This window comes from Providencia alcalifaciens (genome assembly GCF_020271745.1).
Lineage (GTDB): Bacteria > Pseudomonadota > Gammaproteobacteria > Enterobacterales > Enterobacteriaceae > Providencia > Providencia alcalifaciens_B.
On sequence record NZ_CP084296.1, the window covers coordinates 1,843,947 to 1,959,289 of the forward strand.

At 43.7% G+C, this 115,343-nt stretch carries 90 protein-coding genes, 1 tRNA gene and 1 rRNA gene (2 of these 92 cut by a window edge); 75 read left to right on the plus strand and 17 right to left on the minus strand.

The genetic code is table 11. The features are described 5' to 3' along the window. On the plus strand, positions 1-492 hold the 3' portion of the coding sequence (locus LDO51_RS08440) for a SphA family protein (protein ID WP_225577096.1). It extends 405 nt beyond the left edge of the window; the window shows 492 of its 897 coding nt (coding positions 406-897); the start codon falls outside the window, past its left edge; it ends in the stop codon at positions 490-492. Positions 493-667: 175 nt separating this feature from the next. Here the strand turns inward: LDO51_RS08440 and LDO51_RS08445 are convergent, their stop codons facing one another. Beyond that, positions 668-1,675 carry an AraC family transcriptional regulator gene (locus tag LDO51_RS08445; RefSeq protein ID WP_225577097.1) on the minus strand — a complete coding sequence of 336 codons (1,008 nt, stop codon included), beginning with the start codon at positions 1,673-1,675 and terminating at the stop codon, positions 668-670. 714 nt (positions 1,676-2,389) lie between these two features. Here LDO51_RS08445 and LDO51_RS08450 point away from each other — a divergent pair. The 12 genes from LDO51_RS08450 (at position 2,390) to LDO51_RS08510 (ending at position 17,078) form a co-directional block, all read left to right on the plus strand. Beyond that, positions 2,390-4,588, plus strand: coding sequence for an indolepyruvate ferredoxin oxidoreductase subunit alpha (locus LDO51_RS08450; protein ID WP_336432188.1), 2,199 nt, complete (start codon positions 2,390-2,392; stop codon positions 4,586-4,588). Positions 4,589-4,596: 8 nt separating this feature from the next. Beyond that, the gene (locus LDO51_RS08455; protein ID WP_225577099.1) at positions 4,597-6,141 is read left to right on the plus strand and encodes an indolepyruvate oxidoreductase subunit beta family protein; all 1,545 of its coding nucleotides are present in this window, start codon (positions 4,597-4,599) and stop codon (positions 6,139-6,141) included. Positions 6,142-6,151: 10 nt separating this feature from the next. Further along, positions 6,152-6,574 carry an acyl-CoA thioesterase gene (locus LDO51_RS08460; protein WP_225577100.1) on the plus strand — a complete coding sequence of 141 codons (423 nt, stop codon included), beginning with the start codon at positions 6,152-6,154 and terminating at the stop codon, positions 6,572-6,574. Between the two features lie 29 nt (positions 6,575-6,603). Next, a complete protein-coding gene (locus LDO51_RS08465; RefSeq protein ID WP_225577101.1) occupies positions 6,604-8,919 on the plus strand; it encodes a bifunctional salicylyl-CoA 5-hydroxylase/oxidoreductase in 2,316 nt (771 codons plus the stop codon). A 28-nt stretch (positions 8,920-8,947) separates the two neighbouring features. After that, on the plus strand, positions 8,948-10,075 hold the full coding sequence (locus LDO51_RS08470) for a cupin domain-containing protein (RefSeq protein WP_225577102.1): 1,128 nt from the start codon (positions 8,948-8,950) through the stop codon (positions 10,073-10,075). Positions 10,076-10,180: 105 nt separating this feature from the next. Then, entirely contained in the window at positions 10,181-11,092 is a 912-nt protein-coding gene (locus LDO51_RS08475; protein WP_225577103.1) for a fumarylacetoacetate hydrolase family protein, read from the plus strand. Positions 11,093-11,110: 18 nt separating this feature from the next. Beyond that, on the plus strand, positions 11,111-12,142 hold the full coding sequence (locus LDO51_RS08480) for a carbon-nitrogen hydrolase family protein (protein WP_225577104.1): 1,032 nt from the start codon (positions 11,111-11,113) through the stop codon (positions 12,140-12,142). Beyond that, positions 12,139-12,894, plus strand: a complete 756-nt coding sequence (locus tag LDO51_RS08485; RefSeq protein ID WP_282560309.1) for a maleate cis-trans isomerase family protein — start codon at positions 12,139-12,141, stop codon at positions 12,892-12,894. Before LDO51_RS08480 ends, LDO51_RS08485 begins: the two co-directional genes overlap by 4 nt. 85 nt (positions 12,895-12,979) lie before the next feature. After that, the gene (locus tag LDO51_RS08490) at positions 12,980-13,432 is read left to right on the plus strand and encodes a MarR family winged helix-turn-helix transcriptional regulator (protein ID WP_036955244.1); all 453 of its coding nucleotides are present in this window, start codon (positions 12,980-12,982) and stop codon (positions 13,430-13,432) included. 274 nt (positions 13,433-13,706) lie between these two features. Further along, positions 13,707-15,353, plus strand: coding sequence for a Na+/H+ antiporter (locus LDO51_RS08495; RefSeq protein WP_225577105.1), 1,647 nt, complete (start codon positions 13,707-13,709; stop codon positions 15,351-15,353). Between the two features lie 245 nt (positions 15,354-15,598). Continuing rightward, a complete protein-coding gene (locus tag LDO51_RS08500; protein ID WP_225577106.1) occupies positions 15,599-16,015 on the plus strand; it encodes a YybH family protein in 417 nt (138 codons plus the stop codon). A gap of 505 nt (positions 16,016-16,520) precedes the next feature. Next, a complete protein-coding gene (locus LDO51_RS08510) occupies positions 16,521-17,078 on the plus strand; it encodes a class I SAM-dependent methyltransferase (protein ID WP_225577108.1) in 558 nt (185 codons plus the stop codon). Between the two features lie 46 nt (positions 17,079-17,124). Here LDO51_RS08510 and LDO51_RS08515 read toward each other — a convergent pair whose 3' ends face one another. Then, positions 17,125-17,745 (minus strand): flavin reductase family protein, encoded by a 621-nt coding sequence (locus tag LDO51_RS08515; RefSeq protein ID WP_225577109.1) that lies wholly within the window; start codon positions 17,743-17,745, stop codon positions 17,125-17,127. A 673-nt stretch (positions 17,746-18,418) separates the two neighbouring features. Between LDO51_RS08515 and LDO51_RS08520 the strand changes: the two genes are divergently transcribed. From LDO51_RS08520 to LDO51_RS08560, 9 genes are all read left to right on the plus strand, one after another. Further along, the gene (locus LDO51_RS08520) at positions 18,419-18,763 is read left to right on the plus strand and encodes a helix-turn-helix domain-containing protein (RefSeq protein ID WP_225577110.1); all 345 of its coding nucleotides are present in this window, start codon (positions 18,419-18,421) and stop codon (positions 18,761-18,763) included. A 128-nt stretch (positions 18,764-18,891) separates the two neighbouring features. Then, positions 18,892-19,443, plus strand: coding sequence for a fimbrial protein (locus LDO51_RS08525; RefSeq protein ID WP_225577111.1), 552 nt, complete (start codon positions 18,892-18,894; stop codon positions 19,441-19,443). Positions 19,444-19,518: 75 nt separating this feature from the next. Then, positions 19,519-20,100, plus strand: a complete 582-nt coding sequence (locus LDO51_RS08530; RefSeq protein ID WP_225577112.1) for a fimbrial protein — start codon at positions 19,519-19,521, stop codon at positions 20,098-20,100. 88 nt (positions 20,101-20,188) lie between these two features. Then, on the plus strand, positions 20,189-22,693 hold the full coding sequence (locus LDO51_RS08535) for a fimbria/pilus outer membrane usher protein (RefSeq protein WP_225577113.1): 2,505 nt from the start codon (positions 20,189-20,191) through the stop codon (positions 22,691-22,693). Between the two features lie 75 nt (positions 22,694-22,768). Beyond that, entirely contained in the window at positions 22,769-23,458 is a 690-nt protein-coding gene (locus LDO51_RS08540) for a fimbria/pilus periplasmic chaperone (protein WP_225577248.1), read from the plus strand. Between the two features lie 31 nt (positions 23,459-23,489). Continuing rightward, a complete protein-coding gene (locus LDO51_RS08545; RefSeq protein ID WP_225577114.1) occupies positions 23,490-23,882 on the plus strand; it encodes a hypothetical protein in 393 nt (130 codons plus the stop codon). Then, on the plus strand, positions 23,875-24,405 hold the full coding sequence (locus tag LDO51_RS08550) for a fimbrial protein (RefSeq protein WP_225577115.1): 531 nt from the start codon (positions 23,875-23,877) through the stop codon (positions 24,403-24,405). Before LDO51_RS08545 ends, LDO51_RS08550 begins: the two co-directional genes overlap by 8 nt. Beyond that, entirely contained in the window at positions 24,405-24,938 is a 534-nt protein-coding gene (locus LDO51_RS08555) for a fimbrial protein (RefSeq protein ID WP_225577116.1), read from the plus strand. The genes LDO51_RS08550 and LDO51_RS08555 overlap by 1 nt, the downstream gene beginning before the upstream one ends. 13 nt (positions 24,939-24,951) lie before the next feature. Beyond that, positions 24,952-26,016, plus strand: coding sequence for an adhesin (locus LDO51_RS08560; protein ID WP_225577117.1), 1,065 nt, complete (start codon positions 24,952-24,954; stop codon positions 26,014-26,016). A gap of 2 nt (positions 26,017-26,018) precedes the next feature. Here LDO51_RS08560 and LDO51_RS08565 read toward each other — a convergent pair whose 3' ends face one another. Continuing rightward, positions 26,019-26,792, minus strand: a complete 774-nt coding sequence (locus tag LDO51_RS08565) for an AraC family transcriptional regulator (protein WP_225577118.1) — start codon at positions 26,790-26,792, stop codon at positions 26,019-26,021. An 84-nt stretch (positions 26,793-26,876) separates the two neighbouring features. On the opposite strand from LDO51_RS08565, the gene LDO51_RS08570 reads away from it, so the two are divergent. Next, complete coding sequence (locus LDO51_RS08570) at positions 26,877-27,068, plus strand: hypothetical protein (RefSeq protein ID WP_225577119.1); 192 nt, start codon at positions 26,877-26,879, stop codon at positions 27,066-27,068. 234 nt (positions 27,069-27,302) lie between these two features. Beyond that, the gene (locus LDO51_RS08575) at positions 27,303-27,725 is read left to right on the plus strand and encodes a DoxX family protein (protein WP_225577120.1); all 423 of its coding nucleotides are present in this window, start codon (positions 27,303-27,305) and stop codon (positions 27,723-27,725) included. A 156-nt stretch (positions 27,726-27,881) separates the two neighbouring features. On the opposite strand, the gene LDO51_RS08580 is transcribed toward LDO51_RS08575, so the two are convergent. Beyond that, positions 27,882-39,206 carry an invasin domain 3-containing protein gene (locus LDO51_RS08580; RefSeq protein ID WP_225577121.1) on the minus strand — a complete coding sequence of 3,775 codons (11,325 nt, stop codon included), beginning with the start codon at positions 39,204-39,206 and terminating at the stop codon, positions 27,882-27,884. Positions 39,207-39,473: 267 nt separating this feature from the next. Between LDO51_RS08580 and rnz the strand changes: the two genes are divergently transcribed. Further along, a complete protein-coding gene (gene rnz, locus LDO51_RS08585) occupies positions 39,474-40,388 on the plus strand; it encodes a ribonuclease Z (protein WP_225577249.1) in 915 nt (304 codons plus the stop codon). A gap of 81 nt (positions 40,389-40,469) precedes the next feature. Here the strand turns inward: rnz and fic are convergent, their stop codons facing one another. From fic to deoC, 3 genes are all read right to left on the minus strand, one after another. Beyond that, a complete protein-coding gene (gene fic, locus LDO51_RS08590) occupies positions 40,470-41,573 on the minus strand; it encodes a protein adenylyltransferase Fic (protein ID WP_225577122.1) in 1,104 nt (367 codons plus the stop codon). 259 nt (positions 41,574-41,832) lie between these two features. Further along, positions 41,833-42,612 carry a DeoR family transcriptional regulator gene (locus tag LDO51_RS08595; RefSeq protein ID WP_225577123.1) on the minus strand — a complete coding sequence of 260 codons (780 nt, stop codon included), beginning with the start codon at positions 42,610-42,612 and terminating at the stop codon, positions 41,833-41,835. A gap of 46 nt (positions 42,613-42,658) precedes the next feature. After that, positions 42,659-43,327 carry a deoxyribose-phosphate aldolase gene (deoC, locus tag LDO51_RS08600; protein ID WP_225577124.1) on the minus strand — a complete coding sequence of 223 codons (669 nt, stop codon included), beginning with the start codon at positions 43,325-43,327 and terminating at the stop codon, positions 42,659-42,661. Positions 43,328-43,510: 183 nt separating this feature from the next. Here deoC and rbsK point away from each other — a divergent pair, with 183 nt between their 5' ends. From rbsK to LDO51_RS08645, 9 genes are all read left to right on the plus strand, one after another. Further along, positions 43,511-44,431: a ribokinase gene (rbsK, locus tag LDO51_RS08605; protein WP_006663306.1), complete on the plus strand. Its 921-nt coding sequence runs from the start codon at positions 43,511-43,513 to the stop codon at positions 44,429-44,431. Between the two features lie 161 nt (positions 44,432-44,592). Further along, on the plus strand, positions 44,593-45,900 hold the full coding sequence (gene fucP / locus LDO51_RS08610; RefSeq protein ID WP_225577125.1) for an L-fucose:H+ symporter permease: 1,308 nt from the start codon (positions 44,593-44,595) through the stop codon (positions 45,898-45,900). Positions 45,901-45,963: 63 nt separating this feature from the next. Beyond that, positions 45,964-46,980: an aldose 1-epimerase family protein gene (locus LDO51_RS08615; protein WP_225577126.1), complete on the plus strand. Its 1,017-nt coding sequence runs from the start codon at positions 45,964-45,966 to the stop codon at positions 46,978-46,980. Positions 46,981-47,203: 223 nt separating this feature from the next. Beyond that, positions 47,204-48,217, plus strand: a complete 1,014-nt coding sequence (locus LDO51_RS08620; RefSeq protein WP_225577127.1) for a mechanosensitive ion channel family protein — start codon at positions 47,204-47,206, stop codon at positions 48,215-48,217. Between the two features lie 272 nt (positions 48,218-48,489). After that, complete coding sequence (locus LDO51_RS08625; protein ID WP_225577128.1) at positions 48,490-50,649, plus strand: ornithine decarboxylase; 2,160 nt, start codon at positions 48,490-48,492, stop codon at positions 50,647-50,649. Between the two features lie 99 nt (positions 50,650-50,748). After that, the gene (locus tag LDO51_RS08630) at positions 50,749-51,684 is read left to right on the plus strand and encodes a nucleoside hydrolase (protein ID WP_225577129.1); all 936 of its coding nucleotides are present in this window, start codon (positions 50,749-50,751) and stop codon (positions 51,682-51,684) included. Between the two features lie 16 nt (positions 51,685-51,700). Further along, entirely contained in the window at positions 51,701-52,174 is a 474-nt protein-coding gene (locus tag LDO51_RS08635) for a DUF6882 domain-containing protein (RefSeq protein WP_225577130.1), read from the plus strand. A 184-nt stretch (positions 52,175-52,358) separates the two neighbouring features. After that, entirely contained in the window at positions 52,359-53,384 is a 1,026-nt protein-coding gene (dusA, locus tag LDO51_RS08640; RefSeq protein WP_132497158.1) for a tRNA dihydrouridine(20/20a) synthase DusA, read from the plus strand. A gap of 97 nt (positions 53,385-53,481) precedes the next feature. Further along, on the plus strand, positions 53,482-53,655 hold the full coding sequence (locus LDO51_RS08645; protein ID WP_225577131.1) for a hypothetical protein: 174 nt from the start codon (positions 53,482-53,484) through the stop codon (positions 53,653-53,655). A 105-nt stretch (positions 53,656-53,760) separates the two neighbouring features. Here the strand turns inward: LDO51_RS08645 and LDO51_RS08650 are convergent, their stop codons facing one another. Next, positions 53,761-54,744, minus strand: coding sequence for a quinone oxidoreductase (locus LDO51_RS08650; protein ID WP_225577132.1), 984 nt, complete (start codon positions 54,742-54,744; stop codon positions 53,761-53,763). A 212-nt stretch (positions 54,745-54,956) separates the two neighbouring features. On the opposite strand from LDO51_RS08650, the gene dnaB reads away from it, so the two are divergent. The 3 genes from dnaB (at position 54,957) to LDO51_RS08665 (ending at position 58,970) form a co-directional block, all read left to right on the plus strand. After that, positions 54,957-56,366: a replicative DNA helicase gene (gene dnaB / locus LDO51_RS08655; protein WP_036955040.1), complete on the plus strand. Its 1,410-nt coding sequence runs from the start codon at positions 54,957-54,959 to the stop codon at positions 56,364-56,366. Between the two features lie 260 nt (positions 56,367-56,626). After that, entirely contained in the window at positions 56,627-57,709 is a 1,083-nt protein-coding gene (alr, locus tag LDO51_RS08660) for an alanine racemase (protein ID WP_225577133.1), read from the plus strand. 64 nt (positions 57,710-57,773) lie between these two features. Continuing rightward, positions 57,774-58,970: an aromatic amino acid transaminase gene (locus LDO51_RS08665; protein ID WP_225577134.1), complete on the plus strand. Its 1,197-nt coding sequence runs from the start codon at positions 57,774-57,776 to the stop codon at positions 58,968-58,970. Positions 58,971-59,079: 109 nt separating this feature from the next. Here the strand turns inward: LDO51_RS08665 and uvrA are convergent, their stop codons facing one another. After that, the gene (gene uvrA, locus LDO51_RS08670; RefSeq protein WP_225577135.1) at positions 59,080-61,914 is read right to left on the minus strand and encodes an excinuclease ABC subunit UvrA; all 2,835 of its coding nucleotides are present in this window, start codon (positions 61,912-61,914) and stop codon (positions 59,080-59,082) included. A gap of 344 nt (positions 61,915-62,258) precedes the next feature. Here uvrA and LDO51_RS08675 point away from each other — a divergent pair, with 344 nt between their 5' ends. Next, entirely contained in the window at positions 62,259-62,783 is a 525-nt protein-coding gene (locus LDO51_RS08675) for a single-stranded DNA-binding protein (RefSeq protein ID WP_225577136.1), read from the plus strand. 364 nt (positions 62,784-63,147) lie between these two features. Beyond that, the gene (locus LDO51_RS08680; RefSeq protein ID WP_225577137.1) at positions 63,148-63,285 is read left to right on the plus strand and encodes a hypothetical protein; all 138 of its coding nucleotides are present in this window, start codon (positions 63,148-63,150) and stop codon (positions 63,283-63,285) included. Between the two features lie 943 nt (positions 63,286-64,228). Here LDO51_RS08680 and LDO51_RS08685 read toward each other — a convergent pair. After that, a complete protein-coding gene (locus tag LDO51_RS08685) occupies positions 64,229-66,445 on the minus strand; it encodes an AAA family ATPase (protein ID WP_225577138.1) in 2,217 nt (738 codons plus the stop codon). 954 nt (positions 66,446-67,399) lie between these two features. On the opposite strand from LDO51_RS08685, the gene ivbL reads away from it, so the two are divergent. From ivbL to ilvN, 3 genes are all read left to right on the plus strand, one after another. Then, entirely contained in the window at positions 67,400-67,489 is a 90-nt protein-coding gene (ivbL, locus tag LDO51_RS08690) for an ilvB operon leader peptide IvbL (protein ID WP_108479355.1), read from the plus strand. A 104-nt stretch (positions 67,490-67,593) separates the two neighbouring features. Continuing rightward, positions 67,594-69,291, plus strand: coding sequence for an acetolactate synthase large subunit (ilvB, locus tag LDO51_RS08695; RefSeq protein WP_225577139.1), 1,698 nt, complete (start codon positions 67,594-67,596; stop codon positions 69,289-69,291). Positions 69,292-69,293: 2 nt separating this feature from the next. After that, a complete protein-coding gene (ilvN, locus tag LDO51_RS08700; RefSeq protein ID WP_225577140.1) occupies positions 69,294-69,578 on the plus strand; it encodes an acetolactate synthase small subunit in 285 nt (94 codons plus the stop codon). A 43-nt stretch (positions 69,579-69,621) separates the two neighbouring features. Here ilvN and LDO51_RS08705 read toward each other — a convergent pair whose 3' ends face one another. Then, on the minus strand, positions 69,622-70,179 hold the full coding sequence (locus LDO51_RS08705; protein WP_225577250.1) for a helix-turn-helix domain-containing protein: 558 nt from the start codon (positions 70,177-70,179) through the stop codon (positions 69,622-69,624). A 339-nt stretch (positions 70,180-70,518) separates the two neighbouring features. Here LDO51_RS08705 and LDO51_RS08710 point away from each other — a divergent pair, with 339 nt between their 5' ends. Continuing rightward, complete coding sequence (locus LDO51_RS08710) at positions 70,519-71,715, plus strand: MFS transporter (RefSeq protein WP_225577141.1); 1,197 nt, start codon at positions 70,519-70,521, stop codon at positions 71,713-71,715. Positions 71,716-71,785: 70 nt separating this feature from the next. Here the strand turns inward: LDO51_RS08710 and LDO51_RS08715 are convergent, their stop codons facing one another. Next, positions 71,786-73,471: an ArnT family glycosyltransferase gene (locus LDO51_RS08715; protein WP_225577142.1), complete on the minus strand. Its 1,686-nt coding sequence runs from the start codon at positions 73,469-73,471 to the stop codon at positions 71,786-71,788. A gap of 552 nt (positions 73,472-74,023) precedes the next feature. Here LDO51_RS08715 and LDO51_RS08720 point away from each other — a divergent pair. The 3 genes from LDO51_RS08720 (at position 74,024) to LDO51_RS08730 (ending at position 78,267) form a co-directional block, all read left to right on the plus strand. Further along, positions 74,024-75,370, plus strand: coding sequence for an NCS2 family permease (locus tag LDO51_RS08720; RefSeq protein ID WP_225577143.1), 1,347 nt, complete (start codon positions 74,024-74,026; stop codon positions 75,368-75,370). A 292-nt stretch (positions 75,371-75,662) separates the two neighbouring features. Continuing rightward, positions 75,663-77,312 (plus strand): Na+/H+ antiporter, encoded by a 1,650-nt coding sequence (locus LDO51_RS08725; protein WP_225577144.1) that lies wholly within the window; start codon positions 75,663-75,665, stop codon positions 77,310-77,312. Between the two features lie 67 nt (positions 77,313-77,379). Then, entirely contained in the window at positions 77,380-78,267 is an 888-nt protein-coding gene (locus LDO51_RS08730; protein WP_225577145.1) for a carboxylate/amino acid/amine transporter, read from the plus strand. Here LDO51_RS08730 and metR read toward each other — a convergent pair. Beyond that, the gene (gene metR / locus LDO51_RS08735) at positions 78,164-79,120 is read right to left on the minus strand and encodes an HTH-type transcriptional regulator MetR (RefSeq protein ID WP_225577146.1); all 957 of its coding nucleotides are present in this window, start codon (positions 79,118-79,120) and stop codon (positions 78,164-78,166) included. The genes LDO51_RS08730 and metR overlap by 104 nt on opposite strands. 108 nt (positions 79,121-79,228) lie before the next feature. Between metR and metE the strand changes: the two genes are divergently transcribed. The 3 genes from metE to LDO51_RS08750 all read left to right on the plus strand — a co-directional run bounded on the left by metE (position 79,229) and on the right by LDO51_RS08750 (position 84,721). Beyond that, positions 79,229-81,508, plus strand: a complete 2,280-nt coding sequence (gene metE / locus LDO51_RS08740; protein ID WP_225577147.1) for a 5-methyltetrahydropteroyltriglutamate--homocysteine S-methyltransferase — start codon at positions 79,229-79,231, stop codon at positions 81,506-81,508. Between the two features lie 458 nt (positions 81,509-81,966). Continuing rightward, a complete protein-coding gene (locus tag LDO51_RS08745) occupies positions 81,967-83,649 on the plus strand; it encodes a lipase family alpha/beta hydrolase (RefSeq protein WP_225577148.1) in 1,683 nt (560 codons plus the stop codon). Next, positions 83,642-84,721, plus strand: a complete 1,080-nt coding sequence (locus tag LDO51_RS08750) for a T6SS immunity protein Tli4 family protein (protein WP_225577149.1) — start codon at positions 83,642-83,644, stop codon at positions 84,719-84,721. The genes LDO51_RS08745 and LDO51_RS08750 overlap by 8 nt, the downstream gene beginning before the upstream one ends. A gap of 152 nt (positions 84,722-84,873) precedes the next feature. Here the strand turns inward: LDO51_RS08750 and LDO51_RS08755 are convergent, their stop codons facing one another. Beyond that, a complete protein-coding gene (locus LDO51_RS08755) occupies positions 84,874-85,263 on the minus strand; it encodes a YidB family protein (RefSeq protein WP_154602097.1) in 390 nt (129 codons plus the stop codon). Positions 85,264-85,665: 402 nt separating this feature from the next. Here LDO51_RS08755 and ltnD point away from each other — a divergent pair, with 402 nt between their 5' ends. From ltnD to tatC, 17 genes are all read left to right on the plus strand, one after another. Next, positions 85,666-86,574, plus strand: a complete 909-nt coding sequence (gene ltnD, locus LDO51_RS08760; RefSeq protein WP_225577150.1) for an L-threonate dehydrogenase — start codon at positions 85,666-85,668, stop codon at positions 86,572-86,574. Further along, entirely contained in the window at positions 86,571-87,848 is a 1,278-nt protein-coding gene (otnK, locus tag LDO51_RS08765; RefSeq protein WP_225577151.1) for a 3-oxo-tetronate kinase, read from the plus strand. The genes ltnD and otnK overlap by 4 nt, the downstream gene beginning before the upstream one ends. Continuing rightward, positions 87,841-88,482 (plus strand): aldolase, encoded by a 642-nt coding sequence (locus tag LDO51_RS08770; RefSeq protein ID WP_225577152.1) that lies wholly within the window; start codon positions 87,841-87,843, stop codon positions 88,480-88,482. Before otnK ends, LDO51_RS08770 begins: the two co-directional genes overlap by 8 nt. A gap of 10 nt (positions 88,483-88,492) precedes the next feature. Next, the gene (otnI, locus tag LDO51_RS08775) at positions 88,493-89,272 is read left to right on the plus strand and encodes a 2-oxo-tetronate isomerase (protein WP_225577153.1); all 780 of its coding nucleotides are present in this window, start codon (positions 88,493-88,495) and stop codon (positions 89,270-89,272) included. A gap of 9 nt (positions 89,273-89,281) precedes the next feature. After that, positions 89,282-90,049: a DeoR/GlpR family DNA-binding transcription regulator gene (locus LDO51_RS08780; protein WP_225577154.1), complete on the plus strand. Its 768-nt coding sequence runs from the start codon at positions 89,282-89,284 to the stop codon at positions 90,047-90,049. 56 nt (positions 90,050-90,105) lie between these two features. Beyond that, complete coding sequence (denD, locus tag LDO51_RS08785) at positions 90,106-91,065, plus strand: D-erythronate dehydrogenase (RefSeq protein WP_225577155.1); 960 nt, start codon at positions 90,106-90,108, stop codon at positions 91,063-91,065. Between the two features lie 11 nt (positions 91,066-91,076). Next, positions 91,077-92,453, plus strand: a complete 1,377-nt coding sequence (locus tag LDO51_RS08790) for a GntP family permease (RefSeq protein ID WP_225577156.1) — start codon at positions 91,077-91,079, stop codon at positions 92,451-92,453. A 299-nt stretch (positions 92,454-92,752) separates the two neighbouring features. After that, on the plus strand, positions 92,753-93,508 hold the full coding sequence (gene udp / locus LDO51_RS08795; RefSeq protein WP_006658334.1) for a uridine phosphorylase: 756 nt from the start codon (positions 92,753-92,755) through the stop codon (positions 93,506-93,508). Between the two features lie 282 nt (positions 93,509-93,790). After that, complete coding sequence (locus tag LDO51_RS08800) at positions 93,791-94,573, plus strand: tyrosine-protein phosphatase (protein ID WP_225577157.1); 783 nt, start codon at positions 93,791-93,793, stop codon at positions 94,571-94,573. A 146-nt stretch (positions 94,574-94,719) separates the two neighbouring features. Further along, the gene (locus tag LDO51_RS08805; RefSeq protein ID WP_225577158.1) at positions 94,720-95,250 is read left to right on the plus strand and encodes a DedA family protein; all 531 of its coding nucleotides are present in this window, start codon (positions 94,720-94,722) and stop codon (positions 95,248-95,250) included. Positions 95,251-95,355: 105 nt separating this feature from the next. Then, a complete protein-coding gene (rmuC, locus tag LDO51_RS08810) occupies positions 95,356-96,711 on the plus strand; it encodes a DNA recombination protein RmuC (RefSeq protein WP_225577159.1) in 1,356 nt (451 codons plus the stop codon). A gap of 75 nt (positions 96,712-96,786) precedes the next feature. After that, on the plus strand, positions 96,787-97,542 hold the full coding sequence (gene ubiE, locus LDO51_RS08815) for a bifunctional demethylmenaquinone methyltransferase/2-methoxy-6-polyprenyl-1,4-benzoquinol methylase UbiE (protein ID WP_036954951.1): 756 nt from the start codon (positions 96,787-96,789) through the stop codon (positions 97,540-97,542). Position 97,543: 1 nt separating this feature from the next. Beyond that, complete coding sequence (locus LDO51_RS08820) at positions 97,544-98,197, plus strand: ubiquinone biosynthesis accessory factor UbiJ (RefSeq protein ID WP_225577160.1); 654 nt, start codon at positions 97,544-97,546, stop codon at positions 98,195-98,197. Then, on the plus strand, positions 98,184-99,818 hold the full coding sequence (gene ubiB / locus LDO51_RS08825; RefSeq protein WP_225577161.1) for a ubiquinone biosynthesis regulatory protein kinase UbiB: 1,635 nt from the start codon (positions 98,184-98,186) through the stop codon (positions 99,816-99,818). The genes LDO51_RS08820 and ubiB overlap by 14 nt, the downstream gene beginning before the upstream one ends. A gap of 113 nt (positions 99,819-99,931) precedes the next feature. Then, entirely contained in the window at positions 99,932-100,219 is a 288-nt protein-coding gene (gene tatA, locus LDO51_RS08830) for a twin-arginine translocase TatA/TatE family subunit (RefSeq protein ID WP_225577162.1), read from the plus strand. A gap of 3 nt (positions 100,220-100,222) precedes the next feature. After that, positions 100,223-100,759, plus strand: a complete 537-nt coding sequence (tatB, locus tag LDO51_RS08835) for a Sec-independent protein translocase protein TatB (protein WP_036954940.1) — start codon at positions 100,223-100,225, stop codon at positions 100,757-100,759. A gap of 3 nt (positions 100,760-100,762) precedes the next feature. Further along, positions 100,763-101,521, plus strand: coding sequence for a Sec-independent protein translocase subunit TatC (tatC, locus tag LDO51_RS08840; protein WP_225577163.1), 759 nt, complete (start codon positions 100,763-100,765; stop codon positions 101,519-101,521). Positions 101,522-101,610: 89 nt separating this feature from the next. Here the strand turns inward: tatC and rfaH are convergent, their stop codons facing one another. After that, entirely contained in the window at positions 101,611-102,105 is a 495-nt protein-coding gene (gene rfaH / locus LDO51_RS08845) for a transcription/translation regulatory transformer protein RfaH (RefSeq protein WP_225577164.1), read from the minus strand. A 186-nt stretch (positions 102,106-102,291) separates the two neighbouring features. On the opposite strand from rfaH, the gene pepE reads away from it, so the two are divergent. The 3 genes from pepE to fre all read left to right on the plus strand — a co-directional run bounded on the left by pepE (position 102,292) and on the right by fre (position 105,313). Continuing rightward, positions 102,292-103,017, plus strand: coding sequence for a dipeptidase PepE (gene pepE / locus LDO51_RS08850; protein WP_225577165.1), 726 nt, complete (start codon positions 102,292-102,294; stop codon positions 103,015-103,017). Positions 103,018-103,128: 111 nt separating this feature from the next. After that, on the plus strand, positions 103,129-104,601 hold the full coding sequence (gene ubiD, locus LDO51_RS08855) for a 4-hydroxy-3-polyprenylbenzoate decarboxylase (protein ID WP_225577166.1): 1,473 nt from the start codon (positions 103,129-103,131) through the stop codon (positions 104,599-104,601). A gap of 10 nt (positions 104,602-104,611) precedes the next feature. Next, positions 104,612-105,313, plus strand: a complete 702-nt coding sequence (gene fre / locus LDO51_RS08860; protein WP_225577167.1) for an NAD(P)H-flavin reductase — start codon at positions 104,612-104,614, stop codon at positions 105,311-105,313. Positions 105,314-105,579: 266 nt separating this feature from the next. On the opposite strand, the gene fadA is transcribed toward fre, so the two are convergent. Next, positions 105,580-106,746, minus strand: a complete 1,167-nt coding sequence (gene fadA, locus LDO51_RS08865) for an acetyl-CoA C-acyltransferase FadA (RefSeq protein WP_225577168.1) — start codon at positions 106,744-106,746, stop codon at positions 105,580-105,582. A gap of 4 nt (positions 106,747-106,750) precedes the next feature. Next, complete coding sequence (gene fadB, locus LDO51_RS08870; RefSeq protein WP_225577169.1) at positions 106,751-108,943, minus strand: fatty acid oxidation complex subunit alpha FadB; 2,193 nt, start codon at positions 108,941-108,943, stop codon at positions 106,751-106,753. A gap of 258 nt (positions 108,944-109,201) precedes the next feature. Between fadB and pepQ the strand changes: the two genes are divergently transcribed. From pepQ to LDO51_RS08900, 6 genes are all read left to right on the plus strand, one after another. After that, a complete protein-coding gene (gene pepQ, locus LDO51_RS08875) occupies positions 109,202-110,536 on the plus strand; it encodes a Xaa-Pro dipeptidase (protein WP_225577170.1) in 1,335 nt (444 codons plus the stop codon). Then, positions 110,536-111,162, plus strand: a complete 627-nt coding sequence (locus LDO51_RS08880) for an IMPACT family protein (protein WP_225577171.1) — start codon at positions 110,536-110,538, stop codon at positions 111,160-111,162. Before pepQ ends, LDO51_RS08880 begins: the two co-directional genes overlap by 1 nt. Positions 111,163-111,177: 15 nt before the next feature. Further along, complete coding sequence (gene trkH / locus LDO51_RS08885; RefSeq protein WP_225577172.1) at positions 111,178-112,629, plus strand: Trk system potassium transporter TrkH; 1,452 nt, start codon at positions 111,178-111,180, stop codon at positions 112,627-112,629. Positions 112,630-112,688: 59 nt separating this feature from the next. Further along, on the plus strand, positions 112,689-113,213 hold the full coding sequence (gene hemG, locus LDO51_RS08890; protein ID WP_225577173.1) for a menaquinone-dependent protoporphyrinogen IX dehydrogenase: 525 nt from the start codon (positions 112,689-112,691) through the stop codon (positions 113,211-113,213). 462 nt (positions 113,214-113,675) lie between these two features. Further along, positions 113,676-115,216 (plus strand): 16S ribosomal RNA (locus LDO51_RS08895). 85 nt (positions 115,217-115,301) lie between these two features. After that, a tRNA-Glu gene (locus LDO51_RS08900) sits at positions 115,302-115,343 on the plus strand; it runs 34 nt beyond the window's last position.

Below are 115,343 nucleotides of genomic sequence, written 5' to 3' on the forward strand. Positions count from 1 at the left end.
TTAGGTTTCCATCCTTCAGCTGACTTGCATTATGTATTGGGGCTGGATGCTTATGCGCCAACCGGAAAATACAGTAAAACCGACCCATCAAGTTTAGGAAAAAATTACTGGGTATTACAGCCTGTGTGGGCGATCAGCTACATTCCACCTGTAGGAGTGAATGCGGATTTAAAAATGATGTATGACTTTAACTTCCGCAACAATGATACGGATACTCGTTCAGGACAAGCATTCCACGCCGATTATGCATTAGGTTGGGGCTTTGGTAATGGCTGGGTAGCGGGGATTGGGGGTTATGGATTTATGCAAACCACCAACGACAGCGGTTCAAATTCAGCACAAGGTAAGGCTCAAGCCTTTGCGGTAGGTCCTTCAATCCGTTATGCAAACCCACAAGGTTGGCTATTTACGGCGAAGTGGGAGAAGGATTTTTCGGTGAAAAACCGTCCAGAAGGTTCACAAATTTACCTCAAAGCGTCTATTCCGTTTTAATCCCTTTATCTCAATATTGGCAGCCGAAAGGCTGCTGATATTGAAGTGTATAATTCCTATTACCCATTTTCATTTTCAGGTGATAATCAAGTCTTTCATATATGAAAAAATGACCGCGCTGCTTGCTAATTAGCCATACGGTCATTGTAATCTAGAATGGTTTTAATACGTGAATTTACGCTTTTTTCATACTTTGGCTGGGGCTTTCTCCGTAACGTTGTTTGTATTCTGCGCTAAACCGTCCCATGTGGGCGAATCCCCAACGCAATGCCACGCCAGTCACGCTGGTGGCTTCCCCTGACATCAATTCGGCTCTAACTCGCTCCATACGCAAATCACGTAAATATTGCATCGGACTAATATCTAAAAACTCTTTAAAACCGGCATATAAGCTGCGCAAACTCACCCCAGCAATATGGGCGAGTTGTTCTACCGTGATAGGTTCGTGGGCGTGAGCTTCAAGATATTCTTGAACGCGGCGAACATGGCGTGGACGAATAGTGGCACGACGCATACCGGAATCTTCCAAATAATTATGCTGGTGGGTGGATAATAGAGTGACAGAAACTAATTGCTCTACTTGGGTGGTGATCAGTTTATGCTGCAGTAAATCAGGTGTACGTGTAGCGCATTCAACCAAATAATTCATCAACGTACGCCATGCAATGCAAGACTGCCAAGCAAACCCCAATTCAAAAACTAACGGTTTCTCTAAGGTATGCCCAAGCTGTCCAACCAACGTACGCTCTAATAAAGAACGAGAAATTCGCAGCATAAATTGGTCATTGTCACTATTCCAACGCATCACCGTGGACTCTTCTGGGCTAAGCAAAGAAGCCATCTGCGGTGTGGATTCTATAGTTTTCCCGCCGCTTTCGATAATTGCACTGCCTGATAATGGCATTTGCACCAGAAAAAAATCTTCCAATTGCCCGGGGGTGATAGCCACATCTGCCCCATAGCGTAGCCGGCTGAGGGAAATATCCCCCATTGGAATGTAATGCATGCGAGCATCAAGACGCTGATGCGGGTTAAGTAGCTGAAATTGATGGGGTTTCATCACGCGTCCCACCATGGATTTGATCTCTTCAGGATCAGCTGAACTGAATAATAATCGCTCAGAAGAACAGAGTTGGTTCTCTATCTGAGGTGCAGGTACGTAAGGCCATGAATTGCTCAACATAAGGAGGTGCCTCCAAAGTAAACACTGTGCCCTTGATAGGTTGCCTAGCGAGTGTCGCGATAAGCTAGAATCCTTTAGGGTCTCTATGGGATATTTCGATATCTCATTATTATTTTTTATTATCTTCGACTCATCACAGGGTCGGTTTTGTTAACATTTCATTAAACAATTTTTAACCAATTGTGCTTCGAACATAGCATAAAGGAATTTGCTTACCTAGCCATATTTGTATAAAAACTATCCGAATACTGCAAAAAAATAGAGAGAATACGCTGATTGTGATTTACGTAACAAACTAAAAAATAAAGTTATTTTTATTTATTGTTAGTTTTAAATATATGATTATTCATGTTGTTTTGTATATTTGGCTACCTATTAGTTAAGCGAAAAGTTATCTGTAGAGATATTTTGTCTTTAATCAGAATAATACTCTAATGACTCTTTATTTGTAGGGGTTAATTAGGGCTATTAGTTGATTTATTAGGAAAATTGGTCATGGGTTTCTTTGGCTCGAATTCTTATTAATCATTCTTCTCTTTGCCATTTTTTCATTATTTTACAATGATTTTGTCCGCTCTATGCACCTCTTATCCACTCTCTGCAAAAATCTAATATGCATGATTAATCATGAATTGACCAATTATTAACAAATGAGATACAAGAAAGAAACACAAAAAAGATAACAACGTGCTGACGTTGACTGGTGAGGTTAAAATGGCTGAGCGCTCGTTTGTTCAAGAAGTTCAAAAATTACGGCAGGGTGAAGGCGAAGTTTTCAGCGGTGAAGGGATCCTTGCCGTCACTAAAGCATTACTCGAATCGGGAGTCTCCTATGTGGCAGGCTATCAGGGAGCCCCCATCTCCCACCTGATGGATGTGCTGGCTGATGCGCAGGATATCTTATCGGATTATGGTATTCGTTTTGAAAACAGCGCCAGTGAAGCTACCGCTGCCGCAACACTGGCCGCATCGGTTAACTACCCTTTACGTGGCGCAGTGACATTCAAAGCAACCGTGGGTACTAACGTTGCTTCAGATGCATTAGCAAACTTAGCTTCTGGCGGTGTACTGGGTGGTGCGCTGATCATCGTCGGTGAAGATTATGGCGAAGGTTCCTCCATCATGCAGGAACGCAGCCACGCATTTGCTATGAAATCCCAAATGTGGTTACTCGACCCACGCCCTAATTTACCTTGCATTGTTCAAGCAGTTAAAGATGGTTTTGATCTTTCTGAAGCCAGCAACACCCCAGTTATGCTGCAAATGCGTATTCGCTCTTGCCATGTTCATGGGCAGTTCACATGCTCTGATAACCAGTATCCTAAATTTACGGTCAAAGATGCGCTAGAAAACCCAACTCGGGACGTGAGCCGTATCGTGTTACCGCCAGCCAGTTTTTTACATGAAAAAGAGAAAATTGAGGCTCGCTGGCCTGCTGCCATCAAATTTATTCAACAACGTGAACTCAATGAATTTTTTGCGGAAGATGCCGAAGATGTGGGGATCGCCTTACAGGGCGGCAACTACAACACGCTGATCCGTGCATTAAACCAGATTGGTCTCGCCGATGTTTTTGGTAACAGTAAAATCCCGTTGTATGTCATGAATGTGGCATACCCGTTGATTGATGATGAGTTTGAACGCTTTTGCCGCAATAAAAAAGCCATTTTAGTTTTAGAGGAAGGGCAACCAAACTTTGTTGAGCAAAACGTGGCGAATATTTTACGTCAACGCAATATTGATGTGGCACTGCATGGTAAAGATATGCTGCCGATGGCGGGGGAATATAACACGGCAACGGTATTAGCAGGGCTACGATCATTTTTCGAACGCTATGGCAAAATTGAGCCACAAGTGAAAGCGGCTGCAAATCAAATTCGTATTCCAACCATTAATGTTGCGGCTGTCAAAGTCGATGATGACCTACCTGAATATGTGAATGCTGCGGAACCTACTTTAAATGAAACGGTACATGCGCGTCCACCGGGGTTCTGTACGGGTTGCCCTGAACGTCCCATTTTTACTGCAATGAAGCTAATTGAGCGTGAACTGGGTGAACACCATGTGAGCGCAGACATTGGCTGCCATTTATTCTCTATTCTGCCGCCATTTAACCTCGGTAACACCACGATGGGATACGGACTTGGTGGTGCGGGTGCTGCCGCGTTAAATGCCAAAGCGGGTAAGCGAGCCATTTCAGTGATGGGGGATGGTGGTTTTTGGCACAACGGATTAACCAGCGGTATTGCTAATAGTGTATTTAACCGTAGCGATAACTTAACCATTGTTGTTGATAACAGTTATACCTCTGCAACAGGTGGGCAAGATATTTTGTCGTCAACGGCGCTAAATTCTACTCGCAGCACAGGGCATGAGATTGAAAAAGCAGTCAAAGGCGTTGGGGTGAATTGGGTAAAAACCATCAAGCGTACCTACGATTTAAAAGCCATGACGAATACGTTACGTGAGGCACTGACGACCACAGAAAGTGGCCCGAAAGTGTTAATTGCGCAAAGCGAATGTATGTTGAACAAACAGCGCCGCGAAAAGAAAAAAGTTCGTGAAGACGTTTCAGCAGGCAAGCGAGTTATCCGTGAACGTTTTGGTGTCGATTCAGACACTTGCACGGGAGACCACTCCTGTATTCGTTTATCAGGTTGTCCATCGTTATCAATCAAACCTAACCCAGATCCTTTACGGACAGACCCTGTCGCGACGGTGATGGATAGCTGCGTAGGCTGTGGGCTGTGCGGTGAGGTTTCCCATGCCGCAGTGCTGTGTCCCTCATTCTTTAAAGCTCAGATTATTACCAATCCAAATGGTTGGGACAAGTTGCGCCACCGTGTTCGCGGCTGGTTTATTGGCTTCTTACAGCGCCGTGATGCACGCCGCCGTGAACAACTGAGTTTTTAGGGGGGCACATGACTCAATCTTTAATGACTTCTCAACCGTTAATGACTTCTCAACCGCTAATGGCTTTACAGCCGATCAAAATCGCCATCCTCGCGATGGGCGGTGAAGGCGGTGGTGTTCTCGCCGATTGGATTGTCAATCTTGGCGAAGATAACGGTTATTTTGCGCAAACTACGTCAGTGCCAGGCGTGGCGCAGCGTACAGGGGCAACAATTTATTATGTTGAATTATTCCCCGGCGCTGATAACCCGCAAACCCCTTCACCTGTTTTAGCGTTAATGCCAATGCCCGGTGATGTGGATGTGGTGTTGGCTTCAGAGCTGATGGAAGCTGGACGCGCGGTACAACGTGGTTTTGTGACTGCGGAGCGTACCACGCTGATTAGTTCGACCCATCGGGTTTATTCCATCGCAGAAAAATCCGCAATGGGGGATGGGCGAGTGGATAGCCAAGCGTTGATCCGCCATGCGGGGCAAGCCGCCCGCCAATTTGTGCATTTTGATATGGCGCAAGCGGCGCAAGAAAGTGGCAGCGTGATCAGCGCCGTATTGTTCGGTGCGCTGTTTGGTTCGGGGGTTCTGCCCTTTAGCCGTGAACAATTTGAAGAAACCATCGTTCGTGGTGGCGTTGGCGTGAAACCGAGCTTGCGGGCATTTGCATTGGGCGCTGAAAAAGCGGCTCAGCCGGAAGAAGCTTATCAAGCAGAATCTGCAAAATCGGTGGAAAAAACACCAAAAAACAAACATGTAGCGGCTCTCCTTTCTCAGATTGAAAGTCAGTTTCCTGACCATGTTCACTACCTTGCGACAGAAGGTGTTCGTCGTCTGGTTGATTATCAAGACCCTGCATATGCCGAGGCGTACCTCAATCGATTGCAAGGGCTGTTTGCGCAAAAAGGTGGTGATGACCCGCGTTTGCAGCGTGCGTTAGTGCGCCACCTAGCGCTGTGGATGTCTTATGAAGACACCATTCGTGTTGCGGACTTAAAAATTCGTGATAGCCGTTTTGCTCGAGTACGCAGTGAAGTCCAAGCGAAAGATAACCAATTGCTCGACATCAATGAATTTATGCATCCAAGAATTGAAGAGATTTGCGAAACGCTTCCCAAAAATTTAGGCAAGTGGTTGATGAAACCACATTGGGTACACAAAGCCGTTCGCAAATTGACGCAAAGGGGACGAACAATCACTACCAGTTCCTTGTGGGGATTCTTACAGTTGTACGTGCTAGCCGCATGGCGCAGAGGGCGTCGCTCAACGCTACGTTATCAGCTTGAAAATAACCGTATTGAAAAATGGCTAGCCGCTGTGGCGCAAGCCGCAAGTAGTAATCCTGCTTTGGCAACTGAAATTGCGCAATGTCAGAGAGTAGTGAAGGGGTATAGCGACACCCATGCTCGTGGATTACGTAATTTCCAAGTTTTGATGGAGATTGTTGAGCGTCATGGTAGCCAGCTAGCACCGATAAATTTACGTGAACTTCGTGAAGCTGCACTGGCAGATGAACATGGTAATGAGTTGAAAAAATGCCGTCAGCGTTTGGCGATGGAATAAGGATAGCATCATGAGTTTACTGACATTTTCTCGAAACCACCGGATCAATTTTTCAGAGTGTGATCCTGCGGGCATTGTGTTTTATCCACAATATTTCGTGATGTTTAACAACCTCATTGAGCGTTGGTTTGATGAATTACTTCCTGAAGGATTTGCAGGGTATATCCTCGATCAGCGCTTTGGTTTGCCCACAGTGCATTTAGAGGCGGATTTTAAAGCGATTAGCCGTATGGGGGATGATGTTCAGCTTGAGCTGCATGTCGAACGCATTGGCGGTAAATCACTGACTCTACTTCAACGCTGTATCAGCCTTGATGGCGAGTTGCGCATGGAAGTGACGCAAACCTATGTCACTACATCACTGATTACGCATCAGGCTATTCCAATTCCTGAAGCACTGTATCGCGCCTTAACCCAGCAGCAACCGGTGTAATGGCACAACGTAATTAAAGGAGAAACTCCATGAATATCGTTTGTATCGGCGGCGGTCCCGCTGGGCTTTATTTCGGGTTGCTGATGAAACTGCAAAACCCAAGTAACCGTGTAGTAGTGGTTGAACGTAACCGACCTTATGACACCTTTGGTTGGGGCGTGGTATTTTCGGATGCCACATTAAGTAATTTGCGCAAAGCAGATCCAGTCTCAGCAGAAACGATCAGTGCTGAATTTAGCCATTGGGATGATATCGACATTCATTTTAAAGGTAGCTGTAACCGTAGTGGTGGACATGGCTTCATTGGTATTGGGCGCAAAAAGCTCCTTAATATCTTGCAAGATCGCTGCCTTGAAGTGGGGGTGGAATTGGTATTTGAAACCCAAGTGGCGGATGACCAAGAAATTGCACGCCAATATGATGCGGATCTGGTGATTGCATCTGACGGGATCAACAGCGCAGTCCGTACTCGCTATGAAAATATCTTCAAACCTGATATTGACCAACGCCGTTGCCGTTTTGTTTGGCTTGGCACGAAAAAGATTTTCGACGCATTTACCTTCTTGTTCGCTGAAAATGAACACGGTTGGTTCCAAGTCCACGCTTATCAATTCCAAGAAGGGTTATCCACATTTATCGTGGAAACCACGGAAGAGACTTGGTTGAAAGCAGGTATCGATCAAATGTCTCAGGAAGATGGGATTGCTTACTGTGAAAAGCTATTCGCTCCATGGCTGGATGGTGAAAAACTGATTGCGAATGCAGCGCACTTACGTGGTGCCGCGATTTGGATCCGCTTCCCTCGCGTGATTTGTGATAACTGGGTGCACTGGACACAACCAACAAGCAGCAAGGAAGTTCCTGTGGTGCTAATGGGGGATGCCGCTCATACCGCTCACTTCTCTATTGGTTCAGGCACAAAACTGGCTCTGGAAGATGCGATTGAGCTGTGTGAAAGCTTGAAAGCGACTCAAGGGGATTTGCGCAAGGGACTCGAGCACTACCAAAAAGTTCGCAGTGTCGAAGTGCTGAAAATCCAGAATGCGGCGCGTAACTCGACCGAGTGGTTTGAAAACGTGCAACGCTATGAAAACCTTGACCCTGAGCAGTTTGCTTACTCTTTATTAACCCGTTCTCAGCGCATCTCTCATGAAAATTTACGTGTGCGCGATGGTAACTGGTTAACCCATTATGAAAACTGGTTTGCCGAAAAGTCGGGTTTACCAACGCAGGTGGCTAACCAAAAAGTCGCCCCGATGTTGACACCATTTCGCTTGCGTAATGTGGAACTGAAAAACCGCGTGATAGCGTCTCCAACGCTGCTGTATTGCGCAACTGATGGGGTCGTCAGTGATTTCCATCTGGTACATATCGGTAGCCGCGCATTAGGTGGTGCTAGCCTGATTATGACAGAAATGACGGCGATTTCCCCTGAAGCGAGAGTCACGATGGGCTGCCCGGGAATTTGGAATGATGCGCAAGTGACGGCATGGAAAAATGTGACACAATTTGTACATCAAAAAACAGATGCGAAAATTGGCATCCAACTGGGGCATGCAGGGCGTCGTGGTTCAACACAGCGCGGTTGGGAACAAGAAAACCACCCAATGAAACACGATAATTGGCCATTAGTTTCTGCGTCACCATTACCTTATCTACCTTCAATTTCACAGACACCTACTGAGCTAACAGAAGCCCAAATGGCGACGATTATCGACCAGTTTGTGGCGGCAGCAAAACGTGCAGACCAAGCCGGTTTTGATTGGTTAGAGTTGCAAGCGGGGCATGGTTATCTGTTATCGAGCTTTATTTCTCCGTTAACTAACCAGCGTACTGATGCATTTGGTGGGTCATTAGAAAATCGTTTACGTTTCCCGTTAGCGGTCGTGAGCGCGGTCAGAAAAGTATGGTCTGAGGATAAGCCACTATCTGTGCGTATATCTGCAACAGATTGGGTTGAAGGCGGCACAACAGTCGATGAGGCGGTATTAATTGGTCAGGCGCTTCATCAAGCCGGAGCCGATATTATCGATTGTTCATCCGGTGAAGTTTCCCCACTACAACAGCCTGTTTATGGGCGTATGTATCAAACTCCAATGGCGGACCGTATTCGCAATGAAGGATCGGTACCCGTGATTGCCGTCGGTGCGATTACCGATGCGGATCAAGTGAATAGCATTATTGCATCAGGGCGCGCGGACCTTTGTGCGCTCTCTCGACCACTCCTTGCGGACCCTGCTTGGCTACTCCATGAGTGTGCTCGCTTTGGGTGGAATTCCGTCACGTGGCCAGCGCCTTATGAATATGGTCGCCAACAATTAATCCAACAATCGAAAAGCCGTTAATGGCGCAAATGCGAGAGGAGGAAACACTATGACGACTCAGTCCCATGACCAATACAGAGAAAATGTCGCAGGACGCGCAGATGTGGAAGATACACCAGAATTGTTGGCGTATTACAAACAGTTAGATGAACTAAAAACGGGCGCATTGTGGACGGTTGCCAACAAAATTGAGCCGTGGCAGCCAAAATCTCAATCTGTGCCTGTGTTATGGCGCTATCAAGATTTACGGGAGCATGTTTTACGTTCAGTGGATTTGGTGACCCCGGAAAAAGCGGGTCGCCGTGTGATCTATTTAAACAACCCGGGTCGTCAAGATGTGGCAGCTGCGGTGGGTTGGTTGTATTCAGGTTTACAGGTGATGCATCCGGGGGAAGCGGCTTCGGCTCACGCACATTCATCCTCAGCATTGCGTTTCATTATGGAAGGGCGCGGCGCCTACACCATTGTGGAAGGGCAAAAAATGATTTTAGAAGCCAATGATTTTGTACTGACGCCTAACGGTACTTGGCATGAGCATGGTGTGGAAGAAGGCGGGCTACCGTGTATTTGGCAGGATGGTCTGGATATTCCATTAGTCAATGCGATGGAAGCGGGTTTCTACAAAGTTCATCCTGATTTACATCAAGTGCAAACTCGCCCAATTGATTATCCCGTTGGCATGTGGGGAGCGACAGCGTTACGCCCGCACCATGTGGGATGGGATAAGCCATATTCGCCATTATTCAAATATCAGTGGGGACCGACTTATGAAGCGCTACAACGCGCCGCAAAAGTGACGGATGGCTCGGTGTTTGATGATGTTTTAATGAACTACACCAACCCATTAACCGGCGGGCCAGTGATGCCAACGATTGGAGCTAGTATGCAGTTATTACGCCCTGGGTTTGTTGGTAAAGCTCATCGTCACACGGGTAGCTTTATCTACCAAGTGGCGAAAGGAAAAGGGTATTCGATTATTAATGGGCAGTGCTTTGACTGGCAAGAGCGAGATATTTTTTGCGTGCCATCGTGGATGTTCCATGAACATGTGAATACATCCCAGAATGAAGATGCGTGTCTGTTCTGTTTTAACGACCTGCCAGTGATGCACTCCCTTGGTCTCTATTATGAAGAGGCGCTTGTGGACAATGATGGGCACCAAAAAGTGATTAGTTAACGATGTAGTCTAATTATTTTTCTAACTATTTATTTCGATGACTTATTTTAATTATTTACGTGAAGATTTCAGTTAGGTCTGAGACCTGACTCAAGGAGAAAAATTATGCGTCTTATTACTTACCGTTCAGATGTTACCGCAGCAGCACGTTTAGGGGCGATTGTTAACGAGCAAGTCGTGGATTTAGCGAGATTAGCGGAAGAGAATGGCCAATATCTCCCTGACAATATGTTGGATTTCATTGATTTAGGCCCACAAGGCGTTCGTGCAGGAACAGCACTACTGAATGGCTACCAAGGGCAATTCCCCGCAGGAACCGCGTGGCCTGTTCAGAACGTGAAAATTTTAGCGCCAATTCCACGTCCAAGAAAAAATATCTTTGGGATCGGCTTGAACTATGTTGAACACGTTGCAGAATCTAGCCGTACGCTGGATACCTCTAAAGAGCTACCAAAAGAGCCCGTTATCTTTTCTAAACCACCAACAACGGTGATTGGGCCAGGTGATGCGATTGAACATAACAGCGAAATTACTCAGCAATTAGATTGGGAAGTGGAGCTGGCAGTGATTATGGGGACGCGTGCTAAAGGTGTAGAGCAAAAAGAGGCCCTGAATTATGTGTTCGGTTATAGCTTAATGATCGATATGAGTGCGCGTGATTGCCGCCGTGCGGGTCAATGGATCTACTCAAAAGGGCAGGATACCTACGCACCATTTGGTCCTTGTATTGTGACTGCCGATGAAATTCCTGATCCTCACACGCTAAACTTAAGTTTAAAAGTTAACGGCGTAACCAAGCAGGACTCCAATACTCGCCACATGCTGTTCAATGTGAATGCGTTGATTGCGGATATCAGCAAAGGCATTACGTTGGAGCCGGGGGATATTATCGCGACGGGCACTCCTGAAGGGGTTGGTGCGGGGCGCTCTCCACAAGAATGGGTATGGCCGGGTGATGTGATTGAAGCGTATGTCGAAAAAATCGGTGAGTTACGCCACCCAGTGGTTGCGGTATAACCTAAGGGAGATAACTACATGTTGAATTTACCTCAATTTAAGGCGGCGGCAGTACAGGCCGCCCCTGTATTCCTCGATACCGATGCTACTGTTGATAAAGTGTGTCGGTTGATTGAAGAAGCGGCTGATAATGGCGCCAAACTCGTGGCATTCCCTGAGGTTTTTGTCTCTGGTTACCCGTATTGGAGCTGGGTGATGAACCCGATTGATGGCAGCCCTTGGTTTGAAAAACTGTGCAAATCTGCCATTGAAGTTCCAGGACCTGAAATTAAAAAAATCGCCCAAGCCGCGGCCCGTCACCATATCAACGTGGTTGTGGGGGTGAATGAGCGCAATCCAAACGGCATCGCCACGCTGTACAACACCTTAGTGACGATTTCAGATGAAGGCAAAATTTTAGGGCGCCACCGTAAATTAGTCCCTACATGGGCTGAAAAGTTGACGTGGGCAAATGGGGATGCCTCTTCGCTCAAAGTGCACCAAACTAGCATTGGGCCTTTAGGGGCATTAGCATGCGGAGAAAACACCAATACGTTGGCGCGTTTTTCATTACTAGCTCAAGGTGAGTTGGTGCATATCGCCAGCTACATTGCCCTCCCAGTAGCGCCAAAAGATTACGATATGGCGGATGCGATTCGTTTACGGGCTTCTGCCCATTGTTTTGAAGGCAAAGTATTTACCATCATTTCATGTTCAACAGTCTCTGAAGAGATTGTTGAAGCTATGGCTGCGTCGCATCCCGAATCCCGTGAGTTGCTCGCGCGTCCAAATAGCGCGTTTTCCGGCATTATCGGCCCCGATGGTCGAGTGATTGGAGAACCATTGATTGATAAAGAAGGCATTGTATACGCTGAAATTGATTTGAATCGCTGTATTCAACCTCGCCAAATGCATGATATTACAGGGCATTATAATCGCTTTGATATCTTTGACTTACAGGTTAATCGTCGCCCATTAACGGCAGCTCGTTTCCATCATGCAGGGCAAGATATTGATGAACTTAACCAGTTTGCTGAATCGGATGACTCTTCAGTGGAGAAAGGACTATGAGCTTAGCGCGTACATTTCGTATTGGGCAGATTGTACCTTCATCAAATACCACTATGGAAACTGAAATTCCGGCCATATTGCGTGCCCGTGAAGCGATGTTTTCCGAGCGTTTTACATTTCATTCTAGCCGCATGCGTATGCAGAAAGTAACTAAGGATGAGCTTGCTAAAATGGACTCAGACAGTGACCGTTGCGCCATTGAACTGTCAGACGCCGACGTCGATGTATTGGGGTATGCTTGCTTGGTTGCCATTATGAGCATGGGGAAAGGTTATCACCGTATTTCGCAAAAACGCCTTCATCAATGCACTATCGATAATGGGCATCCAGCACCGGTTGTCACCAGTGCAGGAGCGTTAGTCGAAGGGTTACATGCCATTGGCGCGAAAAAAGTGTCGATTTTGACGCCGTATATGAAGCCATTAACCCAAATGGTTATCGACTATATTGAACATGAAGGCATTGAAGTGGTTGATAGTATCTCATTGGAGATCCCCGATAACCTCGAGGTGGGTAGACAAAACCCATTAGCGCCAGTGGAAATCACCAAAAAGCTAAATACCAATGTGGATGCGATTGTGGCATCCGCTTGTGTGCAAATGCCATCATTACCGTCGATTCAACTCATCGAAGATAGAGTGGGCTTACCAGTATTGTCATCGTCTGTGGCAACCACCTATATGATGCTAAAAAAATTGGGGCTAGATACGCGAGTGGATGGTTTTGGCTCGCTACTTAGTGGAAGATTTTAGTTAAATTATGTTAAGAGTTCGGTTTCCTTCTGCTACTCTGCTAGCTTCTAATGTCATAAAACCAGAAGCAAGAAAAGAGGAATTGATGCCTGAATCGAAAGTCTTCGTTGATAATTACCTGCCTGCTCTTTTGGGGCAGGCATGGATGCTAGTTTCATCTGAATTTCATGCGGTTGTGGAAGCCAATGGGTTATCGGTTTTGGAGTGGAGAGTGCTTTCTACATTAGCCAATAATGGTTCGATGGGGATCACCGAGCTGTCGCAAAAAACCGTTAGCAAGCAACCGACAATCACGCGGGTATTACAACGATTGGAACAACAAGGGCATGTGATCCGTCACAATAACCATACGGGAAGTGACCGCCGCGTGACACTAGTCAGTGTGACTTCTAGCGGCGTTGAGCTAGTTGAAGGATTATTGATTGCTGCGGAAGAACACGAAAGGCAGGTTTTAGCCCCTCTTGGTGTTCGTAAAAGCAAAATGCTCAAGCAAGTTTTACAAGAGTTGATTGATAGGCATAGCCCAGAAATCAAATAGATAAGTTGCATTGAAACACTCGGAATTATCTATTTTTGATGAGTGATAAGGATTTATAGCAGAAGAACAGATTAAATCCTTATGAAACACGAGTATATTGAATGGAAATGTAATGTATTGGAAATTAAGTAATATTCTGTAACATAATGATTGCAATCGTAGTTTTTGATTTATTTTATTTTTTTATTCAGTAATAAATTGATGCTTTACATTGATTTGATTTATCTATTTACTGCAAGGCAGATAACTAAGATAAACCATTATGGAGCACTCAATGTCAGTAGTGACACTTGTACTCGTTTTTTTACTTGCAGTCGTCGTGAGCGTATTTGTTTCTCGATTACTTAAAGACATCATTCCATTGCCAATTATCCAGATAGCGTTAGGGGCTGCTTTATCGTTCTATGGATTTACAGTGGAATTCGAACCCCATCTTTTTCTATTTTTATTTATACCTCCATTGCTGTTCCTTGATGGCTGGCGAATTCCAAAAGAAGCATTATTCCAAGAAATTAAGCCAATTATGTCATTGGCGATTGGCTTAGTGGTCGTTACCGTTATTGGGATGGGTTTCTTTATCCATTGGCTGATCCCTACGATTTCACTGGCGGTTGCCTTTGCACTGGCAGCTATCCTTTCTCCAACTGACCCTGTATCGGTATCAGCAATGACAGTGAATTCACCACTGCCATCGCGTATGGCGCATATTCTTGAAGGGGAATCTCTACTCAATGATGCGACGGGCTTAGTGTGCTTTAGCTTTGCGGTTGTGGCTGCGCTGACAGGGGAATTCTCTCTGACATCTGCTGCGGGGCAATTTGTGCTGGTGGCATTTGGTGGTATAGCGATTGGTTTATTCGTCGCATGGGCAATCGGCTGGTTAAACCAATTCTTGGTCAAGCGTACGGGTGAAGAGCCGGCTATCCAAATTATGATCAGCCTGTTAATGCCTTTTACGGCGTATCTGCTGGCGGAACATTTACATGTTTCCGGGATCCTTGCTGCCGTTGTTGCGGGTATTGCGATGCACTATGAAAAAATCGCAGGGCGTATGCAAGCAGCGACTCGAATGCAAAGTAAGGCAGTTTGGGACACGGTACAGACAGGTTTGAACGGCATGATCTTTATTCTGCTGGGTGAGCAGCTACCAGGTATGTGGACCAATCTGCCTAAGGTCGCCGAAGCCGCAGGTGCTAGTCATCCTTGGATGCTGTTTGTGTATGTTGCGGTTATCACCATTGCATTAGGTGCACTGCGTTTTGCTTGGGTATGGATATCAATGACCCTGACCGTTTTCCACAATCGTCGTCGTGGAAAGCAAGCGGATGAAGTGCGTATTCGCATGATGGCGGTAATGGCAACGGCAGGCGTTCGCGGGGCAATTACGTTAGCAGGTATTTTAACATTACCATTCTTAATGCCAGATGGGTCATTATTCCCTAACCGTGATGTGGCTATCTTTCTCTCGATGGGGGTGATCCTATGTTCGCTGTTAATTGCCAGTATTGCATTGCCGATTTTAACTAAAGGTTTAGTGCAAGATTTACCTTACGATAACGATGAGATTCGTGCTCGTCTGGCATTAAATGAAGCGGCAATGGCGCATATTCGTGAATTAATGAATCACCCTTCTGATGATATGGATGAAATTGCGATGCGTACCGAAGTGGGGGCTCAGCTATTAGAAATCTATGGTCGTCGTTTAGATAATACGGATGAAACAGAGTCGGATGTGTTTGATTTACATCGAATGATCGAAATGGAACGTTCGATGTCAGATTCAGCTCTGAAGGCGAAGCGTGAAGCGTTATACCAAATGCGTAAAGGGAAAAACATCAATGAGCGAGTGTATCATCGCTTACGTGATGAGCTTGATTTAAAAGAAGAAACATTGAATCATCATAAGAGTTCAAAACACTAGTTTCTAACTTACTACTAAAGGGCTTAAGGTAACTTAAGCCCTTTTTATATACTCATTGAAAAAAATTTTATTGCTGATAATGTAATCTCTAATTATATTCAGGAAAAAATTATGTCACAGCATGTAGCTCACCTCATTATTATGATGACCATCACTTAACTGGTGGGAGTTTGCTACATCCTCAACCCGCCAGATAAGGCGGGTTTTTTGTCCTTGTCTGGTTAGCCTTCAACAAGGAGCCCTCTATGAATCTTTTTGATAATACTCAAAAACATACACAAGAACTTGAAGCTCTAATTGCCAGCGCAGATCGTGCCATCACAGAAGAAAATTTCAGCTATTTAATGGATTTTTATTCTGAGAATGGTTCGTTAGTGGTGAAAGACGGTTTACATGTCCATGGAAAAGAGAGCCTAAAGAAAGCGTTTTCTGCCATCGCTGAGTTTTTTAATCACAGCCTGCAAGTGTCTCAAGGTACGGTGAAAGTTATTTTTGGCGAAGATTGTGCCTTAGTCTTGGCTGAAACCATTTTGAGTGCGCAAATGCAAGATGGTACGTCATTTAACACGGTGCGAGATGCCACCTACGTTTTTAAGCTGATTGATGGTAAGTGGCTATGTGTGATTGATAATTCTTATGGAACTTCCCTGCTGAAATCCTAAGGAAAATTTTCGCTCATTTACCCGCGTGTATCATGAAAATACAGTGAAATTCAGTTTACGTAATAAATGGTTTTTTATTGTAATTATTCAGTTTTACTGTTGTCTTTGGAGTGAAGTCTAAGGTTTATACTCGGGATAAGAATAACAGTGGAGGATACTTATTATGTCAATTTTCAGCTGGTTATTTAACCTCGGCAGAAATCGCTATAACTCGAAACGCGATAACCAATATCGAGATTATTCAAGGCATGGCAGCAGTTCTAAGCATGGCTCTAGAGGTAAACATGGATCTGGTGATAAACACGGTTATGACTCGAAGCATGGAGGGGGTTATCAATACAATGAAGGTCGAGGCGAAAACAATTATTTTTCACGGGGACAAAACATCCAAAAGTTAAGATGCCGACAATGCCAAAGTGCCGTAGACCCAAATGCAAATTTTTGCGGTGAATGTGGAGCATCAATGTAAGGAAATAGAAAAGGTATTTCTGATTCAGGAGGAAGCATGGCGGAATCATTTTTTTCCCATAAAAATCATTACCAGCTCTATGTTAAAAATTTCATTACATCTCCAGCTTCGATGGGAACGGTGTTCCCATCATCTCGTTGGCTATGTAATACCATGATTGACAATATTGATTGGGCTCAGTGTCATCAAATTGCAGAGATTGGTGCGGGTAACGGCGTCATGACTCGCTATATCGTGAACAAGATTACGGCGCAAACACATTTAGATCTCTATGAAATTAATCGTGATTTTATCGATATTTTAAATCAGATTAATGACCCGAGAGTGGCCGTGAATCCATGCTCTGCAGAATATTTATTGGGTGATTATGATTTGATTATTTCAGGAATTCCTTTTCTTTCCCTGAATAAAAAAACCAGTATGCGAATATTAAAACAGGTGCGTAAGAGCCTAATAAAGCATCAGGGTAAATTGGTGTTATTTCAATATACCCAAGGTTGTGAGGCGTTATTTTCACGTTATTTTTCATTCACAAAAGAACGCGTGTATCGCAATTTCCCACCCGCTTGGGTGTATACCTGTGTACCTAAATAACGCATCTTAGGCCAGCGTGATAGAAGCTGGCCTAAGACTTTTTAAGTTATTTAGGGCGATACATTTCGAGTTTTTGTTGCTCTTCAATCCAATAATAATCCGCAGGTCCACCAGCCCTCATCAGAGGTTTTTGGCGGGCACTGTTATATAAGCCTTGCTCTAAGGTGGCTTCATCAATATGCACCATCACTACTTCCCCCATAACCATCCACGTATCCAGTAGGCTGCCGTCTGCTCGCTTTAATTGCTGATATTCAGTGACCACGCATTCCATGGAAACAGGTGTTTGGGCGATGCGTGGAGGCGTAATTAATGTGGACGGTAAGGTGGAAAGCCCAGTAAGGTCAAACTCACTTTCTCCGCGAGGTAACATTGCACTGCTTAAATTGACCTGCTGCCCAAGTTCAAGAGTCGCAAGGTTATAAACGAACTCACCTGTTTCGATAGCATTGGTGACGGAATCTTTTTTTCCAACACTGGAAAAGACCAAAATAGGGGGAGAGTAGTTAAAAATATTGAAGAAGCTATAGGGCGCAAGATTGGTGTTGCCTTGCTTATCGCATGTGGAGATCCAACCAATAGGGCGCGGACCAATTAATGAGGGGATCGGATCATGGGGAAGCCCATGACCTTGTTGCGGTTGGTAACTGTAAAACTGAGTTTTCATCATTGGCTCCTTTTTTCGTTATCCTAACGGATTAATTTATTCTAGGTAATATTAGAAAATGAAAAGTGCACCATATGTATAGTTTAAGCATGATATGGATAATGGGGCATGATTCGCATATTCGATTTTGATAAATTAAAATTATATTTAAAATTTTATTGTTTAAATTTATAAAACTCAAAATACGAGTTATTTAAGTATATTTTTATTCTTTATTAAATTATTAAGGTTTTATATTTGATATTATTTATTTTGAGGCGTGAATAAGCTTAATTAATTTATAATCCGAAGTGTTTGTAATTGTATTATTTTCTTTTGTTTAATTTTAAATAATATTTTTTTAATGATTTATAATGATAAAAATAAGAGAGTATTTATATTGTAAGCTAATTATATTATATGCTCTTAATTATGTAATTTATTGATATTTAATATGATATAAATTAATCGCTGATATTGGAACGATCGATAAAGTTAATTTGATAGGTATTAACTATTGAATAATATAATTTCGATCGATATAAACGTATTTACAGATTTATTTACTGTATCTATATTTTAATAAATTAAATTTCCTGCACTTTGGATATATCCATTTTTTATTGCGCTATTTTCTCAATGAAGTGGCTACCTTTGAGTAAATAAAATTAAAGCTATTTAATTTGGTTTTAATATGATGAAAAACAAATATAGATTGCGTGAAGAAGTCGGTTTATTTATTCGAGAAGCACGGATTAATTGCTCATTAACAGGTGAGGAATTAGGACGTATGCTTCATATTAGTCAACAACAAATATCTCGCTATGAGCGTGGTATTACAAGTATCAATATAGAAACGCTTGATGCCATATTAAATAAATTAGGCAAGGATTGGTCTGAATTCTTTTTCAAAGTTATTGCTAACTATTCAGATGAAATAGCAGAGATAAAACGACAAGATAATTTTTTATTTCAAGATAAAAAATCAAAACATTCCTATTACGATAAATTAAAGTTCAAAGCCTTATATGATCTTTAATCACGAATAATCAAATTTAAATGTTCTTCATTAATTATGTAATTAATTGTTATTTAATGTTTTTTTCCATTAACTATTTAATGGTGTATTGCGTTTCTCTTATTTTTAAACGAAAGGAAAGTCATTATATGAAACTTAATCAGTTAGCAATCATTACACTGCTGGCAACATCAGCGACTTCTTTTAGTGTAATGGCGGAGAACACAGGCACGGTGAATTTTATCGGCACAGTGGTGACTTCACCCTGTAATATTGCACAACCATCTTTAAAACAAACTATTGATTTTGGACAGCTTTCTCGCCGTGGTTTGGAGAACGGCCGAACGGCTGAAGTGGATTTTAATATCGAGTTAACAGGGTGTGATTTTTCAGATTACACCAAAGATGCAGCTGGCACACCAGCGGTAGTGAAAAGCATGGAGCTGGTTTTTACAGGACAAAACTACGCGGATGCTGGCAATACCTTGCTCTCAACCTCCCCGGGCAATACAAATAATGTGGGTATTGGTATTGATGGTTTTGAATTTGGCAAAGCCAAAGATATTTTATCGCGCATTATCAATAAGAAGGGTGATAACACCTTAACTTTCAAAGCATTAGCTAAGGCTATTGATGCGACAAAAGATGTTGCTGAAGGTAAGTTTAGTGCCGTGACTAACTTCCGAATTACGTATCAGTAGGCATCGGAGCCTGCCGCCAGTGAACCGCTGGCGGCATCAAGACTAGGTTGCAGGAGAAAGTTGAGGGGGATAATTGTGGTTGTTTATCAAAGGGTAACTCGTCAATTAGCTCAACTGATGAAAGTAACCATTTTGGTGTGCCCGATGATTTCGGGGGCGGCGATGAATAAGAGCGTTGTGCTCAATGGCAGCACAACGCTGAAAGGCATCGTCATCGCAACGCCGTGTTCGGTTGTCATGGAAAATAGATTTCAAACGGTTGATTTTTCACCTTTAGCAATCCCCCAGCTTGGCACAAAGTTGCAGCGTGAGCGACATCACCAGCCTTTTATTATTGAGTTACGCGACTGTGGAAGCCTTTATTCTTCACTCGATAGTAAAACATGGTCTATTCGATTTACTGGGGAGACAGCGGAGCACATTGATGCATTTGTGCTACGAGGTGCATCACAAGGTCTCGGGGTTTCTGTCCTTGATAGCCGTTTCAATACATTAATTCCAGAACAATATTATCCTTTGTCTGACAATGTGTTGCGACAAGATAAATCAGGAAAATCACTCTATCTACAGTACTTTTTACGTCTAGAGCTAACTGGGCGACCGATTCAGGCGGGTAACTATCAAGGGTTAATCCGTTTTTTTATCGATTATCAATAACACCGATTATCAATAAATTGCAGATAAACATTTTCTCGAAGTCATTTTCGAGGAGGGAACACTCGTCGCATTTGGGATGGTATAGAGCATGATGTTCAAACATAGCAAATTAAGACAGACGATTTTATTGGCGCTAAGCATGGGGCTCGGCAATAGCTACGCTGCTGAATTTAATACTGATGTGTTAGATGCCGAAGATATGAATAACATTGATATGAGCCAATTCTCTGTCGCGGGATATGTGCCACCTGGAGACTATATTTTGACTGTTTTTGTCAATGGTCAGCGTTTAGGTGAACCGCGAGATATCGCCGTTTTTGATGATAAAAGTGCAAAAAATGCAAGTTACCAGCAAGTGTGCTTGGCACCTCAGCTGCTGGATTTTATGGGGTTAAAAAAATCCGCGGAGGAAAAAGTTTCGTTATTTCATGATGAAAAATGTTTGAATTTTTCAGATCTGGCAGGGGTACAAACTAAAGTGGATTTGCCTTCTATGTCCCTGAAAATGACCATTCCCCAAATGTGGATGGAATATCGTGATCCTTATTGGGTTCCTCCAAAATTATGGGAAGAGGGGATAAATGGCCTGTTTGTAGACTACAGCGCAAACATTTCGGCCACAAAAGAAACCGATGGCGACAAGCGCGTTTACTTATCCGGTAATGGTACATCGGGTATTAACATTGGGGCTTGGCGGCTGCGTGGCGACTTTAATGGGACTTATCAAAAGCAACACGGTGGCAGTTATTCACAAGAAAAACATAACTTTGATTTTAGTCGGTTATATGCGTTTCGCTCATTGAAAGAATCGGCTGCGCTTCTTACGCTCGGGGAAAATAACTTTTATTCGGATGTTTTTGATTCTTGGCAATATACCGGTCTTTCGATTGAAAGTGATGATCGCATGCTGCCGCCAAAACTGGTGGGATATGCCCCTGAAATTATCGGTGTGGCGAAGACCAATGCCATTGTGATCGTCCGCAGTCAGGATCGGATCATTTCAGAAACCTCTGTGCCTCCGGGACCTTTTCGTATTCAAACCCTTGATAGCGGGATCCGCGGTGTGCTGGATGTGACGGTACGCGAAGAAAATGGGGAAGAGAATAAATTCAGTCTCAGTACCGCATCGTTACCCTATTTAACCCGTCCGGGTCGGATAAATTATAAAGCGGCGGTGGGAAAAACACGTTATGACAATCGACATTTAACGGGGGAGCCCGTCATTAGTGGTGAATTGTCATACGGTGTATCAAATGCGTGGTCGCTGTATGGTGGAACTCAGCTTAATGCCTATTATCAAAGTGCAGCTTTAGGGATTGGGCGTGACTTGTTTTCTTTCGGGGCGGTCGCGGTGGATATTACCCAATCTTTTGCTGATTATTCTGACGACGATAAAGGCCACTTACAGGGGCGTTCTTACCGTTTTAATTATGCGAAGTCATTCGAGGATCTCCGTACCGATATTACCTTTGCGGGCTACCGTTTCGCCGACAAAGAGTATCGAACGCTAATGCAATATATGGATGAGGAGAGAACCGGGCACTCGCCGCGAGCCACCAAGGAAAACTACCAAGTCTATTTAAATAAATACTTTGATGATTTTAACCTCTCGTTAAATTACCAATACAGCACCTATTGGCAGGATGACCCGCAAACCCAGTACGGTTTATATGCCAATACGAGCCTGAACTTTCCTTCCCTTTCCCAATACAGTGGCAATATTGCACTCTCTGCGACGCGAACGGAGCGGAGTAATGGCTATGAAGATGATGCCATTAACCTCTATTTAACGATCCCGCTGTACAGCGGGCATAGCCTGACATTTTCTGAGCTGTACTCTCGTTCCAATAAAAAGAATCAATATAACCATAATGTGGGATATAGCGGTTATGGGGATCGAGATAATTACAGCTTAACGATGGGGTATAACCACGGACAAGATGTGGATAGCCAAACAAGCTTGAGCGGCTTTTATTCCCGTGACCTCTCGGATGCCAATGTGTCCATTAATGGCAGCTATGTTCCTCATCAATATCGCAGTATTGGGGCATCAATTAATAGTGGGATCACGATAACAGGCAAGGGAGCAGCACTGCATCGCTCTGCCCATGGTGATACTCGCTTAATGGTGGAAACCTCGGATATTGGCGGCGTGCCGCTGAATCATGGTGTTACAAAAACCAATCGCTTCGGCTTGGCGGTGATCCCTAATGTGAATAGCTACCGTAAATCCTCGGCTTCCATTAATACCAGTAAATTACCGGACAACATTGAAGCACTCAGTGCCACCAGTGATATCACGCTCACAAAAGGCGCGATTGGCTATCGAAGTTTTCCTGTGATGAAAGGGGAAAAACTCTTTTCAGTGATCACCTTACCGGATGGCAAAAAACCCCCGTTTGGCGCCAGTGTGCGTAATGAGGCGAATCAAGAGCTTGGGATAATTGGAGAAGATGGGGTGACGTGGTTGGTGGGGGTCGAAAAAAATACGGCGTTATGGGTCTATTGGCGCAATCAAAAACAGTGTCAGATAACGTTGCCAGACAGGTTAACGACATCCTCTTCAATGCTGTTACTACCCTGTCAAAAATAACGGAATTTTTATTATCTTTAATCTATGAGGGTGATTATGCTGAACTTTAAATCTATTTCTACAGCATTGATAAGCATGCTTATTGGAGCGCTGCAAGTCTCTTATGGTGCAGTGATTCTGGATAGAACGCGAATTGTTTTTCCGGGCAATGAAAACTCTATTAATGTACGTATTGCTAATGATAATCCCGAAGAAGCTTATCTCGCTCAAAGTTGGATTGAAGATCTTCAAGGTAAAAAACTGACTCAAGGTGCGATCCTCGCCACACCGCCATTACAACGGGTAGAAGCCAATAGCTACAGTCTAGTGCGCTTGAGCAAAACACCGTTATTAAGCCAATTACCTGATGATAGAGAGTCTGTTTTCTATTTCAATTTGCGTGAAGTTCCGCCGAAATCCACGGAAGAAAATACACTGCAAATCGCACTGCAATCCCGCGTCAAATTGTTCTATCGTCCGGAGAAAATCCTCGAAGCTTCTCAAACTAAATGGGCGCACAACATTACGTTGCAAAAAACGGTCAAAGGCTACCGTTTGAATAACACCACACCGTTTAACTTAACGGTGATTGGGGTAGGAAATAGCAAAAAACAGTCGGAAGAGAGCAGCTTTGAGGTCGTGATGGTCGCCCCAAAATCCACATTCGAGATTAATACCCATACGCTGACCACCCCTTATCTCACTTACATCAATGATTATGGTGGCAAACCAACACTGGTATTTCGTTGCCAAGGAGACACCTGCACAGTCTCTGGGGAACAGTAATGGAGCCAAGACATAAAAGGGGAGAATGTGGATGAATATTATCCGGTTAGTTATCGGGATTATCACAATGACCGTAAGTGCTTGGGGAAATGGGGAGGAATTTCTAGGCAGCGTGCCGCCCACTGAATCCCATTATGAATCTTTGCATACGGGCTGGTTTTTGGTGAATGCCACGCTATTCAATGCGCCATGCAGTTTAGAGGTGGGGAAAATATTGAAATTGACCCATTGCGGCGCAGGAGTTGCATTCAGTGAAAGTGATAATGGAGCGAAAACGCCCGCCATTCTGCTCGTGGTGGATGTTTTAACGGGGGAAAAAGTGGTGCGTTACCCCGTGGCACTCATTGATGGAAATAACCCCATTCAGCTCCCTTCTGTGATTGATAAAGCGCATCCACTGCGTTTGGAGGTGAGATATGAATAAACTAACCCTATTCTGGTGGCTGCTAGCTCCCCTTTTTTGGAGCTTTTCGACCCAAGGTAATGCGCAATTTCTGGATGTGAAATTTAGCGGAGAGTTAGTGCACCTCTCTTGCAAGGTGAGCGCAGGATCCGTCAAAAAAGAGATCCAATTAGACGATTTACGCATGCAGTCTCTTAATCAGGGGGTGATTAGCGCTATCACGCCATTTTCCATTGAAATTGACCATTGCCAGCGTGCAGAGTTGGGAAAACTTATCGAGGTAACGTGGCATGGGGCGCAGTTAGTGGATATTGATGGGGATAGCTATCTTATCACTCAAGGAGACAGCGGTGTGGTATTAGGGATCGTGGATAGTAAAGATAAACCCATTGCTTGGGATGAGCCGATTGATGTAGGCAGCGTTGCAGTGGTGAATGATGAACAGTCTTTATCCTTTGGGGTAGTGGCACGCAAACCTCCTTATGGCTACGTCAGCACAGGGCAGTTCTCTGGCTGGGCTACATTTTCCGTGGAGTATAAATAGTGAAGCAAATCAATAAAGACAAAAAGTATTGGTGGGGTTTACTGTTATTTATCTCACCGGTGGTTTATGGGGACGTGTTTGTGGATGTCATGGCGACAATGGTCGATCCTGCTTGCCACGTACGCAGTGAAAATAACGATTCACCACTGCACATTAATTTTGGGGTGGTTGAAATTAATGGCGCGCCGGGGGTTTCGTTAACCAAAGATTTTCCGGTGTATATCAGTGGGTGCTCAGGGAGAAAAACGTTGTCGGTGCTACTCACCCCAAAAGGCTATGGAATGGAAGAGTATCAAGGTCGACAAATTTTATCCACCAGTGCAAAAGGGTTGGGGATCGATTTTTTTGATATCACAGATGGGTTAACATTTCCTTTAGAACTCAATCAATTACAAACCATCACGCCACAACCTATCAGTGCGACGGAGCACCGTATTAATCTTCAAGCAAAGTTGGTGAATACACGGCCACTCAGCCAATTACCCGCAGGAAGATTCACGTCGGCAATGATGATCTCAGTCACTTATCACTAATGGAAACAGCAATATGTTGAAAATTAAATCCATAGCACGGGCAGGCTGTTTGGCGGGTGGAATATTGTCGGCGATGATGGCTCATGCAGATTATGCGGCGCAAATTCAAGATCCTAATACGGGCTACACCATACGCGTGAATAATAGCAGTACGCTAGCGGATCACCCTGATAGGGGGTCGGACGGTCAAAATTACTATCAAGTTGGGGAGCCTTTTGTGGTGGATAGTAATCTTGCGGAACCGACTGGGTTAGTGAAGTGTGTCGGGCGCCGCTGGGGAAGTACCAGTACGCAAATTTTGCCAGCAAATGCGTTTCATCGATTATTTATGTATGTGCCTGAAACAGGATTTTCAATCAGCGGGCTTAAAGCGTATCGGCTGAATGCCAACCTTGTGATGACAGTGCAAGCCGACATGATGCAATGGACGAACCGCAGCTCAGGTGTGTGCTCAATGTCTGATGCGGATACAAAATTTGACGTTCCTCGATTTGATAACCATTTTCCTATCACCATGACGTTTTATATCAAAGAGCAAATTATCGATGGTCAGTTGGTTATTAGTGAAATGCCATTAGCAGGCTATGTGCGTGCATTTACTAACCCGAAAGTAGCGCCACCTTATGATAGCTGGCCGCTTCACGAATCTTCCGTGCCATTACGCTTGGCGGCTTCGCAAATAAATATCGGTGCAAAATGCTCATCCAGCACCAGCAGTGGGGAGCAAGGGATATTAAATCTACGCCATGGGCAATTAAACAGCTTGTATTATGACAACCGCGCTAGCGGTCAAGTCACTTACAGTTGCCTCTTTCAATCGGCGACCAAAGTGCGTTTACGATTGGACTATACGCAGGATGATGATCCACAAAAACGCTTACCGATGAAAAATGAGGCGAATGATACGATCTACAGCTCACTGATGATCACCGATCTTGAAACAGGGCAATCAGGCAAAGAGATCAACGCGGAAATCCACAGCCAGAAAGAGTTTGAAATCAGTAGTCACCTACAAGGAGAAAATGCCCAAGCGGGTGACTATCGTGGATCTGCGTGGTTGATTGCCACATTAGATTAAGGCTAGTATTCAATACGTGGAATAAAGCTTGATGGGGTTTGTCCGAGCCATTTTTTAAACATAGTTGAAAACGAACCCACATTGCTGTAACCAAGATCAAACGCCACTTCAGTGATCGACTTGCCAGCTGAAATCTGGCTAATGGCACTCAGTAAGCAGGCTTGTTGTCGCCAATCTGAAAATGACAACCCCGTTTGCGCCCCAAAAAAGCGGCTAAATGATCGGTCGCTTTTGTGCAATTTTGCTGCCCACTCTTTGGGGAGCGAAGTAATTTTCGGTGATTTTAAAAATTCGCGGCACAGGGCTGCAAGGTTTTCATCTCGCGGGATCGGCGCAAAGAATGGCAGCGGTTCTGCGCGCGCCACTTCATGGAGGATCAACTGCATTAGTGATCCATCGCGCCCGTTAAGATCATATGCCAGTGGCACATCAACCGCGTCTAATAACAATTGGCGAAGTAAAGGCGTGACGCGCAACACTTCGCATCGATTGCTTTGGCGGGGCGCTGCCGCAGGTTCGATATATAAACTGCGGGTGCTGACATTCAGCATCCGCGTTTCATGGGCCGTGTTTTCCGGGATCCACACGCCGCTGTCGGGGGGAATAACCCACTCACCATCTTCAGTGCTCACCTCTATTAGCCCGGTTGCACCATATAAGAATTGAGCGCGGCGGTGCTTGTGAGAATCCAACAGCACGTTGGGTAAATAATCCGTCGCAAGTGCGATAACATCCCGGGCGACACTATCAATGGTACTCAGTGGAATATTTCTCATCGTAATTTTGGTTACCGTCGTTCAGTGGCTGAAATTCAAACATAACGAATTATTTTCCGAATATAGGCTAACCCGTAGCTGCAAGTGGCTGCAAGAAGTGCAGCGCCAAGCGATGTGGATCAACCCGATCGAGGCGCTACGATGATGCCCGTCAAAATTACCTCGCGGATCACGCCGGGGCCAATACATTCTTGCCGCGAAGTCGTGTTAGCTGAATTTATGCTGCGTTACTATTTTTATACGTTTCATTTTAGGGATAAAACCCTGAACCCATAAAGGATATTTGGGGTTATCTGTGAAGTCATAAAGTGACTATCATCGAGTGAGAGTTATTCAAAATCATTGGTGGTGATAAGGGAAGATAATCTTTATTTTTGAATAAGATATAGTGTATTGAAAGTAAATGAAATTACCTTGATATAGATGAAGAAAATGTAAATTAAAATAATTCGCATTTTTTATTTTTACACCATAATGATAAAGAACATAACCAAAGAGACGGGGTACAAAATGGTCGGACTATTCAATCGTTGTTTGTCACACGAAGACGCAGGAAAATTGCTGTTACGCTTAGCGGTGGGTGGATTAATGCTATTTCACGGAATGAGCAAGTTGCTAACAGGTGCGAGTGGCATCAAAGGATTGTTAGCCTCTTATGGTTTACCTGAATTTATTGCTTACGGCACCATTTTTGGTGAAGTGATTGCCCCTATTTTCATTGTGTTGGGTATTTTAACGCGCCCATCAGCGCTATTAGTGGCATTTACGATGTTTGTCGCATGGTTAATGATAGGTTTAGATAAAACGTTCTTACTGGATAAAACAGGGGCATGGGCGATTGAGAGTATCGTTTATTTCTTTGTGAGTGCGCTGGCGATTGCGTTACTGGGTGCAGGGAAATTCTCTGTAGTAAAGAATGAGAATTGGCGATAAATAGTGTGGAAGGGTGAAAAGAGCATCAAAAATTGAAGTGCCCCATAAAGTTGGACACTTTGAGTTAAGCGGTTTGTAAGGCCTGATTTCGATATTCAACCGGAGCCAGGCCTTTTAATTAACTAAAATCCAGCCCCTATAAGGGGCTTTTGATATTTATTTAAGGTCTTCAACGCAGACTACACTTGCTAGAAAGCCCGTGCTTGTTGCACTAGCAAGGTCATAGGTATATGGATGTAATATTTGAGTTACCTGTGATGAAGTTTGCATATCAGCAAGCAAGACGAGGTCTGTTGCGCCAAGTTGTTTGTGCGGATCTCTTCCTCCCCATTCATGGAAAAGTCTTCCTCCAACTTTACGTAGAATACTCATCGGTACTCCAGTTGTTAAAAGATCATCTCGTTTAATTAAACGGCTAGGAGTTGGGCAGATATTAATTGCCGCTTGTACGTTAAATTGCCCCTCATAGGAATACCATTTTTTCAACGTAAAACGGTAATGCACAGCACGTTTATAACCAGTATTCGCTTTAGGAACGCCTTTAAATATAGGGGTCATTGCATTTCCATTCTTTATTGGCGTTGGCTTACGTAGCATGGTGACAATACCTTCTTTATTAATAGATAACCAATCGATGTCAACTTCCCAATCATAATCAGTTGGTTTGCCAATCGGCACGGTAATTTGAAATTGAGCACCTATAAATCCTGTGTTAGGGAATCCATCATTTATAGAAAAGGCATGTGCACTTTTAAGCGTTTTAATTTCCGATTTACCGTAGGTCACTATGTTGACAGCCTGTGTTGGTCCAGAGTAATCAATGGAATTATTATCAACAGAAATGCTCGATTTACTAATTGTAGGATTATTAAAGCTAGCGGTATATATACCATCAGCTCTTTCAGTCATGGTACTGTTAATCTTTCCTGCAGTTGCTAGTATATGAGGTTTTTTCCCTTTAATTGCGGCGCCATTTGCATCTTTTAACTCTAATGTCACGGTGATATTGGTACTACTATTTTCGTCAAGGTCATATCTATCTGCATATAACCTACTATTCCCTATAGAAAATACAGGTTTACCCGTTTGTACTGTTAGGTTAATTGGGGCGCTGCTTTGTGTGCCCACATTAGCGGTAATGACATAATTGCCACTAATTGAGAAGGTTAGTTCCCCTTTATATTCAGCGCCTTTTTCTTGCCATGTTGGCTGGTCTAAGGTGCCATTTGCATTCTGTAAATGGATATCAGCCGCTTTTATCATAACGTTGTTTCCATAGATATCTTTAGTGCTCAATATGAAATTGACTTTTCCACCAAGTGCAATTTTGTTGTTATCAATGGCTAATTCAATGTTATTGACGTGTTGTGTTTCCGTAAATGGTCGGACGGTGATTTTCATGGCTTTATCAATGTTACTCACCTTTACGGTTAATGTATGCTCTGCGACTTTCTTCAAGTTTACAGAAGCAGTATATATACCAGATTGCTTACCATCTTCAGTCCAACTAGGTGATGCTAAGTTTTCAGGTGAATAGTTATTAGATAATGAAATATCTGTGCTCAGTACGTTTTTCACTCCATTTCCATATTTATCTTTCAACGTTAAAGTGAGCATCGTTGGTGTATTTGGTAAGACTTGGGTGTCGCTTGCTCCAAGTTGTATTGAAGCTACTTTGTCTTTACCACTAGGGGAATCAACGTGAACAGACTTTGTATCCGTGAATTTATTCACTTTTACCGTTAGTGGGTTAGCGCCAGCTTGGTTTAAAGCAAGTTCTGTATGATAAGACCCATTTTGATTGTCTACCCAGATTACAGTTTGAGGGGTTGATCCAATGAGTAGCTCAATGTGCTTAGCTTCAACACCAACCACGCCATTATTGAATTTATCCGTTAGGATCAGCGAGAGTTTGGTTTTTTCTGCCACTTCAGCTTTTGCAGGTACCTGTAGCGCAATCGCAGCAACATTGCTATACCCTTTCAGTGGTTGCACATTGATTTGAAGCGTTTTTGTTTGCCTATTGACGTTGGCAATCAAAGTGTGTGATTTAACTTTCTCAAACTGCACATCTGTGACGTACTTTCCTAGTGTTGACGGTACTTTTACCCACTTCACTGAGGTTTTGATTTGTGAATCTGTATTGGCTAAATCAATATCTGAAACCAAAACATCATCCACTTCGTTACCAAAGCGATCTTGAACTTCTAATGTCAGTTCTGTTTTTTCACCAACGGAAACGGTATTTTTCCCTGTAGTTAACATAACTTGTTTAACATTTGCTGCGCCTTTAAGTGCATTGACAGTCATCTCTGTGGTTGAAGCTTGCTGTTTATTAATCACTGCGCTTAACTTATGTTTTCCAATAAGTGTTAAAGGTAGTGATGCTTTATAAATCCCTGCGGAATCCATACGCCAAGCGACTCGATTGTTATCGATAGTTTCAGTTGTATGGCTGTCTTTCAGCATAATATCCGAGCCATTGACACCAATAATGAGATTATCGTATTGGTCTTTCAGCTCTAAGGTTAACTCCACATTTTGACCTGCCTCTAAAGTCACAATACTGGATGCTAATTTAGCTTTTGCCACTTTAGTATTCCCAACGGGCGCTGTGACTTCAATGGTTTCAATTCGGCTATTTTGCTGATTAACCGTTGCTCGAAGTGGGTAAACGCCAACCTGCTTGATCTGTACTTGAGTGGTATAAATACCATCAATAGTAGACGACCATTGCTTATCAATTTTGGTGTTACTTTGTGTAAGGTGAATATCCTGGTTTTGAATATTGGTTACACCATTGTCCACTGAATCTTTAAGTCGTAGAGTTAATTCAGTGGTATTTCCTGCTTCTATCGTCGCATCTTTAATAGTAAGTGCCGTTGTGTTGACATTGCTAGCACCACTGAGCGGCTTAATATCAAGGGTGACTTCATTACTCAGAACATTTTTGACAATCGCTTGTACTGCTTGTGAGCCTAATCTGTTCATGAGTAATTCAATAGAATAGCTTCCGTCGTTGTGACTCTGCCATTGAGATGTTTCACTTAAGTTTGTTAATAGTTTTAAATGAGAACTTGCCCCAGTTAATGGGTTATCGAACTTATCCATTAATTTAAGTGTAAAGGTCACTTTATCTCCAGAACCAACCATTTTTTTACTACTGTTAAGGGTCACTTTTTCGAGAGCCCCACGTTGTCCTGATTTATCAAAGGTGCTTAATGGGATCGGTATTGGGTTATTGATAGTCCAATTTGCGCTTGCTGGCTGGCCATTAACAGTCACTTTAATGGCATGTTGACCTTTTTGTTGTGCAGGAAGTTGTCCAGAATATTGACCGGTATAGCCTATTTCAGTCAGTTGAATAGACTGAATAACACCATCAATTTCAAGGGCAATATCACGGTTGAGAACATTATTAACTCGGTTTCCATATTTATCTTTCATAATAAAGGTAATAAGAGCAGTATGACCCGCATCAACGGCGGTAATTGGGGATATCTCAAGTTTCGCTACAGAGGATGCACCTTGAGGTGATGTGACCTGAAGAGAGACATTGTGGGAGATATTATTGACTTTCACTGTTACCGTGTGACTTCCAACACTATTTAGTGAGATTTGAGTGTTGTAAATTCCCAAGTTATTCATCTCAAGCCAAGTAGCTGAAATGGTAGAGCCTGAACTATCTATTAACTCAATATCAGCACTGTTAACTTGAGAAACAGGGTTACCGTGTTGGTCTTTGAGTGTCAAGATTAGCGTGGAGGGCGTTCCTGCAACAATCTTGGCTGTACTCGTCGATAATTGAACATCACTGACTTGCTTTTGGCCTACTGAAGAAATGGCATGAATTAGCACATTGTCTTGCTTACTGTTAATGGTGGCTTTCAGTGAATGAATACCGCCTTTAGTCACAGTGGTTTCTGCCAGATAGACACCATTTTGCTGATACTGCCATTGCAATCCTTTCAGTGAACTTCGCGTATTATCATCATTGATATTTATATTTGTATCTAGTACATCCATTACGCCATTATTAAACTGATCGAGTAGTGTAAGTTTGAGTTGGATTTTTTCACCAACGACAAATTGTTTCGGTGTGGCGTCAAGGTTAACGTGATGAACGTGAATAGCACCTTTTAACGCGGTAACATCGACATCAATAGGGTGGCTATTGGTGATACCGACCGTGCTAATAAGCTTATGATTTCCTAATAGCTGGAATAAGATTTCAGTGGTATAGACACCATTACCTTGCTCTTTCCATTGGATATTAGATAGCGCCAGTTTGTTATCTTCTAATTTGATGTCACTAGACGGAATTTTCACGACGCCATTATTGTGCTTATCACGTAAGGTGATTGTGAGTGTTGTGCTTTGCCCAGCAGAAATAAGTGGGTGCAGGGCATGTAACTTAACAGCGGTTACTGATGCTTTATCTTGTTGAAGTTCCACGGTGAACGAAATCGCTTTGCTGCTGAGCTTATTCACGGTGGACGTCAGGGTATCGTTGCCCAGCTTTGAGAGCGCTAATACGCCAGAATACGTACCGTCTTGATTATCTTTCCACGTCACGGTGCCCGTTTGAGCATGGGCTAAGGTGATCGCCGATGCCAAACCGGTTAATGGGTTTTTAAAGGTATCGGTTGCCGTCACGGTTAAATCAAGGGTATCACCGGATTTTAAGCTGGTGAGGACGCCGCTATCGAGCTTCACCGTCGCCAGCACCCCTTGCTCACCGACGTTGCCCTTGGTGTTGGTTGGCATCGGTTTTGGGGCTTGGACAGTTAAGATCTCTTTGTTGGAGTCTTTGCCGTTAACGGTGACCAGAATATCCTGCTTGCCACTGTGTTGCGCTGGTAGGGTGACGGTGTAGCTGCCATCTGGATTTTGGGTGGCTGGGAGCGTGTGTTTTGTTCCAGCAATCGTCACGTCAAGTTGTTTAATGTCTTTAACGGGGTTGCCGTGGCTGTCCGTCAGTTTCACCGTCAGCGTCGGCTTATCACCGGCGTTCGGGGTGTTATTGGTTGGGGTGATCACCACGTTTTGTACGCCCGCGTGACCCGTCAGGTTCGCGACGTTGAATGTAATCGCCTTGCTGCTCACTTTATTGGCAGTGGCTGTCAGGGTATCGTTCCCCAGTTTGGTCAGCGGAAGTGAAGCCGTGTAGGTGCCATCTTGGTTATCTTTCCACGTCACCGTGCCCGCTTGAGCATGGGCTAAGGTGATCGCCGATGCCAAACCGGTTAATGGGTTTTTAAAGGTATCGGTCGCCGTGACGGTTAAATCAAGGGCATCACCGGATTTTAAGCTGGTGAGGATGCCACTATCGAGCTTCACCGTCGCCAGCACGCCTTGTTCACCGGCGCTGCCCTTGGTGTTGGCGGCGATTGTTTTTGGTGCTTGTACGGTAATGGCCACTTTGTTGGAGTCTTTGCCGTTAACGGTGACCAGAATATCCTGCTTGCCACTGTGTTGCGCTGGCAGGGTGACGGTGTAGCTGCCATCTGAATTTTGGGTGGCTGGGAGGGTATGTTTTGTCCCCGCAATCGTCACTTCAAGTTGTTTAATGTCTTTAACTGGGTTGCCGCTCTTGTCCGTCAGTTTCACCGTCAGTGTTGGTATCTCACCGGCGTTCGGGCTTTTGTTGGTTGGGGTGATCACCACGTTTTGCACGCCCGCGTGACCTGTCAGGTTCGCGACATTGACGGTGATCGCTTTGCTGCTCACGGTATTCACGGTGGCCGTCAGGGTATCGTTGCCCAGCTTTGAGAGCGCCAATGTGCCAGAATATGTGCCGTTTTGGTTATCTTTCCACGTCACCGTGCCCGCTTGAGCATGGGCTAAGGTGATCGCTGATGCCAAGCCCGTTAATGGGTTTTTAAAGGTATCGGTCGCCGTGACGGTTAAATCAAGGGTATCACCGGATTTTAAGCTGGTGAGGATGCCGCTATCGAGCTTCACTGTCGCCAGCACCCCTTGTTCACCGGCGTTGCCCTTGGTGTTGGCGGCGGTTGGTTTTGGTGCTTGGACAGTTAAGATCTCTTTGTTGGAGTCTTTGCCGTTAACGGTGACCAGAATATCCTGCTTGCCACTGTGTTGCGCTGGCAGAGTCACGGTGTAGCTGCCATCCGGATTTTGGGTGGCTGGGAGGGTATGTTTTGTCCCCGCAATCGTCACGTCAAGTTGTTTAATGTCTTTAACGGGGTTGCCGTGGCTGTCCGTCAGTTTCACTGTCAGCGTCGGTTGCTCACCGGCGTTCGGGGTGTTATTGGTTGGGGTGATCACCACATTTTGCACGCCCGTGTGACCTGCTAGGTTCGCGACGTCGAACGTAATAGGTTTACTGTCGACTTTATTGGCGGTGGCTGTCAGGGTATCGTTCCCCAGTTTGGTCAGAGGAAGTGAAGCGGTGTAGGTGCCATCTTGATTATCTTTCCACGTCACCGTGCCCGCTTGAGCATGGGCTAAGGTGATCGCCGATGCCAAACCGGTTAATGGGTTTTTAAAGGTATCGGTCGCCGTGACGGTTAAATCAAGGGCATCACCGGATTTTAAGCTGGTGAGGATGCCACTATCGAGCTTCACCGTCGCCAGCACGCCTTGTTCACCGGCGCTGCCCTTGGTGTTGGCGGTGATTGTTTTTGGTGCTTGTACGGTAATGGCCACTTTGTTGGAGTCTTTGCCGTTCACGGTGACCAGAATATCCTGCTTGCCACTGTGTTGCGCTGGCAGGGTGACGGTGTAGCTGCCATCTGAATTTTGGGTGGCTGGGAGGGTATGTTTTGCCCCGGCAATCGTCACCTCAAGCTGCTTCACGTCGTTGACTGGGTTGCCACTCTTGTCCGTTAATACCACCGTCAGCGTCGGTTGCTCACCGGCGTTCGGGGTGTTATTGGCTGGGGTGATCACCACGTTTTGCACGCCCGTGTGACCTGCTAGGTTCGCGACGTTGAATGTAATCGCCTTGCTGCTCACTTTATTGATGGTGGCGGTCAGGGTATCGGCACCCAGTTTGGTCAGAGGAAGTGAAGCGGTGTAGGTGCCATCTTGATTATCTTTCCACGTCACGGTGCCTGCTTGTTGGTGTGCCAGCGTAATTGCCGAAGCCAAGCCGGTTAACGGGTTTTTAAAGCTATCTTGAACCGTCACGGTTAACGCCAGTGTATCACCGGACTTCAAGTTAGTGAGGGTGCCGCTGCTCAGGGCAACGGTCGCCAGCACCCCTTGTTCACCGGCGCTGCCCTTGGTGTTGGCGGCGATTGTTTTTGGTGCTTGGACGGCTAAAGTTGCTTTATTAGAGTCTTTGCCGTTCACGGTGACCAGAATATCCTGCTTGCCACTGTGCTGTGCTGGCAGGGTGACGGTGTAGCTGCCATCCGGATTTTGGGTGGCTGGGAGCGTGTGTTTTGTTCCGGCAATGGTGACGTCAAGTTGCTTCACGTCGTTAACAACGTTGCCGCTCTTGTCGGTCAGTTTTACCGTTAGCGTCGGTATCTCACCGGCGTTCGGGGTGTTATTGGCTGGGGTGATCACCACGTTTTGTACGCCCGCGTGACCCGTCAGGTTCGCGACGTTGAATGTAATCGCCTTGCTGCTCACTTTATTGGCGGTGGCTGTCAGGGTATCGTTCCCCAGTTTGGTCAGCGGAAGTGAAGCCGTGTAGGTGCCGTTTTGGTTATCTTTCCACGTCACGGTGCCCGCTTGAGCATGGGCTAAGGTGATCGCCGATGCCAAACCGGTTAATGGGTTTTTAAAGGTATCGGTCGCCGTGACGGTTAACGTCAGCGCATCACCAGATTTTAAGCTGGTGAGGATGCCGCTATCGAGCTTCACCGTCGCCAGCACCCCTTGTTCACCGGCGTTACCCTTGGTGTTGGCGGCGGTTGGTTTTGGTGCTTGGACAGTTAAGATCTCTTTGTTGGAGTCTTTGCCGTTAACGGTGATCTGAATATCCTGCTTGCCACTGTGCTGCGCTGGCAGGGTGACGGTGTAGCTGCCATCCGGATTTTGGGTGGCTGGGAGGATATGTTTTGCCCCGGCAATCGTCACCTCAAGCTGCTTCACGTCGTTGACGGGGTTGCCGCTCTTGTCCGTTAATACCACCGTCAGCGTCGGCTTATCACCGGCGTTCGGGGTGTTATTGGTTGGGGTGATCACCACGTTTTGCACGCCCGCGTGACCTGTCAGGTTCGTAACGTTGAATGTAATCGCCTTGCTGCTCAGCTTATTCACTGTCGCAGTCAGGGTATCCGCACCCAGTTTGGTCAGAGGAAGTGAAGCGGTGTAGGTGCCATCTTGATTGTCTTTCCACGTCACCGTGCCTGCTTGTTGGTGTGCCAGCGTAATTGCCGCAGATAAACCGGTTAACGGGTTTTTAAAGCTATCTTGAACCGTCACGGTTAATACCAGCGCGTCACCGGACTTCAAATTAGCGAGGGTGCCGCTATCGAGCTTCACTGTCGCCAGCCCCCCTTGCTCACCGACGTTGCCCTTGGTGTTGGTTGGCATCGGTTTTGGTGCTTGGATGGCTAAAGTTGCTTTATTAGAGTCTTTGCCGTTAACGGTGACCAGAATGTCCTGCTTGCCACTGTGTTGCGCTGGCAGGGTGACGGTGTAGCTGCCATCCGGATTTTGGGTGGCTGGGAGGGTGTGTTTTGCCCCGGCAATGGTCACCTCAAGCTGCTTCACGTCGTTGACGGGGTTGCCGCTTTTGTCGGTTAATACCACCGTCAGCGTCGGTTGCTCACCAGCGTTCGGGGTGTTATTGGTTGGGGTGATCACCACGTTTTGAATATTTGAAATCCCTGAATTATGGCTGACCGTTAAAACAGTTTTCGGGCTGGATATATTATTCACTGTTGCGGTGATATCAATATCACCGATTTTGGTTAATGGTAAGTTGACAATATAGTCATATTGTCCATCTTGGCGCCAAGCAAGATCTTGCCCTTTAAAATGAGCAAGATGAATATTTTTGGGATCGATACCATCAATCTCATTGCCAAAACTATCTTTCAGCGTGACCATCACAAGTGGATTGTCGCCCGATTTAAAATCGGTACGGTCCGGATTGATATCGATTTCAATATCAGCGATGACACCTAATGTTCCTGATGGGCCGCTGCCGTCAGCTGCGACAGGTTTTACGGTATTACTTCCACGTGTATTAAACTTTTGTTCCGGTGAAACTGTTTTGCCTATTATGACTTGGATAGTATGTTCACCTGATTGCTGCCCTGAAATTTTAGCCGCATAGATACCTTTATCGATGTCAGTATCCCAAATTGCCGCTGACTCCGTTTTCTTGTCAATGATGATTGTAATATCATTTTTGGCATCAATAATTGGGTTGCCGTGGCTATCGAGTAATTGGAATGATACTTGGTTTTCTCTGCCTGCATACACTTCAGGGACATCGAGAATAGTCACTTGATGTAATTTTCCGCTTAGGAATTCAACAGCTGTGGTTTCACTTTGACCATTAATGGATAGGGTGACTTCACTTGGGCCGGCTTTTAAGCTGGTGAGCGTAACTTCAACAATACCATTTTCATCGGTTGTGGCTTTATCGATAATTTTTGCATGAGTCGCCGAAAAGGTAACTTCCTGATTGGCAATAGGGTTTTTATTTTTGTCAGTAATACGTGCTTTCACTGAATTTGTTGCAATGCCATCAGCCACAGCACCAGAACGGGTGGCGGTAAAACTGTAGATCTGAGCTTGAGCAGAATCGGGTTTGAAAACGACTTGGGCTTTCGCAGGTTGATGATTGCCTGTGTAAGCACTAATTTCGTATGAGCCAGCAATCTGTGAGGTGAATTGAACTTGTGCTTCGCCTTTGTCATTGGTTGTTGTTACGTACTCCCACGGTTTAGCCACTTTCATCGCTTGCATTTTTTTACGCAGGTTATTTTGAACGCTAGAGTTGATGGCGGTTTTTATATTCTGGGAAGCGAGTGTGAGTGTATTGGGTAAAACAAACACCACTTTAGCATTGGTAACTGGATTACCAAGAGAGTCTCTGACAATAGCGGTAAGACCATTAACATCATTACCATTAGCCAAGCCTTTTCCATGAAATTTCATATCATGAGGACTGATGCTAACTGCACCAGCATGGGTAATTTCAATTAAGGTTTCAGTAACAGGCGAGGCATTGCCTTTAATATCATAGGCAGTCGCACGTAGACGATAGCGATTTATCCTTTGTGCATCTTTTGCTGTATTGGTCGTTTTATAAGATGGCAGAGTTAAGGTAGCTGTTTGATCCGCCGAGCTAATAGATCCGCCCGCAGCCAGAAGTTCAGGGGCTTGCCACTCAATATGCTTAAGAGGGTATTTACCTGTGAAAGATTTGACGAGTGGAACAGACTGTCCTGTTACCCCTTGGATTTTCGTCGGTAATGACAGGTGTAGTAAGGTTTTCTTTTGGTAATTGAGAATAATATTATTATTGCGCTCAACAAAGTCATAGCGGTTACCTGAAAGTCGGCGAGTCTCAGCAACCTTGGTTGGATCTAAATGGTGGGCTAAGCTTTTACCGAAGGTCCAAGTAAATTGAAGTTTAGCTTGGGTCTCGGATCTTTTTTCACTACCCAGCTTATGACTGGCATTTAATGTAAATAATGGGAATGGTGTCCAGTTAGCACCGATGGTCGCTGCATTCGGATTTTTTTGACGTTTTGTTTTTCCAAATAATGCAACACTGTCGCCATAATATTGCTCATATTTTAGGTTTCCACCTAGGTGTGGATAAGTGGGCAACCAGCCTTCGACTTGAATATCCCAGCCATGGGCGGGTTTAGCATTAAAATCGTGGTTTAATTCAGAGGCGCTTTTCCATGCGCTTAAACCGAAATAGCTATTGGCATTTAATTTTAGGTAGTCTTGCCAATATTCTATCCCTAATCCCGCACGAGTATGGGCATGAGAAAAGTCGTGATCGATAAATGCATTCATACCAATAGTGCTTTTTTCATGAAAATGGCGTAAGCCAATCCCATTATTGGTATGAAATCGTTCATCATAACGATGTAGGCTGTGCTGGGTGAATAGCAGGAACTCTGCTTGGTCATACCAAGGGATTAGCCAGTCAAACTGTGAATTTTTAATGGAGAATTTTTTATCAATATCGATATTGAGTTTGACATTACCTGTCTTGGATAACCAATGTTCAATCTCTTTAGTGGCTTCACTGGCGACTTTGTTTCGCGCGTAGTCTTGCGCCATCTCAGACAGATCCTTCATCGTTTTCTTTTGTGAAAGGAAGGTCCCGATTGTTTTAGTGTGTTCGGCGGCTAAGCGCTCAGTATTATCTTCATTGAGGATTTGATCGCTACCTAGTGATGGTAGCTCTTTGTTATCCAACATTTTTGCATAAGCTGGAACAACAGGCATAATGACAGATGACCAAATAGCCGTAAATATAACAAAGCCGTTAGCCAGTTTTTGTTTAACGGTTAAAAAAGAGGGGCTCATTCAAGGGATTCCTAGTGGCGAAAATTTACGCGGCCATTTTGGAGTAGGGGATTAGGTACAAGCTTGTGAATTAATCTGACTTAAAATGAGGTTGAATTTGCCAGTTGGAAAAGCTGTGAATTCCATGAATTTTGCAAGTATGGTCACCACGAAAATTACAACAGCCAAACACCATTAAAAAGTTATGAAAAAGGCAACGTTAGCGATATTGGAAAAGTTTGGAATTTTATTTTAATAAAATAAAAACAAAGAAATAGGTAGGAAGTGATGGAACTGACTTTCTTGGGTACTAGCGCAGGTGTGCCAACAAAAGAACGCAATGTTACCAGTATGATATTAAATTTAGTCGGTATCCGTAAAAGCTACTGGCTCTTTGACTGTGGTGAAGGAACGCAGCATCGTATTTTAAATAGTCCTTTTAAAACGCCTAAAATTGATAAAATTTTTATTACTCACTTACATGGTGACCATATTTTTGGCTTGCCAGGGTTACTCTGTAGCCGTTCTATGGGCGGGGCTACGGATCCACTAACGCTGTATGGACCAAAAGGATTAAAGCAGTATGTGGAAACCGTCTTATCAGTGAGCGACTCCTATATGACTTATCCTCTTGAAATAGTAGAGATTGAGGCAGGTAAGTTATTTGATGATGGGGAGTTAATTGTCACAGCGTATCGGTTGGAACACCGCGTAGAATGTTATGGCTATCGTATTGAAGAACATCCAAAACCGGGGGCGCTAAATGTGCAAAAACTGGAGCAAGATGGGATCCCTCGCGGGCCTTGGATGCAGGGGCTGAAAAAGGGTGAAGTTATTGAGCTAGAAGATGGTCGCACCGTAAATGGGGCTGACTACCTTGGTGAGCCTGTTGCAGGTAAAGTGGTCGCAATTTTTGGGGATACCATCCCGACTCCAGACGCGTTGTTATTAGCAAAAAATGCCGATGTGATGGTGCATGAAACTACACTAGAAGTGGCGCTGGAGGCGAAAGCTAATGAACATGGGCACTCTTCGACCCGCCAAGCGGCGCAGCTTGCTAAACAAGCGGGGGTAAAAAGGTTTATTGCAACGCATATCAGTGGGCGTTATGGGCCGGATGAAATTTCGCGTTTATTGGCGGAGTGCCAAGCCGAGTTTCCAGATACGCAGATAGCGGAAGATTATTTGACGGTGCGGATTTAGTTTTGAAGCAATCGACACGGGATAAAACGTGTCGATTTTTTGAATAAGTGGCATCAGGTTAGTAAATCACTTTTACAAATCCTATTCGGAAAAGGGAGAAAATAAATTACTATCGTCACCCATGAGGTCAATCAATTTATGGTTAACAAATAACTTTTCTCGCCCAATATGTATTTCTCGTAATACATTAATATCACATAGTTTCTTTAGGTATTCCGATGCTGTTTGTCGTTGAGCTATATTTTTATCTACAAGATTTTTGATCCGGCAATAAGGTTGTTCAAAGATACATTGTAATAATTCATAGCTATAAATTTCATTATAATTATCCTTGATATAGAGGGAAGTATGCTCCATAAGTTTTCTTATAGCGTCTATCTTATTCACTGTCCATTTTGATGTGTGCTCGACAGCTGAGAGCATATACAAAACCCATGCTTCCCAATCTTCATTTTTTGTGACATTTAAAAGCCTAGTATAATACTCAGCTCTATTTTTTATAATGTAGCGGCTTAGATAGAGAATAGGGAGAGTGATAAGTTTTTTCTCTATTAAGAATAAAATATTAATAATTCTTCCAGTTCGACCATTCCCATCAGAAAAGGGGTGAATAGCTTCAAATTGATAATGTATTAGTGCAAGTTTAACTAAGGGATCAAAATCATCTTCTTGATGAATGAATTTTTCCCAGTTACTTAATAAATTAGTGATAGCTTGTTCACCAAGTGGCGGGGTATAAATGACTTCGCCTGTGGTTTGATTTTTAAGTGAAGTTCCTGGTAATTTACGAACATTCATATGAACATTCTTAATGGTATTACAAATACTTAGTGCACTATTAGCGCAAAGTGGTCGCTTTTTTAATTCATTAAATCCGTCATAGAGGGCTGTTCTGTAGCGTAGTGCTTCTTTTGTCATGGGATCTGCATGGCTATCCTCATGAATATATTGAAATAGCTTATCTGTTGTTGTGACTATGTTTTCAATTTCAGAGCTGTCTTTTGCTTCCAGCATGGGAATCAGGCTGATTAATAAGTTTTGATTTGGCAGAAGTTCTCCTGCTTGTTTTAATCCTTCAAGAGCAGTCCGAGCTTCGATACATGCTTTTAAAACAGCTTTAGTTTCAATATCATGCATTGGAGGTAGTAACGGTAGACTATTGTATGGCTCGTTTGGATCCCACATATTAATGTACTCTTGGTAGCTTATATTATTGGGTTACTATGGCAAATCTAACATATATTTTTATAACGTGTCGAAAAAAACAAAAAAATGTACATATCTAATAGTTATGTCGACTCAATCGACATATAAGGGAAACGTGTCGAGAAACCTATAAAAAATGTACATATAGGAAAGTTGTGTCGATTGAATCGACACATAGATATAAAATGTCGATTTTAATAGTAAAAATCGACATATAAAGAAGAAGGGATAAATCGTACTAATAAATCACTTTCACAAACCCATTGCGGCAGTAAGTTTCGTATTCATCACTAAGCTGTCGGTTTGTGACAATTACATCAAACTGGGATAGTTCGCCCATATTGGCGGTCGCCACCTCATCAAACAGATTATAAGGCGCGAGCAAAATCTTACGGATAGATTTTTCCATGCCTTTCTTTTTCATCGGTAAATCATCGAGATTATAGCAAGTGACCCCATAGGTGCTATGAACCCCAGTTGCGGACATAAATGCTTTTTTCGGGTTGATAGAATCCAATAACGAAGGCAGTGTTGGGCTATAAAAAGAATCACTTTTCGGACGGTATTCCCCACCACACAATAGCGCTGTGGCATTTTTTTTCTGGCTCAATGCGAGAAAAACGTTATGAGAATAACAAATTCCAGTAAAGCTAATCTCTTCTGGGATCAAGGCTATCAAGGTCGCCATTTCGATACCATTGTCGAAAAAGATCACATCGTCTTCACTGACCATACTGGCGGCCAAATTAGGGATATACAGATCTTCAGTTTGATCTGGCGTGAAAATATCGGCATAAGGTTCGTGGGGGGCTAAAGCGGTAGGTTGAGTGACAGAAACAATGTAGCCACCAAGCAGTGACATTGGAATAGGGCCTTCGGTATCGGCATTGAGATCTCGGCGAATGGTCATTTCAGAGACTTCGAGTATTCTCGCGGCTTCTTTAAGATGAATGCGTCCTGAACGTTTAATACATTCACTTAGTCGGCGAAGGCGTTCTTTTTGTTTAGTTTCTATCACCCTGCAATCCTTTTTATGATGGCGCGGACGAACCGCGCCCCGTTGTTTAGTAGTCACTTGGAGTGGTATTTTCTCCAGTCACAATAGCGACACTCGCACTTGCACCAACGCGGTTAGCTCCAGCTTCAATCATCTTAATTGCGGTTTCACGCGTACGTACGCCACCGGATGCTTTGACGCCAATTTCATTGCCAACCACTTTACGCATTAAAGCGACGTGATGCTCAGTGGCACCCATTGTACTGAATCCTGTTGAAGTTTTCACAAATCCAACGTTAATTGTGCGGCAAATTTCACAAACCTGTGTGATTTCTTCATCAGTTAACAGGCAAGTTTCGAGGATCACCTTCAGTGTTGCCTTACCACAAGCCGCAAAAACGGCTTCGATATCTTGACGAACAAAGTCTAAATCACCGCTTTTCAGCATACCTACGTTGATAACCATATCCACTTCATCGGCACCACGGCGCACAGCTTCAGCAGCTTCAAACGCTTTGGCTTCTGTTAAGCATGCGCCTAATGGGAAACCAACCACACAGCACACCATCACATCGCTATCTTTTAAACATTCGCTTGCCAATGGTACATAGCCAGTGTTAACACACACAGAGGCAAAGTGATATTGTGCGGCTTCTGAACATAACGTTTTGATATCATTAACCGTTGCGTTAGCAGCTAATAAAGTGTGATCAATATATTTCGCTAAATCTTGCATTTTAAACCTTCCTATATGAAGTCTTTCAGAATAGATGTGGAATAGGTAACAAAGAATGAGGAAATGTGGCAGATATAACACTTGATCATTCGTTATTCGAGATCCTAATCACAAATGATATTTTTGCAACATGATAATGTTAGGATTATATCATTATGTGATTTATTTAACACGAGGGACATTATGGATATAGCAGTTATCGGTTCAAACATGGTCGATTTGATCACCTACATTGATCAAATGCCAAAAGAAGGGGAAACCCTCGAAGCCCCAGCCTTCAAAATCGGTTGTGGCGGTAAAGGGGCCAACCAAGCTGTTGCCGCAGCAAAATTAAACTCCAAAGTGATTATGCTCACCAAAGTCGGGGACGATATTTTTGCGGATAACACCATTCGTAATCTTGAATCTTATGGCATCAATACTCGCTATGTAGAAAAAGTGCCGTGTACCTCAAGCGGTGTTGCACCCATTTTTGTGAATCAAAATTCGTCTAACAGCATTTTGATTGTCAAAGGGGCGAATAAGTTTTTATCCCCTGAAGATATCGACCGAGCAGCGGAAGATCTGAAAAAGTGCAAATTGATCGTATTGCAGCTGGAAGTACAGCTGGAAACGGTTTACCACGCGATTGCCTTTGGTAATAAGCACAACATTCCAGTGTTACTTAACCCAGCGCCAGCACAACGTGCACTGGATTTAGATTACGCATGCCGTTGTGATTTCTTTGTACCGAATGAAACCGAGTTAGAAATTCTGACCAACATGCCTGTAGACACCATGGATAACGTGCGTCGTGCTGCACAATCCCTGTTAGACAAAGGCCTGAAAAACCTAATTGTCACTTTAGGCGATAAAGGTGCTTTATGGATGACTCGCGACAGTGAGCTGTTCATTCCAGCTATCAAAGTGAACGCGATTGATACCAGCGGGGCTGGCGATGCGTTTATCGGCTGCTTCTCTCATTATTATGTTCACACTGGAAATATCGAAGAAGCGATGAAAAAAGCGGTTCTGTTTTCAGCCTTTAGTGTGACTGGAAAAGGCACGCAATCTTCTTACCCTAGTATTGAACAGTTCAGTGAGTTTGTGCAGTTGAATAATTAGTCCTAATCATCTTTCAAGCGCCAGAAGCATTACCTGTACCCACAATATTTGATCTGAATTTGAATGATGTTGAGCATGACCGGTTGAAATGAAGGTTGCCATTAGAGCAAAAAAACCCGTTTAACCGGTTAAAAATATTATAAAAACGATTAAGGGTTAATATGAACATCAAAAATATGACTCAGTTACCAGATGGTTACCTGAGCAGAACACCTATATTCCAATTTATCCTACTTTCCTGCTTATTCCCGCTTTGGGGATGTGCAGCAGCACTGAATGATATTTTAATCACACAGTTTAAAAGCGTTTTTGAGCTCAGTAACTTTGCCTCTGCGTTAGTGCAAAGTGCGTTCTATGGCGGGTATTTTTTGATTGCGATCCCTGCTTCACTGGTTATCAAGAAAACCAGTTATAAGTACGCGATTATGATTGGATTGATCTTGTATATCGCGGGTTGCTCTATGTTTTTCCCTGCGTCTCATATGGCAACTTATACTATGTTTTTAGCTGCGATTTTTGCTATTGCGATTGGTTTAAGCTTCCTTGAAACCGCGGCGAATACCTACAGTTCGATGATTGGTCCAAAAGAATACGCGACTTTGCGTTTGAATATTAGCCAAACTTTCTACCCAATCGGTGCCGCGGGCGGGATCTTACTGGGTAAATATTTAGTGTTCTCAGAAGGTGAAAGCTTACAAAATCAAATGGCGGGAATGGACGCGACACAGCTTCATGAATTCCGTCTGGCTATGTTAGAAAATACCCTCGAACCTTACCGCTATATGATCATGGTTTTGGTCGTGGTCATGATTCTGTTTTTACTGACTAAATTCCCGAAATGTAAAGTGGCAGAAACGGTGGATCATAAACGTCCTTCTGCACTGGATACTTTAAAATATTTAGCCAAAAACAGCCGCTTTAGAAAAGGGATCATCGCCCAGTTCTTATATGTGGGCATGCAAGTTGCAGTGTGGTCGTTCACCATCCGTTTAGCGCTGGAAATGGGAGATATCAACGAGCGTGATGCCTCTAACTTCATGGTGTACAGCTTCGCCTGTTTCTTTATTGGTAAATTTATTGCCAACATCCTAATGACCCGCTTTAACGCCGATAAAGTACTGATTATCTATTCAATTATCGGTGTGCTGTTCCTGGTGTATGTGGCCTTTATGCCAAGCTTCACTGCGGTGTATGCAGCAGTACTGGTGAGTATCCTGTTTGGGCCATGCTGGGCAACTATCTATGCGGGCACTTTGGAAACCGTTGACAACGAGCACACTGAAATGGCGGGTGCGGTGATTGTGATGGCGATTGTGGGCGCGGCAGTAGTGCCTGCGATTCAAGGCTATGTTGCCGACCTTACCCATTCACTTCAGCTTTCTTTCTTAGTTTCGATGCTGTGCTTTGTGTATGTAGGTATTTACTTCGTTGGCGAACGTCGTTTTAAAGCTAAACAAGCAGCCAAATAATTGACTGTTACTCAGGGTAGGCGCTGCGCCTACCCATTTTTACCTCAAACCGTGAGTATGACAATGAACACAATTATCCCGTTACATAAATGCTTATTTACGGAAAAACCGACCTTAGTTTTGAAAAATAGCCAGTTTTCCGTTTCCGCATTTGTTTATCAATCTGGCGTGCAAGGGCTACGGGTTGAAAACTCGCAGGGTCACTTAACCATTTTGCCATTTTTAGGGCAGATGATTTGGGATGCTGAGTTTTGCGGGCAAAATCTGAAAATGGAAAATATGTTTTCAGAACCCAAGCCTGTTCCAACCGTGATTGAAACCTATGGCTGCTTCGCCTTCCATTCTGGATTAATCAGTAATGGTTGCCCATCGCCAGAAGATAATCATCCATTACACGGAGAAATGCCGTGTGCCCCGATGGATAGCGCATGGCTTGAATTGACGGAAACCAGCCTTAAAGTGTGTGGCGAATATGAGTATGTGATGGGCTTTGGCCACCATTATCGTGCGGCACCGTCTGTGCAATTACATACTGATAGTGCGCTGTTTGATATTCATATGTCCGTCACTAACTTGGCATCAGTGCCAATGCCGCTCCAATATATGTGCCATATGAACTATGCCTATGTGAGCGATGCCACTTTAACGCAGAATATTCCTGAACAGGCGATTAAGCTGCGTGAGTCTATTCCTGGACATGTGCATCCAACCCAAAAATGGCTCGATTTTAACCAAGCCCTTAAATCTGGCGAAGTGACGCTAAATCAGCTGAATCAGCCACAAATGTGTGACCCTGAAATTGTCTTCTTTATGGACAATTTGAGCCAATACACGGCAAGCCCAGAATTTAAGATGACTTCGCCAGCAGGCAATACCTTTGTGACCCGTTTTAAAGCCAATGAGCTGAATTATGCGACTCGCTGGATTTTATATAATGGCGATCAAAAAGTGGGGGCATTTGTGTTGCCAGCGACGTGCCGACCAGAAGGGTTTATTGCCGCGAAAAATAACCAAACGCTGATTTGGTTGGAAGCGGGGGAAAATCGTCAATTTACCGTAACGACGGGCGTCGAACAGTAAATTTTATTTTGAGTTTTTTATGAGGCTGCCAATGTGCAGCCTTTTTATTGCTTAAAAGAAATAAATATTGGTTTTGCTCATTATTAGACTATTTGAAAAGTAATTGATAATTATTGGGAAAACTAGGGGAATAATTGATATCTTAGCAGTTATTCACTCACTATTTAGAGTGTTATATTTTATACGGCAAATTAGTTTTCAATGTCAGTTTAGGGCAATAGATATGATAGAAGCATTACTTGAAAAATATGCCATTGGCATGACCATCATTGCCGCCTGTTTAGCGTTATATTTACTGTTTGAAGTTTTACACAAGCGGCACAAACATAAGCGGAAAAGCATTTTGGTGCATGTGATCCAAACCATGGTGTTGTGCGTGATGGTGTTGGTAGCGGCTCAATCTGTGGATATGGCAGCGAGTGACTTTAATTTAACCTTTATTTCAACACCACTGATTAATTTAGTCGCCATATCGGTGATAGCATTGATTATCACGAGAAAATTCTTTCAGTTGGTTAACCGTCTAGAGAAAAAACAGATTAAAAAAGGCAGTGACCCCACTTCCGCGCGGATTATTGCTCGCGTATTTAAGACGGCGGTCATCGTCATCATTATGCTGTTATTTGGCGAACATTTTGGTATGAGTTTGTCGGGATTAATGGCATTTGGGGGCATTGGGGGTATCGCCATCGGTATGGCGGGTAAAGATATTCTGAGTAACTTTTTCTCAGGGATCATGCTCTATTTCGACCGCCCGTTTAATATTGGAGATTGGGTAAGTTCTCCTGACAGAAATATTGAAGGGACAGTTGTCGAAATTGGCTGGCGGATCACCAAGATTGTTACGTTTGACCATCGTCCGCTCTATATTCCTAACTCGCTGTTTTCTTCCATTAGCGTGGAAAACCCAGGGCGCATGACCAACCGACGGATTAAAACAGAAATCGGTTTACGTTATGAAGATGCCGACAAAGTCAGCGCGATTGTGGAAGATATTCGCACCATGCTGAAGCAAGATGAAAATATCGATACAGGGCAAACTTTGTTGGTCTATTTTGATGCGTTTGCGGATTCTTCCCTGAATATTATGGTGTACTGCTTTACGAAAACTACCGTTTGGGCAGAATGGCTGGATGCACAGCAAGCGGTCTATTTGAAAATTATTGAGATAGTGAAACGCCATAATGCGGACTTTGCGTATCCATCTCAAACTCTGTACTTGGAAAGAAACAAGTAATCTCGTCGTCCTGAAAAATTAACCGACTGATCCACTGTCATTATTGTCTGTTTCGGTCGGTTAATCTGCAAATAATCTATTTTTTATGGTTTATGACTAAAAAGCCGGTGAGGTTATCCGGAAATTTTTATACGATTAACCAGTGAGTTATAAAAAATATTCATCCTAGGCAAAACTGAATAATTTTGCATTAATTCTGACTATTTCAATCTCGGTATCTATCAAGTATATTGAGCCCCTCTTTACCTCAGCTAACCAAGAGCCAGACTGCTATGAAGAAAATCAATGTGGCATGTAGCCAGGGGGTCGCTATCTATTTTACGGGTCAATTCCAGTGGATAGATATTCGCGATGCACAGTTAAATAATATCGCTGCGGTTGTGCTCTCTGAACAAGATGCCAACCAAGGGCTGTGGAAGAAAATTGCGGACAGTAAACTCAGTATTCCGCTGTTTGTCATTAGTGACAAGCAGCTACCAGACAATGCACCAACACCTGACTATTTGACGGCATTATTACCGCCAGCGCCTGCTGAGCGTGAAGAGAATAGCCGCCAATTACGGGATGCTGCAAACCAATACCTTGAACAGCTATTACCACCATTCTTTGCTCGAATGATGGATTATGCCGCGGGTCACAACGTGACGTTCGCATGCCCTGGGCACCAAGGTGGACAATTTTTCCGTCGTCATCCAACGGGCGAACAGTTCTACCAATTCTACGGTGAAAATCTCTTTCGCACCGACTTGTGCAACGCCGATGTGGCGATGGGGGATTTGCTTATTCACGAAGGTGCAGCAAAAGAAGCACAGAAATTTGCGGCGAAAGTGTTCAATGCGGATAAAACCTACTTTGTGCTTAATGGCACGTCGTCATCCAATAAAGTGGTCTTGAATGCCTTATTAACACCGGGTGATTTAGTGCTGTTTGACCGCAATAACCATAAATCTAACCATCATGGGGCGTTGATCCAAGCGGGAGCTACTCCGGTGTATTTGGAAACGGCGCGTAACCCATTTGGTTTTATTGGTGGAATTGATGCTCACTGTTTTACCGAAGATTATTTGAGAAATGCGGTGAACGAAGTGATGCCCGAAAAATCACAAGCAGAAAAACCGTTCCGTCTTGCTGTGATCCAGCTCGGGACTTATGACGGCACGGTCTACAACGCAAGGCAAGTGGTGGATAAGATTGGGCATCTTTGCGAATACATTCTGTTTGATTCTGCGTGGGTGGGTTACGAACAGTTTATCCCGATGATGCGCCAATGCTCGCCGTTACTGCTGGAACTGAACGAGAATGATCCCGGTATTATGGTGACTCAATCGGTTCACAAACAGTTAGCGGGTTTTTCCCAAGCGTCGCAGATCCATAAAAAAGATAACCATATCAAAGGGCAAGAGCGTTTTGTTTCCCATAAAAAATTGAACAATGCGTTTATGATGCACGCCTCTACCAGCCCATTTTACCCGCTGTTTGCTTCATTAGATGTGAATGCGCGCATGCACCAAGGTGCAGCGGGAGAAATGATGTGGATGGAGTGTGTGAGGCAAGGGATTGAGGTTAGAAAATCCATTATTCAACACTGCCGTCACTTTAGACCGTTTGTGCCTGAATTAGTGGATGGCAAGCCGTGGCATGAATACCCAACGGAGCAAATTGCGTCACAGCAGCGCTTCTTTAATTTTATACCGAAAGCGCGTTGGCATGCCTTTGATGGATACGCGCAAGATCAATACTTCGTTGACCCTTGCAAGCTGATGCTGACGACCCCAGGAATCGATGTGGAAAGTGGGGAGTATGAATCTTTCGGGGTTCCTGCCACGATTTTGGCGCATTTTCTGCGTGAACATGGCGTTATCCCAGAAAAATGCGATTTAAACTCCATTTTGTTCTTGTTAACCCCCGCGGAGTCTCGTGAGAAATTAGAACTGTTAGTTTCTCACTTAGTGCGTTTTGAGCAGCTTTTGGATGAAGATGCGTTATTTGAAGATGTATTACCGTCAGTGTATCAGCGTTATCAAGAACAGTACCAAGGTTATACTTTGCGTCGATTGTGCCAAGAAATGCATCAATTAAGCGTGGATTTCAATATTAAACAGCTGCAAAAAGAGATGTTCCGTAAGGCGCATTTCCCCGCGGTGAAAATGAATCCACAACAGGCGCATCTGGCGTTTATTCGTGGCAATGTGGAGTTACTACCGCTGGATGAGCTAGAGGGGCGTATTGCCGCAGAAGGCGCGTTGCCTTATCCGCCGGGCGTGCTGTGTGTGGTGCCGGGGGAAGTGTGGTCAGGACCTGTCCTTCAGTATTTTAAAGCGCTGGAAGCAGGGATTAATGCCTTACCAGGCTTTGCACCGGAGCTGCAAGGGGTCTATATTTCGAAAAATGAAAATGGACCAAAACGTGTGTATGCGCATGTTTTGAAATAAATTTCTTCGTATTCAGACATCAAGCATAGATTTTGCCCCATGAGATAGCTAAATTGGGATCCGCGAAATGTGGATCCCGATTGACAATAAGGCAACCCTATGACGAAAAAGATTATTTTAGACTGTGACCCAGGGCATGACGACGCCATCGCTATGTTGCTGGCTTACGGTAATCCAGACATCGATTTACTCGCCGTCACCACGGTTGCAGGCAACCAAACTCTCGAAAAAGTCACCCGTAATGCCCGTGCGATTGCTGAAATGGCGAATATTCGCGGCATTCCTTTTGCTGCGGGTTCAGCGCGCCCACTCGTGCGTGAAGTGGAAGTGGCTCCCGACATTCATGGGGATTCCGGATTGGATGGCCCTGAGCTTCCGACCCCAACATTAGCGCTGGATGAACGCCATGGGGTGAATGTGATCATTGATACGATTATGTCCCACCCGCCCAAAACCATTACTTTAGTGCCTACGGGGGCGCTGACCAATATCGCGTTAGCCGCAAGGTTAGAACCACGGATTGTGGAACGTGTAAAAGAAGTGGTGTTGATGGGCGGTGGCTACCATGTGGGTAATTGGAGCCCAGTCGCGGAATTTAATATCAAGATTGACCCAGAAGCAGCACATATCGTTTTCAATGAAAAGTGGCCGCTAACCATGGTTGGTCTGGATCTCACTCACCAAGCACTGGCAACGCCAGATGTGGTGGCGAAAATTGCTGAAATAGACACAAAATGCTCGCAGTTTGTTGTCGAATTGCTGGATTTCTTCGGGAAAATGTACAAACAGGCTCAGGATTTTGATGCACCACCGGTGCATGATCCTTGTGCTGTTGCCTATGTGATTGACCCATCAGTGTTGACCACCCAAAAAGTCCCTGTGAACATTGAATTAACGGGAACTTTGACTCTTGGCATGACGGTGGCTGATTTTCGTCATCCTGCTCCAGCGGATTGCCATACACAGGTTGCTGTGAAACTAGACCGTGACAAGTTTTGGCAGATGGTTATCGACGCACTGAAAAATATTGGTTAATGGAATCGTATTTAACATGAAGAGTGAATTAGAACAGATGCCTTATGAGGCATTAATTGAACGCAGCATGAATTCCCTGCAATTAAAAAATCAGTTCCATTGCGATAATTGGAAACTGGATGAAGCCAGTTGGTCGGTAGATCAAGATGAAGGCACCATTATTTTTCATGCGCCGGACAATATAATGGTGACGGCACCAGTGCAAATCATTGGGACTTACGACCAAAATGTGGGTAGTTGGATGTGGGGCTGGGCGAATAGCTCAATTGAAGAAGCATTAATGCAGGATGCGATCGCAGTCAAAGCTTACGGTGAGCGCCAAGATAATAGTTTGCTGACTTCCCGTGTGAGCGATATCGAAGAGTATGATGCATGGCAGTTAGCGGCATTGGCATGTGAGTTAAATGAGCAACAAGGTGTTTATCGCGGCGTTGCAGGCAGTACGCTGATTTTTATGACATTCGGTCAAGTTTCCCTTCAACAAATGTAAGCCAGAGGCGCCTTTTTTATTGCTGATAACAAGGGCGTCACTAACTCCTCAAAAACGACTTGCACAGTTTATTATGGCAATAGTTTATTATGACAAAAGAAAGCCAGCTGTTAAAATGCGGCTTTCTTTTGCTATTTCACAACAGCATAAGCCTTAAATTCGATATCAACGCCAAAAGACCAACATGCAACAAAATCAAACGATAGAACAAAATACACCATCAACAACAGGTGGTTACAAAAATCTTAACCGCTTCTCGGTTGCGCCTATGCTCGATTGGACTGACCGCCATTGCCGTTATTTCCATCGCTTATTAACGAAAAATACGTTGCTGTACACCGAAATGGTGACGACGGGCGCGATCATTTATGGCAAAGGCAATTATCTTGCTTACAGTGAAGAAGAGCACCCTGTCTCCTTGCAATTGGGTGGTAGTGACCCTGCGGCTTTAGCGCAATGTGCAAAATTAGCGCAAGAACGTGGTTACGATGAAATCAACTTGAACGTCGGTTGCCCATCAGACCGCGTGCAGAACGGACGTTTTGGTGCATGTTTAATGGCGGATGCTCAACTGGTCGCAGATTGTGTCAAAGCGATGCGTGACGTGGTATCTATCCCTGTGACGGTGAAAACACGTATTGGGATTGATGAGCAAGATAGCTACGAATTTTTATGCGAATTCATTGATACCGTCTCCACAAAAGGGGACTGCGACATGTTTATTATCCATGCTCGCAAGGCGTGGTTATCAGGATTAAGTCCAAAAGAAAACCGTGAAATTCCACCGCTGGATTACCCGCGTGTATACCAATTAAAACGTGATTTTCCGCATCTCACCATGGCTATCAATGGGGGGGTTAAAACTCTCGAAGAAGCTAAAGAGCATTTAAAACATTTAGATGGTGTGATGGTGGGTCGTGAAGCGTATCAAAATCCGTCAATTTTAACCGCAGTAGATAATCAATTGTTTGATGAAACAATGCCGATTGTCGATAGCGTTGCCGCTGTCCGCAGTATGTATCCATACATCGAAAAAGAGCTGTCTAACGGGGCCTATTTAGGGCATATGACTCGCCATATGTTAGGGATTTTCCAAGGAATTCCGGGGGCTCGTCAATGGCGTCGCCACTTAAGCGAAAATGCCCATAAACAAGGTGCTGATTTATCTGTGGTTGAACAAGCTCTCGCGTTTGTGACCCGTGGCGAGTAAATATTACTTAAATAAAATTGCGATTTTGGTTGATGCGAGCTGAATAGGATTATCTGCATGCTATGATAAAACTCATGAATAAATGAGGAAGAAGCAGATGAAAATATTAATCATAACCTCTTTGCTGCTATTAGTTGCTGGATGTTCGGGGTCAGGTGGGCAGATGCGAGAGCCACCAAAGCAAGATCCCTATGAGGGAACGGTATTAAACACCATCAAAGAGAACCAGCAAATCTACAAAGAGCAGCAAGCACGCAAAGGGCACTATTAATTCGTGCAACTGAAGTCATTATTTAGTGCAACGGAAGTGAGTAAAAATTACCGTTGTTAGAATTTTAAAAGCGCCAGTTATTGATAGCTGGCGCTTTTTTATGAATTAAGGAATGAGTAAGCTTGAGCCTTGAGTTTTACGTTGTTCCAATGTTTGATGGGCTTTTTGGGCATCTTTCAGTGCAAAAATTTGAGATGCCGGCACATCCACATTCACTTTGCCACTTAAAATCATGTCAAACAGGGCTTTGCTGGCTTGGTCTAACTCTTCTCTGTTAGTGACATAGCCACCCAGTGATGGGCGGGTCACATACAGAGAGCCTTTTTGATTTAAGATCCCTAAGTTAACCCCAGTTACGGCGCCAGAAGCATTACCAAAGCTCACCATCAAACCGCGACGCTTCAGAGAATCTAAAGAAGCCAACCACGTCGCTTGACCTACGGAGTCATACACCACATTCACTTTTTCACCGTGAGTGATCTCTTTTACGCGTTCAGCAATGTTTTCGGTTTGATAGTTGATAACTTCCCATGCGCCCGCGGCTTTTGCACGCTGCGCTTTCTCTTGCGAACCAACAGTACCAATCATTTTCGCGCCTAACGCTTTTGCCCATTGGCAAGCTATTAAACCAACACCACCCGCCGCCGCGTGGAATAAGAAAACTTCATCTTTTTGAACTTGATAGGTTTGATTGAGCAGGTAGTAAACCGTCATTCCCTTAAGCGAACAGGCAGCCGCTTGCTCGAAGGTGATGTCATCGGGTAAGTGTGCCACGGCATTGACGGGCACATTATGAACTTCACTGTAGGCCCCTAGCGGACCCTGTGCGTAAACCACACGATCACCCGGTTTGAAACCTGTGACTTGGGAGCCAGTTTTAACCACTACACCCGCCGCTTCTGTGCCAAGTCCACATGGCAAACTTGCAACTGGATACAGCCCACTGCGTACATAGGTATCAATAAAGTTAATACCAATTGCACGGTTTTCGATTTGGATTTCGTTTTCAGCCGGCGCATTCGGGGAATAGTCGACAAAATTAAGAACTTCAGGACCACCATGTTGCGAAAATTCAATACGTTTTGCCATGATCATCTCCAATGAGTGAGTTTGTTTTTATTAACAGTATCAATTGCTCCATCATAACGCGATGCTTTAATGAGAAGAATTATCGGTTTGTGCACTGCGTTAAGATTGTGCCTGCAATAATATCTTGTGCGGATAACAATAAAGACGCCACATGACACCTAAGATTGGCGTATACTAACTGTTGGTTAATTATAGACGTGGATATTTCAAGTATGGCTAAAAAACCCTCCTCAGATTACAAGACAAACCCACCGCGCGATCAGCAAATGGAAGGCTTAAAACTTCCGCCGCACTCTATCGAAGCGGAACAGTCTGTATTGGGGGGACTGATGTTAGACAACGAACGCTGGGACACTGTTTCCGAGCGTGTCACGTCAGCGGACTTTTTTAGTCGTCCTCATCGCACTATCTTTGCGCAGATGCAAATCTTGCTAGAGCAGGGCAAACCCATTGACTTGATCACCCTGTCAGAATCCCTTGAACAGCAAGGAGAATTGGACAGCGTCGGAGGCTTTGCTTACTTAGCGGAATTATCAAAAAATACCCCAAGTGCGGCGAACATCAACGCTTATGCGGACATCGTCCGTGAACGCGCCATTGTGCGCGATATGATCTCCGTCGCCAATGATATTGCTGATGCTGGGTATGACCCACAAGGTCGCAGTAGCGAAGATTTACTCGATTTCGCAGAAACCAAAGTTTTCCAAATCGCAGAATCTCGCGCGAATAAAGATGAAGGTCCGAAAGGGATTGAAGCGATTTTGTCGGAAACCGTTGAGAAAATCGAACAGCTTTATCAGCAGCCTCATGATGGTGTCACCGGTGTTTCCACGGGCTATCAAGATTTAGATAAGAAAACCGCAGGGTTACAAGGCTCAGATTTAATTATTGTTGCCGCGCGTCCATCCATGGGTAAAACCACTTTTGCGATGAACTTGTGTGAAAACGCCGCGATGACTGAAGAAAAACCAGTACTTATCTTCAGTTTGGAGATGCCCGGCAACCAGATCATGATGCGTATGCTCGCGTCACTGTCTCGCGTAGACCAAACCCGTATTCGTACGGGGCAGCTTGATGATGAGGATTGGGCACGAATTTCGAGCACCATGGGCATATTGATGGAAAAACGCAATATGTACATTGATGACTCATCGGGGTTAACGCCAACAGAAGTCCGTTCTCGTGCTCGCCGAATTTATCGCGAACACGGCGGGTTAAGCCTGATTATGATCGACTACCTTCAGTTAATGCGTGTGCCAGCGTTATCCGATAACCGTACATTGGAAATCGCTGAAATTTCTCGTTCTCTCAAGGCATTAGCGAAAGAATTAAACGTGCCGGTGGTGGCACTTTCCCAGTTAAACCGTAGCTTGGAGCAACGAGCAGACAAACGCCCAGTCAACTCCGACTTACGTGAGTCAGGCTCCATCGAGCAAGATGCCGACTTAATCATGTTTATCTATCGTGACGAGGTCTATCACGATAACAGCGACCTCAAAGGGGTCGCAGAAATTATTTTAGGTAAGCAGCGTAATGGTCCGATAGGGACGGTGAGGCTGACGTTTAATGGGCAGTGGTCGAGGTTTGATAATTATGCGGGGCCAGCCTACGATGACGAATAACCTAATCTCGTCATATTTTGAGCTGTAGCTGTGTTGGTTGCTCTCAGCCACCCTAGTCACATACTTGTGTATGCTCCTAGGGATGGCTTCGTTTACCGCCTTGCTACAGTTCAAACTATTTAGAGATTGGTAAGCCTCGTCATACTTCACAGTGCGAATTATTTAGAGGTTGATAAGCTCGTCATATTTTGAGCTTATAGAAAATTGAAGATTGAAGACTAAATAAATTAAATTTTAAAATGAATAATTAAGAGGAAGAAATGAAAGCGGCAACCGCATTAATAAACCGCCGCGCTCTGCGACACAACCTGCAACGCGTGAGAGAATTGGCGCCGAATAGCCGTCTGATTGCAGTTGTTAAAGCAAACGCTTATGGTCATGGATTAATTGGAGTTGGTACCGAAATTCAAGGAATTGTCGACGGTTTTGGGGTGGCGCGTTTAAATGAAGCTTTGCTACTTCGACATCAAGGCGTGACAAAACCCATTGTTTTATTAGAAGGTTTCTTCGAAAAATCCGATTTGCAGCTGATGGTGGAATATAACATCGATACGGTGATCCACTGCATCGAACAACTGGAAATGCTGGAAAATGCCCTGCTCGCCAAAAAAATCAAAGTGTGGATGAAACTCGATACTGGCATGCATCGCCTTGGCGTACTTCCTCAGCATGCGGAAAGTTTTTACCAACGTCTTCAAAGCTGTAGCAACGTTGATTTACCTATCAACATTGTTAGCCACTTCTGTCAGGCAGATGCGCCTGAACTCCCAACCACCAAAAAACAAATCGAATGCTTCCAACAGTTTGTCTCTGATAAACCGGGTGAAAAATCCATCGCGGCATCCGCAGGGATCCTCTTATGGCCAGAAGCTCATTATGACTGGGTTCGCCCCGGTATTATGATGTATGGCGCCTCACCGCAAGAAGGCAAAAGCGCTGCAAGCTTCGGTTTATTACCCGTCATGACCTTAAAATCCAGCCTGATTGCCGTGAGAGAGCATTCGGCCGGGCAGTGTGTTGGCTACGGCGAAACATGGTGCAGTGAACGCAATACCCGCCTTGGGGTAGTAGCGATTGGGTATGGAGATGGTTACCCGCGTAATGTGCCATCAGGAACACCAGTTCTAGTAAATGGACGAAAAGTGCCGATTATTGGGCGAATTTCCATGGATATGACCGTCGTGGATTTAGGGCCAGATGCCACTGATAAAGTGGGAGATGATGTCATTTTATGGGGAAATGCTCTGCCAGTGGAAGAAATTGCCACACAAACAGGCATCATTAACTATGAGCTTTTGACGAAATTGACCTCACGAGTCGCAATGGAATATGTAGACGAATAGATTTTAAAGGGTTATTTTCACAAGACAAAAGTAATAAAGAAAACCTACAAGTAGGAGATATCCTGTGTACCAACATGTTGATGCTTATCCGGGCGACCCAATTTTATCGCTGATGGATGAATTTAATAAAGATACTCGTGAAGGCAAAATTAACCTGAGTATTGGTCTTTATTATGATGCAGAGGGGAAAACCCCTGAGCTGGAAACCGTCGGCACAGCGAAAGCTGCACTGAGACAACTTCCGGCAAGTGCATCGCTTTATCTGCCAATGGAAGGTTTGAAAGATTACCGTACTGAATTACAAAAATTGGTGTTCGGTGAAGATTGCCCGCTAATTGCTCAAGAGCGTATTGCTACTGTACAAACCATCGGTGGTTCTGGCGCACTGAAAATCGGGGCTGATTTTTTACACCATTATTTCCCAAATTCAGAAGTCTGGTGCAGTAACCCAACATGGGAAAACCACGCCTCTATCTTCTCTGGCGCGGGCACGAAAGTGCATTACTACCCTTATTTCGATGAAAAAACTAAAGGGGTTAAATTCGATGAAATGCTGGAAACTTTCAAAAAGTTACCGGAAAACAGTATCATCTTAATGCACCCTTGCTGCCATAACCCAACAGGCTCCGATTTAACGCCAGCTCAGTGGGATGAAGTGACGAAAGTGGCACTTGAACACAAATTGATCCCATTCTTAGATATCGCGTATCAAGGTTTTGCAGAAGGTATCGATGAAGATGCTTATGCAATTCGCGCGATGGTGAAAGCGGGTCTGCCAGTATTCGTCAGCAATTCATTCTCGAAAATTTTTGGTATTTACGGTGAGCGTGCAGGTGGTTTATCTGTTATCTGTAAAGATAAAGATGAGCGCGACCGCGTGTTGGGGCAATTGAAAGCGGGCGTGCGTCGTCTGTATTCAAGCCCACCGTCGAACGGTGCAAAAATTGTTGCGGCAGTACTGACTGATAGCCAACAAAAAGCCAAATGGCTGGACGAAGTGGAAGAGATGCGTCTGCGTATTTTAGATATGCGTACCGTCTTGGTGGATGAGCTGAAAAAAGCGCTACCAAACAATAACTTCGACCACCTGTTAAAACAGCGCGGTATGTTCAGCTACACTGGTTTTTCTCAACAACAAGTTGACCGTCTGAAAGATGAGTTTGCGGTTTATTTAGTTGGAACAGGTCGTGTGTGTATGGCAGGTGTAAACCGTCATAACGTGAAGCGTATCGTGGAAGCGTTCGCGGCAGTTAGCCAGTAATAGCGAGTAACAGGGCAGTTAGTTAGTCATAAACTGTTATATAAGCATTAAAAAGGGGAACTGAGTTCCCCTTTTTCTATTTTGATTGACGGTTTTTACTCAGACTATTTTAATAGCCTCGAGCTAAAATCGGTTTTAAGAAACGCGCAGTATGGGATTTTTTACATTCAGCCACTTGCTCTGGGGTACCTGAAATTAAAATCTCACCGCCACCGCTACCACCTTCAGGACCTAAGTCAACAATCCAGTCTGCTGTTTTGATCACATCCAAGTTATGCTCGATGACCACGATGGTATTGCCTTGATCACGTAACTGATGCAGGACGACTAATAGCTGTTGGATATCTGCAAAATGCAGACCTGTTGTTGGCTCATCCAAGATATAAATGGTTTGCCCCGTTCCTCGTTTGGATAATTCGCGAGCCAATTTCACACGCTGGGCTTCACCACCTGACAAGGTCGTCGCAGATTGGCCTAAACGAATATAGGAGAGACCCACATCCATCAGAGTTTGCAGCTTACGTGCTAGCGCAGGCACGGCATCAAAGAATTCACGGGACTCTTCGATGGTCATATCCAACACTTCATGAATGCTTTTGCCTTTGTATTTGATCTCTAAGGTTTCGCGGTTATAACGCTTGCCTTTACATTGATCACACGGCACATACACATCAGGCAGGAAGTGCATTTCGACTTTAATTACCCCATCCCCTTGGCAGGCTTCACAACGTCCACCTTTTACGTTAAAGCTGAAACGACCAGGGTTATAGCCGCGAGTTCTTGATTCAGGTACACCCGCAAACAGCTCACGAATTGGCGTAAATATGCCCGTGTAAGTGGCTGGGTTCGAACGTGGAGTACGTCCAATAGGGCTTTGGTCGATATCGATCACTTTATCGAAATGCTCTAAACCTTCGACATTGGTATACGGCGCAGGGTTAATCACCGTTGCCCCATTTAACTGGCGCTGAGCAATTGGGAATAGTGTATCGTTGATGAGTGTGGATTTACCGGAACCAGAAACCCCTGTAATACACGTAAATAAGCCAACAGGAATATTCAGGGTGACATTCTTCAGGTTGTTGCCTGTTGCGCCAGAGACCGTCAGCACTTTGTCTTTATTAAATGGAACACGGGTTTGCGGGATATCAATCTTGCGCTCGCCACTTAAGAATTTACCCGTTAAAGATTCTGGGTTAGCAACAATATCTTCCAGTGTGCCTTGTGCCACAATTTGTCCACCGTGAACACCGGCTCCTGGGCCAATATCAATCACATGGTCGGCTGCGCGGATCGCATCTTCATCATGTTCAACCACAATTACGGTGTTCCCTAAGTTGCGTAGGTGAATCAGGGTTTCCAGTAATCGATCATTATCGCGCTGGTGGAGGCCGATAGACGGTTCATCCAGCACGTACATCACACCAACCAGACCTGCACCAATTTGGCTTGCTAGACGAATACGTTGTGCCTCACCACCGGATAAGGTTTCTGCGGAGCGTGAAAGGCTTAGGTAATTAAGCCCCACATTCACTAAGAACTTCAGACGGTCGCTGATCTCTTTCAGGATTTTTTCAGCAATCTTGGCACGTTGTCCACTGAGTTTTAAGTTTTGGAAAAACTCCATCGCATGACCGATGCTGTAATCCGCAATTTCAGGCAGCGTGGTATTTTCCACAAACACAAAGCGAGCTTCTTTACGCAGACGGGTTCCAGAGCAAGTCACACAAGGGCGGTTGCTAATATATTTTGCTAACTCTTCGCGCACCGCGGTAGATTCCGTTTCTTTATAACGGCGTTCCATATTGTTAAGCACACCTTCGAACGGGTGGTGGCGTACGGTAACATCTCCGCGATCATTACGGTATTTGAATTCAATGGTTTCTTTGCCAGAACCATACAAAATGACTTTTTGAATGGCAGGGCTGAGTGAGTCATAGGGAGCTTCAACATCAAATTTATAGTGTTCTCCCAGTGACATTAACATCTGAAAATAATAAAAATTACGACGATCCCAGCCACGGATAGCCCCACCCGCAAGGGAAATTTCGGGACTTTGAATCACGCGCTCAGGGTCAAAAAACTGCTGAACCCCTAAGCCGTCACAGCTTGGGCAAGCCCCAGCGGGGTTGTTGAATGAGAACAGTCGCGGTTCTAACTCCATCATGCTATAGCCACAAACGGGGCACGCAAAGTTAGCAGAGAACACCAATTCTTCGGCTTTTGGATCATCCATATCGGCGACAACAGCGGTGCCGCCAGATAGCTCTAGTGCTGTTTCAAAGGATTCAGCAAGACGCTGGGCGATATCATCACGCACTTTGAAACGGTCAACCACCACTTCAATGGTATGTTTTTTCTGTAATTCGAGTTTTGGCGGGTCGGATAAATCACAAACTTCACCATCAATACGGGCGCGAATATACCCTTGGCTCGCTAAGTTATCGAGTAACTTAACGTGTTCACCTTTACGCTCCTTCACGACCGGAGCTAGCAGCATCATACGGCGATCGGTCGGCTGTGCGAGGACGTTATCCACCATCTGGCTGACGGTTTGTGCCGCAAGCGGAATATCATGATCAGGGCAACGAGGTTCACCCACACGGGCAAACAATAGACGCAGGTAATCATGGATTTCGGTGATAGTCCCGACCGTTGAACGCGGGTTATGGGAAGTGGATTTTTGTTCAATGGAGATAGCAGGGGACAGCCCTTCAATATGGTCAACATCCGGCTTTTCCATTAAAGAAAGGAATTGACGAGCATACGCGGATAGTGACTCAACATAACGGCGCTGACCTTCGGCATAAAGTGTATCAAAGGCAAGGGAAGATTTTCCTGAACCAGATAGCCCTGTAATAACTATCAGCTTGTCTCGGGGGATGATGAGATTGATATTTTTTAGGTTATGAGTGCGTGCGCCGCGGACTTCGATATTCTCCATTTACCACTTCCCGAATGAATTGATAGTGAACAAAAATGAACTTGGTAGTCTTAATTAACGAGCCAGTATTAATAAACGATTTAGTATTGCACAAAATTTGCTGAATGGATATACAGTATATGCGCTCTTTATATTTCATTCCATAGGGGGCAGATGGCAACTTATCTGTGACGCCAATAATTAGCGTCTATACTAAAAATCAGTAATGCAGATTTCACTTAAATTTGGAAAGCGCTTCGCAACTTATCATCAAGCAATCTCAATTTATGGTGCAATACAGATAGGTCGTGGTAAACTTCACGGTCAGTCCAGAGATTAAAAATTCAATGCATCAGGAGTAATAAATGGCCACCAGAGGCGTAAATAAAGTAATTCTTATCGGTAACTTAGGACAAGATCCAGAAATCCGTTATATGCCTAACGGCGGAGCTGTCGCTAACCTGACTCTGGCAACTTCTGAAAGTTGGCGTGACAAGCAAACCGGTGAAATGCGCGAAAAAACCGAATGGCACCGTGTGGTGATTTTCGGCAAATTAGCCGAAGTTGCCGGTGAATACCTGAAAAAAGGTTCGCAAGTTTATATCGAAGGTTCACTGCAAACCCGTAAATGGCAAGACCAAAGCGGTCAAGATCGTTACACCACCGAAGTTGTGGTGAATATCGGCGGTTCAATGCAGATGCTTGGTGGTCGCGGCGGTGATGCCCCATCACAAGGTCAAAGCGGCGGTCAAGGCGGTTGGGGTCAACCACAACAGCCACAAGCAGCACAACAATTCAGTGGCGGCGGCGCAGCACCTGCTCCTGCGCGTTCACCAGCACCACAAACTAATGAACCACCAATGGATTTTGATGACGATATCCCGTTCTAACGGTTACTTGAGATCTGGTTTTGTTAAGTTTTATTATTTAAATTAAATATAACAAAGGGTTGAGATAAAAGTTTACAGTGAGTCTTGTAGCTTCTGTAAACTTTTTTTTATGCTAGTTTTTGTTGTTAGGGGCTACCTTGAGAATTTGTTAATTTTTTAGTGGACTTAAGGACAGAATGAAGACAAAAGTATTTCAAATGGCGAGTGGAGAAAGCTACTCAATTCTTTTTGGTGAGGATGGTATGCCATTGCCTTACCATACTTGAGCAATTCCATACTTGGTTGTACAACGCCACCCAGCATGGAATTACGATTGAGCAACTAAACGAACCATTGGAAACTAAACAAGAAAAATGAGTGCTTAATGAGCAAAGTAGCTACGGAACTCCATGGTTCGCAAGCTGATGAAAGTTTAGCTAAAAAAGAAATACAGTCTGCCACGGATGTGGCAGCAATCAGCCGTGGTGCAAAACTAAATAGAACAGAAGTTCTAAGCATGTAGTGAATTAGTCTGAATGAAATCTGTCAACTTCGTCACCTCGGAACTTATCAATAAAAATCAGAAATGATCTATGCTAGCTACCGTTCAATACACATTTAAATTGCATTCACCTTCAGGGGTTTTCGTGCTATATTCGACTGGTTAAAGTGCATTGGCATGAAGGCGGTAACGGCATCTGCTTGACCTATAGCGTAGAAACATCATCGCCAATAAGCATAGAGTTAGAAGCATGTATACTTGGAAGTTCAAATCTTCCTGAAACAACAACCATCCGTAAGGATGAAATAACAGTTCTGAAAACACCAATTAAGAGGAATAAGCCTATGAATAATAGCCTGAAAACCAAAATATTGCGTTGGGTTAAGGCGACCGTTATTGCTGTTTCAATGGGGTTATCTGGTTCACCCAGCCTTCAACCCAATGCACTTTAATTTACCTCAGTTAAACTAGTTCTTCGATTCATCTTATCTATTTAGTTCAGCTCATCTCTGATTCAATCTGTTCCGTGTTATGATGCTTTTGTCCAGATATGTGCTAGAGCCGATCACTGCAAACACATCCTTGGCCCAAAACACGCATTACGGTAAAGGTGTCACCTTTGGCTTGGCGTTTCTGCCTTACTATAATTTATGGTTTCGCAACAGAAAAACTGATACCGTGCAATCATTTTATGGTAGATATAACAATCTGAATTTGCTATAAATGAGCTGGGGCTACCGCCTACTGCCAACAACAAATGCAACAATTACAGCTTGTAAATGGTTTGCAAGAGTTGTCAGTGACTATCACTGTCGCAGATATGCGAGGTGGCTAACATGAAACCGAAAGTTGTCAATGTTAGAAAATATCAACGCTATCGCCTAGGAAAATGGGAGGATGTTTGTCAACATCTTCGTTCACTCCCTAGACGATAAGTGTCATCGGTAGCCCCACCAAGCTTCAATTAAGCAGGCTCTGCTTCTGCGTCAACCTTAGTTGTGCTTTCAATCCCCATCATGCTGTTGTAGTGTTCTTCGAAACCAGTTTCTACAAATATCTGTTTGAATTTTTCAATGTACCTTTCAGCATTGATTCTTTCAAAGTCTATTAGGTTAATCGAATCAGAGTGAGACTCTCTATTTATGTACCTAAACAAAGGCTTAAAATCTGATTCTGTTTGGCCTAATTGCTCCAATGTTTGCTTTAGCGACTCTTTCTTATGAACAAAATTGAAGTAGTGCTCCAGTATATTTCTCATCGCGTTGGGTAGCATGTGTGCGTAGCTTGGGTTAGAACTGCTGTCTTTGACGACTTGCCAATACATTTGGTAATCATTTTGAAGTTCATCCCTCTTTAAATCATAAACGAGGCTAAACTGCGATTTGGCAACTCTATACAGTTTATATCCAGCAGGGCATTTGTTAGATGCGTTCTTGAGCATTAATAACTCGTGGAAAAAGAATAGGTTATGCGTCAGTAGGAAGACTTGTTTGAAGTTTTCGCTAAATACTTTGTGATGTATCAGGGCTGCAATATCATAGACGTAGTTGTGTGACAAGCTAGAAATAGGATCATCAATTACAACGATTCGGTTGTTTAGCAAAACAGGAGATGATTCATTTGTTGAACCTGAAGCACACTCTAGGAAGTAAAGAAAGCTAATGAGTGTTTTTTCTCCTTCACTAAGGGTGTTATATACGTCAACACTTTCACCTGTAGGGCGGGCAATTTTGTAACGTTGCTGATCGTTTGCTGCTTTAACAATTTTAAAACTGTGTATACCTAGCTCAACCAGTTGTTGATTGATATTGTTTATCGACGAATCAATGTTAGTTATTTTTTTCTGGTTTTCAGTGATGATATTTCTTTGAGCAATCTTTTGACTACAAAACAGCTCGATTTCATCGGATAGTTTTTTTATTTCAGCTTGAAGGTCGTTAACCTTTTCATCTGAAGCTGCGATGAGAGCGCTAAACTGCTCATTCAGGATCACCCAAAACTCCGAAGCTATTCTATCCAAATGGCTTTGCTTGTTTCTGACCCTATCGTTGAATAGATCTATATCTCTTTGTATTTCGGATATTGCAGTATTAACATCTGCCACTAGAGTGCTCGTATCGGTAAGCGTAACCACCGTACTCGGGTTGCTGATTTTAAGATCAATTTGAGACAAGTTGGCTGATAACTTTTCAAGCAGTAGATCTCTCTTATCTACGAAGCCATATGTAACTATATCATCTTCAAAAGCGTATACTGGAGCCGATAGTTTGCTCTTAATATCCTCAACTAAAGCTTTGTAGCTGCTAGATAACCTTTCTATCTGGCTGACTTTTTGGGAGTATGTCTCGTCAAATAGTTGATTGATCGCTTCAGTAATCGATGAGCTTAACTCTTGCTGGCAAAAAGGACACGGATTATCGGGTTTCATATATTCCAGACCTGATTTTACCCAGTCAGAATTGCCCAGTTTTTCGACTAAGTCGGATAGATATGAATCCTTAGATCCCACGATAATTTGAGTTAAAATCGGAGCATTTTCAAAGCTACTGACATCAAGGCTAATCTTGGGTAAGCTTGGACGTAGACTACCGTCTTGCCCTATTAACTCACGAGCCTCTTTTTGCAGAGATTCAATTGTAGATGTGACACTTCCACTACTTGATCTGACCTTGTTCAGAAAGCCAACTTTGTTTCTCCGTAATCCTTCTAGACAAAAATCTAGTGCGCCATTTTCATATATGGTTTTTGCTTTCCAGACAGATTCCTTTAATGAAGTCTCTTCATTTTCTATGTCACTTTGCTTGCGACGTATCTTTGTTTTGGAAACCTCGATGCTTTGGTGTAGGCGAGCTGTTTTCTCTGTTGCTTCTTCAATTGCTTGTTCGGCTTCTTTGTTTTCTTCGCTCAGAGTGAATACACCCTGAAAGTCAGGAATTTCATAGAAGTTGCTACGTATAAACTCTTGATTGTAAATCAAGATATCTTCAACCAACTCACTAGGTTGAATGGAACAGTTTCGATATTCGGGTAATTCAGGAGAATGTAAAAATTTACCTATTGTAGACTTACCAGAACCATTTAAACCATAGAACAGGTTTATCTTCTTGTTGTCAGTTTGAATAACCACTGGCGAAGTCGGTGAGTAACTAGCTACACCTTTTAGTGTTATGGTGTTAATCATTTTTTAGCTCTTGTACAATTTAGTGGATAGTTGCAGTCAATTGCATTCTCATGCTTCCCACCTAGAAAAGCAGTGACGTAGATCAGTTCCTATGACTTTGGGCACTTACACTAAGATGATCGCTGTACTTAATCTAATCCATAACTTACTAATTAAGTAAATTGTGTAGCTCACTTTTGCCCCATTATTGGTTAGAATAGTCATCTCTTTTTACCTAATTTACTTGCCATTTGACCAATTTTTGTTTATGCATGGATGTGTCTACAGAGTCGAGGAGCAAACCCGCCCCCTTTTCCATTTCAATAGGCATTGAACGCTACTTTTGATAATCCTAGATATATGTTTAGAGAAACAAGTGTGGTTACTCATACACGATTAGAATGGTATCATCGCATACAAGATAGCTTGATGTGTTTGTGTAAAGTTTTGTGTACAGAATTCATTGACAATAATGAGCTTATTGTGTGCTTTGATAAAGTGATGTGAATTGGTGACTATTCAGAGAGTTTCGTTGAATCTTCTACTCAATATATGAGACTAACAGCAGTAATAATACTGGCGTATAAACTCAAATATTAGCTATAGTTACATTATTTGCTGTTCAGCTAATAACTAATTAATACCTAATGATTAGTTATCCTATCCATTCTAATTTTTACATTAGAAAATCAAAATCATCGATTAAAGCCCTTAGTATTAAGGGCTTTAATTTTTTATGAGCAATTTCAGTTCAAATTATCACAACTCAACAACATTCTGTGACATGCCTCTCATTTGAAATCCACAACCAAGAAAAACGAAAAAAAGGGTTGTGAAGGTTAGGATTTTATGGTTTCTTAGATGCAGCAAACACAAAAATGAAAAATCAGACAAACTTTAGCTAAACAGGAAATTCATTAAACATGGATTTTAGCTAAACCAGACAGAATTAAATTACAGGAAACTCCCGTGAAAATGACTGCTAACCGTTCAAACCTACTACTTACCGCGCCACTAGCCGCGGTAGTCGTGCGTGTGGTGGTGGTCGTGGGCTTAGCGCCGTAACGGGAACAAATCACGCGATTTAGAAACCCCGCCGGCGCAAACCGAGCGGGGTTTTTTTATGACCTAAAACTCGGATCCGCAGGTTAGTGAAGGAATAAAAAATTATGAGCGAGTCGGGCACAACATCAGCACAAAAAACCTGTTTTACAGGCGCAGAATTAATCGTCCATTTGTTGGAAAAACATGGTATTACCATCGTTTCTGGTATTCCAGGCGGGGCAGCATTGCCATTCTATGATGCACTGGGGCAGAGCAAAAAAATTCGCCACATACTGGCGCGTCACGAGCAAGGTGCGGGTTTTATTGCGCAGGGAATTGCGCGTAGCACAGGCAAAGCGGCGGTGTGTATTTCCTCGAGCGGTCCCGGTGCCACTAACTTAGTGACGGCCATTGCAGATGCTAAGCTGGATTCAATTCCACTGGTATGCATCACTGCACAGGTGCCATCTTCGATGATTGGTACCGATGCGTTTCAGGAAGTGGATACTTACGGCATTTCAATTCCGATTACGAAACACAACTATTTGGTACGCAGCATTGAAGACCTGCCTCGCGTTATCTGCGAAGCATTCCGTATCGCTGAATCTGGGCGTCCAGGACCTGTTTGGATTGATATTCCAAAAGATGTACAGACAGCAACCATTGAATTAGATGCGCTGCCAGAGGTTTTACCGAAAGATAAAACCCCAAGTTTCGATATGGAAAAAGTGATCCAAGCGGCAGAAATGATCAACCGTGCGAAGCGTCCAATACTCTATTTTGGTGGTGGGGTGATTAGCTCAGATTCAACAGCGACGGCTATCGCTTTTGCAGAGAAAGCCTCTTTACCAACGACAATGACCTTGATGGCGTTGGGGACTATTCCAATGCGTCACCCGCTGTATTTGGGTATGTTGGGTATGCATGCGGCGCGTAGTACTAATATGGCCATGGAAGAGTCTGATTTGCTGATTGTTATCGGTGCTCGCTTTGATGACCGTGCCATTGGTAAAGCGGAAAAATTCTGCCCTAATGCCAAAATTATTCACGTTGATATCGATAAAGCGGAAATCAGTAAAATCAAACGTCCAGACATTGCTATCCATGCGGATGCGGGACAGATTTTGGAATTGTTGCTGCCATTAGTTGAGCGCAATGATCGTCAAGAGTGGGTTCAACAAGTTAATGATCTGAAAAATAATTATTCATTAAATTTAACCAATGCGGATGATCCATTAGATCATTATGGTTTGGTATTAGCCACCGCACGAGCCGCAGGGGAAGAGGCGATTGTTACGACGGACGTTGGGCAACACCAAATGTGGGCGGCGCAAGCTTATCCATTATCACGCCCTCGCCAGTGGTTAACATCGGGTGGTTTGGGCACCATGGGCTTTGGTTTACCCGCCGCAATCGGTGCGGCGTTGGCTCACCCAGATAAAACCATCGTTTGTTTCTCAGGTGATGGTAGCTTAATGATGAATATTCAGGAACTGGCGACAGCGGCGGAGCATCAATTAAACATTAAAATCATTTTAATGAACAACCAAGCGCTGGGTATGGTACATCAGCAGCAAGACTTGTTTTTTGAGAATCGTATCTTTGCAGCGGCTTACCCGTATCAAACGGATTTTATTAAAATTGCCTCTGGGTTTGGTTTCCAAACTTGCGATTTAAATAATGAAGCTGACCCTGAAATGGCGCTGGAAGCGATTATGAACACCAAAGGACCTTGCTTAATTCATGCCTTGATTGATGTTAATCAGAAGGTATATCCAATGGTTCCTCCTGGTGCCGCTAATATTGATATGATCGGAGCGTAATTATGGTATTTGAACATCACCCAATCGCCTTAGAATTAATTGTTCGCAACCATCCGGGCGTCATGTCACATATTTGTGGGTTGTTTGCACGTCGAGCATTTAACGTGGATGGCATCCTATGTATGCCAATTAAAGATAGGGACGAAAGTAAAATTTGGTTATTAGTTCAGAAAGATGAGCGTTTATCGCAGATGGTTAACCAAGTTGAAAAACTGGAAGACGTCCGTGAAGTTCGCTTTAGCGATGATTTGCGTGTATTTGAAACCATGCAGGATTATTTGCAGTAATTCTGAGTAATAGGTCAGCCTACAAGAATGATGGGTTGGCCTATTAAACCCCATCGCTTAAATGTGAATAGGTCATCACGACGGTGGCGTGCACATCCCCCTCAATACATAAGTAAGCGTGAGGAAAGTCTCCGCTGAAAGCGTAAAAATCCCCTGCTTCAAGAACGACATTTTGCTCATCTTCTAAGCGCAGCATTAGGGAGCCCGCGTGTACCATAATGTGTTCATGGGTGCCAACCATATGCGCTGGGCTGTTAATAATTGCGCCTCTTTTCATACTGAGTTGCCAAATTTCAGAGACGTTTCCCATGTTGATACGAAATTTAAATTGCTCTAAATAATCGCCTTCGAGTCGTGTGGCTTTCACTAAATAGGGATAAGATTCATTTTGGCGTGTAAATAAGTCACTGAGCGGAAAACGTAGCGCCGCGGCGATGGATTCTAAGGTGTCGATGCGCGGGTTTGAATCCCCTGATTCCAACTTAGAAAGGGCGGCTTTAGAGATCCCTGATAAGTGAGAAAGCTCACTCAGAGAAAGGTTTCTCGCCTGACGTAGCAGACGTACTTTCTGACCAATTTTTATATTTATTTTATTTTCCACGACACTGTCTTCCACAATATTGCTTTTATAAATTCTCATTTCTGCTGTCAATTCTAACATCTTAAATATGAAATGTCAGAAACCCAATATTATGGAAATAATATTTTGCTGAATGTAAATAAATGGAAAAATAATCTGAAATTACTTTTTAAATATACTGTTATAAAAATAAGGTTTGTTGTTTTTTCAGTATGTTATTTTATTGAATAAATTCATGATATAATTTAATTTTCATTATTCTAATTGCTGAGTATTTAACAGTATTTTATTTTAAAAAGATAATATTTTTTCGGAGTTTATATCTGACAATTAATCCTAATTGAGCAGATTAATACAAAAATGACCCCTGCTAATTCGAGTTTTCAACATTTTCGACGTTCCGCTTCTTTTGCTATTTTTACAATTACAACCAGTATCGCCGTTATCGGTATCGTGATTGGTCTCAGCATCCCTATGGTAGCGTTGCGACTGAATAATTTTGGTGTGAGTGAGTTGTACATTGGCATTATCTCCGCGGCTCCCGCCTTGGGGATGTTCTTGATTGCCCCAGTGGTACAGCGCATTGTGAAGTGGTGTGGAAAGCGTAAAGCGATGTTAATCGCGACGGTGATCTCCGCCATTAGCTTACTGCCACTATTAAGTTCTCTACCTCTATGGCTACTTTTCCCTTTGCGGTTAATTACGGGACTCGCTAGCGGAGTGATGATTTGTTTGGGGGAAACGTGGATCAACGAGTTATCCCCTGAAAACAAACGAGGGCGTATATTGGCGATTTATACAACAGTATTTACCGTGAGCCAATTATTAGGTCCATCATTTATTGCCTATTATGGTGTAGAAGATAAATCGCCTCTGTTTATTTGTACCTTAATTCACTTAATTTCTGTGGCTTTATTCCTACTGATGGATCAAAAAGTAGGGGATAGGCTGGCAGAAACGGCGTCAGAATCTAACTTTTCAATTGTTCAATTCGTGAAAGTTGCTCCCGGAATTTGCGCCGGAATTCTATTTTTTGCTTTTTTCGATGGCACTATCTTGTCGATGTTCCCAATTTACGGGATGGGCATGGGGCATACCGAGGCGGTTGCAGCGATGATGATCAGCGCAATTTTGGCGGGGGATGCGATTATGCAGATGCCGTTTGGTTGGTTAGCTGACCATATGAATCGCGAAAAATTGTACCGTATTTGTGGTGTGGTCACGCTGGGGGCGAGTATGCTGCTGCCGTTCTTAATGACTCACACTGACTTTATTTGGATTTTACTGTTTGTGTTGGGAGCGACGGCTGGCGCCATTTACACCATCGCTTTAGTGCAGATTGGTCAATATTTCAGAGGAAATGAGCTGATTATAGCCAACGCGGCAGCGGCAATGTTATGGGGCATTGGTAACCTTTCTGGCCCATTATTGGCAGGGGCTGCAACGGCAATTTCACCGTCTGGTTTACCAATGTTATTGATTGGAATCGCGGGGCTATTTTTATGGTTTACTCGTGAAAAGTATGGTGCTCAAGCCATTGAACAACAAGCTCAGTAACGTCTTTTGGTCGTCCATGTATTAAAAAAATCCCTGAGTTTTGGCTCAGGGATTTTTTATTGGCGACCAACTATTCTATCACTCGATAAACCACTAAATTTTCACGAAACTCATCAGGGCGATGGTTTGACCAAAACAGTTCCATGCCTTCAGGAGCAGGTTGAACGTCTTTGGATAACACAATCAGCCAGCGGCACTGTTGTGGTTTTTCAAATTCCATCTGTCTTTGATGCAAAATACCCGTGTAGTAATAGAGCATTGGTGCTTCTGATTCCCCAAGGTTTTCGGAGGCCATACAGTCACTCGGTGTAAATTGCCCTTCTAAATGATGATGAAGGTCTACAAAAACTCCTTCATAACCTTTTGAATAATCAATCCAACCAACAAATAATGTGAGAATAATGCTCCACACACTCACCATTCCCAGTGACCAGTTTCTTATTGCTTGGAAAGCGCTGTCTGATGAGGAAATAAGACGGTTGCGGAAGAACCAAAAACAGGTAATAAAAATGCCAGCTATTAATGCAAACACAGAAAAATTCATTTGGTAATCAAGAGGTAACCAGCGACCAAAAATAGAGAGCCATTGAGCGTGATGACCAATAAGTACGAGGGCGTAGCAAATCCACAGAAAGAGAATCACCCCAGACCAGAAGAGGGCGGCGAAGCGTGCAAATGCGTTTAAGATTTTCTCTGAAAACCAGCTAAGAGCCTGCACACCGAGGATCGCCATCGGAGCAATAAAGGGCAGTAAATAGAGCGCTCGGCCACTGGCAGACATTTGCAAAAATATCACGCCAAGGACAGGAAATATGGCAATCAAATATTCATTATGATCGCGCAGGCGTTTGAGTGGATGACGTAAAAAATAGGCAGTTGCCAGCAGCCCTGCTGGAAATGCAAAGAATGCGACGGCAGAAGGAATGCGTGTGAAATTGGCTTTAGCCCCTAACTTTTCAACAGAGAATCCAAGAAAGCGGCCAATGTTATTTTCCCAGAACCAAGTCACGAATAGCTCGGGGTGTTGCACATACAGCATAATTGGCCAAGGTAGGATAACAATGAGAGCGACCAAGCCCGCGAATAGTGCAGGTAGCCAAAACTGTTTAGATCGGCACTGAGCGAGAAACGCAGGCGCCAAAAATAGGCTGATCCACAGGACTCCGGGAATAAATACGCCTTTAGATAAGGTGGTGATAATGGTTCCAATGCAGAGCCAGAAGGCGGACGCTGTAATTTTCTGTTGCTGAATTAACCCTAATAAACCATATAACCCGATGGTTGCCCCTGTCATTAATGAAACATCCGTGAACATTTCATGGGTGTGTCGCAATACTCCCGGCACACAAACATACAGAGCAAAAGCTGTCCAAATACGGACATCAGCAAAACTTTCAGATTTAAAAAAGCGGCGAGCTAATAAAATAAAAAATGAAAAATTAATAATAGAAAAAAATAAGCTCGCGCTGCGTGCGGCATCATACAGTGGCATTACACCAGAAAGCAGATGAGAAAAAACTGTCGCCGTCCAATAATAGAGTGGCGGTTTTTCCATGAAAGGTTCGCCAGCATTAGTAGGAACTAGCCAATTTCCAGTTTCATACATGGTTTGAATAATACCGAAACTGTAGTTTTCATCTTGCTTCCATGGACTATGGCCATAAATCCCGGGAAGGAGATAAATCAGTAAAAATACGGCAAAAATTATTAAGGCACTTTTGGGTATTGTTTTAATTGAGGTTGTAATAGTTGACATAATATTTATAGCGAGTGTTAAGTATTATTAAAAAATATATTTATAAAAATAATCACCAGAGAAATGAGTTATTTAATTAGTATCAGAGAATAAATACTTTCATAAACAGATTATTTATTAAAAACTCAATATTAATGGGGATTTTAGCAACACTCTCACACGTGTATTTAAACAAAGGGTATATAAAACGGAATATGACTGGTTTTTATGGAAGATCGTGAAAATACGGCTCAGTTTTTATGGTGAGTGATTAAAAAGTAGCCAGCTATAAAACACTTGATCAACTCCCCCCTTTCGAACGATAATTACGCTCTTCACAATTCGCCTCACTTTGCTCTAAAAGCCAAACGTTTGCGCACTGTCCCTAGAGAGTCATTCTGTTTACCTGTTATCTCGGTTCAGTGAACATTTTTAAAAAGGTAATCGTTTACGTGAGTTTCAGTTTGAGACGATATTCGCTAAGTCACCAAGCAAAAAATGAATCAATGCTTAGAGAAAGCTTAGCAAAAATAGTGATATAGAATTTTCTAAAATTAATAGCAGAGGTATACCATGGCAGGCCAACAGGCTTCATCCAATTGCAAATTGGATTCATATTTTAAGATCACAGCGCGTGGCTCATCAGTGCGCCGCGAAATCATTGCGGGATTAACGACATTCTTAGCGATGGTTTATTCTGTCATCGTCGTGCCGGGTATGTTAGGGCAAGCAGGCTTTCCACCAACTGCCGTGTTTATCGCAACCTGTTTAGTGGCAGGTTTCGGTTCTTTATTAATGGGTTTATGGGCGAATCTGCCAATGGCAATTGGCTGCGCAATCTCATTAACGGCATTTACCGCCTTTAGCTTAGTGTTAGGGCAACACATTAGTATCCCAGTTGCACTGGGTGCCGTGTTCTTAATGGGGTGCTTATTCACCATTATCTCTGTGACTGGTATTCGTAGTTGGATTTTACGTAATATGCCAATGGGTGTGGCTCACGGTACGGGTATTGGTATTGGTCTGTTTTTACTCTTGATTGCAGCGACGGGCGTTGGCTTAGTGGTTAAAAACCCAAATGCAGGCTTACCTGTTGCGCTGGGTGATTTCACTTCATTCCCTGTTTTAATGTCTCTGATTGGTTTAGCGGTGATTTTTGGGTTAGAAAAACGCCGTGTGCCGGGTGGGGTGTTATTAGTCATTATCGCAATTTCGATTATTGGATTGATTTTCGACCCAGCGGTTAAATACCAAGGTTTCTTTAAATTGCCTTCATTCGGTGAAGATGGTTTATCGCTGATGTTTAGTATGGATATCATGGGTGCCCTTCAAGCGGCAGTTTTGCCAAGCGTTCTGGCATTAGTGATGACGGCAGTTTTTGATGCAACGGGGACTATCCGCGCTGTTGCGGGTCAAGCGAACTTGCTGGATAAAGACGGTCAGATTATTGATGGGGGAAAAGCATTAACTGCTGACTCCGTAAGCAGCATTTTTGCAGGGGCTATCGGTGCATCGCCAGCCGCGGTATATATTGAATCCGCAGCAGGAACCGCAGCAGGCGGTCGTACAGGTTTAACCGCCGTAGTTGTTGGTGTTTTATTCTTATTTATCTTGTTCTTATCACCATTGTCTTATCTGGTCCCTGCCTATGCGACGGCACCAGCGCTGATGTATGTGGGGCTGTTGATGCTGAGCAATGTCTCGAAATTGGATTTCGATGATTTTGTGGATTCGATGTCAGGTTTACTGTGCGCGGTATTCATCGTATTAACCTGTAATATCGTCACCGGTATTATGTTAGGTTTCGCATCACTGGTTATCGGGCGTATTTGTGCGGGTGAGTGGCGTAAACTGAACATTGGTAGCGTAATTATCGCGGTTCTGCTGGTAGTGTTTTATGCTGCGGACCTTGCTATCTAAAGGTAATTCTTATGATAGGGCGGCAACTGCTGTCGCCCTTTAACGGATTGTTGCGATTCGTTCTAAAGTTCAAATTTTTTTCCCGTCAAATAGCCTGTTAAGGATAGAATAGTGCTAAGGCGGTAAATGAAGTGAAAATGCCTATTTTCAACCAGTGGCTGCCTTGACTGAAAATCTCATGGTCTGGACGGTGCTATCTCTTACTATGCGGCGGCAGGCAAATTTTGGGTTCTCCCGTTATACTTTAAGCTGCGATATTTAGGGTATGCATTAGTTAATAAGTAAGGGCAACATGGAAATTTTCTTTACTATTCTTATTTTGATCTTGGCTGTCTCTGTTTCTGGTGTGGTGACGAAAGTCATTCCCATCCGTATTCCCCTTCCCCTTATTCAAATCGCTATCGGTGCATTATTAGCGTGGCCTCAGTTTGGGTTACATGTCTCTTTTGACCCTGAACTTTTTATGGTTCTGTTGATTCCACCGCTGTTATTTGTCGATGGTTGGAAAACACCTACCCGTGAATTTTTCCAGAATGGGCGAGAAATTTTCATTCTGGTATTAGTGCTAGTGTTGGTAACCGTTGTCGGGATTGGTTATCTGATTTACTGGCTGATGCCAGGTATTCCGCTTATTGCCGCCTTTGCGTTGGCTGCGGTGCTTTCCCCAACAGATGCGGTGGCATTGTCCTCTATTGTCGGGAAAGGGCGAATACCCAAGCGCATGATGAGCGTACTCGAAGGGGAAGCATTGATGAACGATGCTTCCGGTCTGGTGGCGTTGAAGTTCGCCGTGGCGATTGCCATGGGAACGATGGTCTTCAGCGTATCGGGTGTCACAATCGAATTCTTTAAAGTCGCAGTAGGTGGCCTGTTGGCGGGTATTGCTGTGACTTGGCTATACAGTAAGTCTCTGCGCTTAATGAGCCGCTGGAGTGGGGATGACCCCGCAACGCAAATCGTCTTTATGTTGCTGTTACCATTCGCCTCCTACATGATTGCGGAACATATCGGTTTCTCCGGTATTTTGGCGGCGGTTGCTGCGGGTATGACTATCACCAAATCCGGCGTTATCCGCAATGCGCCTTTGGCGATGCGTTTGCGTGCTGATAGCGTCTGGTCGATGCTAGAGTTTGTCTTTAACGGCTTAGTGTTCATTATGCTCGGTCTGCAATTACCGGGGATTTGGGAAACATCGGTTATTCAAGCGGAACTCGACCCAAGCGTGGAAACCTGGATGCTGTTCGCCGCGGTGGTCATTATCTATTTTGCACTGCTGCTATTACGTTTTTGTTGGCTATGGTTGATGAAGAGATTCAGCCGTTTGTTCCTGAAAAAACGCCCATTACAGTTTGCTAATTATACGGTACGCGAACTGTGGTTAGCGTCGTTTGCCGGAGTTCGCGGGGCGATTACCTTAGCCGGTGTGCTCTCGGTGCCACTGTTTTTAACTGATGGTTCACCATTCCCTGCAAGGTACCAGCTGGTGTTTATCGCCGCAGGGGTGATTTTATTCTCCATTTTTGCGGGCGTTGTGGCGTTACCGCTTCTGCTGCGCAATTTTAAAGTGGGGGATAAAGAGGCAGATATTAACGAGATCCGTATGGCGAAAGCAGCAATGGCAGAAGTGGCGATTGTCAGCTTGAACAAGATGCAAGAGCGTTTATCGGCGGATGTGGAAGAGCAACTAGACTCAGAAGACATCAACGAGGTTGCGACAAGGGTGATTGGTCATTTACGTCGTCGGACGGCAGACCAAGACGAAATGGAGCATAACTTGCAAATTGAAGACCTTGAGCGACGTTTTCGCTTAACGGCGCTACGTGCAGAACGCGGTGAGCTCTATCACTTACGTGCAACACGTAAAATTAGCAATGAAACCTTGCAAAGCTTGCTGGTGGATCTGGATTTATTAGAAGCCGTGCTGATTGAAAAAGAGCATTAAAACGAAAAAACGAGTATTCTACGGGCATTCTTATTTGTTAAATCATTGTGCTTGAGAGTGAACAACAATGTGGTTACTCGTATTCACGACGCTGCTATGGGCAGCGTCTTTTAGTTTAATGGGGGAATACCTCGCGGGGCAGGTGGATAGCTGGTTGTCTGTACTTATCCGCGTGAGTTTAGCTTCTCTGGTATTCCTACCTTTCCTGCGTTGGCGTAACTTCAGCGCCAAAGTGATCTCACTGTATATGCTGGTGGGGGCTTGCCAGCTGGGGATCATGTATTACTTTGTTTTCCAAGCCTATAAATACCTGAGCGTGGCAGAATTTTTGCTATTTACGGTATTAACCCCGCTGTATGTGACATTGATTTACGACCTTTTAGAGCGCCAACGCCTACGTAAAGGCTATCTGTTTAGCTCGATATTAGCCGTGATTGGTGCCGCCATTATTCGTTATGATCACCTCAGCGAATCATTCTGGATTGGATTGATGTTTGTGCAGCTCGCGAACATCTTCTTTGCACTTGGGCAGGTGGGTTATAAGCGTTTAATGGAAGTGTACCCAATCCCCCAGCACCAAGCCTTTTCGTGGTTCTACCTCGGGGCGACGTTGATAGCCTTGATAGGATGGCTGCTGTTTGGTAATAAGGCGATGGTGCCGACAAGCCAAGCTCAATGGATAGTTTTACTATGGCTGGGTGTGGTTGCGTCGGGAATAGGCTATTTTCTGTGGAACTACGGTGCCACAAAAGTGGATGCCGGAACCCTCGCGATAATGAATAACATGATGGTTCCAGCAGGTTTATTAGTGAATTTTGCCATTTGGCAACAACATCCAGATTGGCTCAGTTTTACCATGGGGTCGAGCCTGATAATTGCGTCTCTGTGGGTGCATAAGCGCTGGATCCTCGCACCGACTTCACGTAAGACAAATTCTCCACCGCGTGATCAGTAGCGGTATTGGTAAATGTTTCAATGGCTGGCTGGCGCTGTTCCCCTTCACGACATGCAGCGTACAGTCGGCTCCATAACCCATTACCTAAGGTTTTCGTCTTAATCAAACCTTGCTTTTCAAACGAATCCACCGCCCAGTGTGGCAGTGCTGCAATCCCCATTTTAGCCGCGACCATCTGAATTAAAATCAGCGTATTATCGACGGTTTTGATATTCGGTGAAACACCCGCTGGCTGTAAGAAATGACGCCAGATATCAAAACGTTGACGCTGAACTGGATAAATCATCAATGTCTCTTTAGCTAGATCATGAGGCTCAATTAACGGCTTTTTAGCCAATGGATGGTCATTTGCCACCACCAATTTTACTTCATAATCAAACATCGGCGTGTAGTGTAAATCTTGATCCGCAAGAATATCGGAGGTCATCACGATATCTAATTCCCGCGAAAGTAATTCGGGTTGCGGGTCAAAAGTTACGCCAGATTTGAAATCAACGGTCACTTGCGGCCATGCTTGCCTAAACTGTTGCAATGCAGGTGTCAGCCACTGAATACAGCTGTGACACTCAATCGCGATACGCAGCGTACTGATAGTCGGTTCATTGCAGACACGAATCGCATCTTTCACCATTGGCAAAATACGTTGCGCTAATTGCAGCAGAACTTCCCCTTGAGGTGTGAAATGGATGGGCTGAGTTTTACGAACAAACAGTTTGTAGCCTAAGCGATGCTCTAAATCACTAAATTGGTGAGATAGCGCAGACTGAGTCTGGTGCAGGTGCGTCGCAGTGGCAGCTAATGATCCGTATTGGCTGAGCGCCTGCAACGTTTTTAAATGTTTTAATTCGATCATGAGAAACCTTCAAGTAGACGATGAATAATTTGCGCTTGTGCTTTATACAGTACCTGTTGATTATAGATGTGTAAACATCTAGACGGCTAAATATTTTAAGGGGTCAATATGTCTGTTATAAATCATACACTTGGTTTTCCACGTGTCGGTCTGAAAAGAGAACTCAAACGTGCACAAGAAGATTATTGGGCAGGCAAAATTGACCAATCTGCACTTCTTGAAACGGGTTACCAATTACGTGTTCGTCACTGGGAACAACAAAAAAATGCAGGTGTAGACCTGCTGCCAGTCGGTGACTTTGCGTGGTATGACCAAGTTTTAACTACCAGTTTATTACTAGGAAACGTTCCGCCACGTCATCAAAATGAAGATGGCACTGTCGATTTAGATACCTTATTTCGTGTAGCTCGGGGTCGTGCACCAACAGGCAAGCCAGCGGCGGCGGGAGAAATGACGAAATGGTTTAATACTAACTATCACTATATCGTGCCGGAATTCCAGCAAGGACAACAATTTAAACTATCGTGGAATCAATTGTTTGACGAAGTCGACGAAGCGTTAAAACTCGGTCACAACGTTAAACCTGTCGTCATTGGTCCGATTACCTACCTGTGGTTAGGAAAAGTGAAAGGTCCTGTCTTTGACCGTCTATCCTTACTGAAGGATCTGCTACCTGCTTACCAAGAAATTCTCACTCGACTGGCTGAAAAAGGCGTGGAATGGGTACAAATTGACGAGCCAGCACTGGTACTGGATTTACCTATCGAATGGCAGAACGCTTACCAACAAGCATATCAATCTCTGGCGGGTAAAACTAACTTACTGTTAACGACCTATTTTGACGGTATTAGCCATCACTTGGATGTGATTAAACAACTGCCAGTGCAAGGGCTACATGTGGATGTGGTTGCAGGCAAGGATGATATCGCAGCATTGCATCAAGCGCTCCCTGCGGACTGGGTGCTTTCGCTAGGGTTAATTAACGGGCGTAACGTATGGAAAGGGGATTTAGGCGAGAAATTCCAACAGGTGAAACCGCTGCTAGGAGAGCGAGCTCTGTGGGTAGGTTCATCTTGTTCATTACTGCATAGCCCGATTGATTTAAACGATGAGACGCGTCTGGATGCCGAAGTGAAAAGCTGGTTTGCTTTTGCTCTGCAAAAATGTGAAGAACTGGCGCTATTGACGAAAACACTCAATCAGCCAACGGCAGAAAATATTGCAGCACTCGAAACCTATAGTGCGCCAATTCGTGCTCGCCGTACCTCTTCTCGGGTCAATAATGTGGAAGTTGCTCAGCGTTTAGCGGCAATTAGCGATAAAGATATTGAACGTACTCGCCCCTATGTGGAACGTGCTGAGCTTCAGCGTCAACGCTTTAATCTGCCGTTGTGGCCAACCACGACAATTGGATCTTTCCCGCAAACCAGTGAAATTCGCTCCTTACGCCTTGATTTCAAAAAGGGCAATGTGGACCAACTGAATTACCGCACGAGTATTAGTGAGCACATCAAACAGGCGATTAAGGAGCAGGAGCTATTGGATATTGACGTCCTCGTGCATGGTGAAGCTGAGCGAAACGACATGGTGGAATACTTCGGTGAACACTTCGATGGTTATGTCTTTACGCAAAATGGTTGGGTACAGAGTTACGGTTCTCGCTGCGTGAAGCCCCCGGTGATTATTGGTGACATTAGCCGCCCAGAAGCCATTACCGTAGAGTGGGCTAAGTATGCGCAGTCATTGACGGATAAACCCGTTAAAGGAATGCTGACAGGCCCAGTGACAATCCTGTGTTGGTCATTCCCTCGGGAAGATGTCAGTCGTGAAACGATAGCCAAGCAAATTGCGCTGGCATTACGTGATGAGGTGGATGATTTACAAAAATCAGGTATTGGTATCATTCAGATTGATGAGCCAGCATTACGTGAAGGGCTGCCATTGCGCCGCGATGAATGGAATGACTATCTGACTTGGGCGGTGGATGCCTTTAAATTAAGTGCCGCTATCGCTGATGATGAAACTCAAATTCATACCCATATGTGTTATTGCGAGTTCAATGACATCATGGATTCAATTGCTGCGCTGGATGCCGATGTGATCACCATTGAAACGTCGCGCTCGGATATGGATCTATTAGACGCATTCGAAGATTTTGATTACCCAAATGAAATTGGTCCGGGGGTTTATGATATTCACTCGCCTAACGTCCCAAATGTAGAGTGGATTGTGGCGCTATTACGTAAGGCTGCACAGCGCGTGCCCGTGGAGCGTTTATGGGTGAACCCTGACTGTGGTTTAAAAACCCGTGGATGGGCAGAGACTCGCCAAGCGCTGGCTAACATGGTGGAAGCGGCGAAAAAACTGCGAAATGAGTATCAAAGCTAGTTCAGCAAAAAGCCCACTTTTAAAGTGGGCTTTTATTTGTGCCAAAGACTGGAGTGTATAAATGCGACAGCTATTTTTTCTTGGGATTATGTTGTGTTTTGATTCTTTGCTTTCTAACAAATTATAGTGTTGTTGTATCAGGTGTGCGTTTATTTTTATATAGACCGAGGCTCAATTTAACCAAAGGATATGGTATTGAAAATAAACATATTAATAGAAAATTACAGCATGTTAGTCGTGATGGATTTAGGCCATTTACTGCTGATATTTGAAGAATATGGATAGATAGAAAAGCATTGCCTCATGAAGTAAAAAAGATTAGCAGATAATTTTTTATTACCTTTATTCAACATACGTGAGTCTTATCAAAACCTAATTAATCAGACATATCAAACAGGAACTTAAGCTAAATTATGCTATCTTGTTTCCCTTAAGGAAAACTAAAAAGGTACTGCGTCATGTCAGAGAAAGACTCTCCAGAAGCCAGCGAATGCCAATATGTTTCTTATCATATCCCTAAATGGACAGAAGATGGAACATGCCATTGGGATGATGTTCAGCTTCAACCTAAATCCTTTAATGCCGAAGCAAAGTGTATTTTACCTCCGAGGAAAGTTATTCCTGTCATTTTTCTTCCTGGGATCATGGGAACGAATTTAATGTCAAAGGGCGATGATAAAAAAGAAATGTGGCGAGGGGATGCAGGGTATGAAATTTTTCTACAATGGGCTGAAAGAACAGGACATGAAAGAAAAAAAATATTAAACCCTGAAACAACAACCGTTGATAACAGAGGTTTAGTTGATAAAGAAGTCTATACGCCCTTTTCTGATGACGGATATCTATTTCCTAAACGTCATGATAGAGGGTGGGGGGAAGCACTTAATTATAGTTATGGGCGTTTCCTGAGTGTTTTTCAGGCTGCATTAATTAATGACTGGCAGAGTAATGTCCTTAATTTCGAACTTACAAGTAAAGGTAATATTAATTTACCATATGTCAGTATTCTAAATGAATTTGTCGAGACACCATTTGGGACGGAAGAAAAAGAGAATGAGCAAAAATTAACCCAAAAAGAACTCGACCATTTTAATCACTTTTTATTTCCATTGCATGTTTTTGGCTATAACTGGCTTGCGGATAATGCCGAATCCGCATCTAAACTTGTGGAGTATATCGATAAAGTAATTAATTTATACCGGTGTTATGGATATGGTTTAGCGGTAGAGAAAGTCATTTTAGTCACTCATTCCATGGGAGGATTAGTCGCTCGATATGCGATGAATCCTTCACCTGAATCAGCGTTTGAGGGATGCGAAAACAAAGTGTTAGGTGTTGTTCATGGCGTTATTCCGGATTTAGGATCTCCTGCTGCTTATAGACGAATGGGAACGGGGGCGAGTGAGGAAGGCTATACTGCAGGGCGAATTTTAGGGTGGTCCGCTAAAGAATTAATGCCAGTTCTAGCGCAATCTCCAGCGCCTTTACAATTGCTTCCTTACCCTTCCTATAAGTCACCATGGTTATTTATTCCAGAGGAAGGTAGTTACCCTCAAACAAAAGATCCTCAAACAGGAAAATCTGATCCGTTTAAGGATATTTATCTTAGAAATGATGTTTGGTGGAAACTTTATAGACCTGACATTTTAGATAAGGAAAAAAGGGTAGTAGATAATAATTGGTTTGCTTATAACGACATTATGGATGATACGGTTCGTAACTTCATGAATCACCAGGAAAAAGGTTTATACCATTCCAATACCTATGTTTTTTATGGTAATAAAGTTGAATCGGATGGCTATCTTGATTGGGCACCAACCAAGTTAACCGTAAGCCCATATGTATTCTCCCAAGGCGAACCTCATTTACCGCCAACAAATCGGCAAAAACGAGAAAAAGGTCAGTTGGCTAAAGAGTTTAAATTAAATTCATCAAAAACGGCTGGTGATGGTACGGTGCCTGTCGAGTCGTTTTCGGCTATCTACTCCCACCCGTCAATCAAAAGTATTTTAGCAACGAATGTTGACCATCAAGACGCTTACAAGGTTGATGATGTTGCTGACATAAAAAAGAGACCGGCAATTCAATTTACGTTAAGAGCAATTATTAAAATGGTTATGGATGTGCCATTAAATGATTAATAAATATCTTGGTTTACTGATTGGCTTGTTTTTATTCTCACTTACTTTTTTGGGCTTGGTTGTTTATGACAAAGAAAGCCGTTTAACTGAAAAGGATTATATTTTGATAGATGCATTCTTTGAAAACGCCAAACCTCAGTGTATTGGGCGATTTGTCGTTGATATTCCCATTCCATTTAATAATATGAAAGATAATCAGTCATTTATTGATGATTTTCGTATTGAAAGTAAGTTCATTTATCCTCCTGCGTTTAAGCAACGGATTGAGTTGCGAGAGCAAGAGCTTAGCAATGGAAAAACGAGTGAAAAAAATGCACCAGTGTTAAAGGAAATCATCAAATTACCTGATGGTAAAGGAGTTATTTTCGACAGGAACAAACCAGGGTCTGATGACTCCTATAGGACACTAGAGGCTCATGTTTATACTGAAATGATTGCATTTGTTATTACAACAAATATTAGAGATTTTTCTGATAAAAAGTATGAAAAGAAGAAAATGGATTTTTTGGCTAGAGGGTTCAGCGAAATTCAGGCTAATGAGAAACCGACTAAATTAGCGGCTATGAAATCACTCATATCTCGATTGTCAGGGCGAAAAAATGAAGAGATCCCAACCGATAGTGGTGTTTGTATTCCGAACGGGTTTATTGCGGATGATGAAGATAAACATGAAGAAATTATTTCATTTACTTATGAAAATGATGATTTTATCTTAGGATTTAGATCCGATAATACGGCTATTGGTTCTGATGATACGTTGTTTAATCGCAGTCCACAAATCAATGAAGCTATGTCATTAGCTAAGAAAAACACTATTAAGAAAGAAAAGTTATCACCAAATGGAATCCCATCCCTAGAATGGCTAATGGTAGGAAAACAAAATAAGCAAGAAGATAATGACATGTTTGAATTTATTTTGTATTCAAATGAAAAGATTGCTGATTCACAGAAACCGTTGCTATACATTGGGTTAAACAATGCAGACAAAAATACCCAATATAACCAATGGCAAATGGTCGAAATTTGGGATCGGATTATCGGTTCGCTACGTTATAAACCGAATGCGTTTTAATTCACGCTAGAACGAGAATCCTATTCTTATCGCTCTGATTTAATATAAAGAGACTTACATACATTGCGACTTTTCAACTCAATAAAAATGTCACTCTAAAGCGATAAATGCCCACTTTTGAAGTGGGCTTTTATTTGTGCCAAAGACTGGACTTAACCGAACAGTTTTTGTTTCAGTAAGTTCATGCCAATTGACGCTAAATCGATATTTTCTGGCAGCACACCATTCGGGCTAGCGCTGTCTACGATAGTCGGTAAATATTTAGCGACCATATCGGTTGCTTGTTGTGGATCTAAACCAACGCGCTGAGCGAGTTCTTGGATCCCTGAATCACCGAAAACTTGCATTAACTGGCTAGCATTAACTGGCAAATTTTCACCTTCAGCAATCCATGATGAAACGATCCCGCCTAAGCCTTCAGTGTTAAATTTATCGACGACACCAGAGAGCCCGCCTTGCTTTTCAACCCAATCAATAACAGATTGAAACTGTTGCATTTTATCACCTGCAACCATGCTTAACACTTGATCAAACAGACCCATTTTGACTCCTCGATAACGTAATTGATGCGTTCAATTCCAAGTATGGAACATTTTACAAAAAATAATAGGCGGCTATTTTGGGGAATTTACTCAACAGGTCAATGAAAATTAGAGACAAGGAGGGAATTAAATAGGTGTACAAATTAGTCGATTAAAAATCAATCAAAATACTCACAATTTTTATCACATTTTCTTGTGAAGGGCAGTATAAGGTTGTTAAGTTTAAAATTGTTTAAATATCATGAATATAGTAAATAAATGGTTAAAATTTATATTATCTTTAGTGTGATGATAGTCATGTGTTTGTGAATTTGGTTATGTAAAAATTCACAATATTCACCGTAATTCACAATATTCACCAGAATTTATCATTTGTTGGAACTGACAACATCAGGGGGCTAAATGGAAAATACTGTTAACCATGTTGGCGTTATTGGTCTGGGTTCGATGGGAATGGGGATCGCGCAATCATTAATAAGAAACAAGATCCCAACCTATGGGTTTGATTTAAATCCACAAGCGTGTGAGGCGCTACTCGAATATGGGGCGCAAGCCACAGGGCAAGATGCTGCGCAGTATGCTCAACAGTTAGATGCGTTACTTATGGTCGTCGTCAATGGTCGGCAGGTTGAGGCGATTTTGTTTGGTGGTGAGAAACCACTGGTAGAGCAGCTTCGTCCAAATACTGTCATTGTGTTGCACAGCACACTGGCTGCGGAGCAGACAAAACAGATAGCGCAGCGCCTTGCTGAACACCAGCTTCCATTAGTGGATGCGCCTATATCTGGCGGAGCGATTAAAGCGGCAGAAGGTCAATTGACCGTCATGGCATCGGGCTCTCCTGAGCTATTCGCTCAGCTTTCTACGGTATTTGAGGCAATTTCAGAGCGTCTTTATCGCGTGGGGGATGAAATCGGCCTAGGCTCAACCGTAAAAACTATCCATCAGCTATTGGCGGGGGTGCATATTGCGGTTGCAGCGGAAAGTATGGCGCTGGCGGCAAAAGCGGGCATCAATTTAGATGTGATGTATGACATCGTCACTCATGCTGCTGGTAATTCATGGATGTTCGAGAACCGTATGCAGCATGTGCTTGATGGAGACTACACCCCTAAATCGTCAGTCGATATTTTTGTGAAAGACCTCGGTTTGGTGATGCAAACCGGAAAAGCGCTGAATTTCCCACTGCCACTGGCAGCAACGGCGCATCAAATGTTTATCTCAGCCAGTAATGAAGGTTTTGGCTTACAGGATGATAGTGCGGTTATCAAAACCTTTAAGGGTATTACTTTACCGGAGAAAAAGGCATGACAGTGAAATTAGGCGTGATTGCTGATGATTTTACCGGCGCGACAGATATTGCAGGCTTTATGGTACAAAACGGCTGGAAAGTGGTGCAGCTACTGAATGAGCCAAATGAAAATACACCAATTCCTAAAGATGTAGATGCCATTGTGGTGAGTTTAAAAAGCCGTTCTTGCCCAGTGGATGAAGCGATAAGTGCCTCGGTAAATGCATGTCGCTGGCTGAAAGAATCAGCGCAGTGCCAGCAGATTTTCTTTAAGTATTGCTCAACCTTTGATTCAACAGAGAGAGGCAACATTGGTCCAGTGACCGATGCATTGATGAAACAGCTGGACACGTCATTATCATTAGTGTGCCCAGCATTGCCCGTTAATGGTCGTACCGTGGTACATGGGCACCTGTTTGTGAATGGTCAATTGCTCAATGAAAGTGGAATGCAGCACCACCCAGTGACACCAATGACCGATGCCAACCTGATGCGCGTCATGGAGAAACAGTCAGCAGGTAAAGCTGGGCTGATTAATCTTGCGACAGTGCAAAAGGGCAGCGCTGCTATCACTGAACAGTTAGAACAGCTACGCCAGCAGGGTATCCGTTATGCGGTTGTGGATAGCTTCACGATGGATGATTTACTGCCGATTGCTCAGGCTTCGCAATCACTGCCTTTATTAACGGGCGGATCAGGATTGGGGGCTGCCCTTGCGAATATTGATAGCCAAGTGGCTTGGGGACAAGGGGAAGGCCGCGGCACTAAGCCCACGGGGAAAGACAGAAAAACGGTCATTTTATCGGGTAGCTGCTCACTAATGACCAACAAGCAAGTACAAAGCTATCAACAAGTCGCACCTAGCAAGGCGTTAGATGTGGGTGAATGTATCAATAATCCAGACTATGCAACCGTATTAGCACAATGGGTTAAAGACCAGAAAATTACAGGGTTAGCACCTTTGTTATATGCCACCCAACCACCAGAATTATTGAAGCAAACGCAGGAAAAATACGGCGCCACATTATCGAGTACAGCGGTAGAGAATGTGTTTGGGCAGGTGGTGACGTTACTTCAGCAGCAAGGTTATAACACTTTTATTATCGCGGGCGGCGAAACCTCTGGAAAAGTGGTGCAACGCCTTGGAACTGAACAATTAAGTATTGGCTCGCCTATCGCGCCGGGTGTGCCTTGGGTACAAGACTTAGCAAGCGGTAACTGGTTAGCACTGAAATCAGGCAATTTTGGTCAAGAGAATTTCTTCCAGTTAGCACAGGAGATGGTTAATGAGTAATGAAAAGGCGCTACGCCAAGAGTTAGTGGATTGGGCGAAGTCAATGTTTAATCGCGGCTACAGTAGCGGTGGCGCAGGCAACATCAGCGCGCGCTTGCCGGATGGCTGCATTATTGTCACCCCGACTAACTCGAGCTTTGGCGATTTAGATTCTGAGCGCCTGAGCAAGCTCGATGCGCAAGGTAACTGGATTGATGGTGACAAGCCAACAAAAGAAGTTTCCATGCACATGGCAATGTATTTGCAGCGTCCAGATTGCCAAGCGGTTGTTCATCTACATTCACCTTGGCTAACGGCACTGTCCTGTTTACCCAATTTAGATACCGCAAACTGCTTACCGCCGATCACGCCTTATTATGTGATGCGTGTGGGCAAATTACCTTTGATTGAATATTTACCACCGGGTGATGACCGTATTGGCGAAGAAATCGCAAAATTAGCGCCGAATCATAATGCGATTTTACTCTCTAACCACGGCCCCGTTGTTGGCGGCAAAACCTTAAGACAGGCATTTTTTAATGCGGAAGAATTAGAAGATACCGCGCGCCTATACATTACATTGCGCCCACACGGCTTCACCACGTTAACGCAAGAGCAGGTTCACGAGCTCGAAAGCCGTTATCCACAGAAATGAGGCGATAGACATGGCTAAATTTGCAGCAAATCTCAGTATGATGTTTAACGAAGTTCCGTTTATTCAACGCTTTGAACGTGCCGCTCAGGCTGGGTTTAAAGGCGTTGAGTATCTTTTCCCTTATGAAGAAGATGCGGATGTTATTGCGAATGAACTGAAAAAACATCAGCTTACTCAAGCACTATTCAATATGCCTGCGGGTAATTGGGGCGCTGGCGAGCGTGGAATGGCGTCTATTCCCGGTCGTGAAGCCGAGTTCGCTCAAGGGGTACAAACTGCACTGAAGTACGCGTTAGCATTAGGCTGCAAGCAAGTGCATGCCATGGCAGGCAAAGAGGATGAAAAATTTACACCTGAAGAGCAAAAAGCGTGTTTTATTAAGAATATACAACATGCTGCGGATGTGATGGCTGAGCACGGAATTCGTGTGCTGATCGAGCCGATTAATACCCGCGATATGCCGGGGTATTTCTTAACAACACAAAAGCAAGCTGAAACGTTGTTACCGGAAATCAATCGTGAAAATGTGTTTATTCAATTGGATTTGTATCACTGCCAAATTATGGAAGGTGACTTATTGAAAACAATTGAGCGTCTTTGGGGTAAATTTAGTCATATTCAGATAGCATCAGTACCTTTTCGCCATGAACCTGATAGCGGTGAAGTCAATTATCCATGGATTTTTAATCAACTCGATGAAATGGGATATGAAGGCTGGCTAGGATGTGAATACCATCCAGCAGGACGCACCGAAGACGGTTTAGGCTGGCTAAAGCAAGCTAATTCCTAGGAGAACCGAATGATCCCTTCCGAACGTCATGATTTTATTTATCGCTATGTCTATGAGCACCAAACTGTGTCTATCAATGACTTAGTGGGTTTAATGAATGTCTCTCATATGACGGTTCGACGTGATATTCGCACGTTGGAAGAGGAAGGTAAGGTTGTCGGAATTAGCGGTGGTGTTCGGTTAAATGATGCGTTACGCCAAGAGCTACCGTGGAGCGAAAAGGCAAGACTTCATCATCAAACGAAACGTGAAATCGGGCAGTTTGCCAGTTCACTGGTTGAAGATGGTCAGGTGGTTTATCTCGATGCAGGTACCACCACGTTTGAAATTGCCCGTGTATTAGGTGAGCGTTTTAATCTCACTATCGTGACCAATGATTTTTCCATCATGCAGTACTTGATGAATAAATCACAACTGAACTTGTATCACACTGGTGGGCAGGTTGATAAACGCAATCACTCCTGTGTTGGCAATACGGCGGCCGCTATGTTGCAGACACTGAATGTGGATATCGCGTTTATTAGTACCAGCTCATGGGATCTGCAACATGGGGTTTCCACACCCCATGAGGAAAAAGTCCAAATAAAACAAACTTTATTGGATGTCGCTCGTCGGTGCGTACTGGTTTCAGATAGCAGTAAATTCGGTAAATACGGCATGTTCCGTGTCTGCCCATTAGATCAATTGCACGACATCATTTGTGACCAACATTTACCGTCTGATGTGGTGCAACGGATACTCGAAAAAAACATAAAACTTCATTTAATAAATACATAAAAAACATCTTACCTACTGATGCATAGCCCGGCAGGGTTATCGCAAGGAGAATGACAATGAAAGTTATTATTACTGGTGGCGCAGGTTTTCTGGGCCAGCAGCTAGCCGCTGCTTTGCTTAAAAACAACCAAGGATTAAAGTTTAACCAGCTCCTTTTAGCGGATATTCAATGCCCTACATCGCCTATTGAAGATCCTCGCGTGAGTTGCGTTGCATTAGACTTAACCCAACCAGAAGCCGCAGATAAGCTGATTGATGCGCAAACTGATGTGGTATTCCATCTTGCGGCGATTGTGAGTAGTCATGCTGAAAGTGACTTTAACTTAGGCATGAAAGTGAACTTCGATGCGACTCGCCAATTGCTTGAAGTCGCTCGTGCTAAAAACCCTGCCATCAAGTTTTTATTCACCAGCTCTCTTGCGGTGTTTGGCGGGAAATTACCGGATGTGATCACCGATTTGTGTGTTGTTAACCCGCAATCTTCTTATGGCGCTCAAAAAGCCATGTGTGAATTGATGGTGAACGACTATTCCCGTAAAGGCTATGTGGATGGACGTGTTATGCGCTTACCTACCATTAGTATTCGCCCGGGAGTTCCGAATAAAGCGGCATCTTCTTTTGCTAGCGGTATTATCCGCGAGCCTCTAAATGGGATTGAGAGTGTTTGCCCGGTGTCTCCAGAGTTGGCTCTATGGTTATCTAGCCCAGAAACGGTGATCAACAACTTCATTCATGCGGTTTCGATTCCCGCAGAGAAATTTGGTCTTTCACGCACCGTGAATCTGCCGGGGATCACCGTGACAGTACAAGACATGATTGATGCCTTGCGTGACGTAGCAGGTCAACAAGCGGTTGATTTAATTCGCTTTGAGCCAGATGAAGCCGTCAACCGCATTGTGGCAAGCTGGCCGGGTAAATTCGATATTCGCCGTGCATTGGATTTAGGCTTTAAAGCTGATGGGTCATTTAGCGATGCGATCCGTTCCTTCATTAAACACCACGGCTGTGCAAAGTAGGAGATTAAACAATGTCCTATATTCCTATTATTGGCCTCGCGGTGGCCATATTTGTCCTTATCTTTTTAGTATTGCGAACGCGGGTTCACGCCTTGTTAGCGATGTTGATTGCGGCTGCAATCGCAGGGTTATCAGGTGGATTAACCGCAGCGGAAACCGTCACCGTTATTACAAAGGGCTTTGGTTCGACCCTCGGTAGCATTGGTATTGTTATCGGTCTTGGGGTAATGATGGGAAGGGTGCTGGAAGTGTCCGGTGCTGCTGAGCAGATAGCCTATAGTTTTATCAAATGGTTAGGTAAAAAGCGTGAAGAGTGGGCGCTGGCAATTACCGGTTATATTGTCAGTATTCCTATCTTTGTAGACTCCGCATTCGTCATTTTGTATCCGCTGGCAAAAGCGTTAGCGAAGAATGGAAAGCGCAGTATTTTAACCCTCGGTGTTGCATTGGCGGGGGGGTTAGTTGTTACCCACCATACTGTTCCGCCAACTCCGGGTCCTCTTGGTGTTGCAGGGATCTTTGGGGTTGATGTTGGTGCGATGATCTTAGCGGGGATGACGCTGGCAGTACCGTGTGTCATCGGGATTGTGTTCTACGCCAAATGGCTGGGAACTAAATACCCTGAGTTCATGCCAGATGAAACAGGCAGCGAAGATTTAAAAGAAGTGCATGCGCGTTACATGGAAGAAAAAGCCAATAAACCATTACCGAGCTTATTCTTATCATTGTTACCAATCATCACCCCAATTCTGTTGATTTTTATTAATGCTATCAATGGATTATTACTGAAAACAGCTGCATTCCAAGGCATGAATGATAATTGGTACTTCCAATCATTCGAATTCTTGGGAGCACCGATTATTGCCTTATCCATTAGCGTCCTGATTTCGGTCTATACGTTAATGCCAAAAGCGTCGAAAGAAGAAGTTATCGACCGTATGGAAGAAGGTTTGCAAGCGGCGGGTATCATCCTGCTTGTGACCGGTGCTGGTGGTGCCTTAGGTGCAGTATTGCGCGACAGTGGTACGGGAACGATCCTGGCTGAGCATGTCGCGAATTTACCGATTACACCAGTATTAATCCCGTTTATTATCGCGACATTAGTGCGTTTAATTCAAGGGTCTGGAACGGTAGCGATGATCACCGCAGCCTCGATCTCTGCGCCAATTATTAGCCAAATTCCTGATATCAACTTATTAGTTGCGGCCCAAGCGGCAACGATGGGGTCTCTGTTCTTCGGTTATTTTAACGACAGCCTTTACTGGGTGGTGAACAGAATGATGGGGATCAAAGACGTTAAACAACAAATGATTGTTTGGTCTATTCCAACAACAATAGCTTGGGCTATCGGGTTGGTTGGGGTCTTGATCCTTGATGTTGTGTTGTAACTTGATGGAGTGCTGTAAATCTAGCATATTGATATCATAGTATTTTTTCTTCTGCCTAATAAAAGCGCCCATTCGGGCGCTTTTTTTCGATAATCACAAACATTCATCTATACTGGGTGTATCCCATGATTCACATTAATCTCAAGAAGGTTTATTTGTGATCAAGATCTCGTTTTAATGAAATTCAAGTGAATCTGTTTCCATTAAAGTAGATATTGGTCACTAAATTAATCAAAGCTAAGCGTTATATTGACAATAACGTACTAATTCAATGATGCCATTGTGTAAAGGAGTTTGATATGTCTGACGTTTTCCACTTAGGTTTAAAAAAGAGTGACTTACAGGGTGCAACTGTTGCTATTGTTCCTGGGGATCCTAACCGTGTTGAAAAAATTGCACGTCTGATGGACAACCCTGTACATCTGGCTTCATTACGCGAATTCACTTCATGGCGTGGCGAGCTTGATGGCAAAGCTGTGATTGTCTGCTCAACCGGTATTGGTGGCCCATCAACCTCGATTGCAGTTGAAGAGCTGGCTCAGTTAGGTATCCGTACTTTCTTGCGTATTGGTACAACGGGTGCAATCCAAGAAAACATCAATGTGGGTGATGTACTTGTCACCACTGGTGCGGTTCGTTTAGATGGTGCAAGCCAGCATTTTGCGCCACTGGAATTCCCTGCAGTCGCTGATTTCACTTGTACTAATGCACTGTACGCTGCGGCGACAGAAGCGGGTGCAACTGTACACGTCGGTATTACCGCATCTTCTGATACCTTCTACCCAGGCCAAGAGCGTTATGACACCTATACAGGTCGCGTAATGCGCCACTTCAGAGGTTCAATGAAAGAGTGGCAAGACATGGGCGTGATGAACTATGAAATGGAATCAGCAACACTGTTAACCATGTGCGCAAGCCAAGGTCTGCGTGCGGGTATGGTCGCTGGGGTTATCGTAAACCGTACTCAGCAAGAAATTCCAAATGAAGCCCTACTGAAAAAAACAGAAGGCAATGTTCTGAGCATCGTTGTCGAAGCTGCTCGTCGCCTGCTGTAATCCTAATTAGCTGACCCGTTTACTGACTTCACTCGGTTGTGGATTTTCGGTAAACGGGTTCAGTTATCATCGTTCTACCTATGCATCTTAAATATTCTTGTATCTCTAATTGATCAGCGCAAAATTTATTTTCTCGCGTTTTTCTTATTCCCTTCATCGATGAATCTGTTATTGTCATTTAAAACAATTAATATAAGCCTCTTAAGTTACTCAAATTACAAGTAATTGATGATTTCGTTTATTTTTAGTTTGAGGAATGACAGAGCTAAAAAGGGAAAACGTATGTCAACAAAGCCTTACCTTCACCCCTCTGTGCTGCCTTTAACGGGTGGAATTAACTTTCGTGATTTAGGGGGGAAAAAACTGTCCAATGGCGGAAAAATAAAGCCCGGTGTTTTATTTCGTTCTGGAGCACTCGACCGCTTAACCCAAGATGATGAAAAAGTCTTACAGTCACAAAACCTTTTCCAAATCATCGACTATCGCGATGAAGCTGAAATTCTGGATAAACCTGACGTGGTGTGGAGTGGCGCTCATTATGTGCATGCCCCTGCAAACCCGCTGGCAAAAGAAGTGAGTGCGAATCTTGATAAACTCACCCCAGAAGTGCTGGAAAAATTTGATCCTCAAGCCTTTATGTTCCGCCTCTATGAGTTGCTTCCGTTGAATAATGCCGCTTATCACCAATTAGTGAACATGTTGAAGCAGCCAGAAAAAGGTGGGCTTGTACAACACTGCGCAGTAGGTAAAGACCGCACAGGGGTTGGCTCGGCTCTCGTGTTGTTTGCGCTGGGTGCAGATGTGAATACTGTGATGGATGATTACCTTTTAACGAACGAGACGTTAGCGCCATTTCGTAACCATTTACTCGAAGAGTTCTCCAAGACCATGAGTGAAAATGTGGTGAAAAAATTCGAATATGTATTTTCTGTTCGTGAAGAGTTCTTGCAGACTGCATTGAAAAGCATAGAAAATAATTATGGCAATGTGGATAGCTGGCTAGAAAAAGACTTTGGATTAGATAACGCTCAGCGCAGCATATTACAAAGTTACTTCCTCGAATAAACCTCCGCGGAATTGAAGTTGCAATACGTCAGTTTTGTTGCAACTTTATTGACTTCCAAGAACTATAATATGTTTACTTAGCTGAATAATAGTTACTTAGTCGACTTATAGTTAACAAATCAATCTTAAACTGTAGGAATTTGCCCTTGAGCATTAATGAAATTGTCACGGTCATTACAGAATTCACTCGCGCTCATGAAGTGTGGGCGATCCCTATTGTTTTCATTCTAGCGTTTGGTGAGTCACTCGCTTTCTTATCATTATTATTCCCAGCGACCGTTATTTTGCTTGGGCTTGGCGCATTGATTGGTGAAAGTGAAATTGCCTTTTTCCCGATTTGGTTAGCCGCCGCATTGGGGGCATTTTTTGGGGATTGGGTTTCTTATTGGTTTGGTTTTCACTATAAAGAAAAAGTTCGTGAAATGTGGCCGATTTCCCGCAATCCTGAAATGGTAGACAAAGGGCATCGTTTCTTTGAAAAATGGGGTGTTTGGGGAATCTTCTTCGGTCGATTTTTTGGACCATTACGCGCGGTAGTTCCGCTTGTTGCAGGAATTTGTGAAATGCGGCAACGACATTTCCAAATCGCCAACTTAGCGTCTGCGATGATTTGGGCATTTGGTATTTTAGCCCCTGGTGCGCTTGGTTTACGTTGGTTTGCGAGCTGGATGGGATAAGCTGCGAAGCCGCTCGCAAAAAGTAGCCGTTGGGATATTTACCTCTGGACACTTATACAGTATCCCATTACCTTACTCTAGATTTTAAAAAGTAAGGATTGAGTCGTGGATACCTCTCTTTTATATGCAATTATTGGCGCCTTAAGTGGCATTTTGGTCGGCGGTTTGGCGGTCTGGTTTTCTATTGTCCAAAAAATAGCGGGAAAAGAGCGAGAGCTACAAGAGGTATATCGCCAACTGGCGGCGAGCGATGAAAAAAATGTGCATTTAGCGCAGTGGAAAGAGGAGTGTGATAGGCTCGATCAGGAGCTACGCACACAGCGGGATATTAACCGTGAGCAAGAAGCTGAGTTGCGGGAAGTGATGACCCGTTTTGAACAGACGCAACTCGCCAATGAAGAAAAACAACGGATTTTACAAAACAGCGAGCAGCGCCTTACCGCTCAGTTCGAAAATTTAGCCAATCGTATTTTTGAGCAGAACGAACGACGAGCATCCGAACAACATCAGAAAAATTTAATGGCGATGCTATCACCGTTTCGCGAGCAACTTGAAGGGTTTCGTCAACAAGTGCAGCTAAGTTATAGTGAAGAAGCCAAAGAGCGCCATACACTCACTTATGAAATCCGCCAATTACAGCAGTTAAATAACCAAATGACCAAAGAAGCGGTCAATTTAACTCGAGCCCTAAAGGGAGATAATAAAATCCAAGGGAACTGGGGGGAAACTATCTTAACGCGGATTTTAGAAGTTTCAGGGCTGCGAAAAGGCAGCGAATTTGAAACTCAGGTGAGCATCAATACCGGTTTCAATAGCCGATACCAACCCGATGTGATTATCCATCTTCCTGAAGGCAAAGATGTGGTGGTCGATGCGAAAATGTCGCTGGTGGCTTACGAACACTATTTTAATAGCGATGATCCAGAACAGCAGCAGCAAGGTATCAAGGAGCATGTGGCTTCTATTCGTAACCATATGAAAATGCTCAGTCGCAAAGATTATCACCAGTTACCGGGAGTTCGCTCTTTAGATTATGTGCTCATGTTTATTCCGATTGAGCCTGCGTATTTATTAGCATTAAAAGAAGCGCCTGAACTACTTGATGAAGGATTAAAACTGAATATCATGTTGGTCTGCCCATCCACCTTGCTGGTGGCAGTGCGTACCATTAATAATTTATGGCGCTATGAGCGGCAAGAGCAAAATGCTCAAGAAATCGCAGATAAAGCCGCGAAAATGTACGATAAGCTGCGTTTATTTATCGATGATATGCAGGTATTGGGCGCTAGTTTAGAGAAAGCAAATCACACTTATTCTTCAGCAATGAAGCGCCTTGCTGAAGGCCGAGGTAATTTGCTTGCTCAAGCGGAAAGTTTTAAAGAGTTAGGTGTGGAAGTTAAGCAACCTATAGACCCTCAGCTAGCTGAGCGGGCTGGCAAGTCTAATTGTGCGGAATCTTAGAGTTATAATAGGGTTTTCACTCAAAGGCTGGTACACTTCACAAAAAAGTTTGAACGATTAACAGGCATAATAGAAATGACCGAACCGACAAAAGAAACCATCGATTTTGGTTTCCGTACTGTAGAGAAAGAAGAAAAAGCTGGCCTAGTAGCAAATGTTTTTCACTCTGTAGCCTCTAAATATGACCTGATGAATGACTTAATGTCTTTTGGTATTCATCGTATCTGGAAACGTTTCACAATTGAAGCGAGTGGTGTGCGTCGTAATCAACGCGTACTTGACCTTGCTGGTGGAACCGGTGACCTTACTGCAAAATTCTCTCGCCTTGTAGGTGAAAAAGGTGAAGTGGTTCTCGCAGATATTAACGATTCAATGTTAAAAATGGGTCGCGAGAAACTGCGCGATTTAGGCATTGTTGGTAATGTTAATTACGTACAAGCGAACGCAGAAGAGTTGCCATTCCCTGATAACTATTTTGACTGTATTACCATCTCGTTTGGTTTACGTAATGTCACCGATAAAGATAAAGCATTACGCTCCATGTTCCGCGTATTGAAGCCGGGTGGACGCCTATTAGTGCTTGAGTTTTCCAAACCAATTCTTGAACCACTGAACAAAGCTTACGATGCTTATTCATTCCATATTTTACCGCGTATCGGTCAAGTGATTGTGAATGATCCTGAAAGCTATCGTTACCTTGCTGAATCTATCCGTATGCACCCAAATCAAGAAACCTTGAAAGGGATGATGGAAAATGCAGGTTTCGAGCAAGTCTCTTATGACAATATGACCGGTGGTATTGTTGCATTACATAAAGGGTTTAAATTCTAAGATGGAAGCACCATCAACACATATTGAAAATCCTAATACTGTTTTGTATTCCTTGATGACGGCATTAATGGAAACTTCCTTGAACCACATGTTGTTCAAGGAAAAAGTCCTGCAACCAGCAAGAATGCGTTTAGCAGGTAAAGTGATGGGGATTGAGCTTAAAGAGCTGAATAAAACTCTGACACTTATTTTTGCTGAAAATCATGTTGATGTATTAAGTGAATGGCAGGAACCTGCAGATTGCATTATCAAAACGTCACTGTTTACGTTGATTAAGTTGAAAGATAAGCAGCAGCTTTCACAACTCATCAATAATGGCGACATAGTGATTGAAGGCGATATGCAAATTGTTCAACACTGGTCTTCATTACTGGATTTAGCTATCTGGAACCCGGCTCATTATTTATCGCCTTATATTGGTGATATTGCGGCAGAAGGCATTAGTAAAGTGTTGGGTAAAGGGGCTTGCCTCGCTTCTCGATTAGTCAGTCGCCAAAAAACATACGTTAAAGACATTATTCTGGAAGAGTGGAAAATGGCACCAAGCCAGCTGGAATTAGTGCACTTTAGCGATGAAGTTGAGCAGGTTGCAAATTCAATGAGTCAGTTGGAACAACGGCTCAATCAGTTGGAGGAGAAGAATGACTCCCGGTGAAATAAAACGCCTTTACTTCATTATTCGGGTATTTCTCTCTTATGGGCTAGATGAGCTGATCCCTAAAATTAAGCTGACATTGCCTTTAAGAATCGGGCGGTTAGGTTTTTTCTGGATCAAAAACAAACACAAAGATAAAGATCTTGGTGAACGACTACGCTTAGCATTGCAAGAATTAGGACCTGTTTGGATCAAATTTGGTCAAATGCTGTCGACTCGCCGAGATTTATTCCCTCCTGCAATTGCTGATCAACTGTCATTGTTACAAGATAAAGTGGCGAGTTTCGATGGTCAATTAGCCCGTCGTTATATTGAAGAGTCGCTCGGTGGTCCATTAGAGCAGTGGTTTGATAATTTTGATGAGCAAGCTCTCGCCTCTGCATCGATTGCCCAAGTTCATACTGCAATATTAAAAGAAAATGGCAAAGATGTTGTTTTAAAAGTTATTCGCCCTGATATTTTGCCTGTCATCAAAGCTGATATTAAGTTGATGTACCGTATTGCTAATTGGGTTCCTCTTCTTCCTGATGGACGTCGCTTACGTCCTAAAGAAGTTGTGTGTGAGTACGAAAAAACCTTAATTGATGAGTTAAATCTTCTTCGCGAATCTGCTAACGCTATCCAGTTGCGACGCAACTTTGAAAACAGCTCTATGCTGTATATCCCTGAAGTTTATCCAGATTATTGTCGTGAAAACGTGATGGTCATGGAGCGTATCTACGGTATTCCTGTTTCTGATATTGCGGCATTAGAAGCGCAAGGTACGAACATGAAGTTGCTAGCAGAGCGGGGCGTAAAAGTCTTCTTTACTCAGGTATTTCGTGACAGTTTCTTCCATGCAGATATGCATCCAGGCAACATTTTTGTTAGCTATGACCATCCAGAAGATCCTCTCTATATTGGTATCGACTGTGGGATCGTGGGGTCGCTTAACAAAGAAGATAAGCGCTATTTAGCTGAAAACTTTATTGCCTTCTTTAATCGCGACTATCGTAAAGTTGCTGAATTACATGTGGATTCTGGCTGGGTTCCCCCAGATACCAATGTTGAAGATTTTGAGTTTGCTATTCGCACCGTTTGTGAGCCTATCTTTGAAAAGCCATTAGCTGAGATTTCATTTGGGCATGTGTTATTGAATCTGTTCAATACTGCTCGTCGCTTTAATATGGAAGTTCAGCCGCAATTGGTTTTATTGCAGAAAACCTTATTGTACGTTGAAGGCTTGGGACGTCAGTTATACCCGCAGTTGGATTTATGGAAAACAGCAAAACCATTCTTAGAGGATTGGATCCATAGCCAAGTGGGCATTCCGGCAATCACCAAAGCGTTAAAAGAAAAAGCGCCATATTGGGCGGAGAAAATGCCAGAAATCCCTGATTTGATTTATGGGGCATTAAAGCAGCACCGTTTCTTGCAGTCCAATATTGAACAGCTTACACAAGAATTAAAGCACCAACGCACTAAACAACGTAAATCACAGTACCTATTAGGAATTGGGGCAACCTTCATTCTATGTGGTAGTTTATTCTTTATTTCCGACTTAACCAAAATAGCAGCAGTATTTATGGCTGTGGGAGCATTGTCGTGGCTTGTAGGTTGGTGTAAAGGAGAGGATAATTAAGTAGACTTTGTTTTGCGACAAGTTTATAAGGCTGTGATCATTTCCGTATTTAGCGTTGGTTGTATATAATAGAGTTAGTTACAATTGATCCCAAAACTATAGAGGTATTAACAATGGAATCAACTTTTGCAATGGCTGCTTTCGGTAGTCCTTGGCAATTAATTATCATTGCTTTGCTTATCATTTTAATTTTCGGCACCAAGAAACTACGTTCTTTAGGTTCTGATTTGGGCGAATCACTTAAAGGCTTCAAAAAGGCAATGAGTGATGATGAAGCTGCAAAAGCGAAAGCAGAACAAGAAAAGCAAGATGCTGATTTTGCGACCAAAAATCTCACTGAACAACAGGCTCCTGAGAAAAAAGACAGCCCAGTTGAGAGCAAAAATAAAGAGCAGGGATAAACCGTGTTTGACATAGGTTTTAGTGAACTACTGCTAGTTGCGATCATCGGTCTTGTGGTATTAGGCCCCCAACGTCTACCAGTGGCAGTGAGAACTGTTGCTGGTTGGATTCGTGCTATGCGCTCAATGGCCGCCAATGTCCAGAATGAGCTATCACAAGAACTGAAATTGCAAGAACTGCAAGAGACTCTTAAAAAAGTTGAAGAGAAAGCGGGGTTGGAAACTCTTTCTCCGGAACTTAAAAAGTCGATGGATGACCTGCGTCATGCTGCTTTGTCTTTACAAAGTGGTTATCAGGCAACAACCAATGATGTCCAATCTGAGTTGAACAAAGCAAAAGAGATCACAGAAAACTACGATGCTGCGGTAAAGGAATCCCATGCTAGTTCTTCGCAAACTCAAGAGTCAGATCCTGATCCTGAGTATGCTGCTAAGATGGCTGCAGTTGTTGAAGAAAAACCTGCTTCAGCAACACCAACAGACTCTAAGCCACTCGATGCTAAAGTAACAAACTCCAATCAAACAGAAAGTGAAAAATAACACATGGCTGTCAATGATGCTCAACCACTTATTAGCCACCTGATTGAACTAAGAAAGCGGCTACTAAACTGTTTGATTACGGTATTAATCGTCTTTGCGGCGCTCGCTTATTTTTCAAATGATATTTATCGCCTTGTTGCGGCGCCTTTGATTGATAAGCTGCCTGTTGGTTCTCAGATGAGTGCGACAGACGTAGCATCGACGTTTTTTACCCCGATTAAACTGACCATGATGGTATCTGTATTTGTTTCGATACCGGTCATTTTGTACCAGGTCTGGGCATTTATCGCGCCTGCACTATATAAGCATGAACGTCGATTAATGCTGCCGTTACTGGTATCAAGTAGCTTCCTATTCTATCTAGGAATGGCATTTGCTTACTTTGTGGTATTCCCGTTAGCGTTTGGCTTCTTTGTAAAAACAACGCCAGACAGTGTTAACTTTATACCGGATATCAGCAAATACCTCAGTTTTGTCATGACATTGTTTATGGCATTCGGGGCTGCGTTTGAAGTACCAATCGCGATTATTTTATTGTGCTGGACTGGCGTAACGACTCCAGAATCACTCAGACGTAAGCGTCCATATATCTTAGTGGGTGCGTTTATCGTCGGGATGTTCCTGACTCCGCCAGATGTTTTATCACAAACTCTACTTGCAGTACCGATGTATTTGCTGTTTGAGCTTGGGGTATTACTGTCTAATTTCTATGTTGGCAAAGGTCGGCGTAGAGGTGATGACGAAGAAGAGCCAGAAGAATAGTCACGGTGATAACGTTATTATGAAATAAAAAGCCCATTTAATCGATGGGCTTTTTTATGCTAATTTGAAGCAAATATATCGCTAAAAATTTATTCGGACTCTTTTCTAAATTGCGTATTATCAATGAGTTTTGCGACAGTGGTATTTAAAATGTTAAGCAAGAGAATTGATCGCGACTCACCATTTGGTTCATTGAAGATAGCCTTAACGCCAGCAAAAATACCGTCAGTAATGACAACACTGTCTCCCCGTGAAGGAAGATCTGGTGATTGAGTATGGCAGACGGGCGTCTGCTGTATGAGTTCAATTATCTCTTCAGGCACTTCAGCCGGTAATGTGCCAAAGCGAATAAAGTGGCTGACACCGCGTGTAGATTGGATAGTGGTTGTATGAATTTGCTCATGATCGAATTTTACAAACAGGTAATTGGGGAATAGCGCTTCAGTGACAACTGTGCGTTTGCCTCGAACGATTTTCTCCATTTCAGTCATTGGAGTCATACAGGTTACATGTTGTCGAGCTAAGTTCTCAACCGCTCTCTCCAGTTGCCCTCGTTTGCAATACAGCAAATACCATTTTTCCATTTTTTGATCCCATCCAACAAATTTATGCTCATGATAACAAATTAAGGCATAAGAATGTGACTAATGATGAGTAGCGCAATATTATTCATCTATACAAGTATAGATTAATTCGATAGTTACGATAGTAGTTACGAAGTTCGATACACAATAAACACAGCAGTTAATACAATTTTTGTAGGAGACACCATGGATATCTTTTTACTGAGTAATGGCAAACTTTCCGGTAACCCTGTATGGCTAAGTTACGCATTACCAAGAATTAGTGAAATGATTGAGCGTAAACAAATTAAGTCAGCAGTATTAGTGCCTTATGCTGTGTTACGTGGCTCTCATGATGAGCGCGCGGAGCAGTTAAGTGATGCTTTAGGCATTAAAGTGACTTCGATTGAACATTTTGAAAGCCCAGTAGAAGCCATCGAACAAGCAGAGTGTATTCTTGTGAGTGGAGGTAATACATGGTGGTTAAACAAATGCTTGCATGAGAATGGCTTAATTGTTGTTATCCAACGTGCAGTGCGTGAACGTGGTGTACCTTACATTGGTTGGAGTGCTGGTTGTAACGTAGCGACTCCAAGCATTCGTACAACGAATGATATGCCTGTGAGCAATGCGGTTATCATGCCGTCTTTAGGGCTGTTCCCAATGCAAATTAACCCACACTATATCGATGCGCATATTTCTGGGCATATGGGTGAAACACGCGATGAGCGCTTACAAGAATTCTGTGTTATTAACCCTCATGAAGTTGTTGTTGCGTTACGTGAAGGTAGCGGATTACAGATCAAAGGTAATGAATTAAGCTACTTCAGTGGCAAAAATGAAGGTTTCAAGCTGTTTCAGCACAACAAAACATTCCCTGAGCAATTTGATACCGTATCATTAAAGGATTATGTTCCGTTTGATTGCAAGTAAAGTAATATACTTAACCTGAACATATTGATTATTAAGTATGTTTAACAGCAACTTGTAACCTTGGCTGGGAACCTTATAATGAGGTTCCCCCTGTAATAGTAAAAGAAGATAATGAAATACCGTGACCTTAGAGATTTCATCGCGCAGCTTGAAAAGCAAGGCGAACTAAAACGCATTACGATGGAAGTTGATCCTTACTTGGAAATGACTGAAATCGCGGATCGTACACTAAGAGCAGGGGGGCCAGCCTTACTATTCGAAAACCCTAAAGGCTATAACATGCCCGTCCTGTGTAACTTGTTTGGTACAACCAAGCGTGTTGCTATGGGAATGGGGCAAGAAGATATTAAAGCCTTACATGATGTTGGCAAGTTACTCGCTTTCTTGAAAGAACCTGATCCTCCGAAGGGTTTTCGTGACCTAATGGACAAGTTGCCGAAATTCAAACAAGTGCTGAATATGCCAGCTAAACGCTTAAGTTCGGCGCCTTGTCAGGAAGAAATTTGGGCAGGTGATGATGTTGATCTTACTAAGATCCCCGTTATGCATTGCTGGCCGGAAGATGCTGCGCCACTGATTACTTGGGGTTTAACTGTCACTAAAGGTCCTCATAAAGAACGCCAAAATTTAGGTATCTATCGCCAGCAAGTCCTTGGCAAAAATAAAGTTATTATGCGTTGGTTATCTCATCGTGGTGGTGCACTGGATTTCCAAGAGTGGTGCCAGGCGCATCCAGGAGAGCGATTCCCAGTCGCTGTGGCGCTAGGCGCTGACCCTGCAACGATTTTAGGCGCAGTGACGCCAGTTCCTGATACGTTATCTGAATATGCTTTTGCTGGTTTACTCCGAGGCAATAAAACGGAAGTCGTAAAGTGTATTTCTAATGACTTAGAAGTTCCTGCAGGGGCTGAAATTATCCTTGAAGGGTATATTGAGCCTGGCGAAATGGCACCAGAAGGTCCTTACGGTGACCACACTGGTTATTATAACGAGATTGATGACTTCCCAGTATTTACTGTGACTCATGTGACTCAACGTAGCGATGCGATTTATCACTCTACCTATACAGGTCGTCCACCGGATGAACCCGCAGTATTGGGGGAAGCGCTGAACGAAGTGTTAGTCCCTATTTTGCAAAAACAATTTCCTGAAATTGTGGATTTCTATTTACCTCCAGAAGGTTGTTCCTATCGTCTGGCGGTTGTTACTATGAAAAAACAGTATGCAGGACACGCAAAAAGAGTAATGATGGGCGTCTGGTCTTACCTGCGCCAATTTATGTACACGAAGTTCGTGATTGTTTGTGATGATGATATCAATGCTCGTGATTGGAAAGATGTTATTTGGGCCATCACAACACGTATGGATCCAGCTCGCGATACTGTCATGATGGAAAACACGCCGATTGATTATCTCGATTTTGCATCACCAATTTCTGGGCTTGGTTCCAAAATGGGAATGGATGCGACCAATAAATGGCCGGGAGAAACCAACCGTGAGTGGGGACGCCCAATTGTCATGACGCAGAGTGTCAAATCTCGCGTAGATGATATCTGGGAACAGTTAAATATTATTGAAAAGTAAGAGGAAAATCATGGCAACTTTGAGCTGTAAAGTCACATCTGTTGAATCTATCACGGATACAGTTTATCGGGTTATTTTGTTGCCAGACGGACCTTTTCATTTTAAAGCGGGTCAATATCTTATGGTCGTTATGGATGAAAGAGACAAGCGACCATTCTCTATGGCTTCTACACCCGAAAATCATCAATCTATCGAACTGCATATTGGAGCGTCGGAATTTAATTTATACGCGATGGCGGTGATGGATCGTATTTTAGAACAGCAACGTATTGATATTGATATTCCTCACGGTAAAGCGTGGTTCCGCCAAAATAGCCAAAACCCGATGATCTTGATCGCGGGCGGCACAGGTTTCTCTTATACCCATTCTATTTTATTGGCTGCATTGGCTGAAAACCCTCAACGGGATATTACTTTCTATTGGGGTGGTCGCCAGTTAGAGCATTTGTATGATCTTGGTGAATTACAGGCTATCAGTGAGCGCAATCCTAACTTGAAAGTGGTCCCTGTTGTCGAGCAGCCTGATGAAAATTGGCGTGGAAGAACGGGAACTGTTTTGAGTGCCGTACTAGAAGATTTCGGTGACTTATCTGGGCATGATATTTATATTGCGGGTCGTTTTGAGATGGCGAAGATTGCGCGGGATAGGTTTTGTAATGAGAGGGGGGCAAAGTCCACCCAGTTGTTCGGCGATGCCTTCGACTTTCTATAGCTCGTCATATTTCAAGTTGTAGGGGTGTTGGCTGCTCTCGGTTACCCTAGTCACATACTCATGTATGCTCCTAGGGATGCCCTCATTGGCCGCCTACCTACAACTCGAACTATTTAGAGTTATTGAGTCTGTAGTAAAGGATTGCTGGAGTTGTATTTAATATTCAATATTATGATTGATTGATTGATTGATTTTGCGGATAAAAAAATCCCGCCCCTGACTAGGCGGGAACATTGCAAGATACGACAATGTAACGGCAAAATGAATTAGACTCTTTCGATAATTGTGGCAATGCCTTGCCCAAATCCAATACACATTGTAGCTAAACCAAACTGCTTATCATGTTGCTCTAACTGATTAAGTAACGCGGTTGTGATCCTTGCACCTGAGCAACCGAGAGGGTGACCTAATGCAATTGCGCCGCCACTTAGATTTACCTTCTGGTCCACTTGGCTTTCTGAAATTTGCAGACCTTTTAGGCAAGCAATAGACTGAGCCGCGAAAGCCTCATTAAGTTCAATAATATCAATATCATTCAACGTAAGCCCTGCGCGCTTTAACGCTAACTCAGTGGCCGGAACTGGTCCAAACCCCATGATGGATGGATCGCAACCAACCACGGCCATGGCTCGAACTTTTGCACGAGGTTTCAATCCATGCTGTTTGGCATAAGATTCACTGGCAAGTAGCATGGCTGAAGCACCATCGGACAACGCTGACGAATTGCCTGCGGTCACAGTGCCACTGACAGGGTCGAAAGCGGGTCTTAATGCAGAAAGCCCTTCCAAATTGGCATCAAAACGGATGACTTCGTCATAGTTGATTGAAATGAGATTGCCCTCGGCGTCATGTCCTGAAATCGGAACAATTTCACGGCTAAATTTACCATTTTTGGTTGCCTCTGCCGCGCGTTGGTGAGATCGCAATGCAAAAGCGTCTTGCTCTTCGCGGCTGATTTTATACATTTTAGCAAGCATTTCGGCAGTTAAACCCATGGCGCCAGAGGCTTTCGCTACGCGTAATGTGAGCTTTGGATTGAAATCAATACCGTGAGTCATTGGAACATGCCCCATGTGCTCAACACCGCCAATCAAAACAGAATGTGCATCTCCCGTCATAATGAAACGGCTTGCATCATGAATGGCTTGCATAGAAGAACCACACAGGCGATTAACCGTTACCGCAGGAACTGTATGAGGAATATCAGTCAATAAAGCGGCATTTTTTGCAATGTTAAAACCTTGCTCTAAGGTTTGCTGAACACATCCCCAAATAATGTCATCTAACTCTTTCTTTTCCGCCTTTGGATTGCGTTCAAAAATTGCATTCATCAGGTGTGCAGAGAGGTCTTCTGCTCTTACATGACGAAATACACCGCCTTTGGAACGGCCCATTGGTGTGCGTATACCATCAATAATGAAGACATTTTCCATAGGATTAACCTCTCGCAACTTTTTTAATATCAATAGCCACAACCGGCGGCTGCGGATAGTATCTGGCGTTAGTAACCGCTTTTTCTTTCAACCCATTTGGAACTTGATAAAGCGGACTTAAATGGGAGTAGGACTCCGCGGTTTTGACATAAGACTGGCTACCGAGTGTATCAACATAGCAGAAAACACCCCCACGGAATGGTGGGAAGCCAAGGCCATAAACTAGCGCAATATCAGCATCTGAAGGGCTTTGAATAATGCCTTCTTCAAGGCAGCGAACCACTTCGTTCACCATTGGCGCCATCATTCGAGCAATAATTTCTTCTTTAGTAAATGAACGCTTATTTTGGCGAATTGAACTTAATAATTCATCGGTTTGTGGGTCATCAATTTTCTTTGGCTTTCCTTTTTTATCTTTTTCATATTGATAAAAGCCTTTGCCATTTTTTTGACCAAAACGTTGTTGTTCAAACATAATATCGATGGCGTTCTTACCTACTTTTTGCATTCTTTGCGGGAATCCTTGAGCCATGACTTGCTCTGCATGAAATGCGGTATCAATCCCGACAACATCAAGTAGATAAGCCGGTCCCATTGGCCAACCAAACTCTTTTTCCATAACTTTATCGATTTCTCTAAAATCGGCGCCATCTTGAAGCAATAAGTTAAACCCTGCGAAATAAGGAAAAAGAACGCGGTTAACGAAAAAGCCAGGGCAGTCATTTACAACAATAGGGGTTTTCCCCATTTTATTCGCGTAAGCAACTACTTTAGCGATGGTGGCATCACTGGTTTTTTCACCTCGAATAATTTCGACTAAAGGCATGCGGTGAACAGGGTTGAAAAAATGCATACCACAGAAATTTTCTGGGCGTTTAAGAGAATTCGCTAACTCGGTGATTGGAATAGTTGAAGTATTGGAAGCTAGTATAGTCTCTGATGTGATTAATGATTCCACTTCGGATAACACGGCCGCTTTTATTTTAGGATTTTCAACGACAGCTTCAACGATCACCTGAGAATTTTCAATACCAGCATAAGATAAAGACGGGTGGATAGAAGCTAACGTTGTCGCCATCTTATCTGCGGTGATTTTTCCGCGTTCAAATTGACCGTTAAGGAGCTTTCTCGCTTCATCAATACCTAAATCTAAGGATTTCTCATTGATATCCTTCATTAAAACAGAAACGCCTTTGCTCGCGGATTGATAAGCAATACCGCCACCCATAATGCCCGCACCCAGTACAGCGGCGTGTGAAGGTGCAGTAGAGGAGCCTGCAATTTTTTTACTGGTAGATTTAATCTGTTGATCATTCAGAAAAATGCTAACTAATGCGCGAGCAACATCACTATGGGCCAGTGGTACAAACGCGGCAGTTTCATGCTTTAGTGCTTCATCACGGGTGCAGTTTGCAGCTTTCTCGATTGTATTGATTGCACTCATTGGTGCCGGATAGTGTTTTCCTGCAACTTGATAGACCATGCCTTTAGCAACGTTAAAGCTCATTGTTTGCTCAAGTGCGCTAAGTTTTAACGGCTCAAGTTTTGGCTGTCGTGCTTGGCGCCAATTTAGCGTACCAGAGATAGCTTGTTCGATGATTTGCAAGGCTGCCTGTGGTAATTTTTCAGTTTCGACAACCGCATCCACTAAACCGAGTTTAAGTGCTTGAGACCCGCTAACATCTTTACCTGCAGTGATAATTTCCAGAGCGCTATCAAGACCAATGAGTCGAGGTAAACGAACTGACCCACCAAAGCCAGGCATAATCCCTAACTTTGTTTCTGGTAAGCCAATTCTGGCATCTGAGGTAGCGATTCTAAAATCGGTAGCGAGTACACACTCACATCCACCACCTAGCGCATAGCCATTAATTGCACTAATCGTTGGAACTGGAAGATCTTCAAGACGATTAAATATACTATTCGCATAACCAAGCCAGTCACTGAGTGTTTCTTTGGATGCTTCGAATAAGGATAAAAATTCTTTGATGTCTGCGCCAACAATAAAAGCGGGTTTATCTGAGCGCAAAATAACGCCTTGTAAATCGCTTTGTTGTTCGAGTATTGCAACAGCTTCATCAAGTGAAGCGACGGTATGAGTATCCAATTTATTGATTGGCCCTGATGAGTTAAACACCAGTTCTGCAATACCTTTTTTCAACCATTGAATAGAGATTGTCTCACTTTGATAAAGCATGCTGTTCTCCTTTATGTGGCGGTTTCATCTGGTATGACCAGATGGAAATTAGTGTGACGACAATGTTAATTAAATGCAAATGGTTAATAACAAAACTGGAAGGCGGCTCACAGGAATTAAGGTAAATAACACAAGGTAATAATGGTGTTTTCATTAGTAATCAATGCATTAACTTTATCTTTTCATTGAGTGCATACACGTTATTAGCAGAACGTGATAAGCTTGATTTTTCTAACTAATACTGAAAGGTTGAACGAAATGGAAAAACTGGCTGGACTCTACGCAGAACATATTAAAACGCTACAAAAAACGACTCAGCAAGTTTTACAACGCAGTAAATTAGATGCCATCTTGATTCATTCAGGGGAGCCAATTCGCGTTTTCCTCGATGATAGTGACTACCCATTTAAAGTGAACCCGCATTTCAAAGCTTGGGTTCCAGTGACGGATGTCCCTCATTCCTGGTTATTAGTTGACGGTGTGAATAAACCGAAGTTATGGTTTTACTCACCGGTTGATTATTGGCACAGTGTTGAACCTTTACCAACTAGCTTCTGGACGAAAGAAGTTGAGCTTATTCATCTGAAAGATGCGGATGAAATTAAAGGCTTTTTAGCTAATTTACCGAAAGAGCATTTAGCGTATATTGGTTCCTCTGCAAACAAAGCTGAATCCCTAGGTATTTCTACACACAATATCAATCCAAAACCTGTACTCGATTATTATCACTATCATCGTTCATATAAGACAGACTATGAGCTGTACTGCATGCGCGAAGCCCAAAAAATGGCGGTGAATGGTCACTTATCAGCTTTCGAAGCCTTCCAAGCCGGAGCAAGTGAATTTGATATTAATATTAGTTATTTAGGAGCGACAGGTCATCGTGATACGAATGTACCTTACGGTAATATTGTAGCTTTAAATGAAAATGCAGCAGTGCTTCATTATACTAAATTACAGCAAACGGTCCCGAGTGAATTGCGTAGCTTCTTGATTGATGCGGGTGCTGAGTACAATGGTTATGCCGCTGATATTACTCGCACTTATGCAGCTAAGAACAAAAGCGAATTTGCAGAATTAGTTGCAGATTTGAATACAGAACAACTCGCTCTGATCGCATCGATTAAAGCTGGCGTGCGTTATACTGATTACCATGTAGATATGCATCACCGTATTGCCAAATTACTCGCTAAACATGGAATTGTGAAAGGAATTAGCGAAGATGCCATGGTTGAAAATGGCCTAACAACACCATTTTTACCACACGGCTTAGGCCACCCGTTAGGTTTGCAAGTACATGATGTAGCTGGTTTTATGCAGGATGAAGATGGGACTCATTTAGCTGCACCGAAAATGTATCCATTCTTACGTTGTACTCGTATTTTGGAACCAAGAATGGTTTTAACTATCGAGCCAGGTCTTTACTTTATTGAGTCCTTGCTTTCTGCGTGGCGTTCAGGGGAGTTCAGTCAGCACTTTAATTGGGATAAAATCGAGCACTTCAAACCTTATGGTGGTATTCGAATTGAAGATAATATCGTTATCCATCATAACCATATTGAAAATATGACTCGAGATTTGCATTTACCGTAATGAAAGCGTACTCAATTCCGGCAGAAACGGTCTCTTTTTCGGAAGAGATCAAAAAAAGCCGTTTTATTACTTATATCGCTCACACCGAGGGTATTGACGCTGCGAAAGACTATATTCAATCGATTAAAGCGCAATACCCCGATGCCCGGCACCATTGCTGGGCATTTGTGGCGGGACGGCCTGATGATTCTCAACAGTTAGGTTTTTCCGATGATGGAGAGCCTACGGGGACGGCAGGTAAACCCATTATGGCGCAGCTATTAGGTAGTAACTTAGGTGAGATCACTTGCGTTGTGGTGCGCTACTTTGGTGGAATAAAGCTAGGTACGGGGGGGCTAGTCCGTGCTTATGGCAGTGGGGTTCAGCAGGCACTGAAGTTACTCCCAACACAAACTAAAGTCCCTCAAAAAATCTTCAATGTGGTATGTGATTACTCACTTATCAATGGAGTTGAGCAATTATTAGCTCAGGTAAATGGTACTATATTGCTCAGTGATTATAATGAGTCTGTATCTTTGCAAATTTCTATTCCTGCTACTTGTGAGCAGGAGGTCAATGATAAATTACGTGATATCAGTCGTGGGGAGGTTACTCTCTTAGAACCGTCACAAGAGCAAACAGCATAGCAAGGAACCGGCCGAATGCATTTTCGTGCAATAACTCGTATTGTCGGGTTACTCGTCATTATCTTCTCTTTTACTATGGTCATACCTGGTATTGTCGCACTGATATATCGCGATGGTGCGGGACGAGCATTCAGTCAAACTTTTATAACGGCGTTGCTGATTGGGCTTTTTTTATGGTTACCTACGCGAAATAGCCGGCATGAATTAAAAGCGAAAGAAGGTTTTTTAATTGTTGTTCTGTTTTGGACGGTGCTAGGGAGTGTCGGAGCGCTGCCGTTTATCTTCTCTGAAAAACCTAATTTATCTGTTACAGATGCCTTCTTTGAATCCTTTTCTGGGCTAACAACTACCGGTGCAACAACGCTAACGGGATTAGACTCTCTTCCGAAAGCGATTTTGTTTTATCGGCAGATGCTACAATGGCTTGGAGGGATGGGGATCATTGTACTCGCCGTCGCGATTTTGCCTCTCTTAGGTGTCGGGGGCATGCAGCTCTATCGTGCCGAGATGCCGGGGCCATTAAAAGATAACAAAATGCGTCCGCGAATTGCGGAAACGGCAAAAACCCTTTGGCTTATTTATGTGTTGCTAACTATCGCGTGTGCGATTGCATTATGGATCGCAGGTATGGATGTATTCGATGCGATATCACATAGTTTTTCAACCATCGCGATCGGTGGATTTTCTACCCATGATGCCAGCATAGGCTATTTTAATAGTCCTGCTATTAATACCATTATTGGCGTCTTTCTCATTATCTCGGGTTGTAACTTTGGCTTGCACTTTGCGGTTTTAACCGGAAGAAGTCTTGGAATTTACTGGCGCGACCCTGAATTTAGAATGTTCATCAGTTTCCAGTTTGTTCTAGTCGTGATCTGTACCTCGGTGCTGATGTATCACTCCGTATATGCTGGCTTTGGACAAACGCTGGATCAAGCCTTTTTCCAAGTGGTCTCGATGGCGACCACCGCGGGCTTCACCACTGACAGTTTTTCTGGCTGGCCGCTGTTCTTACCAATGCTTCTATTATGTGCGGCGTTTGTCGGTGGGTGTGCAGGGTCAACAGGCGGTGGATTAAAAGTTATTCGTATCCTTTTACTATTCCTGCAAGGTTCCCGAGAATTAAAACGATTAGTACATCCTAATGCGGTCTACACCATTAAATTAGGACAAAGGGCGCTGCCAGAAAGGATCATTGAAGCTGTCTGGGGATTCTTCTCTGCTTATGCTCTAGTTTTCGTGGTGAGCTTGCTGCTTTTAATCGCCACGGGGGTGGATGAGTTTTCTGCATTCTCAGCGATTGCGACAACATTGAATAACTTAGGTCCAGGCTTAGGTACTGTTGCTGATAATTTCACGACAATGAATCCAGCAGGTAAGTGGATTTTAGTTGTCACGATGCTGTTTGGTCGTTTGGAAGTGTTTACTTTATTAGTATTACTGACCCCTACTTTCTGGCGTGAGTAATATAGCTATGTAGTTAACGTATATAGAACGTATATAGATAGTAACGATTAGGAAGAGAAATGAGTTATCTACTTTTGCACTCAAGCACCGATGGGCAAACAAAAAAAATTATACTTAAAATGGCAGAGCAATTGCGTCGTGCTGGGCGTGAATGCGACATTCGTGATTTGAATTCAGATAAAAGCTTTAACTTATCTGTTTATGAAAAGGTATTAGTAGGGGCATCTATCCGTTATGGACATTTCAATAAGCAGTTAGTGCGTTTTGCTACAACCCATCAAACTCAACTTAATTCGATGAAGACGGGATTCTTTGCGGTTAACCTTACTGCAAGAAAAGAAGGTAAGAATACCGTGGAGACGAATGCCTATACTCGTAAGTTCTTAGAAAAGTGTCCATGGCAGCCGACCATAAAGTCTGTTTTTGCGGGCGCGTTGTTTTACCCTCGCTATAAATGGTTTGATAGAGTGATGATCAGACTGATTATGAAAATGACAGACGGACCAACTGACCCAAATACAGAAATTGAATATACCAATTGGGATAATGTTGCTGAGTTCGCAACGAGATTTGATAATATCTAGGCTTATTTTTAAACAAATCGTGGTTGTTTTACTCGCTTTGTTTAAAAAGAAAGCGGTTGAATAAAAATATTCAAAAAACACTTGCGAGATTTTGGCAGCTCCCTATAATGCGCATCCGTTGTCACGACAAACCGGCTCGAAGAAAACCTCGAAGCCCCGTGATAACAGAGGTGAAGAAAGAAAATAGTTGAAAATAATCGCTTGACTTTCTAAATAAAAAACGTAGTATACGACACCTCGCGACAACGACCTAAAGTTGATAATCGTAAAGATTAAGTCGCACCGCTCTTTAACAATTTATCAGACAATCTGTGTGGGCACTCACAGGACACTATCAAAAAAATATTTGATTTTAAGTCTTGAAGAGTGACTAACACGTTAATTCATATATATGAACTAATAGGTAATTTGGTTTCTTCGGAAATCAAACGACAGTAAACATTCTTTGAGCATCAAGCTTTTTAATTGAAGAGTTTGATCATGGCTCAGATTGAACGCTGGCGGCAGGCCTAACACATGCAAGTCGAGCGGTAACAGGGGAAGCTTGCTTCTCGCTGACGAGCGGCGGACGGGTGAGTAATGTATGGGGATCTGCCCGATAGAGGGGGATAACTACTGGAAACGGTAGCTAATACCGCATAATCTCTTAGGAGCAAAGCAGGGGAACTTCGGTCCTTGCGCTATCGGATGAACCCATATGGGATTAGCTAGTTGGTGAGGTAATGGCTCACCAAGGCGACGATCCCTAGCTGGTCTGAGAGGATGATCAGCCACACTGGGACTGAGACACGGCCCAGACTCCTACGGGAGGCAGCAGTGGGGAATATTGCACAATGGGCGCAAGCCTGATGCAGCCATGCCGCGTGTATGAAGAAGGCCTTAGGGTTGTAAAGTACTTTCAGTTGGGAGGAAGGCGTTGATGCTAATATCATCAACGATTGACGTTACCAACAGAAGAAGCACCGGCTAACTCCGTGCCAGCAGCCGCGGTAATACGGAGGGTGCAAGCGTTAATCGGAATTACTGGGCGTAAAGCGCACGCAGGCGGTTGATTAAGTTAGATGTGAAATCCCCGGGCTTAACCTGGGAATGGCATCTAAGACTGGTCAGCTAGAGTCTTGTAGAGGGGGGTAGAATTCCATGTGTAGCGGTGAAATGCGTAGAGATGTGGAGGAATACCGGTGGCGAAGGCGGCCCCCTGGACAAAGACTGACGCTCAGGTGCGAAAGCGTGGGGAGCAAACAGGATTAGATACCCTGGTAGTCCACGCTGTAAACGATGTCGATTTGGAGGTTGTTCCCTTGAGGAGTGGCTTCCGGAGCTAACGCGTTAAATCGACCGCCTGGGGAGTACGGCCGCAAGGTTAAAACTCAAATGAATTGACGGGGGCCCGCACAAGCGGTGGAGCATGTGGTTTAATTCGATGCAACGCGAAGAACCTTACCTACTCTTGACATCCAGAGAATTTAGCAGAGATGCTTTAGTGCCTTCGGGAACTCTGAGACAGGTGCTGCATGGCTGTCGTCAGCTCGTGTTGTGAAATGTTGGGTTAAGTCCCGCAACGAGCGCAACCCTTATCCTTTGTTGCCAGCACGTGATGGTGGGAACTCAAAGGAGACTGCCGGTGATAAACCGGAGGAAGGTGGGGATGACGTCAAGTCATCATGGCCCTTACGAGTAGGGCTACACACGTGCTACAATGGCGTATACAAAGAGAAGCGACCTCGCGAGAGCAAGCGGAACTCATAAAGTACGTCGTAGTCCGGATTGGAGTCTGCAACTCGACTCCATGAAGTCGGAATCGCTAGTAATCGTAGATCAGAATGCTACGGTGAATACGTTCCCGGGCCTTGTACACACCGCCCGTCACACCATGGGAGTGGGTTGCAAAAGAAGTAGGTAGCTTAACCTTCGGGAGGGCGCTTACCACTTTGTGATTCATGACTGGGGTGAAGTCGTAACAAGGTAACCGTAGGGGAACCTGCGGTTGGATCACCTCCTTACCATTGAAGTGTACTTGTGAAGTGCTCACACAGATTGTCTGATAGAAAGTAGAGCAAAAAGCGCGTCTGCGAAGCTGACTGTAGTGTCCCCTTCGTCTAGAGGCCTAGGACACCGCCCTTTCACGGC

What these genes read in the sequence shown, in the direction of transcription:
- ilvN (WP_225577140.1), top strand. Translation starts at nt 69,294, where the DNA reads ATGGTATTTGAACATCACCCAATCGCCTTAGAATTAATTGTTCGCAAC.
- fucP (WP_225577125.1), top strand. Translation starts at nt 44,593, where the DNA reads ATGAACATCAAAAATATGACTCAGTTACCAGATGGTTACCTGAGCAGA.
- otnK (WP_225577151.1), top strand. Translation starts at nt 86,571, where the DNA reads ATGACAGTGAAATTAGGCGTGATTGCTGATGATTTTACCGGCGCGACA.
- LDO51_RS08550 (WP_225577115.1), top strand. Translation starts at nt 23,875, where the DNA reads ATGAATAAACTAACCCTATTCTGGTGGCTGCTAGCTCCCCTTTTTTGG.
- LDO51_RS08480 (WP_225577104.1), top strand. Translation starts at nt 11,111, where the DNA reads ATGTTGAATTTACCTCAATTTAAGGCGGCGGCAGTACAGGCCGCCCCT.
- LDO51_RS08745 (WP_225577148.1), top strand. Translation starts at nt 81,967, where the DNA reads ATGTCAGAGAAAGACTCTCCAGAAGCCAGCGAATGCCAATATGTTTCT.
- LDO51_RS08525 (WP_225577111.1), top strand. Translation starts at nt 18,892, where the DNA reads ATGAAACTTAATCAGTTAGCAATCATTACACTGCTGGCAACATCAGCG.
- fadB (WP_225577169.1), bottom strand. Translation starts at nt 108,943, where the DNA reads ATGCTTTATCAAAGTGAGACAATCTCTATTCAATGGTTGAAAAAAGGT.
- LDO51_RS08470 (WP_225577102.1), top strand. Translation starts at nt 8,948, where the DNA reads ATGACGACTCAGTCCCATGACCAATACAGAGAAAATGTCGCAGGACGC.
- LDO51_RS08725 (WP_225577144.1), top strand. Translation starts at nt 75,663, where the DNA reads ATGGAAATTTTCTTTACTATTCTTATTTTGATCTTGGCTGTCTCTGTT.
- ubiD (WP_225577166.1), top strand. Translation starts at nt 103,129, where the DNA reads ATGAAATACCGTGACCTTAGAGATTTCATCGCGCAGCTTGAAAAGCAA.
- trkH (WP_225577172.1), top strand. Translation starts at nt 111,178, where the DNA reads ATGCATTTTCGTGCAATAACTCGTATTGTCGGGTTACTCGTCATTATC.
- hemG (WP_225577173.1), top strand. Translation starts at nt 112,689, where the DNA reads ATGAGTTATCTACTTTTGCACTCAAGCACCGATGGGCAAACAAAAAAA.
- LDO51_RS08730 (WP_225577145.1), top strand. Translation starts at nt 77,380, where the DNA reads ATGTGGTTACTCGTATTCACGACGCTGCTATGGGCAGCGTCTTTTAGT.
- LDO51_RS08615 (WP_225577126.1), top strand. Translation starts at nt 45,964, where the DNA reads ATGAACACAATTATCCCGTTACATAAATGCTTATTTACGGAAAAACCG.
- LDO51_RS08715 (WP_225577142.1), bottom strand. Translation starts at nt 73,471, where the DNA reads ATGTCAACTATTACAACCTCAATTAAAACAATACCCAAAAGTGCCTTA.
- LDO51_RS08620 (WP_225577127.1), top strand. Translation starts at nt 47,204, where the DNA reads ATGATAGAAGCATTACTTGAAAAATATGCCATTGGCATGACCATCATT.
- LDO51_RS08445 (WP_225577097.1), bottom strand. Translation starts at nt 1,675, where the DNA reads ATGTTGAGCAATTCATGGCCTTACGTACCTGCACCTCAGATAGAGAAC.
- LDO51_RS08510 (WP_225577108.1), top strand. Translation starts at nt 16,521, where the DNA reads ATGGCGGAATCATTTTTTTCCCATAAAAATCATTACCAGCTCTATGTT.
- LDO51_RS08645 (WP_225577131.1), top strand. Translation starts at nt 53,482, where the DNA reads ATGAAAATATTAATCATAACCTCTTTGCTGCTATTAGTTGCTGGATGT.
- LDO51_RS08720 (WP_225577143.1), top strand. Translation starts at nt 74,024, where the DNA reads ATGGCAGGCCAACAGGCTTCATCCAATTGCAAATTGGATTCATATTTT.
- dusA (WP_132497158.1), top strand. Translation starts at nt 52,359, where the DNA reads ATGCAACAAAATCAAACGATAGAACAAAATACACCATCAACAACAGGT.
- rnz (WP_225577249.1), top strand. Translation starts at nt 39,474, where the DNA reads ATGGAACTGACTTTCTTGGGTACTAGCGCAGGTGTGCCAACAAAAGAA.
- ilvB (WP_225577139.1), top strand. Translation starts at nt 67,594, where the DNA reads ATGAGCGAGTCGGGCACAACATCAGCACAAAAAACCTGTTTTACAGGC.
- uvrA (WP_225577135.1), bottom strand. Translation starts at nt 61,914, where the DNA reads ATGGAGAATATCGAAGTCCGCGGCGCACGCACTCATAACCTAAAAAAT.
- tatA (WP_225577162.1), top strand. Translation starts at nt 99,932, where the DNA reads ATGGAATCAACTTTTGCAATGGCTGCTTTCGGTAGTCCTTGGCAATTA.
- LDO51_RS08755 (WP_154602097.1), bottom strand. Translation starts at nt 85,263, where the DNA reads ATGGGTCTGTTTGATCAAGTGTTAAGCATGGTTGCAGGTGATAAAATG.
- LDO51_RS08675 (WP_225577136.1), top strand. Translation starts at nt 62,259, where the DNA reads ATGGCCACCAGAGGCGTAAATAAAGTAATTCTTATCGGTAACTTAGGA.
- LDO51_RS08560 (WP_225577117.1), top strand. Translation starts at nt 24,952, where the DNA reads ATGTTGAAAATTAAATCCATAGCACGGGCAGGCTGTTTGGCGGGTGGA.
- LDO51_RS08820 (WP_225577160.1), top strand. Translation starts at nt 97,544, where the DNA reads ATGGAAGCACCATCAACACATATTGAAAATCCTAATACTGTTTTGTAT.
- LDO51_RS08880 (WP_225577171.1), top strand. Translation starts at nt 110,536, where the DNA reads ATGAAAGCGTACTCAATTCCGGCAGAAACGGTCTCTTTTTCGGAAGAG.
- LDO51_RS08680 (WP_225577137.1), top strand. Translation starts at nt 63,148, where the DNA reads ATGAGCAAAGTAGCTACGGAACTCCATGGTTCGCAAGCTGATGAAAGT.
- LDO51_RS08490 (WP_036955244.1), top strand. Translation starts at nt 12,980, where the DNA reads ATGCCTGAATCGAAAGTCTTCGTTGATAATTACCTGCCTGCTCTTTTG.
- fic (WP_225577122.1), bottom strand. Translation starts at nt 41,573, where the DNA reads ATGTGGGATCCAAACGAGCCATACAATAGTCTACCGTTACTACCTCCA.
- LDO51_RS08515 (WP_225577109.1), bottom strand. Translation starts at nt 17,745, where the DNA reads ATGAAAACTCAGTTTTACAGTTACCAACCGCAACAAGGTCATGGGCTT.
- metE (WP_225577147.1), top strand. Translation starts at nt 79,229, where the DNA reads ATGTCTGTTATAAATCATACACTTGGTTTTCCACGTGTCGGTCTGAAA.
- fre (WP_225577167.1), top strand. Translation starts at nt 104,612, where the DNA reads ATGGCAACTTTGAGCTGTAAAGTCACATCTGTTGAATCTATCACGGAT.
- LDO51_RS08455 (WP_225577099.1), top strand. Translation starts at nt 4,597, where the DNA reads ATGACTCAATCTTTAATGACTTCTCAACCGTTAATGACTTCTCAACCG.
- LDO51_RS08450 (WP_336432188.1), top strand. Translation starts at nt 2,390, where the DNA reads ATGGCTGAGCGCTCGTTTGTTCAAGAAGTTCAAAAATTACGGCAGGGT.
- pepE (WP_225577165.1), top strand. Translation starts at nt 102,292, where the DNA reads ATGGATATCTTTTTACTGAGTAATGGCAAACTTTCCGGTAACCCTGTA.
- alr (WP_225577133.1), top strand. Translation starts at nt 56,627, where the DNA reads ATGAAAGCGGCAACCGCATTAATAAACCGCCGCGCTCTGCGACACAAC.
- fadA (WP_225577168.1), bottom strand. Translation starts at nt 106,746, where the DNA reads ATGGAAAATGTCTTCATTATTGATGGTATACGCACACCAATGGGCCGT.
- otnI (WP_225577153.1), top strand. Translation starts at nt 88,493, where the DNA reads ATGGCTAAATTTGCAGCAAATCTCAGTATGATGTTTAACGAAGTTCCG.
- dnaB (WP_036955040.1), top strand. Translation starts at nt 54,957, where the DNA reads ATGGCTAAAAAACCCTCCTCAGATTACAAGACAAACCCACCGCGCGAT.
- pepQ (WP_225577170.1), top strand. Translation starts at nt 109,202, where the DNA reads ATGGAAAAACTGGCTGGACTCTACGCAGAACATATTAAAACGCTACAA.
- LDO51_RS08565 (WP_225577118.1), bottom strand. Translation starts at nt 26,792, where the DNA reads ATGAGAAATATTCCACTGAGTACCATTGATAGTGTCGCCCGGGATGTT.
- ubiB (WP_225577161.1), top strand. Translation starts at nt 98,184, where the DNA reads ATGACTCCCGGTGAAATAAAACGCCTTTACTTCATTATTCGGGTATTT.
- LDO51_RS08520 (WP_225577110.1), top strand. Translation starts at nt 18,419, where the DNA reads ATGATGAAAAACAAATATAGATTGCGTGAAGAAGTCGGTTTATTTATT.
- LDO51_RS08485 (WP_282560309.1), top strand. Translation starts at nt 12,139, where the DNA reads ATGAGCTTAGCGCGTACATTTCGTATTGGGCAGATTGTACCTTCATCA.
- LDO51_RS08475 (WP_225577103.1), top strand. Translation starts at nt 10,181, where the DNA reads ATGCGTCTTATTACTTACCGTTCAGATGTTACCGCAGCAGCACGTTTA.
- LDO51_RS08545 (WP_225577114.1), top strand. Translation starts at nt 23,490, where the DNA reads ATGAATATTATCCGGTTAGTTATCGGGATTATCACAATGACCGTAAGT.
- ubiE (WP_036954951.1), top strand. Translation starts at nt 96,787, where the DNA reads ATGACCGAACCGACAAAAGAAACCATCGATTTTGGTTTCCGTACTGTA.
- LDO51_RS08535 (WP_225577113.1), top strand. Translation starts at nt 20,189, where the DNA reads ATGATGTTCAAACATAGCAAATTAAGACAGACGATTTTATTGGCGCTA.
- LDO51_RS08650 (WP_225577132.1), bottom strand. Translation starts at nt 54,744, where the DNA reads ATGGCAAAACGTATTGAATTTTCGCAACATGGTGGTCCTGAAGTTCTT.
- LDO51_RS08465 (WP_225577101.1), top strand. Translation starts at nt 6,604, where the DNA reads ATGAATATCGTTTGTATCGGCGGCGGTCCCGCTGGGCTTTATTTCGGG.
- rbsK (WP_006663306.1), top strand. Translation starts at nt 43,511, where the DNA reads ATGGATATAGCAGTTATCGGTTCAAACATGGTCGATTTGATCACCTAC.
- tatC (WP_225577163.1), top strand. Translation starts at nt 100,763, where the DNA reads ATGGCTGTCAATGATGCTCAACCACTTATTAGCCACCTGATTGAACTA.
- LDO51_RS08580 (WP_225577121.1), bottom strand. Translation starts at nt 39,206, where the DNA reads ATGAGCCCCTCTTTTTTAACCGTTAAACAAAAACTGGCTAACGGCTTT.
- denD (WP_225577155.1), top strand. Translation starts at nt 90,106, where the DNA reads ATGAAAGTTATTATTACTGGTGGCGCAGGTTTTCTGGGCCAGCAGCTA.
- LDO51_RS08780 (WP_225577154.1), top strand. Translation starts at nt 89,282, where the DNA reads ATGATCCCTTCCGAACGTCATGATTTTATTTATCGCTATGTCTATGAG.
- udp (WP_006658334.1), top strand. Translation starts at nt 92,753, where the DNA reads ATGTCTGACGTTTTCCACTTAGGTTTAAAAAAGAGTGACTTACAGGGT.
- LDO51_RS08540 (WP_225577248.1), top strand. Translation starts at nt 22,769, where the DNA reads ATGCTTATTGGAGCGCTGCAAGTCTCTTATGGTGCAGTGATTCTGGAT.
- LDO51_RS08460 (WP_225577100.1), top strand. Translation starts at nt 6,152, where the DNA reads ATGAGTTTACTGACATTTTCTCGAAACCACCGGATCAATTTTTCAGAG.
- LDO51_RS08790 (WP_225577156.1), top strand. Translation starts at nt 91,077, where the DNA reads ATGTCCTATATTCCTATTATTGGCCTCGCGGTGGCCATATTTGTCCTT.
- LDO51_RS08635 (WP_225577130.1), top strand. Translation starts at nt 51,701, where the DNA reads ATGAAGAGTGAATTAGAACAGATGCCTTATGAGGCATTAATTGAACGC.
- LDO51_RS08800 (WP_225577157.1), top strand. Translation starts at nt 93,791, where the DNA reads ATGTCAACAAAGCCTTACCTTCACCCCTCTGTGCTGCCTTTAACGGGT.
- ivbL (WP_108479355.1), top strand. Translation starts at nt 67,400, where the DNA reads ATGACTGCTAACCGTTCAAACCTACTACTTACCGCGCCACTAGCCGCG.
- ltnD (WP_225577150.1), top strand. Translation starts at nt 85,666, where the DNA reads ATGGAAAATACTGTTAACCATGTTGGCGTTATTGGTCTGGGTTCGATG.
- LDO51_RS08710 (WP_225577141.1), top strand. Translation starts at nt 70,519, where the DNA reads ATGACCCCTGCTAATTCGAGTTTTCAACATTTTCGACGTTCCGCTTCT.
- LDO51_RS08625 (WP_225577128.1), top strand. Translation starts at nt 48,490, where the DNA reads ATGAAGAAAATCAATGTGGCATGTAGCCAGGGGGTCGCTATCTATTTT.
- LDO51_RS08770 (WP_225577152.1), top strand. Translation starts at nt 87,841, where the DNA reads ATGAGTAATGAAAAGGCGCTACGCCAAGAGTTAGTGGATTGGGCGAAG.
- LDO51_RS08495 (WP_225577105.1), top strand. Translation starts at nt 13,707, where the DNA reads ATGTCAGTAGTGACACTTGTACTCGTTTTTTTACTTGCAGTCGTCGTG.
- deoC (WP_225577124.1), bottom strand. Translation starts at nt 43,327, where the DNA reads ATGCAAGATTTAGCGAAATATATTGATCACACTTTATTAGCTGCTAAC.
- LDO51_RS08685 (WP_225577138.1), bottom strand. Translation starts at nt 66,445, where the DNA reads ATGATTAACACCATAACACTAAAAGGTGTAGCTAGTTACTCACCGACT.
- metR (WP_225577146.1), bottom strand. Translation starts at nt 79,120, where the DNA reads ATGATCGAATTAAAACATTTAAAAACGTTGCAGGCGCTCAGCCAATAC.
- LDO51_RS08750 (WP_225577149.1), top strand. Translation starts at nt 83,642, where the DNA reads ATGATTAATAAATATCTTGGTTTACTGATTGGCTTGTTTTTATTCTCA.
- LDO51_RS08575 (WP_225577120.1), top strand. Translation starts at nt 27,303, where the DNA reads ATGGTCGGACTATTCAATCGTTGTTTGTCACACGAAGACGCAGGAAAA.
- rfaH (WP_225577164.1), bottom strand. Translation starts at nt 102,105, where the DNA reads ATGGAAAAATGGTATTTGCTGTATTGCAAACGAGGGCAACTGGAGAGA.
- LDO51_RS08630 (WP_225577129.1), top strand. Translation starts at nt 50,749, where the DNA reads ATGACGAAAAAGATTATTTTAGACTGTGACCCAGGGCATGACGACGCC.
- LDO51_RS08500 (WP_225577106.1), top strand. Translation starts at nt 15,599, where the DNA reads ATGAATCTTTTTGATAATACTCAAAAACATACACAAGAACTTGAAGCT.